A 110,719-nucleotide genomic window follows, 5' to 3' on the forward strand; every position below is an offset into this window, starting at 1 on the left:
GGGGGGGGGGGGGGGGGGGGGGGGCCGGGGGGCGGGGGGGGGGGGGGGGGGGGGGCGGGCGCGGGGGGGGGGGGGGGGGGGGGGGCCCCGCCGCCCCCGGGCGGGGGGGGGGCGGCGGCGCACGGCACCGCGCCGACCGTGGGAACCGGGCGTCGCCGTGGGTGATGCCCCTCGCCCCGTGTGCCCGGGCAGTGTAGACATGGCACATGGTCCGACTCGTGGGTCGCTCCAAGACCCGATCCTCCCTGCGGCCCGGCGCGGCGGCGTCCGTGCGGTCGCGGCGGGAGGGGGGCGGACGCCCGCGGTGGCGCCCGGCGTCGGGGCTGCAGTCGGTGCTGAGCGGGCGCAGCGTCGCCGGCGAGGTGTTCGTGCTGCACCTGATGATCGTGCTGCTGCTGGTCGTGGCCGCCGTGGTGGCGCTGGTGCTCCAGGTGCGACGCGACAGCACACGGGAGGCGCGCAACCGCTCCCTCGCCGTCGCCGAGACCTTTGCCAACTCGCCCGGCATCGTCGAGGCGCTCGACGCCCCGGACCCCACGGCCGTGCTCCAGCCGAGCGCCGAGGCCGCCCGTGCCCGGGCGAAGGTCGACTTCATCGTCGTCATGAACACCGAGGGCATCCGCTACACCCACCCCAAGCCGGACCGCATCGGGAAGAAGTTCGTCGGCACGACCGCCCCCGCACTTGCCGGTGAGCCGGTGGTCGAGCAGATCACCGGCACGATCGGGCCGCTGGTGCAGGCCGTGGTGCCGTGAAGGATCCCGACGGCACGGTGGTCGGTCTGGTCTCCTCGGGGATCACGACCGCGAACGTCGGCGGCGCCGCCGACGCCCAGCTGCCGCTGCTGCTCGCCGCCGCGGGCGCCGCCCTGCTGCTGGCCACCGCGGGCGCCGGCCTGGTCAGCAGACGGCTGCTGCGACAGACCCACGGCCTGGGCCCGCACGAGATGACCCGGATGTACGAACACCACGACGCGGTTCTGCACTCGGTGCGCGAAGGCGTGATCATCGTCGGCGGGGACGGCACCCTCATGCTCGCCAACGACGAGGCGCACCGTCTGCTGGGACTGCCGGAGGACGCCGAGGGCCGGCCGGTGCTGGAACTGGGCCTGGATCCCGGCACCGCCGAACTGCTGGCCTCGGGGCGGGTCGCCACGGACGAGGTGCACCTGGTCGGCGACCGGCTGCTGGCGGTCAACCAGCGGCCCACCGACCGGGCCGGCGGACCGCCCGGCAGCGCCGCCACCCTGCGCGACTCCACCGAGCTGCGGGCCGTCTCCGGCCGGGCCGAGGCGGCGCGGGAACGGCTGAACATGCTCTACGACGCCGGGGTGGGCATCGGCACCAGCCTGGACGTGACCCGCACGGCCGAGGAGCTGACGGAGCTGGCCGTGCCCCGGTTCGCCGACTTCGCCACGGTAGACCTGTTCGAGTCCGTGCTGGGCGGCGGCCAGCCGGACGCCGCGGCCGTCCTGCGCCGCACGGCTCTGACCGGCATCCGCCGGAACGCCCCGCTGTACCCGGTGGGCGAAAGGATCCGGTTCGTGGCGTCGTCCCCGCACAGCCGCAGCCTCACCACCGGCCGGCCCGTCCTCGAACCCCGGCTCGCCGAGGCACCCGGCTGGCGGGCGCAGGACCTCGAACGCTCCGCGCAGGTCGTGGAGTACGGCATCCACTCGCTGATCACCGTGCCGCTGCGGGCCGGTGCCCTGGTGCTCGGGGTGGTCAGCTTCTGGCGTTCACAGAAGCCCGAGCCGTTCGACCTCGAGGAGCTGGCGCTGGCGGAGGAGCTGGTGGCCCGGGCCGCGGTGTCCATCGACAACGCCCGCCGCTACACCCGCGAGCACAGCATGGCGGTGACGCTCCAGCGCAGTCTGCTCCCGCGCAGCCTCCCCGAGCAGAGTGCGCTGGAGATCGCCTACCGCTATCTGCCCGCGCAGGCCGGGGTGGGCGGGGACTGGTTCGACGTGCTGCCGCTGTCCGGGGCCCGGGTGGCGCTGGTGGTCGGTGACGTCGTGGGCCACGGCCTGTACGCGGCGGCCACCATGGGCCGGCTGCGCACGGCCGTGCACAACTTCTCGGCGCTGGACCTGCCGCCCGACGAGCTGCTGGGTCTGCTCGACGAACTGGTCGGCCGCATCGACCAGGACGAGACCGAGGCCGAGGGCCGCGCCCCGGTGACCGGCGCGACGTGCCTGTACGCCGTCTACGACCCCGTCAACCGGCGCTGCACCGTCGCCCGCGCGGGTCATCCCCCTCCGGCCCTGATCCATCCGGACGGCCGCGTCGAGTTCCCCGAGGTTCCCGCGGGTCCGCCACTCGGGCTGGGCGGTCTGCCGTTCGAGACGGCCGATCTGGATCTGGTGGAGGGCAGCCGGCTCGTCCTGTATACGGACGGTCTCGTCGAGGACCGCAGGCACGACATCGACGTGGGTCTGGAGCAGCTGCGCGAGGCGCTGGCACGGGCCGGGGACTCGCCGGAGGAAACCTGCCGGGTGGTCCTGGAGTCGCGGCGTCCGGCCCGGGCCGGTGACGACATCGCGCTGATCGTGGCGCGCACGCGGGCACTGACCGCCGACCGGATCGCCCAGTGGCCGGTGCCGTCCAACCCGGCGGCCGTCGCCGAGGTGCGGGCCGCGGTCACGCGGAAGCTGGCCGAGTGGGGGCTGGACGAGCTGACCTTCACCACGGAGCTGATCCTGAGCGAGCTGGTCACCAACGCGATCCGCTACGGCGGTGATCCCATCCAGGTGCGGATGCTGCGCGACCGCAGCCTGATCTGCGAGGTGTTCGACAGCAGCAGCACTTCACCGCATCTGCGGTACGCGACGATGACCGACGAGGGCGGCCGGGGCCTTTTCCTGGTCGCCCAGCTCGCGGAGCGCTGGGGGACCCGCTATCTGCCGGCCGGCAAGGTCATCTGGACGGAACAGCCGCTGCCCTGACACCACCGCCCATAAGGGCCCCCGGGAGAAGTCATAAGGGTCACTTATGAGCTCATAGACGGGACCCCCGTACCAACTTAGGTTTGCCTCAACTTAGGCTTTCGAGCGAGTCGCCTGTCCTCGCTCGAAGGGAACCTGACCATGCCCCGCCCCCTGCGGGTAGCCATCGTCGGATCCGGCCCCGCCGGAATCTACGCCGCCGACGCCCTGCTCAAGTCCGAGGTGGCCGCCGAACCGGGCGTGTCCATCGACATCTTCGAGCGCATGCCGGCGCCGTTCGGTCTGATCCGTTACGGCGTGGCCCCCGACCACCCGCGGATCAAGGGCATCATCACGGCCCTCCACCAGGTGCTCGACAAGCCCCAGATCCGGCTGTTCGGCAACGTGGACTACGGCACCGACATCCACCTGGACGACCTGCGCGCGTTCTACGACGCCGTGATCTTCGCCACCGGCGCCACCGCCGACCGCGCGCTGCCCATACCCGGCATCGACCTCGAAGGCTCCTACGGCGCCGCCGACTTCGTCTCCTGGTACGACGGCCACCCGGACGTGCCGCGCACCTGGCCGCTCCAGGCCGAGAAGGTCGCCGTGCTCGGCGTCGGCAACGTCGCCCTTGACGTCGCCCGAATCCTGGCGAAGACGGCGGACGAGCTGCTGCCGACGGAAATCCCGCCGAATGTCCACGACGGCCTCAAGGCCAACAGGGCCGTGGAGATCCACGTGTTCGGCCGACGCGGCCCCGCGCAGGCCAAGTTCAGCCCGATGGAGCTGCGGGAGCTGGACCACTCCCCCACCATCGAGGTGATCGTCGACCCCGAGGACATCGACTACGACGAGGGGTCGATCGCCACCCGGCGCGGCAACAAGCAGGCCGACATGGTCGCCAAGACCCTGGAGAACTGGGCGATCCGCGACGCCGGCGACCGGCCGCACAAGCTGTTCCTGCACTTCTTCGAGTCGCCGGTGGAGATCCTCGGCGAGGACGGCAGGGTCGTGGGCCTGCGCACCGAACGCACCGAACTGGACGGCACCGGCAACGTCAGGAGCACCGGCGAGTTCAAGGACTGGGACGTCAGCGCGGTTTACCGGGCCGTCGGCTATCTGTCCGACCAATTGCCCAAGCTGCCCTGGGACATCGACTCCGGCACGGTCCCGGACGCGGGCGGCCGGGTCGTCGGCGATACCGGCGAGCACGTGCAGTCCACGTACGTCACCGGCTGGATCCGGCGCGGCCCGGTGGGACTGATCGGCCACACCAAGGGCGACGCCAACGAGACGGTGGCCAACCTGCTGGAGGACTTCGCCGGCGGACGGCTGCACACGCCCGCCTCCCCCGAGCCGGAGGCCGTGGACGCCTTCCTCGGCGAGCGGGGCATCCGCTTCACCACGTGGGACGGCTGGTACCGGCTGGACGCGGCCGAGAAGGCGCTGGGCGAGCCGCAGGGGCGCGAGCGCGTGAAGATCGTGGAGCGCGAGGACATGCTGCGGGAGAGCGGCGCCTGAGCCGACCGCCCGTCCACGAGCGCCCGTCCGGTCCGGTGGACCGGACGGGCGCTCGTCGCGTGCGGCGGTTGTGTACGATTCCCTCCTTCACCGAATCACCACATGGCCTTCACTCAAGGGCCATGGAGGGGGGACGAGTTCCATGCGCATACGCACCGCCGCCGTCGCCACCACAGCCGTCGCGGGCGCCCTCGCCGCGCTGACGGCCGTACCGGCGCAGGCAGCCGAGTACAGCTCCGCCCTGAAGGTCCGGGGCGTCCAGTACGACGCCCCCGGGCGCGACTCCAACAGCTGCTCCACGGGCAACACCGACGAGGAGTACCTGACGATCAAGAACTACTCGTCGTCGTCGACGGTGAACCTCAAGGGGTACGTCGTCAAGGACGCGGTCGGCAACAGGTTCGTCTTCACCGCCGACCACTACCTGCAGCCCGGCGACTACGTGAAGCTGCGCGGCGGCAACGGCACCGACTCGGACCGCTACAACGTGGTCTACCGCGACAACTGCAACTTCCTGTGGAACAACGACAAGGACACGATCTACCTGTACAAGCCGTCGGGCAGCCGCGCCGACGTCCACGCGTACACGAAGAGCGGCTCGGACCCTGACGGCAACGGGTACATCACCTTCCACAAGTGATCCGCCGCCGGCCATGACGGAGACCGGGCCCGCAATCGGCGGGCCCGGTCTGCCTCTTCACCGGTCCCCGCTCCGCTCCAGCTCGTGGGCCACGTCTCCCGCCCACCGCTCGATCGCGGCGAAGTCCCTGAAGTCGCCGCCCTTTCCGCTGCGCACGATCATTCCGGCGACGCGTCCCTTCGCCCCCTCCTCCAGGCAGCCACCGAAGGTGACGTGGCCCCGGGCGTGCAGCCGGTCCATCGTCCGCCGCACACCGGGCACGGGCGGTATGTCCCGCTCGGAGGCGGAGGCGTCCAGCGGTCCGCTGCTGAAGAACCACAGCGGGCGCTCGGCGAGCCGCCCGCGGTGGCGCCGCGCGAACCGGCGGGCGTCCTTGTGCCAGCGCCCCGCGTACAGACCGCCGCCGAGCACGACGGCGTCGTAGGGGGTCACGTCGGTGACGGTCGCGGCGGGCGCCGCATCCGCCGTCAGGCCCTCCTTCCGCAGGACCGCGGCCACCGACTCGGCGATGCGCGCGGTCGATCCGTTCGTGGTTCCGTAGGCGATCAGCACGCTTCCGGGCATGATGTCCGCCTCCCTTCGCATCCTCCGGGGTTCCGTCCGATTCCTCACACTTCGAGCGTCCCGCGGAACGCGCCCGGCCCCCAGGGCCTGTCCGGGCGGCGCGGTGGGCCGGACGGCCCTTTCGCCCCGGAGCGCACGAACGAAGCGGTGGACCCCCGAGTGGGGGCCCACCGCTTCGGCCGCGGGTCGGTCAGCGGAGCCAGCGGTGCCGGTCGACGATCGGCAGCCGCGCCCAGGCCCGGCCCAGTCCCCAGGTGGTCCCGGCGGCGGTCGCGGCCAGGACGATCAGGACCACGGCGTAGATGACGTGGTAGTCGGCGAACGGGTTGGTCGACATGCTCGCCGACCCGTCGGACAGGTGCTTGGCCGGCGGCCACTCGGCGATCCACATCAGCGCCATCATCACGGTGCCGGCCACGGCGGCGAGCCGCAGGCCCACGCCGGCGATCAGGGCGACGCCGATGCCCAGGAGGCCGGCCATGAACAGCCAGTCGGCCCAGGCGTCACCGGCCCAGGAGTGGAAGGTCGATTCCATGGGCCCCACCGAGACGTTGCCGAGGAAGCCCTCGGTGGGCGAGCCGCCGTCGATCCAGCCCTTGCCGGACGGGGTGGCGTACCCGAAGCCGAACGTCTTGTCCAGGAAGGCCCACAGGAACACGAACCCGGTGAGCAGACGCAGTGAGGCCAGCGCGTAGGGCGCCGCGGCGGTGGCCCCGACCGCCGAGGTGGCGGCGACGCCGGGAGCGGTGCGGTTCCTGCGGAGCGACGGAAGGTGGAACCCCGGGCTCCGGTGAGGGTGCTCGTGCACGGCCATGATCGTGGTCCCTTCGGGAGTTAGGGCCGTTCCCTTGCTGTACCCAGACTGCTACGGCGCGCAGGTCCGCACCCGATGCCGAAGGTCGGGTCCCGGAGGGCTGAAGGGCCCCTTCCCCGGGGCCCATCGGCGCGGGTGGGGGCGCGGCGGCCGGTCCGGGACGGACCAGGCGGCTCGACGCGCCTCCTGCCCCGGCGAGCCGTCATCTCCGGGCTCCTCGCGCCCCGTGGCCCGCGGGCGTTCCGGGTCCGCCCGTTCGAGGGCCGATCGGGCCCTGTCCGGGGACCAACGGCTCTGTTTGGCCCCGGCACTCCAGGTGATCATGGATTTCAGGAGCGGCACCGATCCCCCGCGGTGTCGTTCCCCACCCGGCGCGGACCGGGGAGACGTTCCCGGTCCGCGGCCGCATTCCCGCAGGTCACACGGTGATCCGACGGCCGGTGATCTCCAGCGGCTCGACTCGTACCCACTGTTCCCGGTGCCCGCCGGCCCATGGCGCGCTGTACGCGCGCTCCTCCAGCCGGTGCATCTCCTCGGGGTCGTCGACCGTCCGCGCGTCCCCGCGCACGAGCACGCTCCAGCCCTGGCTGAGGGCGTCGTCGACGCGGTCCACCTCGAAGGCCACCCGGTGCCCCGCGGCACGGGCGGGTGTCGTCCCGGCGGCCGTGCGGAAGACGACGTCGCCGTCGATCACGTCGTAGTTCACGGGCACGACGACGGGTCCCTCGTCGGTGGTCACGGCGAGGCGTCCCACACCGTGCGCTCCGAGCAGGGTCCGGCACTCGTCGGGGGCCAGCGCGGTGAACTCGGCGTGCCGGGCGGCGCGTCCCTGCCCAGGAGGCAGATCGACGTCGCCGCCGGTCAGGTGGGCCACGGACGTCTGGAGCACGCCGGCCAGGCGGAGCAGCACACCCGCGTCGGGGGTGGCTCCGGGGTGCTCCTCCAGATACCGCAGATAGCTGGGCGCCAGACCCGCCCGGACGGCCGCCTCGCGACGGGTGAGGCCGAGTTCCGTGCGGCGCAGGGCCAGGCGGCGTCCCAGATCGCCGACCGGGGCGCCCTGGTTCGCGTTCGGCAGGACCTGTTCGGCCATGGCTGTCACTCCCTCTCGTCGGGCCGCCGCAGGGCGGCCTCCTGCGGGGGCTCCCCGCCCGGCCCGAGTACCACCCCACCCGACCGGAGACACGCCCCCGGCGACGACCGCGGACGGCATCGGGCGCGCGGCGCCCGCAGCTCCAGTGTGTCGGTATCGGCAGCCTTCCGCCGTCCGGCGCGGGCCGTCCACGGGCCGGCCGGTACCGTCCGGCTCCCGTGGCGGACCGAACCCGGGCCGAACGGCCCTGGCACGGGGCCCGGCGGAACCGCTTTGCTCTGGAGTCATGTCCGCGATGCAGAGCACGGCCCTGATGGAGTTGACGCAGAGCGTCGTCGCCGGCACGGCGATCGTGACCCCGCGCGGTGAGCTCGACCTGCTCACCGCGCCCGCCCTGACGGAACGCCTGGACGCGCTCACGGCCGAGCCGTTTCCCGATGTGGTGGTCGACCTGCGCGCCGTCCCGTTCATCGACTGTTCCGGGCTGAGCACGCTGTGCCGTGCGCGCTCCCGCGTGCTGGGCCGCGACGGCCGTCTGCGGCTGGTCTCCGACTGTCCGGTCTTCCGGCGGATCCTGTTCCACGCGGGTCTCGCAGACGCCTTCGAGGTGCTTCCCCGGCTGCCCGGTCCCCTCGCCGGGGCCGTCTCCGGGGGAACCAGGACGCCGTAGACCCGCACGGCCCGCCCGGGCGCTCCCCCACACGTCAGTGCCCCCGGCCGATTCGGCCGGGGGCACTGACGTCTCCTGTCACGCGGCGCGGCGGTTGCGCGACGGACGCGCCGGGGTTCCCCGCAGGGGGGCCGCCGTCCCCTGCTGCCGCCGCCGGTACACCAGGTACGGGCGGGCCAGGTAGCCGATGGGCGCGCTCCACACGTGCACCAGCCGGGTGAAGGGCCAGGCCGCGAAGAGCAGGAAGGCCGACAGCGCGTGCAGCTGGAACAGCAGCGGAGCGCCGGCGATCGCGGCGGGGTCGGGCTGGAGGGTGAAGACGCCGCGGAACCAGACCGACACCGAGTGGCGGTAGTCGTAGCCACCGCCGAAGACGTTGTGCGCGGCCGTGGCGGCGATGCCGAGCAGCACGGTGGCCGAGAGCAGCGGGAAGAGCAGCTTGTCGCTGCGGTCGGTGGTGCGGCGGATCCGCGGCGCGAGCAGCCGTCGGGCGCACAGCATGCCGAGCCCGCCGACCATGGCCACGCCGGCCACGGAGCCGCCCCACACGGCCGCCGTGTGGTAGGCGTGCTCACTGATGCCCACGGCCTCGGTCCACGAGGCGGGGATGGCGAGCCCCACCACGTGCCCGGCGATCACGGCGAAGGCTCCGAGGTGGAACAGCGGACTGCCGAAGCGCAGCCAGCGGTGCTCCAGCAGCTGGCTGGTGCGGGAGGTCCAGCCGAACTGGTCCTGCCGGTAGCGCCAGACGTGCCCGACGACGAACACCGCGAGGCAGATGTAGGGGACGGCGACCCACAGGAGGAGGTCGGCTGCGGAGGCGTTCATCGGTGGCCTTCCTCACGGGACGGGCTGGACGAGGGGGATGCCCAGTGGGACCTGCCGGCCTGGGACTGGGCCTGGTCGATCGTCGGCGGCGCCGGCAGCGGCGGTACGAAGGCGCCGGGCGGCGCGAACTCGCCGTTGCCGTACGGGTCCATGCCGACCTCCTCGTTCGGCGGGCCCTGCGCGGCGAGCTCGGCGACGGCCGCAAGGTCCGCCTCGGTGGGCGGCGGCAGCAGGCCGAGCAGCGCGGCGAGCAGGTGCCGGTAGGGGGAGCCGGCGTCCACCAGGGCGCGGTGCACGAGGTCGAGGCCGCGCCGGTGCTGCCGCAGTGCCGCCTCGCCGGCGCCCGGCCCGGTGAGCGCGGCGAACTCCAACACCACCGGGAGGTGGTCGGGCAGTTCGCCGGTCTCGGCCTCCCAGCCCATGGACCGGTAACGCTGGGCGAGGGCCAGCAGGGCCATGCCCCGACGGCGGGTGTCGCCGTGCAGGTAGTAGGTGAGGTAGAGGCTGCTGCGGCGGCGCAGGTCGAACGTCTCCACGTAGTGCCGCTGGAGCGCGTCCGGCTCCTCGGTGGTGAACCAGGCGGTGAACGCGGCCAGTTCGTCCGCCGCCACGGACGGCGGAAGCGCGGCCACGGTGTCCGCGACAGCCGCGCGTCCGGCGGCCAGTTCGTCGTCGGGGTACTGCAGCAGCAGGGACAGCAGCCGCAGCAGCAGGGCGCGGTTCTCCGTCTCCTCCGGGGTGATCGGCGCCCGGCGCCGGGCCGCGGCCCGGATGCGGGTGCGCACGATGTTCGGGACGGTGGTGGGCAGCGGGCTCACGACACACCTCCGGTGGCCTTGCGGCGCAGGGTGGGGATGCCGAGCATGACGCGGCCCTGGGGAGCGTCGCCCGAGGTCTCGACGGGGCAGCGGTCCTCCATCGCGGTGAGGGCGGCGGCGTCCTCCTTGTGCGCGGCGGGGACGACGTAGCGGTCCTCGTACTTGGCGATCGCGAGCAGCCGGTGCAGGTCCTCTGCCTCCTGGGCGGTGAGCCCGACGGCCTTGACGAGTGCCTCGTCGCCCTCCTCGCCGAGGGTCCGCTCCCGCATGTACGAGCGCAGCGCGGTGAGCTTCATCAGCACCCCGCCCACCACGTCGGTGTCGCCGGCGGTGAACAGCTCCGCCAGGTACTCCAGCGGGATCCGCAGCCGGGTGACGGCGGCGAACACGTGGTCCGGGTCGTCCTGGTTGCCGCCCGCGGCGTCGACGGCGTCGAGCACCGGGGAGAGCGGGGGCACGTACCAGACCATGGGCAGCGTGCGGTACTCCGGGTGCAGCGGGAGCGCCACCTTGTACTTCGACACCAGCGCGTACACCGGGGAGCGGCGGGCGGCGTCCAGCCAGTCCTCGGGGATGCCCGACTCCCGTGCGGCCGCGACGACCTCCGGGTCGAACGGGTCGAGGAAGACGTTGCGCTGGGCGTCCAGCAGGTCCTTCTCGTCGGGCGTGGCGGCGGCCTCGCCGACGCGGTCGGCGTCGTAGAGCAGCAGGCCGAGGTAGCGCAGCCGGCCGACGCAGGTCTCGGAGCAGACGGTGGGCTGTCCGGCCTCGATGCGCGGGAAGCAGAAGGTGCACTTCTCGGCCTTGCCGGTGGCGTGGTTGACGTACACCTTCTTGTACGGGCACGCCGTCACGCACATCCGCCAGCCGCGGCACTTGTCCTGGTCGACCAGGACGATGCCGTCCTCGACCCGCTTGTACATCGCGCCCGACGGGCAGGCGGAGACGCAGGCCGGGTTGAGGCAGTGCTCGCACAGGCGGGGCAGGTGGAAGAGGAAGGTCTGCTCGAACTCGAACTTGACCTTCTCGGCCCACTCGCCGCTCAGGTTGGGGTCGGCGCCGGCGTTCTCGTGGGCGCCGCCCAGCCCGTCCTCCCAGTTGGCACCCCAGGTGATGGCGGTGGGCTTGCCGGTGAGGACGGAGCGGGGCTGGGCGACGGGCATGTCGGGCCCCGCGGGGGCCGTGATGAGGTTGTCGTAGTCGTAGGTGACCGGCTCGTAGTAGTCCTCGAGGGTCGGCAGGTCGGGGTTGGAGAACAGCGACAGCAGCCGCTTGACCCGGCCCCCGGAGCGCAGGACCAGGCGCCCGCGCTTGTCGAGCATCCAGCCCCCCTTCCACTGCTCCTGGTCCTCGTAACGGCGGGGGTAGCCGACGCCCGGCTTGGTCTCGACGTTGTTGAACCAGGCGTACTCGACACCGGTGCGGTTGGTCCACGTCTGCTTGCAGGTGACGGAGCAGGTGTGGCACCCGATGCACTTGTCGAGGTTCATCACCATCGCGATCTGTGCCATGACGCGCATGTCAGTACTCCACTTGCTGGCTGCGGCGGCGGATGACGGTGACCTCGTCGCGCTGGTTGCCGGTCGGGCCGTAGTAGTTGAAGGCGTAGGTGAACTGTGCGTAGCCGCCCGCGAGATGGGTGGGCTTGAGCAGCAGCCTGGTCAGCGAGTTGTGCATGCCGCCCCGCTTGCCGCTGACCTCGGTCTTCGGCACGTTCACGTTGCGGTCCTGGGCGTGGTACATGTACACCGTCCCCTCGGGCATGCGGTGCGTGACCACGGCCCGGCAGGCGACGACGCCGTTGCGGTTGTACGCCTCGATCCACTCGTTGTCCTTGACGCCGATCTTCTCGGCGTCCTCGCGCGACATCCAGATGACCGGACCGCCGCGGGACAGGTCGAGCATGTACTTGTTGTCCTGGTAGTTGGAGTGGATGGACCACTTCGAGTGCGGGGTGAGGTAGCGGACCGTGACCTCCGCCCGGCCGTCCTCGTGCAGGTGCTGGTCGCCGTAGTGGCGCGGGGTGTTCAGCGGGGGCCGGTAGACGGGCAGTTGCTCGCCGAGTTCGGTGATCCAGTCGTGCTGGACGAAGAAGTGCTGGCGGCCGGTGAGGGTGTGCCAGGGCTTCTTGTGCTCGGTGTTGATGACGAAGGGCGAGTAGCGCCGGCCCCCGGTCTCCGAGCCCGACCACTCGTAGGAGGTGATCACGGAGCGCGGCTGGGTGCGGGTGTCGGCGAAGGTGATCCGTTCGGCCTCGCGCTCGGCGGACAGTTCCACCAGGCCCTCGCTGCCGGTCTGCCGCTCCAGCTCCCGGAATCCTTCGGTCGCCAGGCGCCCGTTGGTGGTGCCGGACAGGGCGAGGATGGCCTCGCACATGTTCGAGGCGGTGGCCAGGGAGGGCCGTCCGGCGGCGACGCCTTCCCGCACGGTGCCGTTGCGGCGCCGGAGGTCGTCGATCTCCTTGTTCGGGTGGACGGTGACGCCCTTGGTGGTGGTGCCGAGGGTGTCGAAGAGCGGGCCGACGGCGCGCATCTTCTCCGCGGTGGCGCCGTAGTCCCGCTCGATGACGACGAGCTTGGGCATGGTGCGCCCGGGGACAGGTTCGCACTCGCCGGTCTTCCAGTCCTTCACCTGGCCGCCGGGCTGGGCGAGTTCGTCCGGGGTGTCGTGCAGCAGGGGCACGGCGAGGACGTCGGTGCGCGCTCCCAGGTGCTCACGGGCGAGCTCGCTGAACCTGTCGGCGATGGTGAGGAAGCTGTCGTAGTCGGTGCGGGCCTGCCAGGGCGGGGCGATGGCCGGGGTGAAGGCGTGCACGAAGGGGTGCATGTCCGTGCTGGACAGGTCGTCCTTCTCGTACCAGGTCGCGGCCGGCAGCACCACGTCGGAGAGCAGCCCGGTGGAGGTCATCCGGAAGTCCATGGTGACCAGCAGGTCGAGCTTGCCCTCGGGCGCCTCGTCCCGCCAGACCACGTCCTTCGGGCGTGCCTCGGGCGGAGTCTCCTCGGAGCGCACGGCGGCGTCCGTGCCCAGCAGGTGGCGCAGGAAGTACTCGTTGCCCTTGCCGGAGGAGCCGAGCAGGTTGGCCCGCCAGACGGTCAGCACGCGCGGGAAGTTGGCGGGGTCGTCCGGGTCCTCCGCGGCGAACCGCAGCCGCCCGGCCTTGAGTTCCTCGACGATGTGCTCGGCGACCGGCCGTCCGGCCGCCTTCGCCTCGTCCGCCAGGTCGAGCGGGTTGCGGTTGAAGCCGGGGTGACCGGGCGTCCAGCCCAGCCGCACGGCCTGCGCCAGGCAGTCGGCGAAGCCCTTGCCCTCGAACCGGCCCTTGCCCAGCGGGGAGGCCAGTTCGTCGGGGCCGAAGGCCTCGTAGCGCCACTGGTCGGAGTTGAGGTACCAGTACGACGTGCCCGCCATGTGCCGGGTGGGCCGCTGCCAGTCGAAGGCGAACGCGAGGTGCTGGAGGCCGGTGACCGGGCGGACCTTCTCCTGGCCGACGTAGTGGGCCCAGCCGCCGCCGTTGACGCCCTGGCAGCCGGTCATGGTGAGCAGGGCCAGGAAGGCGCGGTAGATGGTGTCGGAGTGGAACCAGTGGTTGGTGCCGGCGCCGAGGGCGATCATCGAACGGCCCTGGGTGCGCTCGGCGTTGCGGGCGAACTCCCGGGCGATGCGGGCCGCCTGCTCGGCCGGCACGGAGGTGATGGTCTCCTGCCAGGCGGGCGTGTAGGGCTCGTCGGCGTCGTCGTAGGAGAGCGGCCAGATGCCGGGCAGGCCGGGGCGCCTGACGCCGTACTGCGCCAGCATGAGGTCGAAGACGGTGGTGACCTTGCGGCCGCCGATGGTCCGCACCGGGACGCCGCGGACCATGGTGGTGCCGCCCTCGGTGGTGCCCTCGTCGAAGCGGGGGAGCACCACGGCCGCCGTCTCCTCGGCCCGCTCCAGCAGGCTGAGTTCGGGCTCGACGTCGCCGAGGTCGAGGTTCCAGCGGCCCTGCTCCTGCTTGGCCCAGCGGAAGCCGAGGGAACCGTTCGGGACGACGGGCTCACCGGTGGCGCGGTCCACCAGGACGGTCTTGGAGTCGGCGTTCTCCTCGTCGCGGCCCAGGTCGGCGGCGGTCAGGAACCCGTCCGGGACCAGGCCCTCCCCGTGCTCGCTCAGGGCGACCAGGAACGGCGCGTCGGTGAACTTGCGCAGGTACTCCTGGAAGTACGGCACCTCGCGGTCGACCAGGAACTCGCGCAGGATGACGTGGCCCATGGCCATCGCCAGCGCGCCGTCCGTTCCGGGGTGCGGGGAGAGCCACTCGTCGGCGTGCTTGACGTTGTCGGCGTAGTCGGGGCTGACCGCGACGATCTTGGTGCCGTTGTAGCGGGTCTCGGTGAGGAAGTGGGCGTCCGGTGTGCGGGTGACCGGGATGTTGGAGCCCCACATGATCAGGTAGCCGGTGTTCCACCAGTCGGCCGCCTCGGGGACGTCCGTCTGGTCGCCGAAGACCTGCGGGGAGGCGACGGGGAGGTCGGCGTACCAGTCGTAGAAGGAGAGCAGCGTGCCGCCGATCAGCGACATGAAGCGGGCGCCCGCCGCGAAGGAGGCCATCGACATCGCCGGGATCGGGGAGAAGCCGGTGCAGCGGTCGGGACCGTAGGTCTTGACGGTGTGCACATGGGCGGCGGCCACCAGCTCGGACACCTCGTCCCAGTCGGCGCGCACCAGCCCGCCCTTGCCGCGGGCCCGCTTGTAGGCACGGGCCTTGGCCGGGTCTCCGGTGATCTCCGCCCAGGCGGCCACCGGGTCGCCGAGCCGGCGCCGGGCCTCGCGCCACATCTTCAGCAGGGTGCCGCGCACGTACGGGTAGCGGACCCGGCTGGGCGAATAGGTGTACCAGGAGAAGGACGCCCCGCGCGGGCAGCCGCGCGGCTCGTACTCGGGGCAGTCCGCGCCGATCGACGGGTAGTCGGTCGCCTGGTGCTCCCAGGTGATGATGCCGTCCTTGACGTACACCATCCACGAGCAGGATCCGGTGCAGTTCACGCCGTGCGTGGAACGCACCACCTTGTCGTGGGACCAGCGGTCGCGGTAAAAGCCCTCCCACTGCGGGTCGGCCGCGCCGAACACCGCGCGGCCGTCGGCCGACACCTCGCGGCGTGTCAGCAGCCGCCGGGCAGCCAGGGGCCAGCCGGCTCCGTCGGACGGCCCCGCGGGCTGCCTCGTCTTCTCGTTCTCCATGGGCAGGACGGTATGTGGCATCGTCATGCCCCCTCGTGGGCCGAACGTCCCTGGTGGCGGGACCGTGGGGCCCGACAGTCGGTACGGGCCCGGGCCCGGTGGTCCTGTCGACGCACCGCGGGCCACGCCGGGACCGTCCGGCGCGGTGCGCGCAGCACCGGACGCGCGCCGCACGGGCCGATGCGCCGACACCGGGAATCCGGGGACGCGGGCGCGGGACACCGCGCGGCATGCGCGCCGCACCGGCCGAGGGGCACGGACGCGATGCCGAGGACACCCGCGAGGCGACACGGCGCCGGGCCGGGCACCGGCCGGCGAAGGCACGTGGCCGCCCCTCGGCGGAACAGGGACGCAGCACCGGGCGGGGCCGTACGCGACGGCGGGCGAGGGCGCGGGCCGGGCGCAGTGAACGGCCGGAGACCGGGCAGTGTCCGCGGCGGCCCGACCCGCGATGGAACCGGACCCAGCACGGGGCACCGTCGGCCGACATCCACGGGCGCGAGCCGGCACCCGGGCGCCGGGCCGAATGCCCGCCGGGGAGCGCGAGCGGCCGCGCCGCGTCGGAACACGCACGCACCGCCCCGCAGGGCCCCATCGATCACGGCGCGCCGGCCGGAGCGCGCATCAGGGACGGACCACGGGCACACGCACGCCGAGCAGGACGGCACCGGCCGAAGGACACGGGCGCGGGCCGGGCAGGGCCACGCACCCGGCGCCGGGCACGGGGCCTGCCCCACCGGCCCGGCGAACACGGGTCCGAGCCGGGGACGAATTGCCGGGCGAATGCCCACCAGGGAGCATGAGCGGGCCCCCACGTCGGAAGACGCACGCACCACCGCACCCGGCCCCATCGATCACCGCGCGCCGGCCGGAGCGCGCACCAGGGACCGACCACGGGCGCAACACGGGTCCGAGCCGGGACGGAGCGACACGGCTCGCACCGGGCGAAGCCTCGCCGCCGGAGGTTCGGGCGGCTGGTCCGGAACGGGGGCGGGGCTGCGGCGCCGGACGTGCCGGTGTACCGGGGTGGGTTCCGTGCGCAAGCGCCGACCGGCCCTGGTCGGTGCGTTCCCCGGGGGCCGAAGGTCCTCGAGTGGGGGGCCGGTGGGCCCGCTCTGCCCGTGCGGCCCTCGTTACCGCCGGAAACCCGCTCGTCCGATTGCTATACAGGTCCCGCCGCGGGTCTGTGCGCGGCGCAACCCTCTTGCCCCTCCCCTGGGAGTCCTCATGCTGTCCGAAGAATCCGCCGCAGTGGTGCGGGCCACCCTTCCCGCGGTGGCCGGAGCGCTCGACGACATCACCACCCGCTTCTACGGGGCGATGTTCCGGGACCGCCCCGAGCTGCTGGACGGCATGTTCAACCGTGGCAACCAGGCCAGCGGTGCCCAGCGCCAGGCGCTGGCCGGTTCCATCGCCGGCTTCGCCAAGGCGCTGCTCGCCGAGCCCGCCACCCGTCCCGACGCGCTGCTGGCCCGCATCGCCCACAAGCACGTGGCGGTGGGCGTCACCGACGACCAGTACACGATCGTCCACAAGTACCTCTTCGGTGCGATCGCCGAGGTGCTGGGCGACGCCGTCACCCCGGAGGTGGCCGCCGCCTGGGACGAGGTCTACTGGCTGATGGCCGGCGCCCTGATCGCCCAGGAGGCCCGCATCTACCAGGCCGCGGGCGTCGCGCCGGGCGAGATCTGGCGGCAGTGGACGGTCGTCGGCCGCGAGGAGGAGACCGAGGACGTCGTGTCCTTCCTGCTGCGTCCGGCCGACGGCGAGCCGGCCCCGGCCGCCCGGGCCGGCCAGTACGTCAGCGTGCGCGTGCTCATGCCGGACGGCGTGCACCAGTTGCGCCAGTACAGCCTGTCCTCCGACCCCGGCGGCGACGTGCGCCGCATCACCGTCAAGCGGGTCGCCGGCGAGTCCGGCAGCCCGGACGGAGAGGTGTCCAACCTGCTGTTCGAGAAGGTGGCCACCGGCGACGAACTCACCCTGTCCGTCCCGGCGGGTGACGTGGCGCTGGACGAGTCCGACGCCCCGCTGGTCCTCGCCTCGGCGGGGATCGGCTGCACGCCCATGGTGGGCATGCTCGCCCGGCTCGCCGCCCTCGGCTCCGAGCGCCGGGTCCTCGTCCTGCACGCCGACGTCTCGCCCGGGGAGCACGCCCTGCGCGCCGAGGTGCGCGAGCTGGTGGACCGGCTGCCCGGCGCCGAGGCGGTGTTCTGGTACGAGCGCCCCGGTGACGCGGAGTCCGAGGCCCGCAGCGGCCTGATGGACCTCGCCGACGTGGACGTACCGGCCGACGCGACCGTGTACCTGTGCGGGCCGCTGCCCTTCATGCGCGCGGTGCGCGGCCAGGTGCTGAACGCCGGCGTCGCCGCCCGGAACGTCCACTACGAGGTGTTCGGTCCCGATCTCTGGCTGCCCGAGTCGGCCTGATCGACGAGCCGGTCCCGCCGCCTGCGTTGCCCTGAGCACGGGCCGTCGTTGTGCGCGGCATGACGGCGTGGGACGACGACGAGATGCCGGTGGCCGATTCCCGGCCGGGCGGCGCACACCGACCGGTCGGCGGGGTCGGCCCCGATCCCGCGAACGGGAAGGACGACGGCGGCGACGGGGACTGCCCGTGGTGCCGCGCGCTGCTCGGTCCCGGGCGCGTTCCTGGCGGGGCGGGCGCGGAAAAGCCCGGACACCTTTGGTCGTCCGCGTGGATGGAACGTTTGCGGATGGTCATGGTGCCGGTGGCGACGGCCACCGTGGCGGCCGCCGTGGTGGCGACCCTGTACTGACACGCGGGGCCGGGGTGCCGCGCGTGGCCGGGAACGAGCCCGGCGGGTCACGTCGATCGACATGACCCGCCGGGCTCCCTGGTGTGCGCGGCTCCCGGGCCGCTCAGACCTCCAGCTCGACCTCGATCCGGCGCAGCTGGTGGCGGGCCATCGCCAGGTTGGCCCGGCTCGCGTCCAGGACCAGGTAGAGGAACAGCCCGTTGCCGCCGCGGCCCTTGAGCAGCCGGATCAGGTGGTACTGGGTGCTGAGGGTGATGAGGATGTCCTCGATCTCCTCGTTGATCCCCAGGTGCTCCATGGTGCGCAGCTTGGACCGCACGACGTCGGTGTTGCCGGCGGCGGCGACCTCCAGGTTGAAGTCCTTGCTGCCGCCGATCGTGCCGAGGGCCATGCCGCTGGTGTAGTCGACGAGCGCCGCGGCGCTCGCGCCGTCGATGGAGCTGAGGCATTCCTTGAGCGCGGTCTCGGTGTTGGCCATGGGGTGTGTCCTTTCCGTCGTGGTGGGTGGTTCGGGCCGTTCGCCGGGTCATTGCGTGGCGTCCGGCCGGGAGAAAGCCGGGATTCAGCCGCCGGGCTGGGGCCGGGGCTGGTGTGCGGGCCGCTGCGGGGTGCGCACGGGCAGCGTGCCGATCCGGCGGGCGGGGTCCGGGGGCGGCGCCGCGAAGGACTCCCCGGCCGGGGGCTGGTCGGCCTGGCGCCCGCTGGCCGGGCCGAGCCGGGACTCCAGCAGGTCGGCGATCCGGGCACCGCTGCGCCGGCCCTCGAGGTGCAGCCGTCCCACGTTCACCCGGTCGTCGGCGAGGAGGGTGAGCACCGCGGTGGTGCCGGCCGCGTAGGTCGCGATGTAGCCCCGGGTGCCGCGCACCAGCAGCTCGCGGAACTCGCCCCGGGCCGCCGCGTCGGCCATGCGGTACGCGACACCGAGCGCCGCGGCGGTGAGCGCGGCGAGGCCCTCCGGTTCGGTCTCGGGGACGTCGTGGGCGAGGACGAGTCCGTCGACGGTGGCCGCGAGCGATCCCGTCAACCGGGGTATGCGGGTGCGGAGCCGACGCATTTCGTCCAGCACGTCGGTCTCGACGGCCATGAGCAGTCTCCTTTCGGCACGCTGTCGACGCGCGCGGATCACAGTGCCTCCAAGGCGTCCAGGAGCCGTCGCAGCAGCGCTGTGTCGGGCTCGTCCCACACCTCGCCGCGCTCGCCGGGCCCCGGGCGGGCGGGCGCGGCGGCCGGGGGCGAGGCGGGGCTGACCAGTCCGTCGGCGGCCAGTCGGCGCAGCTCGACGAGGGTGTGGAAGGTGCGGTACGCCAGGGCCGAGGCGATCTGGGCCGCGGTGCGGACCCCGTCGACCCGGGCCAGGGTCCGGCCGCGGCGGAGCGGCAGTTCCGCCGGATCGGCGCCGGGCGCGCGGGCCAGCGGCGCGGTGTCGACGGCCGGGTCGGGCCAGATGCGGTGCAGCAGGTCGCGACGGCGCAGGGACTCGCGCAGCACCGTCTCCACCGGTACGGGACGGACCGCACCCAGCCAGTGCGCGACACCGGGACGGAAGCGCAGCGCGGTGTCCTGGGCGAGCGCGAAGTACGCCGCGTCGAACAACGCGCCCAGGTGGCACAGTTCCAGCGCGCCGGCCGTGAGCCGTCCGCTGTCGACCAGCTGGCGGGCGACGCGCTGGTGGGCCCCGGCCCGTTCGACCGCCTCCCACCAGCCGTCGGGGGCGACGGCCCCGCTGCGGGTGAGCAGCGCGCCGAGATCGGGGCTGCACGCGGCCTCGACGTGGACGACGTCTCCCGCCGACAGGTAGAAGATCCCGGCCTCGGTGGACAGCGCGCCGGTCGCGCGGTCGGCCGCGAGGGTGCCGAGCATCGCCGAGGCGGATCCGTCCGTACGCGCCGCCATGATCATCCGAGCACCAGACGGTCCGCCATCTCGGCCAGCCTGATCCGGGCCAGGGCCAGATTGCCCTCCGTCCGGTCCAGCCACAAATACAGGAAGACCGTGCTGTCGAAGGCGGTGATCAGGAACCGCAGCAGGTGGTAGGCGTCCGCCGTGGTGAGGATCAGGTCCTCGACCGGCGCCTCCTTGCCGGGGGCGGCGGGCACGCCGTCGCAGGACGGTGCGAGCGTGCCGCTCTCCATGGCCAGGCGAGCCAGTTCGGCGGTCTCCGCCGCCGTCGCCTCCGGGTCGTCACCGGGGGCCTCGCCGACCGCGCCCAGGGCGAGCCCGCTGATCCAGTCGACCACGAGCGCCCCGCGCGCACCCGGCAGCCTCATGGCTTCCAGCAGACTCTCGTCGATTCCGGGCACGCCGGATCCCCCTCCTCGCACGGCTGTACCGCGAACGTGACGTCGACGCTACGGTGTGTACTCGAACGAGGTGGGGAGTTCGGCGTTTTCCAGTGGAATATGCGACACAGGGCGCCCGCCCCTGATAATCTCCGCCCTTTTCTCCGGCCTCCGCGCAGACGATCCGGCCGTGCGCGAGCAGGGCCCGCCCCGATGCGGATGGTGGGCCGGCCCTGCTCGCGGGCCCCATTGTGGTGACCGGCGTACCGGCGCGACGACGTGTGAGGGCTCGCTACCGCGTGCGCGCCGCGCACACCCCGCGCGTGACGCGCCCGGCGCGCCGCCGGTCACATGGGAGACGCCGGGTGCGGGTAGGAGGTGCAGCCGGGACCGCCGTCCGGCGGACCCCGGGTGATGCCCGCCGGCCTGCGGCGACGATACTGGCAGGAGCACGTGCCCCCCTTGATCTCTGGACTCATGCCGACCTCCCCCAGCGACCGTCCCCCGGCCCCCGCCACGGTCTGGCAGACCCGTGGCCGCCACGCCGGAACCAGTGCGGAAGACGTTCTCCGGCGCAGCCTGCGCAGGCTCAAGGCCGACCAGGACATCGACGACTTCCTGGAACTGCCGCAGGCGGAGGGCGACGCACCGGACCTTGTGTTCGAGGCTCGGACGCGGGTGGCCGGACAGGTGACGGTCCGGGCCCGGCTGAGCCTCGCGCCCGCCGCGGACGACGGGCAGGAGTGGACGCTCGTGGCGGAGGCCGAGCGGCCCTGGGACCAGGCGTGGCCGTCACCGGCCGCCATGTTCTGGCCCACGGAGCCGGGCGCGGAATGGAACCGGGACGCGGTCACGGGGCTGTGTCTGGGCGAGGTCAACCCCCTCCCCCGGGACGACAAGGCCGCACGGCGGCTGCTGCGGGACTGCGCCCGCAGCGGGTGGAACGTCCATGTCGTCGTCCACGAGGCGATGACCACGGACGAGCGCGGGCAGGTGCCGCTCGCCCATTGGTTGCCGCCGGGCCTGCGGCACCGGGTCGTCGAGCACCGCGCCGCACCGCAGCAACTGCGGGTGCTGAACTGGGCCCTGCGGGACTTCGGCGTGGAGGTGCCGCGCGGCGGCGCGGTGGTCCTTCCCGGCGCTCCCGCGCCTGAAGGCTACGACGCCGGCGACTTCGCGGTGCGCGCAGTGTTCCTCGACGGCTCGGAACCGGCGGACCTCGTCGGAGCCGTGACCCGCTTCGCCGCGCTGCCGCGTGCGCTGCCGGACGGCGCACGGGAGGCGCTGACGGCGCTGCGGGAGGACTGGCACCTGCTGACGCCGGAGGAGGAACTCGCCCGGGAGCGCCGGCTCGTCGCCATGTACGCCGAGGCCCTGGAGGCGATGACGCGCTCCCGCGACCTGTACCGTGAGGCCGCCGAACGCGCCCACGAGGCCCTGGCCGCGTACCGTGAGTCGGCCGAGGCGGTCGTTCCCCACGCGCAGCGGCCCGCCGACCGCCCGGCGTCCGCGTTGCAGCAGCTCACACGCACCCTGGAACGCCTGAAACCCGCCCCACGACCGCGCCGGGCGCACGCCCCGGAGTCCCCGGATGCCGCCGCCCCGACCGCACCGGTCGAGGATGCCGCGCCGGTCGCGCCGGAAGAGGCGGCCGAGCCACGAACGGTGGCGTCCGAGCGATAGAGCCCGCGGCCCCGGAGGGGAGCGACCACAGGAGCCGCCGCTGGCTTGTCCGGTCCCAGCACGAGCCACTCACTCCGCCACGCATCGGCTCCCGACGGTCCAGGAGTTCCACCGCGCCCGCCCCGCCGGACCGTACGCAGCAGTCCGCCCCCAGCCCCTCACGGCCGGCGCAGGCCACACCGGCCCGGCCCCAGCCGGCCGCACCGCCCGCCCCCGCGGCCCCCACCCCCGGCACCCCGGCCGTCCAGGTCCTTGCGCTCACCGACGTCGAGCGGTCCGAGGCCGGCTGCGGCCCGGTCACGGAGGACGACCGCCTGGCCGGGCGGCCCAGCTGCACAGCTGCACAGCTGCACAGCTGCACAGCGAGGACATGTCGGCCAACGACTACTCGGCCGCACCAGCCAGGAAGGCCGCAGCTTCGCCGACCGGAAGAAGCCGGCCGAGCCACAGGTGGTGGCGTCCGGGCGACAAGGCCCACGGCCCCGGAAGGGAGCGACCACAAGAGCCACCGCGGGGTTGCCCGGTCCCAGTACGAAACCACTCACTCCGCCGTGCACCGGCCCCCGAAGGTCCAGGAGCCCACCGCGCCCACCGCGCCGGCCGAGGATGCCACGCCGACCGCGCCGACGAAGCCTGCCGAGCCACAAACGGTGGGCCGAGCGACAGGCCCACGGCCCCGGAAGGGAGCGACCACAGGAGCCGCCGGGGGCTTGTCCGTTCCCTGTAGGGCCACTTACTCCGCCGTGCCCCGGGCCCCGGGAGCCCGCGTCCGCCGGGGCGCCCGGGAGGTGGCCGGTTGTGCGGGGATCAGACGCACGGTCAGCGCCGTCAGCGCCAGGAGTGCCGCACACACGGCGGACGGCACGGCGAACCACGGTGGCGCGAGCGCGAGATCGGCGGCCCGGGACGGCACGGCGGACCCGAAGGACGAGCCGGAGGCGCCGGCCGGCGCCAGGAGGGCGGGCGGTACGACCGCAACCGCCGACACCAGCGCGCCGGGACGCACGACGAGGAGCAGCGCGAACAGCGCGCAGAGCACGGAGAATCCTACGGCGGAGGCGTGCGGGCGCACCGCGGCACCGTCGGGGTGCAGCGGGAAGTGGGCCACCGCGCACACGGCGAGGGCTCCGGCCGCGAGCCGGCTCGTCCAGGTGACGGCCCGGGTGTGACGCGCCCGCGCGTCGTCCGTGGTGCCGGGGCCTGAGCGCCCACTGCGGCAGACGTCGCGGCCGGTGGGACCGGTGTCCGCGGAAGGGGCGCCCTCCGCCCGTCGGCGGGCCTCCCGATTCCCGTCGCGGCGTGCCTGGCCCGCCGCGTCCCGGCCGCTGTCCCGGTTCCCGTCCCGGCCGGCATCCCTGATCCCGTGCCGGTTCCCGTCCCGGTTCGCCTCCCGGCCGGCGTTCGCCCCCCGGCCGAAGTCCCGGGCGCGGCTCCGGCCTGCCGCCTCTCGGCGTGCCTCTCGACGAGCGTCTCGGCCGTCGAGACGGGCGGCCCGGCGGAGACGGGCGAGGGCGGACCTCCGGCCCGTCCCGCGAGCCGCCTTCCGGTCGGCTTCCCCCGCCGGTTCCCGGCCGCCCTCACGGGCGGCGGTGCGGCCAGGGGTGCCTGCGTCGCGCTGGGTCGCCGCGGACGCGGCCGAGCGGCGAAGCGGCTCGGGCCTCTCGCCGGCCGGGTCCCGCTCCCCGCCGTGCTCCCCGGCCCCCTCCTCCCCGCCCTCGGAACGCGGCGACCGGGCCGCCGTCCGCCGGACGGCCTGCCTCCGCTGTTCCGCCGCCAGACGGTCGATCAGCTCGATCAGTTCGTCGACCGAGCGCCCCGTGGCCGCGGCCCGCAGCGCCTCGGCGCGGCAGTGCGGCGCCAGCGGCTCGCTGTACAGCAGCGCCACGAGCCGGATCACCTCCTCCACGGGGCGGTGCGCGGCGGCGGCACGGATCGCCTCGTCCGCGCTGTCGGCATCGCGCGGTGGCCGGGTCAGCAGGGCCACCAGCCGGGTGACGTCCTCGACCGACCGTTCCACACCCGCGGCGCGCAGTGCGTCGACCACCGCCCGGGTGTGCTCGGGCGCCCGTTCCAGTGAGGTGATGAGATCGACGACCTCGTTGAGCGGCCGGTCGGACACCGCGGTGTGCACCAGGTCGACGACCGGATCACCGAACGGCGGACCGGTCGTCCCTTCGTCACCCTGTGCCGCGCCGACCACGCCCACCCGGCCCACCGGCTCCGGCGAACCCGCCCGGCCCACGGACTCCGGCGCGGCCGTCGAATCGGCCGAGCCCGTCGCACCCCTCGAGTCCCCCGCCTCGAGCGCGTCCAGTACGTCCACCATGTCCACGGCGCCCACGGTGTCCACCGCGTGCACCTCGCCCCCGGCATCCGCCGACCGCTCCACGGGCTCCTTCTCCGGCCGTGCGTCCCGATCCGGCCGCAGACCACCCGTCGGGGCGACCGTCGTCGACGCCGGATCGGGCGTCGGCGGTTCGGCGGACGGCTCGGCGGACGGCTCGGCGGCTATGGCCGGCCGGTTCGAGGGCGGTGACGAGGACGTGGTCATGCTCGGCTCCATGGGGAAGGGCTGAGGCCGCTCCCACGTCCCCGGACGCGCGACGAGCGACGTGTTGCGGACCGTTCGTCGACCATTAGTAGATGCCCCCACACCCCGCTGCCACTTGGCTGGGCCACCGGGATGACCCGCGGCAAACGGCCGTTTCGCCCGGTTCTCCCGGGGAATCGGCCATCCGCGTACGCGGATGGCCGGTCCCGGCCGTCATACCGGCGCCGTGAGCGGGAATTTGTTGGAGGAGGCCCGTGTCACGCCACATCGGGAGAAGGGCAGCCCGTGGAGACGACCACCATCCTCATCGTGGCCGCGGTCCTCGCGGCCGTCGCGCTGACCGCCGCCGTCGCCGTCCTGGTGCGCCTGGTCCGCACCCGGCGGCGGTTGCGGCGCGCCGGGCTGCCCACGGGCCCGCGCTGGGTCTTCTGGGGAGCTGTCCTCTATCTGGTGCTGCCGGCCGACCTGTTGCCCGATCCGGTCTACCTGGACGACATCGGCGTGCTCCTGCTCGCTCTGCGCACCGTGCGTGGATCCCGCGGCGGACGAAAGCCCGCCGCGGCCCCCCGGCCGGACCGTCAACCGGCCCACGACTACGCTCCGTAAGGAAACCAACCACCCGTTCGATTCGTATAAGTCTCTGGAAACCAAAAGAAGTCGGCGGACCCGACGCCGGCCCCGAACGGCCGGCGCCTGGTCGGCGCAGCACCGACGAGGGAGAGACGATGCAACCGTTCGCGCTCAACTACGCCCGTCCGGCAGTGGAGTTGGCCGTTGCCACTCCGTATGTGTACGACGGTGGACTGCAGTTGAACGTACTCATCGACGGGCGGGTCGCGGCCTGCGACCACGCGCTGTTGCGCGAGGTGGGCACCACCACGTCCACCGCGGGCTCCAAGACGCACTTCGACGACTGACCGCGGACCGTAGACGATGACCGTGTTGATCCTCACATGTGAGGAGGACGTGACCGCCGACATGGTGGTCGTGCATCTCAACGGCTCCGGGGTGCCGGTGGTGCGCCTGGATCCGGCCGATCTGACCGGCGGGGTCTCGCTGTCGGGCGAATACGTCCACGGCCGCTTCCGCGGCCACCTGTCCGCCGGGGGACGACTCGTGAGCATCGGCGGGCTGCGCTCCGTGTGGGTGCGCAGACCGGGCGCGCCGGCCGCTCGGGCGGCCCAGCCGTCCGCCTGGCTGACCGAGGAGGCGTCCCAGGCCCTCTACGGCATGCTGCGCGGTTGTGACGCGCGCTGGATGAACCATCCGGACGCGGCACGCCGGGCCCGCCACAAGCCGTGGCAGTTGCGTCAGGCCCAGCGCTGCGGTCTGCCCGTTCCGGCCACGCTGATCACCACGTTCCCGCGCGCCGCGCGGGAGTTCGCCGAGCGTTTCCCGGACCTGGTGGTCAAGCCCGTCTCAGGGGCGCACCCACAGGACCCGCCGAGAGCGGTGCCGACCAGCCGGGTCCCGCCCGACGCCGACTTCTCCGCCGTCGCGTACGGCCCGACCCTGCTGCAGCGGCGGATCGCCAAGCGGGCCGACATCCGGCTCACCGCGGTGGGTGACCAGTTGCTGGCCGCGCGCAAGCCGACGGAGCCGGACGCAGATCCGGACGACGTGGACGTGCGCTTCGCCGCCCCGGGGGCACCCTGGGAGCCGGTCGACGTGCCTACGCGCACCGCAGAGTCCGTCCGCGGCTATCTGGGCGAGGCGCGGCTGGCGTACGGGGCCTTCGACTTCGTGGAGGACGCCGACGGGACGTGGTGGTTCCTGGAGTGCAACCAGTCGGGCCAGTTCGGGTTCGTGGAGGTGGAGACGGGACAGCCCATCGCGCGCACCATCGCCGAATGGCTGGCGCGGCCCGTCCCCGAGGAGCCGTGCCGGGTCAACGGGGCGGGTACGACGGTGCGCTGATCGCCGGGCGGCGGCGGGGGGCCGCTGTGGTGTGGGAGGCACCCGCCGGCGCGCCGGAGTGCGCGTCGGCGGGTCAGTGCGTCCGCGGGCCGGGCAGCAGAGCGGTGCGCTGCCAGCCGTTGCCCGGCGACTGCGAGCGGTCGAGACCCGGCGTGTAGCCGGGGGACTGCAGGGGCCGCATGACCAACTCCAGTTCCCTGTTGACGCGTTCGGCCTCGCGGCGGACCTGCGCGGGCACGTCGCCGCACTCCGCGATGAGTCGGTCGTAGATGGGGGAATCCTGGAACACCCGTCAACGCGCCTTTCTGCTCGTCGGCCCCCCTCCTCGGGGGCGCGACTGCCGAGTGTAGGCGCCCGGGCATCGGTCGGCGGCAATTCCCCTGTACGACTTGACGCAGACCGGACACTCTGGGCAGCGGCGTGTGCGGGTTCGCCCGGAGGGGGACGCGGTCAGGCCCCGGTCGTGGAGCCCGGCCGGACGATCATCAGGACGGTGACGACCGCCCAGAGCAGGTTGAACACCCCGGTGAACATGCCCAGCTGGACAGTGGCCCGGTGGTCGACGGCCCGATCGTCGGCCAGTTGCTCCAGGAGCTCGTCCTGGCGGGGCAGCACGAGGGCGGCCAGGACCCCGGCGGCCGCGGCGGTCAGCGCGATGGAGGTGATGAGCCATCCGTCGCCGAGGACGCCCATGGCGAGTGCGGTGGCGAGCCCGAGGACGGGCACCGCGATCCCGATACGGGCGTAGACCCGGCAGATGCGGTGCAGCAGGGCGACGGTGTTCACGGCTGTGGCCGGGGGCCCGTCACCGGCCGCCGCCACGCGACCCTCGGCGGAGTCGGCGGGGCCCGCCGGGGCGGTCACCGGTGCGGGCGCGGAGGCCGCGGCAGGGGCGGTGGCGGGCGCCGCCCTGCGTACCGCCGGCGGGAACATGCTGGCCGCGACGGTCACGGGACCGACGGCGACGATGGCGGCCAGGACGTGGAGGGACAGCAGGAGCTTGGTCACCGGGACCCTTTCCATGGTGCGATCGGCGGTGCCGGGCCCACGTTAGGGGTCCGCCGGACCATGCCCCCATGGGCTGAAACGACAGCTTCCCACGGATTCCCGCCAACGCCGCTCACCTGCCAACGGCCCGTGCTCCGGCACACTCCCCCGGTCATGCGCCTGGCGAGAACCCGCCTAGGGTGACCGTCATGCACTCGGTGGCGATTCTTGTTCTCGACGGCGTCATCCCGTTCGACATGGCGGCACCCCTGCAGGTCTTCGACTGGACGCGGCTGCCCGACGGTCGGCGTCCCTACCGGATCCGGCTGTGCGCGCAGCGGCCGGAGGTGACCGCCGACGGGGGTCTGTCGCTGCGCGTGGAACGCGGACTGGAGGCGCTGGCGGACGCCGACACGATCATCGTCCCGGGCCGCGCCGAGGGAGCGCCGCCCCCCTCCCCGTCCGTGCTCGACGCACTGCGCCGGGCGGCCGGGCAGGGCACGCGCATCGCCTCGGTGTGCGTGGGTGCCTTCGTCCTGGCGGAGGCCGGGCTGCTGGACGGGTTGCGCGCCACCACGCACTGGGTGGCCGCCGGGCGGCTGGCCCGCGCCTTCCCCCGCGTCCGAGTGCAGCCGGACGTGCTCTACGTGGACAACGGCCAGATCCTCACCTCGGCCGGCGCGGCCGCCGCGCTGGACATGTGTCTGCACATGATCCGCCGCGACCTGGGCTCGGCCGTGGCCGCCGACGCCGCGCGGATGTCGGTGATGCCGCTGGAACGGGAGGGCGGCCAGGCGCAGTTCATCGTGCACGAGCATCCGCCCGTGCCGCGGGGGTCCGCTCTCGAACCGCTGCTGGAGTGGATCGGGGACAACCTGGCGCGCGAGATCACCCTCGCGGCGATGGCCGAGCGCGTCGGGATGAGCGAGCGCACCTTCAGCCGGCGCTTCCGGGAGCAGACGGGGACCACGCCGTTGCAGTGGTTGCTGCGGGCCCGGGTGCGGCGTGCGCAGTACCTGCTGGAGAACAGCGACCACACCGTGGAACGGATCGCCCAGCAGTCGGGGTTCGGCTCGCCCACGGCGTTCCGCGAACGGTTCCGCAAGGTGGTCGGCACGACGCCGCACGCGTACCGTTCGGCGTTCCACCGCAGGCGGCCGGTCGCCGCGGCCGGCGGCTGACCGCCGGCCGCGTGCCCGCCGGGTCCGCGCCCCGGGTACGGGCAGCTCAGACGGCCAGGGACAGGTCGCTCTCCCCCTCCGGGTCTGCCGTCCGGCCGGCCTCGGGCCGCCCCTTGGCGAGCAGGGCGTCCGCCCGCGCCATGGCGTCGTCGACGCCGGATGTGCCCATCATCACGCACAGCGTGTAGCTGACGTCGTCCAGTTCGCGCGCCGCCGCCGGCGAGTACCTCTCCGCCTGAGCGATCTGCAGCGTCGCGTACCGCGTCAGCAGCTCTCTGACGACCTTCGGGTCCGGTACCAGCACGAAACGCCCCTCTCTCGGTTTACGCTGCGTATGCCCGGACTGCGCCGAAGCAATCACCCGTCTGCTCGATCGATGGGGGTTGGCGAAAAAATGTTCGCTTACTGACCTGTCAGCAGTACGTCGTGCGTCCTGTCGGGGCCGCCCGTCGTCAGGCGACCAGGCCGCCGTACAGCGCCGCATACGCCCCGCCCCGGCGCAGCTCCTCTTGGCCGCCGGTCTCCTGGATGCGCCCCTCCCCCATCACCACCATCCGGTGCGTGCCGCGCACGGTGGACAGCCCGTGCGCCGCGCTCCCCCACGAGCGTGTCCAGGCTTCTCCCGGATCGTGCCGTCGAAGACGATCGACTCCTGGGGCAGGCGGAACACCGAATCGCGGCCCGGCGCCCGGCCCCACGGTGTGCAGGGCCCTCCCCTGAACCGCAGGGGGCGGTTGTCAGTGGCCCGCGCTACGCTGCGCGGAATCGACCCTTTGCGGCAATTCAGGAGGTTTTCATGGCCTCGCGCCTCAACCCGTACCTGAGCTTCGACGGCGACGCCCGGCGGGCGATGGAGTTCTACAAGGAGGTCTTCGGCGGCGAACTGCGCCTGAACACCTTCGGCGACTTCGGGCAGCCGGACGCCGAGCACGCCGACAAGATCATGCACGCCATGCTGGAGACCGCCGGAGGCTTCACCCTCATGGGCGCCGACACCCCACCGGGCATGGAGCACAATCCGGGCAACAACTTCGCGGTGAGCATCAGCGGCGAGGACGAGAGCGAGCTGCGCGGCTACTGGGAGAAGCTGTCCGGCGGCGGCTCGGTGTCCGTGCCGCTGGAGAAGCAGATGTGGGGGGACGTCTTCGGCATGTGCACGGACCGCTTCGGCATCCCGTGGATGGTGAACATCAGCCAGAGCCAGGGCTGAGCCACGCCCCGCAAGGGGATGCCCGGCTCCCGGGCCGGTGTGGCAGGCTCCGGCCCGGGCCACCCGCGGAAACCCCCGCGCGGTGGCGGGAGGCGGCACCGCGGAAGGCGACGGCATGCGGATCGGACTGCTCGGCACCGGCCCCTGGGCACAGGTGGCACATGCCCCCGCGCTGAGCGGGCACGAAAACCTCGACTTCAGCGGCGTGTGGGGGCGGCGCCCGCAGGCCGCCGCGGAACTGGCGGACGCGCACGGCACACGGGCATACGAGGACCTCGACGCGCTGCTCGCCGACGTGGACGCCGTCGCCGTGGCCCTGCCGCCGGGCGTGCAGGCGGAGCTGGCGGTGCGCGCGGCCCGGGCCGGATGCCATCTGCTGCTGGACAAGCCGCTCGCGCCGACGGTCGCCCAGGGGCGGGCGGTCGTCGAGGCGGCACGGTCGGCCGGGGTCGCCTCCGTGGTCTTCCTGACCACCCGCTTCCAGCCCGAACCCGCGGCGTGGATCGCCGAACAGGCGGGCCTGGGCGGCTGGTTCACCGGGCGGGCGCAGTGGCTGGGCGCGGTGTTCAGCGTGGACGGCAACCCCTTCGCGGCCTCACCCTGGCGCCGGGAGAAGGGGGCTCTGTGGGACGTCGGCCCACACGCCCTGTCCGTGCTGCTGCCAGTGCTCGGCGACGCCCGCCGGGTGTTGGCGGCGGCGTACGGCCCCGGGGACACCGTCCACCTCGTCCTCGACCACGTCACCGGCGCGTCGAGCACGCTCACCCTCAGTCTGACCGCGCCACCGTCCGCGTCCGGGGCCACGGTGGAGCTGCGCGGCGAGTCCGGTGTCACGCTCCTGCCCGAGGCCGCGCAAGGAGCGGTTCCCGCCCTCGCCCGGGCCGCCGACGCCCTGCTGACGGCCGCCCGGACCGGCAGCCCGCACCCGTGCGACGCGGCGTTCGCCCTCCGCATCACCGAGATCCTCTCCTCCGCGGAAGACCTCCTGGCCCGAGCGAAGCCCTGACCGGGCGCTCCACCTGCCGGACGGCGGCGAACGCGGCGGCCTTCGACGGACCCGCACAGGTCTCCTTCGGCAAGCCGTCGACCCGGGACGTGCTGTTCTGCGACGGTGCCCTCGCCGCCCCCAACGACGGCACGACCGGCCCGGTCGCCGCAGTGCCTGGGCGGGCTTCAACCGCTCCACGCTGCTCAGCCACCCCGACCAGCCGACGACCGAGCCCGCGTCGTTCTACCGGACCGAGCTCACGAACCACTACTCCAAGGCCATGCACGCGGCCACCGAGGACGGCAGGGCGTACGGCTTCGCCTTCGACGTGGCCGACCTCACCTCCTACATCCAGAACACCGCCCCCACGAGCCTGCGGCTGACCCTGACGCCGTTCTAGGCCCCTCTGGGGTGGGCAGGTTTCCGCGGGGCCCGGGAAGGTACCCCGGCATCCAGGAGCGGCCCTCCACCGCGGGTCCCCGCACACTCCGGATGCACGGCGGGCCCGAGCGTTGAATGGTGATATCGGACCCGATGACAGCACCGGGGCCGCAACAGCGATCCGGACCCGAGGAGTCAGAAGATGTCGACGTCCCAGCCCGACGCGTCCAAGCAGCCCGACAACCGCACCACTCCGGACCACCTCCTCCACGCTCGCACGGGCACCGAGGTGTCGCCGGAGGACGTGGTCCTTGCCTCGGGCAAGGACATCACGCCGCAGAACCTCGAATGGGCCAGGCGCAAGCTGGAGCAGGAAGGGCCAGCCGCCCTGGACAAGCTGCTCCCCTAGGTGCGCTGTCCCGGGCACCCGGGCAGGAGACGGCCGCCGGCCCGGTGCGCACCCGCACCGGGCCGGCGGCGGCGTGCCGTCCCGAGGGCGAACGCGCCCCGGACGGCCGGGTCAGGCGGGGCGCCTGTCCCCGTTGCCCGACGTGTCCTCCGGATACGGCATGTCCTCCGGATACTGCGGGTAATGCGGGTTCGCGCTCTCCGTGTCCTCCGGGTACTCCGGCAGCGCCTCGTCCTGCACCACGTGCACGGCGGCCTCCTCCGCGCCCGCGGCCCCGGCGTCGATGCCGACGTCGGCAGCCACGGCCTCCTTCGTGGTGTCGGTGCGGACGCCCTCGTCCGGGGCGACCAGGCGTCCGGCGCGGTCGCCGCCCGCCTCGGGGTCGACCGGTTCGCCCTCGCCGCCGGGCAGGTCGCCCACCTCGTCCCCGACGGGCGCGGACGCGTCGGGGACCTCCTGGGCCAGCCGGTCGTCGAGGGTCTCCCCCTCGCGCTGCTCGGCGGCCGTGGTCCCGTGCCGGGTGACGCCGAGCGGCTTCTCCGGCGGGGAGTAGCCCTCGTCGAGGGTGTCGTCATAGGTGCGTTCGTCGACGGCGTCCTGGAGGTCGAGCGGCGCGGCGTCCTCCTGCTCCTCGTTGCTCCCGGTCGGCTGATAGGCGTCGTCGGCCATCGGTTCGCTGCCCATGGCGTCCTCCCTGTCGCGCTGCGTTCGTCTCACGTGTAGGGATCCGCGTTTCCCGTTACGCGACCTCTAACCCGGTGGGACGGACGGTGCGGCGTCGCTTGGGGGCGTTCGGGCCGTCCGGCCTGGTCAGCCGTCGTTCGAGCATCTCGTGGCTCAGCTCCGCCGTCTCGGCCTCGGTCAGCCGGTCGAACCCGTCCTCGGTGATCGTCGCGACCACCGGGAAGATGCGGCGGGCGACGTCCGGGCCTCCGGTGGCGGAGTCGTCGTCGGCCGCGTCGTACAGGGCCTCGAGGGCGGTCAGGGCCGCGTCGCGACGGGCCGGGCCGGGCCGGGCCGGGCCGGTGGAGCTTCTTCACCGCGCCGCGGGCGTACGGGGAGGGGAGCCGGAGCCCTCGGTGTGGAAGCCGGGCTTCTCGTACCGGCCGCCGGCGGCGTCGAAGGGGAAGATGCGACCGCGCCGGCCCTCGGGCGCGGCGGGATCGTAGCCGGCCAGGAACGGGACGACCGCGAGGCCCTGCATGGCCATGGCGAGGTTATGCCGGATCAGGCCGGCCAGCCGGTTCGCCTTCGCGTCCAGGCTCATCGGGGTGCCCTCGATCTTCTCGAAGTGCGCCGGCTCGACCTGGTAGAGCTTCATCGTGTCCAGGGCGATGCCGACGGACCCGGCGCGGGCGACCGCGGTGTGGTCGTCGGCGGGCAGCACCTTCTCCAGGTCGCGCTGTGCGATCAGATGGCCCATGGTGGCCCTGCGGTCACCGGCGACGAGGACGCCGTCGGCGTGGGTGACCGCCAGGATCGTGGTGCCGCGCGGGACCTCGGGGGCGCGGACCGCGCCGGGCGGGGCGGGAGGGGACAGCAGCTGGGGGCGGTGGGCCGCCAGGAACTCCGTGAAGGACGAGGTTCCCGGAGTGAAGAACTCCCCGCCCAGCCGGCCCTCGTGGTCGCAACCGCCAGGTCGTCCCCCTCGTCGCCCCCGGCGCGGCCCCCCGGGCCGACAACCCAGTCATAGTTGAGGCGGGCGCGCGGGAAACGGGCGGCGGGCGAGGCCGTCATCCGGAGCCGTCCCCGCCGGGTGCCGGGGCGATGCGGAACAGGAAGTCGCCGATCCGCCGCTCGGGCCAGGAACGGGTGTAGGCGGGCGGGGTGCCGCCGGGTGCGGTGACGGTGGCGACCGGAATCCGGTCCGCGCTCCGCAGCACCTCCCCCAGCGTGGTGTTCTCGTTGTGACCGCTCGTCGCACCCGAGGAGCAGCCGGTGTAGTACCCGATCGGGATGGCCTCCGGCCCGACGATCAGGCAGGGCGGGCGCACACCGAGCCGGTGCAGTTCCCCGGCGGTGCGGGCCCAGTCGCGGCGGCTGTCCGTGTTGCGGTCCACGGTGTGCACCAGCACGGCCGTCTGCACGGCCAGGTGGCCCAGCAGGCAGAGCGCGACCAGCGGGGCGACCACCGGGCGCCACCTCCCGGACGGGGTCCGCACCAGGTGCCACAACGCGGTGGCGACCGGGACCGACAGCAGCGCGTAGGCGGGCTGGAGGAACCGGGGGGCCGCGTAGCCGATCATGAACAGGTACGGGACGGCGGCGCTCGCCGCGCAGGCGAGGGGAAGCAGGGTGGGCATCACGCGCCGGGCGCGCACCGCGAGGAAGAGCCCCAGGGCGGCGACCAGGGGCAGCGCGAACCACCAGGCCAGGACCACCGGATGGGGCATCTCCCCGGTGCAGGGCCGGCACAGGGCACGTCCGCCGAGGCTGCGCAGCTGGTCGTCGACGGCGATCTGCCAGCTGAGCCCGCCCTGGATGCGGGAGGCCTCGGCCAGCCGCTCCGCCAGGCCCCCGTGGGCGACGTACGCCTCGGTCACCCAGGCGACCGCCCCCGTGGCGAGACCCGCGACGCACGCGAGCAGTGGACGCCAGTACCGGCCCCACAGCATCACGACGAGCAGCGGGAGGGCCACATAGACGGCGTCGCCGGGCCGCATCCACGCCATCAGGGCGCCGCCCGCCGCGACGCCCCACAGCGCGCCACGGGCCGAGCGGTCCGCGCGGTGGCGCAGGAAGGAGCCGGTGGCCGCCAGGGCGCCGACGGCCACCCAGTAGTTGGGCATGGCCTGGGGACCGTAGAAGAGCGTCACCCACAGGGTGGCGAAGAAGGCGCCGGCGGTGGCCAGGACCCGGGTGGGGAACAGTCCCCGCCAGCACCGCAGGGCCAGGTAGAGGGCGAGCCCGGAGAGCACCGCGAGGTAGACGCGCAGCAGCGCGGTGGACGAGGACCAGGAGGCCACGGGGGCCACGAGCAGGGACACGCCGCGCGAGCGCGGGGCGCTGAAGAAGGCGGCCGGGTGGTGCGAGGTCACCTGGCTGACGTAGACGATCTCGTCCCAGCCGAGGCCGAGCACGGGACGGACGAGGAGGAGCTGCGCGAGAGTGAAGGCGGCGGCGACCGCCGCGAGCGCTGCCGTGCTCCGGGCCCGGAGGGCCGGACCCGGTCCGGATGTCTGTTCGCGTCGCCGCATCCCTACCAGGATGGCACCGGTGCTTTCGCCCATCCCGCATCCCCTGTCCGCGTTCGTCCGCTTGATGATGATCAGATAAGAGCAAGAACAAAACACGGACAAACTATGTGACTGGGGACGGGCGTGCAGGGAATGATTCGGCCACATGCCGGACGGGCGCCTGTCCGGCATGTGGCCGGATCAGCGCATGCGCGGCCCGCGGTGCGGGGGCTGTTCGGGAGCCGGACGCTGCTTCGGCACGGGGACGGTCCGCACGACGGGGACACCCTGGCGCAGGGTCAGCTCTCCGCCGTGGTGACGGACGGTCAGCGGCGGGCCGGAGCGCAGGGTGTAGGCGGCCCGGTCGGCTTCGATCTCCACCCGCAGGCACCGGTCGCGGAAGCGCAGCGTGAAGGCAAGCCGCCGCAGCCTCGACGGCAGCCGCGGGGTGAAGCGGAGGCTGCCGTCGTCCCAGCGCATGCCGCCGAACCCGGCGACCAGCGCCGTCCAGGTGCCGGCGAGAGAGGCGATGTGCAGTCCGTCGCGCGTGTTGTGCTCCAGGTCCGCGAGATCCATGAGGGCGGCCTCGGCCGCGTAGGCGTGGGCCAGCTCGAGGTGGCCGGCGCGTGCGGCGAGGACGGCCTGGGTGCACGCCGAGAGGGACGAGTCGCGTACGGTCAGCGGCTCGTAGTAGGCGAAGTTGCGCGCGATCTGCTCCTCGTCGAAGAACTCCTCGAAGAAGTCGGCGCAGGTGTGCATCGCCAGCACCAGGTCCGCCTGCTTGACGACCTGCTTGCGGTACAGGTCGAAGTAGGGGAAGTGCAGCATCAGCGGGTACTGGTCGGGGCCGGTGGCGGCGAAGTCCCAGCGCTGGTACCGGGTGAAGCCCGCGTGCTGCTCGTGGACGCCGAGCACGTCGTTGTAGGGCACGTGCACGGCATCGGCGGCGTCGCGCCAGCCGGCGCTCTCCTCCTCGTCCACGCCGAGCTCGGCCGCCCGGTCCGGATGGCGTTTGCAGGCATCGGCGGCGGCCAGCAGGTTCGCCCGCGCCATCAGGTTGGTGTACGTGTTGTCGTCGGCGACGGCGCTGTACTCGTCGGGCCCGGTGACGCCGTCGATGTGGAAGACGCCCCGGTCGTCGTGGTGGCCGAGGGAGCGCCACAGCCGGGCCGTCTCTACCAGCAGCTCCACGCCGGTGTCGCGCTCGAAGCGTTCGTCGCCGGTGGCCCGGACGTAGCGCACCACGGCGTCGGCGATGCCGGCGTTGACGTGGAAGGCGGCGGTGCCGGCCGGCCAGTAGGCCGAGCCCTCCGAGCCCTCGATGGTGCGCCAGGGGAACGCAGCGCCGCGCAGCCCCAGTTGGGCGGCGCGCTCCCGGGCGACGGGCAGGGTGCTCCGGCGCCAGCGCAGTGCGTCGGCGGCAGCGCGGGGCGCGGTGCAGATGAGCAACGGGAGGACGAAGACCTCGGTGTCCCAGAAGGCGTGGCCGTCGTAACCGGAGCCGGTCAGGCCCTTGGCGGGTAGGGCGCGCTGTTCGGCGCGGGCCCCCGCCTGGAGCACGTGGAAGAGGGCGAAGCGGACGGCCTGCTGGATCTCCTCGTCGCCGTCCACCTCGACGTCGGCCCCCGCCCAGAACTCGTCGAGTGCGGCGCGCTGTTCCTCCAGCAGGCCCTGCCAGCCGCTGTGCGAGGCAGCCGCCAGCGCCGCCTCGACCTGGTCGCTCATTGCGGGCCGGGAGCGGGTGCCGGACCAGCCGTGGGCGACGAGCTTCTCCACCCGCACCCGCTGCCCCGGTTCCAGGACGGCGGTGACGGTCAGCCGGGCCACGTCCTCATTGCTCTCGCAGTCGGTCCTGGTCCCCTCGGGCCCCTCGACCATGTGGTCCGCAGCCACGGCGACCCGCAGTCCGCTGCGCCGGGTGCGGTGCACCAGGCGCAGCCGGTGGCCCCTGGCGAAGTCCTCCTCCGGTTCCAGCGGCGACTTGAGCACCCGGGCGGCCCGCGGGTCGCCGTCGGGGCCGGGCAGGCTCTCGTTGGCCACGAGTTCGGACTGCACCACCAGCCGGGTGCGGCGGTCGACGGGCTCCACCTCGTAGGCGACGGCGGCGATGGTGCGTTGGCTCAGGGAGACCAGGCGGGTGGAGCGCACCCGGACGGTGGACCCGGCCGGGGAGGTCCACTCGCAGACCCGCTCCAGCACCCCCCGGCGCAGGTCGAGGGCGCGCTCGTGGCTCACCAGCCGCCCGTGGCGCAGGTCGAACGGCTCGTCGTCGACCAGCAGCCTGAACACCTTGCCGTTGGTGACGTTGATGACGGTCTGGCCCGACTCCGGATAGCCGTAGCCGGCCTCGGCGTAGGGCAGCGGGTGGAGTTCGTGGACGCCGTTGAGGTACGAGCCGGGCAGGCCGTGGGGCTCGCCCTCGTCGAGGTTGCCCCGCCAGCCGACGTGGCCGTTGGCCAGAGCGAACACGGACTCGCTCTGGGCCAGCAGGTCGAGGTCGAGGCTCTTCTCGCGCACCGTCCACGGTTCGACGCTGTACGCCCGCTGCGTGATCACTTCCCACCCCCGAGTTCGGCGAGGTCCTTCACGACCCGGTCGGCGCCGTGTGCGTACAGGGCGTCGGTCTGGCCGACGCGGTCCACGCCGACGACGTAGCCGAAGCGGCCCGCGCGGCCCGCGTCCATGCCGGCGAGCGCGTCCTCGAACACGGCGGCCCGGGACGGTTCGACGCCGAGCTCGCGGGCGGCCGCGAGGAAGGTGTCCGGGCTGGGCTTGCCGGGCAGTCCGCGCTCGGCGGCGACGACACCGTCGATCCGCACGTCGAAGAGGTGCTCGGCGCCGATGGAGCGCAGCACGTCGAGGCAGTTCGCGCTGGAGGAGACGATCGCGGTGCGCAGTCCGAGCCGGCGGGCCGCCTCGATGTAGCGCAGCGTCCCGTCGTAGGCCTGGACGCCCTCGGTGCGGATCTTCTCGAGGAGCAGGTCGTTCTTGCGGTTGCCGATACCGTGCACGGTCGGGGCGTCGGGCGGGTCGTCAGGGACGCCCTCGGGCAGCTCGATGCCGCGGGAGGCGAGGAAGGTGCGCACGCCGTCGGCGCGCGGGCGGCCGTCCACGTACTCGTCGTAGTCGGCGTCGTCGAAGGGCCGGAACCCTTCGCCCTCGCGTGCGCGCAGGAAGGCGTCGAACGTGTCCTTCCAGGCGGCCGCGTGGACGACGGCCGTCCTGGTGACGACGCCGTCGAGGTCGAAGAGGCAGGCCTGAATGCTGTCGGGCAGACCGAGATCCGTCATACAGGCACCGTTCCCCCGTCGGCGGCGACTTCCCCCCGTCCGACGGGGAACAGTGAGTGGCGCGGACCACATCCGCGGACCCGCCGGTGCGCCGCGGATGACACACTTCGGGACGTGGCACCGACATTCGACGATCTCCTCGGCCGCGCCCAAGCGCTGACGCGAGACGGCCGGCGCGCGATCCTGGGCATCGCGGGGGCGCCCGGCGCGGGCAAGTCGACGCTGGCCGGGCATCTGGTGCGGGCGCTGAACGGCCCCGGTGAACCGTGGGTGGCGCACGTGCCGATGGACGGCTTCCACCTCGCCGACGCGGAACTGGAGCGGCTGGGCCGCCGGGACCGCAAGGGCGCCCCGGACACCTTCGACGCGGCCGGGTACGCGGCGCTGCTGCGGCGCCTGCGTGAGGAGGCGTACGGGGAGGTGGTGTACGCGCCCGGCTTCGAGCGGGTGCTGGAGCAGCCGGTCGCGGGCTCGATTCCGGTGCCGCCGACAGCCCGGCTGGTGGTGACCGAGGGGAACTACCTGCTGCTCGGCACCGGCGCCTGGGCGCGGGTGCGGCACGAGCTCGACGAGGTGTGGTTCTGCGAGGTGGACGAGGAGGAGCGGATCCGCCGTCTGGTCGCCCGTCACGAGGAGTTCGGCAAGGATCACGAGGAGGCCCTGGCCTGGGTCCTGGGCACGGACCAGCGCAACGCCGGCCTCGTCGCCACCACGCGCGGCCGGGCCGACCTGGTGGTGCCCGAGGCGGCATGGGCGGGTGCGGGGACCGGACCCTGAACAGGGAATCGGGTGGCCCCGTTCCGGTCGATGCGTCAGGCTCTGTGGTGTGATCAGAACAGCAACCGTGGACGACATCGCCGAGATCCGGGCGATGATCCGTGAACTCGCCGCGTACGAGAAGGCCGTCGAGCAGGCCAGGGCCACCGAGGAGCAGGTGCGTGCCGCGCTGTTCGGCGCGCACCCGGCCGCCTCGGTCCTGATCGCCGAGGACGACGGAACCGGCGAGGTCGCGGGATTCGCCCTGTGGTTCCCGCGCTTCTCGACCTGGACCGGCGCCCGGGGCATGCACCTGGAGGACCTCTTCGTGCGCCCGGGGCACCGGGCCGCCGGTCACGGCCGGGCGCTGCTCGCCGCGCTGGCCGGCATCTGCCGGGAGAGCGGCTTCGAGCGCTTCGAGTGGGTCGTGCTGAACTGGAACGAGCCGGCGATCGGGTTCTACAAGTCGCTCGGCGCGGAGCTGCTGGAGGAGTGGACGGTGTGCCGGCTCAGCGGCGGAGCGCTCGAGGAACTCGCCGCTCAGGCCCCGCCGGTGGTCCACCCCGCGAGGACATGACGTCCTCGCGGGGGGCGCCGGTGGGCGAGCCGGGGGACGTGCGGCCCCGTCGGACGGCGGCCGCGCCCCCGGCCGACGGGACGGCAGCGGCGCGCCCCGCACCGGAGGTGACGGACACGGGCCGCTGGGGCCCGCGGGCCCGGCGCGGACTGGTCGCGCTCCTGGTCGTGCTGCTGCTCGGACAGATGGCCTTCGCCATGGTGACGGCCGCCCTGCGGCAGACGCCGACGATCGACGAGCCCGTGTACGTGGGCTCGGCCGCCGTCCATCTGCAGGAGCGCAGTCTGCGCTTCAACCCCGAGCACCCGCCGCTCGGGAAGCTGGTCGTCGCGGCCGGGGTGGCGGTCGCCGATCCGCACGTGGTTCCGGGTTTCCAAGGTGACCAGGGGGAGTTGGGGCGACGCCTGCTGTACGAGTGGGGCAACGACCCGTGGCGGCTGATGTTCTGGGCCCGCCTCCCCGTGATCGCGCTGACGCTGCTGTTCGGACTCGTGGTCTTCGCGTTCGCGCGTGAACTGGCCGGAGTCGCGGGCGCCCTGGCCGCGCTCGCGCTGTACTGCCTCTCCCCCGACGTGATCGCCCACGGCTCGCTGGCGACGCTGGATGTGCCGGCCGCCGGGTTCGTGCTGACGTCGGTATGGCTGCTGTGGCGGGCGCGACGGCGGCCGCGACTCCATCTGCCGCTCGCGGGCGCCGCGTTGGGCGCGGCTGTGGCGACGAAGATGAGCATGCTGCCCGCGGTGCCGGTACTGCTGGTGCTCGCCGCCGGGTGCGTGTGGGGCGCGTCGGCGGGCGGTGCGCGGCGCCGGGCGGCTCGGGCGCTCGCGGGCGCCGGCGCGGTGGCGCTGTTCGCGGTCGCCGTCGTGTGGGCGGTGTACCTCGTGGTGGATCCGCGGCTGCGCTGGGCGCCGCAGCAGCACGTGCCGGTGGCCCACGGGCTGCGGGGGCTGCTGGTGGAGCTGCTGCCCTTCCCGGAGCCGTACCGCGACGGCATGCGCGTGCAGTTCCGCTTCGAGAACCACCCGTGGCAGGGCTTCCTGTTCGGCCGGCTGTACACCGGCTCGCTCTGGTACTACCTGCCGGCCGCCCTGCTGGTGAAGACGCCGCTCGGCGCGCTCGCCCTGTGGGCGGCCGGTGCCTGCACGGTGCTCGCGGTGCGGCGGCTGCGGCCGGCGGCGCCCTTCCTGTTCGCGGCACCGGCGGTCCTGCTGGCGGCGGCCATGCTCGGCTCCCGGGACTTCGGCACCCGGTACGTCCTGTTCCTGCCGATGTTCCTGGCGGTGGCGGCCGGATGCGTCCTGGCCGCGCGGTGGCGGTGGGCGCCGGTCGTGGCGGGGGCTCTGGTGGCGTTCGTCGCCGTGAGTTCGGTGCGCGCGTACCCGTACTACCTGCCGTACTCCAATGAGGCGTTCGGCGGGTCCGCCAAGACCCGGCTGCATCTGCACGACTCCAACGTCGACTGGGGCCAGGACCTGGGCAGGCTCGCCGAGCGGCTGCGCGAGCGGTACCGGGGCGAGCGGATCTGGCTGGTGTACAAGGGCAGCGGGGTCCCCTCCCACTACGGCATCGAGGCCCGCGATCCACGTCGGGTGCCGCCCGACGAGGTGCGCGGGGTGCTCGTGGTGTCGGACTCGGCGGCGGCCAAGGCGACGGGCGCCCTGGCCGGTCTGCTCGCCGGCAGCCGCCCGGTGGAGGACGTCGGCCACTCGATCACCATCTACCGCCGGTGAGGCGCGCCCGCCTCGGAGGGACGCACGGCGGCCCGCGTGACCCGCATGCGGTCTGCGCGGTCGGGGCCGTGCGGGCCTATCGGGCCGCCTGCTGGAAGCCCTCGGCGCTGACGTGGGGCATCACGGTGCTCGTCACCCGGTAGCGGCCGTTGGGGACCTCGCTCGACCTGCGGACGTGCACGGCGAGCGGGCCCGCCCACTCGTAGCCCTTGCGCTCGGCGTGCCGGGCCAGGCTGTCGGTGAGGGTCTGCCCCACGCGGCCGCCGCGGCGCGTCAGTTCCTCGTGCACCGGGTCGGCGAGCTCCACCTCGTAGGCGTTGGGGACCATCACCCGGCCCGCGCCGCACACCACGGTGTGGCTGTCGCACTCGCGGCGCAGGGCGTCGAGGATCTCGACCGGTTCCCGGCCGAGCATCCGCGCCCACAGCGCCTCCCAGCGGCTCTCCAGGGACTCCTCCAGCGCGCTCAGGGCGCTCATGTGGCTTTCACCTGCCGTTGTGTGGTCGGGTCGGTGTCGGGACGGTGCGGTCGGGATGCCTACCGCTCCCCGAAGTCGTCGGGCCGTACCTCGGCCTCCTCGAGTGCCTCGCGCAGGGTGCGGCCGGTGGCGCCCCGCGCGGCGTCCCCACGTTCCTGCTGCTGCTCCAGCACCTCGTCGGTGGTCTCGGTCTTCGGCCGGTTCTCCTCGGGGACAGTCATGACCATGACTCCTCGTGTCGATCGGGTGCGTGGGATCGTCCGGAGCGGCGGGTTCCCGTCCCGTGCCCGGCTATCCCTCCGTGTCCCGCGCGCCCCCGGCGAGGAGCCTGGTCACCACGCTCGGTGAGCTATGTTGAACCTTCGTGGGAGACGAAGGAGGGGCACCGGTGCCATCGCCGCAGCAGGCACGCGCACAGGCATCCGCGATCACCTCGGGAAGGGCCGGTCCGGACACGGAGGTGTCCCCGACCTCCCAGCTCCGCACGCTCTTCGACCGCCCCCGGCTCTCCCCCGGACAGCGGCGCATCGCCCAGTACCTGATCGAGCACATCACCGAGGCCGCGTTCCTGTCGATCACCGATCTCGCGGAGCGGGTCGGGGTGAGCCAGCCGTCGGTGACCCGGTTCGCCTCCGCGGTGGGCTTCAGCGGTTATCCGGCGCTGCGGGAGAAGCTCCAGTCGATCGCCCTCGGGACGCTGGCGGGCGGTCCGCCCGAGGAGAACCGGGGCAACGAGCTCCAGGCCGCGGTCGACGCCGAGATCGAGAACCTGGAGAACCTGCGGCGCGACTTCACCGACGCCGACCGGGTCATCGACATCGGCCGCAAGCTGTCGGCGTCCGCCCCTCTGACCGTGGTCGGCCTGCGCATCTCCGTCTCCCTGGCCGAGTACTTCGCCTACGCCGCCCGGCGCATCCACCCGGACGTGCGGCTGGTGACGCTCGGCGGCAGCGTCGCCTACGACGCGCTGCTCCAGTCGCGGGAGGCGGGCGGCACGTGGGTACTGGCCTTCTCCATGCCGCGGCACGCCCAGGAGACGCTGACGGCGGTGCGGGTGGCCAAGCGCGCCGGACTGAAGATCGCGCTGGTCACCGATCTGGCGCTGGGGCCCATCGCGGCCGAGGCCGACGCCGTCTTCGCCACCGGCACCGGATCGCGGCTGGTCTTCGACTCCTACGCCGCCCCCGGGGTGATGTGCGCGGCACTGCTCCAGGCCATGACGGACGCCGACCCGGAGCGGACGCAGGCGCGGCTCGAGGAGTACGAGCAGGTCGCCGACCAGCACCAGTTCTTCCTCCGGGACTGAACCCGCCCGGGGCCTCTCACGGTCGCGGCCTCCGCGCCCCCGGGTGCTCGGCCGCACGGAGGGGATCATCCAAAGCGAGCATGAATGTTTTCATACGTCTTGCAAACCGGACGGCATATATAAATACTGCTCACGGATCGCGGCCGACCGCTCCGGTCGCTTTCCACCTCTTCGTCCCCACCCGCTCCGCCCGGAAGGCTCGACGGTCCACGCCATGCGCAGCACGCACCACTCGCCGCGGATGGCACCGATCCCGACCGGGCACCTGCGCGAACACCCGGCGCCGCCGGCTCCTACCCGCTCCGGCGGCCGGGGTGTTCGGCCGGGCATCCCCTGCCCGGTCACCCGAGGCGGCCCCGGTCATCCCCTAGGCCGGGGCCGCCCCACATCGTCGTCCACCCCCACGACGCCGCCCACCCGGAAGCGATGATCATGACCCTGACCTCCACGCGCCTCAGTGCAGACTGGCCCTGCCAGGTCAAGACCCCGGGCAGCTACGACTGGGAGCGCTCGGCGGCCAAGTGGCTGCGCGAACTGGTGCCCGCCCGCTACGCGAGCTACCCCGCGTTCCTCCGGAATCCGGTCCTGCTCGCCCGGCACGCACAGATCCAGGTCGAGCACGAGATCCGGGTGGCGCGCACCGCCCTCCAGACCGCCCGGGCCGACCTGCCCCGGCTCGGCCTGCACGAGGGCGTGATCGAGCACACCATCAAGCTGTACGCGGCCGAGGTCATGCAGTTGCAGCACATCGCGCGCAGCGTGCGGGCGGTCACCCGGGCCCTGGTGGACGCCGGCCGATGACCCCGGGGTCCGCCCCGTCCCGCACCGCGGGCGAGGCACGGATCCGTGGCTCCGGACGGCGCGTCCGCCGACGTGATCCCGCACGAACAAGCCGGTCATCGAACACGGCTTCCTGTGCGATGCTCAACGCGTGATGAGCAAGCCCGCCGTTCCGGCGGAATCCGGAGCCGTGCCGGACCTGGCCGAACTGGCCAGGGTCGTGGCCCGGCAGCGTGCCGAGATGGACCGACTGCGCGAGCAGGCGGCGACCTCGGCCGTGGTGGAGCGGGCGAAGGGCGCCGTGATGGCCCTGACCGGCTGTTCCGCGGACGCCGCGGGCGAGACGCTGCTGCAGCGGGCGAAGGCGGCACGCCGAACGCTGCTGGAGGAGTGCTGGATCACCCTGGGTGGCCTGGCTCCCGCCCGGGCCGGCACCGGGGAACCCCCGGAGCACACCGCTGCCCCGGGCCCCGACGAGCCGTGCGCGGTGCCGGAGGCCGACGTCCTCGTCGAACCCTCCCCGCCGGACGACGTCGCCGAGGCCCTGAGCCGTTTCGGCCGGGCCCTGCTCCACACCGACACCCCGCAGGACGTCGCCCGCTGCCTGCTGGACCACCTCGGAAGGGACCTGGGCGCGGACTCGGTCATGATCTACACCCGCCGCCCCGCCGGAGGGCTCGATCTCGTCGGGCACGCCGGCATCACCGACGGTCTCGCCGCCCAGTGGCGCACGGTGCCGCCGTTCGGCGCGCTGGCGGTGGTGGACGCCCTGCGGACCGGTGAACCGCGCTGGCTGGAGGACTTCACCGGGGACACCGAGCGGTACCTGCTGATCGGCGACCCACCGGAACAGTGGCGGTCGCGCGCCTGGCTGCCCGTGCCCACCGGCGCGGCGGCCGAGGCCTGCATCGGCGTGCTGCGCGGCGCCGCCGGAGCGTTCACCCCGCGCGACCGCGCCCATCTGCGCGGTGTGGCCCGCCTGTGCGCCGGGCGGCTGCGCGCGTTCACCACCGCGCCGGAACGGAACGCCGACGCTCCCGCGGACGCCGTACAGGCGCTGTTCTCGGCACTTCCGGTCGCGGCGATGCTGCTCACCCCGGTGCGCGGCCCCTCGGACGAGGCGGACGACTTCCGCGTCGTGGCCGCCACCCCCCAGGCGGCCGACGTCCTGGGCTGCGCCGGCGGCGATCCGGCCGGACGGAGGCTGCGGGAGTGCCTGCCGGAGGCACCGGACGATCCGCTGTGGCAGGGCTGTGTGGAGACCCTGGCGAGCGGTGAGCCGTACGAGGGTCAGCCGTTCGCGCACCAGGAGGTGGTCGACGGCGTCGCCGAGCTGTCCACGTACTCCGTGCGCGTGGCCCGGCTGGAGGACACCCTGGTCGTCACCTGGATCCGGCACGCCTCCTCCGACCGGCAGGAGCAGCGACTCGCCGATCTCCAGCGGCTGGGCAACCTCGGCTGGGCGAACTGGAACCTGTCCACGCGCGAGGCGTCCTGGTCCTCCCAGGTCTTCACGATCGTCGACCGGGACCCCGCGCGCGGCGCCGTCCGGCTGCACGACCTGCCCTCGCTCGCGCTGCCGGACGACCGGCCCACGCTGAGCCGCGCGGTCAGGGACCTGCTGAGCGAGGGCCGGCCGTTCGACCTGCCGCTCCGGATCCGGACCTCGGCCGGGGTACGGCACCTGCGTCTCGTGGCCGAGGCGGTGCCCGACATGCACGGCACGCCGGTCGAGGTGCACGGCTTCGTGCAGGACCTGACCGCGCGGCGGCAGGCGGAGCTCGCGCTCGTCGAACGCGAGCGGGCGATCCTCACCCAGCACGACGTGCTCCAGGCCGAGCGGACGCTGGTGGCCCGGTTGCAGCACGCGCTGCTGCCGCTGCCCCGGCGGGCGGTCGGTCCGGCCGGGCTGCGGGTCGAGGTCGCCTATCTGCCCGCCCAGTCGGGCATCCACGTCGGCGGCGACTGGTTCAGCGCCATCGAACTGCCCGACGGTGACGCCCTGCTCGTCGTCGGCGACGTGGCCGGGCACGGCGTCGACGCGGTCGCCACCATGGCCCAGCTGCGGTTCACCGCCAAGGGCATGGTCATCACCGGTTCCTCGCTCACCGGGGCGCTGGCCCGGCTCAACGCACTGCTGCTGCACGCCGGGGAGGGCCACCGCACGGCGACCATGATCCTGGCGCGCTACCGGCCCGAGGAGCGGCGCCTCGTCTGGGCGCAGGCGGGACACACCCCGCCGCTGCTGATGCGCGACGGCGCGGTGACGTATCTGCCCCGTCCCGCCGGCATGGTCCTCGGCGCGACGCCCACCGCCTGCTTCGAGGAGGCGGAGTGCCGCCTCGAACCGGGCGACCGGGTCCTGCTCTACACGGACGGCCTGGTGGAGCGGCCCCCGGAGAACATCGACGAGGGCCTGGCCCGTCTCGCGCGGGCCGTGGCCGCCGGTCCGGACGACGAGTCCGGGCGCCTGGGGGCGTTGCTGGACGCGATGCTGGAGGACGGGCGCCGCGACGACGTCTGTGTCCTCGACATCAGCGTGCCGAGGGCGCCGGGGGCGTGAGACGGCGCCGGGCCGCGCTCAGCCCCCGCCGCGCCGCGCTCAGCCCCGCCGCGCCGCGCTCAGCCCGCCGCCGGGCCGCCCTCGCCGGTGCCGCCGGCGGCCAGGAAGCGGCGCAGTGATGCCGTCATGGCGGCCACGAACCTCTCCCGGCCCGCGTCGTCCAGGGCGTCCAGGGACAGGTAGGGGTTGAGGTCCTCCAGCTCGACCAGCAGCAGTTCGCCGCCCGGGGCGCGGCAGGCGTCGACGCGCTGGATGCCGTGGCCGAGGGTGTTCCAGTCGATGAAGCGCCGCGCGAACTCCAGGTCGTCCGCGGTGGGTTCGTACGGCTCCAGCTGCCAGCGCGCCTCGGGACGCGGGGCGTACAGGGCGTACTGGAAGTCGTGGTCGACGAAGTAGAAGGAGACCTCGTAGGCGAAGTCGATGTGCGGCTGGACCAGCACGGTGCCGTCCACGAGGCCGCGCACCTCGGCCGGGGACACCACGCGCAGGCCGATGGAGTCGGCGCCCAGCCGGGGCTTGACCACGTACCGCCGCGCCCCGGGCAGCCGGTGCAGGTCCTCGGGCCGGTCGACGGTGGGGATGACCGGGTGGCCGGCCGCGCTCAGGTCGAGCAGGTACTGCTTGCCGGCCATGTCACCCCGGCCGGTGAGCGGGTTGTAGACCGGGGTTCGGCTCGCCACGGCGCGCTCACGGAAGGCGTCGTGGGCGTCCTGGTACGCCAGCACGGGCCCACTGTTGCGGACGACCACGGCGTCGAAGCCGTCCATCAGCGAGGCGGCGTCCCGCGGATGGCACAGCGCCAGGTCGAAGCTCTCGCGCAGCCGGGAGGTGAGGAAGATGTCCTCGTCGCAGTAGCGGCGCCCGCGGGCCGGGTAGGCCAGGTCGGTGACGTACAGGAGGCGGGGACGGGCGGGCGGCATGCGGACTCCTCGGGAACGGCGGTACGTCGATCATAGGAACGACCGCGCCGCCGTTCGTCCCGCAGCACCCGGTTCCGTCCCGGGGACCCGAAAGCGGCCCGCGAGTGCACTGAGTGCCACATCGGCGCCTGGTGGTGCTACGTTCCCGTTCATGAGCTCCAGCAGTGCGGCTCCCGGCCGCGGTGACAAGGCCGAGAAGCCGCCCATGCGGGACGCCCTGGTCGGGGCGGCCTTCCGGCTGTTCCTGGAGCGGGGCTACGAGCAGACCACGGTCGACGACATCGTGGCGCTCGCCGGGGTCGGACGGCGGTCGTTCTTCCGCTACTTCCCCTCCAAGGAGGACGTGGTCTTCCCCGACCACGAGCGGTGCCTGGCCGACATGCAGGCCTTCCTCGCGGCGAGCGCCGACGAGGACGAGCCGGTGCGCAGGGTCTGCGACGCGGCGCGGCTGGTGCTGCGGATGTACGCCGAGAACCCGACGTTCTCGGTGCAGCGCTACCGCCTCACCAAGAAGGTGCCGGGGCTGCGCGCGTACGAGCTGTCGGTGGTGTGGCGCTACGAGCGTGCCCTCGCGGAGTTCCTGCGCGGGCGGTTCGCCGGCCGCCGCGACGGCACCCTGCACGCCGACGTGATCGCGGCGGCCGTGGTCGCCGCGCACAACAACGCCCTGCGGTCCTGGCTTCGTTCGGACGGACAGGACGACGCGGAGGCCGCGGTGGACCGGGCGATGCGGCACGTGCAGGCCGCCTTCGGCGCCGCGGCGGCCGTGCCGCCGGGCGACGGGGGGCCGGACGACGTGGTGGTGGTCGTCTCCCGGCGCGGGGCGCCGCTGTGGCGGGTGGTCCAGGAGATCGAGTCCACCCTCGGCCGCGGCTGATCGCCCACGCAGATTGAGGGTACGGAGTGCCTTTACGAGTGGCACTCAGTGCCATACTCTGTCGCTGTGCACGGTGGCACGGCAACCGCGCACACGCGTGCCCGGGCGACCGTGCACGCGGGATTCCGGCCGAGTGCAGGGAGTTGACCAGCGTGTACCACCACTCAGGAAGCGTCGCTCAGCAGGCAGCCGGCTCCGCGACGGGCCTGCTCGAAGCACAGTCCCCGGGCCCGGAGGCCATGATCTTCCAGCGCTGCACCTGGTGCGGCACCGCCATGTACCACCGGCTGCTGTGCCCGGTCTGTCAGGGCAGCGACCTGCGCACGGAACGCAGCGAGGGCGTCGGCACCGTCCGCCACTCCACGGTGGTGCACCGCAACACCCCGGCGGCCCGCAACGTGTCCCTGATCGAGATGGCCGAGGGCTTCGTGGTGCGCGGACGGGTCATGGGCCCGCCGATCGGCATCCACAGCGGCGACCGGGTCCGGCTGTCGACGGCCAAGGACCCGGTCCGGGGCGAGCCGGTCTTCCAGCTGGTCGACGAGCCCTACCGGGCATGGACCTGACCTGACCGACCGCCCCCGCCCACTGGTCCTCAGAGGGTGACGCGGATTCCCACCGTGCCGTCCACGCCCCGGCGCAGGCGGCTGCCCAGCAGGGAGAGCCGGCCGATCAGCCCGTACTTGCGGGCGAGCAGCCTGCGGTAGCGGGCGGTGGTGGCCGCGTCGCAGATCTCCGCGGTGCCGGGCATCTGGTCGCCGGTCGGGTTGCCGCGCAGGTCACAGGGGCCGACCAGGACGTCGGCGCGGGCCCGGATCCGCTTCACCTTCCAGGAGTCGGCGACGGTCCACACGCCGAGCGTGTCCCCGTCCCGGACCACCCACACCGGCGTGGCGACCGGCGTGCCGTTCTTGCGGAAACTGGTGAGCAGCAGGTACTTGCCCGCTCCGAGCCGCTCCACCGAGGCGTCGTCCATACCGGGCAGTCTAGGGCCCGTCGTCGACACCCTCCTCCGCAATGCAGCCGCCCGGACCCGACCGCGCTCACGGTGGTGACAAGGCGCCGTCGCCTCCTGCGTCCTGATCGACACGAAGGACCCTGGCTAGGCCCGCCCCCTGCCGGTCGCCTCGACGGCGGCCGTCATCCTGCGCACCGCCTCCGTGATCACCTCCCGCGACGCGGCGAGGTTCAGCCGGACCCGGCCGGCGCCGCCCGTGCCGAAGGGGAGGCCGGAGTTGAGGGCCACCCGGCCGTGCCGCAGGAAGAACTCGGCCGGATCGTCGCCGAGGCCCAGGGCGCGGCAGTCCAGCCAGGCCAGATACGTGCCCTCGCCCGGGCGGTAGCGGATCGCCGGCAGGTGCTCGGCCAGGAGCTCGGCGAGCAGTCGGCGGTTGTCGTCCAGACCGGCGAGCAGGGCGTCCAGCCAGGCGGTGCCGTCGCGCAGGGCGGCGGTGTGAGCGAGGATGCCGAGATGGCTCGCGCCGTGACCTACTTCCTCGGGCATCCGGGCCAGGTCCCCCGCGGCCTCGGGCCCGGCGACGGCGAGCGCGGCCTTCAGACCGGCCAGGTTCCACGCCTTCGAGGCCGACATCAGCGACAGCCCGCGCCCACCACCCGGCACGCTGAGGTACGGCACGAAGCCGGGGCCGCCGAGGACCAGCGGCGCGTGGATCTCGTCGGCGACGACCCGTACGCCGTACCGCTCGGCGAGGGCGGCGACGGCGGTCAGCTCCTCGGCGGTGTGCACGGTGCCGGTGGGGTTGTGCGGGCTGCACAGCAGGTAGGCCGCCCGGCCGCCGTCCGCCCCGGCCCGGCGGAAGGCGTCCTCCAGGACATCGAGGTCGATCCGCCCGTCGGCGCCGAGCGGTGCCCCGACCACCCGGCGGTCCATGTGCCGGACGAAGTCGAAGAAGGGCGGGTACACCGGCGGGTTCACCACCACGGGGTCGCCGTGTCCGGTGACCAGCCTCAGCGTCTCGACCACGCCCCGCATGACGTCGGGCACCAGCGCGGTGCGCTCCACGGCCGGCCCGTCCCAGGCCCAGCGCTCGGCCGCGAAGGCCGCCAGTGCCTCGGCGTAGCCGGTGCCGGCGGGGTACCCGGTGTCACCCAGTTCCAGGGCCCGGGTGAGGGTGCGCAGGACGGGTCCGGCGAGCGGCACGTCCATCTCGGCCACCCACAGGGGCAGCACGTCCTCGGGCTGGGCGCGCCACTTGATGCTGGTGCGGCGGCGCAGGGTCTCCAGGCCGAGGACCTCCAGGGGGTTCGGTTCACCGGACGTCTCGTGCGGGATCCTGGTCATGGGCACAAGATAGGGGGCCGTGATGTGAGCGGGTATCACGAGGCCGGGCCCCGGGCCGTCGGCACGGGGCGGGTGCGGGAGATCGCGTGCGACGAGTCGGGGTCGGACGGCGAGAACCTCACCGGCGGCAACACGGAGGTGTTCGCGCACGCCGGTGTGCACCTGTCCCCGGCCGCCGCGGCCGGTGCCCTGCGGGAGGTCCGGGACCGCATCCGCTCCCCGGCCGAGGAGTACAAGGCGAACCATCTCCTGCGGGAGAAGCACCGGGCGGTGCTGGAGTGGTTGCTCGCACCCGGCGGGCCGATCCACGGACGGGCCCATGTGCACCTCACCGAGAAGGCGTTCTTCGTGGTGGACCGGGTGACCGCCCTGCTGCTGGACGATCCGGCCGACGCGGTCACGCTGTTCCGGGCCGGACGGCGGGACCTGGGGACGGACGGCCGGCGGGAGTTCCTCGAGGCCGCCAACCGGTTGCTGCGGGTACGCGGCGGCGACGAGGCGGACGCTCCCGTCGCCCTGTTCTTCGGCACGCTCGACGCGCTCCGCCGTGCCCACGCCGGTACGGAGGCGGCCGGGGTGCTGGACCGGCTGGCGGCACGACGCTCGCGTGCCGACGCCTACCGGGCTGGGTTGTACGGTCTGCGGGCCACCCGGATACCGGTGCTCAACCCGCTGCTTCCGGCCATCGTGTCCACGGCCGCGCACTGGAGCGCGGACGGACGGCCCGTCCGCCTGGTGCACGACCGGCAGAACATGCTGACGCCGGAGCGGATCGCGTGGATCGAGCGCACGGCGCGGCGGGAGGGCATCGCCCTGGAGGGGGTGCGGCTGGTCGCCGCCCGGGAGGATCCGCGGGTGCAGCTCGCGGATTTCCTCGCCGGGATCGCCCGCCGGATCGCCTCCGACGAGTTGCACGAACGAGGGGATCCGGTGCTGACCGCGCTGCTGCGTCCGTACGTGGACCCGGCGTCGGTGTGGGGCGACGCCCGCAGCTGGAGGGCGCTGGCACAGGCCGGCCCGCCGGTGGACCGGACCGGGTGACGCTGCCGTCCGCGTCGGTGTCCGGACGGGCGGGCGTGACGGTCTCCCGCGCCGGATGAACACACGGGCTCCCGGGCCCGTATGGACTGAGGGCGCTCGACTCAGGGGAGGGCCCCGCGGTGTTCGCGCCGCGTTGGTCTGGTTCGGGAGCCATGCATGAGGCACGCACGACGACGGGTCGTCCGGCGAGTGACGCGGCTGGCGGCGGTCGGCGGACTGCTCCTGGGGGGAGCGATGGTCACCACCGCCGTGGCGAGCGAGCTCCCCGCACCCGGTGCCGTTCCGTTCGCGGACGTCGCGCAGTCCCCCGGCCCCGGTGCGGATCTGGTGTCCCGGCTGGGCACCTCGCGTACGGCGGGCAGTTGGATCGGCACCGACGGGCGCACGGTCGTCGCGGTCACCGACCGGGAGGCGGCGGACGAGGTCCGGCGGGCCGGAGCCGAGCCGAGGATGGTGCGCCACAGCATGCAGGACCTCACGTCGGCGACCGAGACGCTGCGTTCGGCGCCGCGCGTACCCGGCACGGCGTGGGTCATGGACTACCGCCACAACCGGGTGGTGGTGCGCGGCGACCGCACGGTGTCCTCGGGCGACTGGTCCGAACTGACCGAAGTGGCCGAGGAAATCGGCGGCTTCGTCCGCATGGAGCGAACCGAGGGCACCTTCAGCACCCGGATCAACGGCGCGCAGCCCATCCTGTCGACCGCGGGGCGCTGTTCGGCCGGGTTCAACGTCACCGACGGCAAGCGGGAGTTCATCCTCACCGCCGGGCACTGCGGTCCGGACGGGTCGGTGTGGTTCGCCGACGACCGGGGCCGGCAGGAGGTCGGCACGACGGTCGGCGGCAGCTTCCCGGGAGACGACTACTCCCTGATCGAGTACACCGACGGCCGGGCCGGGGAGGGCGCCGGCGTGGTGGCGGTGGGCGACGGCAAGGGCGTGCGGATCACCGGTGTGGGCGAGGCCGCCGTCGGGCAGCGGGTGTTCCGCAGCGGCAGCACCAGCGGACTGCGCGACGGGGAGGTGACCGCGCTGAACGCGACGGTGAACTACCCCGAGGGCACGGTCAGTGGCCTCATCGAGACCAACGTGTGCGCCGAACCCGGCGACAGCGGCGGTCCGATGTTCTCCGAGGGCATCGCGCTCGGTGTGACGTCGGGCGGCAGCGGTGACTGCCGGGTGGGCGGGACCACGTACTTCCAGCCGGTGACGAAGGCGCTGTCCGCGCTCGGTGTACGGCTGATCGTGGCACCGGGGGCGGACGGCACCGCCGCGCCCTCGCCCGCGCCGTCGGGCCCGGAGGCCGGGGCGGTTCCGGGCTCGGCCTCACCGGGCTCGTCGGCCCCGACGTCCGGCATCCCGAGCGGGTCGACGCTGCTCTCCCGCCTGGCCGACCCGCGCAACGTCGGCCCCGGCCTGCTGGTCATCGCGGGCAGCCTGGTGGCGCTGGTGGCCACCCGCTGGATCCGCACGGAACAGGACCGCAAGGCGTACCGCCGGCACTATTCGGCGACCTGGGGCTGAGCGTGCCGCCCCGCCGGGCATCGCCGATCGGTTGGACGCCGTGTTCCTTCGGCGGCCTTCGGACAGTGAGAGGATCACCCCGCCGAGCGGTTCGCGCCGGCGGGCGCAGGTCGCCGAGGTCGGTTCGAGAAGGGCACCCGTCGGTTCACGGGTGCCCGGGGATCAGGGATGCGGTTGCCGAGGTCCGGGCTGCGGTACCGCCGGGTCGGGGCTACGAGGCGCTCAGGCCGCGTTCGCCGGCTGCGGAAGGGCCGAGGCCCACTCCAGGACGAGCCGCTGGTACTCCTCGCGCTGCTCGACGCTCAGTGTCCCGCCCGACCGGAGCCACAGGGCCCGGATCTCCTCGTTGACCTCGGCAGCCGATCGCTCGGCGGAGGGTTCAACATTGGTGGACATACCGTGAAGCATACGGCCCCGGAGGTGAAGGCGATGTGAGTATTCGCGCGCGAAACGGACATATCGGACCGTGTCGCTGATCACGTCCATCTGTCAAGGAACGTGGGGGAGTTCACATCCGGGGTCTTTCCGTCAGGTGCCCGGCTTGCGCCCGTACACGTAGACGTCGTCGCCCTTCTTCAGGAGCGACCAGTACTTCTTGGCGTCCGTCTTCGTCATGTTGACGCAGCCGTGCGAACCGGGTGGGTTCCACATGCTGACGCCGACCGAGTGGAAGGCCTGGCCGCCGTCGAAGAACTGGCTGTAGGGCATCGGCACGTCGTAGATCGTCGAGACGTGGTCGATGTTGCGCCAGTAGATCTTCTTCAGCCCGGTGCGGGTCTCGTACCCGTCACGCCCGGTACGGACCGGTACCGGCCCGTAGACGAGCTTCTTGCCGTCCTGGACCCAGCTGAGCTGCAGAGTCAGGTTCACACAGGCGATGCGGCCCTTGTTGACCGGGCACTTGCCCGCCTTGTTCGGGTTGCTTCCCACGGCCTTCTGCTTGTTCATCAGGTCCATGACGCCCCAGGTCACGGGGCCGGCGTACCCGATGTTCGGCGTGATGCCGTGCTTGTTCTGGAAGGCCTGGATGGCCTTGCAGTCGGCGGAGGACTGCTTGCCGTCGACCGGGCGGCCGAGGAACTTCTCCACCTGCTTCTGGTACGGGCCCGTCTTGGTGGTGCAGCTCGCGGCCTGCGCCGGCGTCGCGCCGAGGGCGAGCGTGAGCGGGGCCACCAGTGCGGTGATCCCGAGGGCGACGGCGCCCCGTCTGCGTGTGTCCCCCATGGTCCGTCATGCCTTTCCCGCGGAAACGACCGCATGGATTGCGATCTCTGCCAGCTAGACGGCCGGCCGGCGCGGTCGGTTGTACGTGCCGGACGGACCGGGACCGAACGGTGACATTCGGTCGCGGCGAGGGCGACCGGGAACGAGCGATCCGCGGGCACGGCGGATCGGGAGCGGGCGACCGGGAACGAGCGATCCGCGGGCACGGCGGATCGGGAGCGGGCGACCGGGAACGAGCGATCCGCGGGCACGGCGGATCGGGGGCGGGCACCGGGCCGCGCTAGCTGCGCGGTGCTTCCCCGGGGTCGCGCAGCGCCTGGCGGAAACCGGTGTTCACGGCGGTGATGCCGCCGTCGACCACCAGCGTGGTGCCGGTGATCCAGGACGCATCGGGCGAGGCGAGGAAGGCCACGGCGGCCGCGATGTCCTCCGGTTCGCCGACGCGGCCCAGCGGGTAGAGGCGGCCGGCCCTCTCCAATGCGTCGTCGCGGCCCGCCCAGGCGCGGGTGCGGACCGTCCCCGGAACCACCAGGTTGACACGGACACCACGGGGCCCGGCGTGGCCGGCGAGGGTGCGGGTCAGGGAGATCAGGCCTGCCTTGGCGGCGCTGTAGCCGTGGTTGCCGAAGTCCTGGAGGCCGTTGACGGAGCCGATGCCGACGATGGCGCCGCGGCCGGACGCGGCCAGGTGCGGAAGGGCTGCGCGGCTGCACCGGTGGGCGCCGGTGAGGGTGACGTCGAGGTCGCGCGCCCATGCCTCGTCCGACTGCTGCTCGAAGCGGTCGGCGTCGGGCGTGCAGTGGGCGGCGTTGTTGACCAGGACGTCGAGCGTGCCGAAGGCGTCCACCGCGTGCGCGACGGCCGCCTCGACCGAGGCGCGGTCTCCCACGTCGCAGGTGTACGCCTCCGCCGTGAGCCCGTCGTCGCGCAGGGCGGACGCGGTCGCCCGCGCGGCGTCCGCGTCCACGTCGGCCACGAGCACCCGGGCCCCCTCCCGCGCGAACCGCCGGGCGGTGGCGGCACCGATGCCGCGTGCCGCGCCCGTGATGAGAACCCCGTACGCGTCGAACCGCCCCGTGTCCGTCGTCATGGGGTGACGGTACTGCCAGGACGATCACCGCGGCAGAGGGCGGACGGTGGCGGGAGGGTCGCGCGGCGCCGGGTCAGCGGTAGCCGGTCACGTCCGCCGGCCTGCCCGCGTCCTGTACCTCGACCAGGTAGCGCCAGGCGTCCGGGCGGCTGCCGTCCAGGTCGGTGAAGCCGTACTCCTGGGCCAGGCCGCCGCTGGAGAGCGACCGGCCGTTGTACCGCGCCACGTCCGGATCGGCGGCGAGGGCCGCGACGGCGCGGCCGACGTAGCGCGGGGTCTCGGAGATGGCGAAGTGCGGGACGCGCTCCAGGGCGTCGCGCCAGTTGTCCTCGCGCACCCCGAACTGTTCAAGCATCATCTCCGAGCGGAGCCAGCCCGGCGTGAGCGCGAGTGCGGTCGCTCCCCGCGGGGCGAGTTCGTGGGCGAGGGCGAATGCCATGCGCTGCACGGACGACTTGACGAGGTCGTAGAAGAGGTTCACGCGGTAGGTGTCACGGTTGTAGTCGGCGGTGCCGTCCGTCATCTCGACGACGAGCCCGCCGGGGTGGCGCAGCAGCAGAGGCAGGGCGTGATGACTGGTGATCACATGCGTCTCGACGCCGAGCCGGAGCAGCCGCAGCCCCTTGTCCAGGTCGTGCTCCCAGACGGGTGTGTCCCACTCGAAGAGCGTCTCGCCGCCCCAGATGTCGTTGACCAGGACGTCCAGGCGGCCCTGCTCGGCGTCGATGCGCTCGACCAGCGCCGCGACCTGAGCGGGGTCGAGGTGGTCGGTGGGGACGGCGACGCCCCGGCCGCCGGCCGCGGTGACCAGGTCGGCGGTGTCCTCGATGGTCTCGGGGCGGTCGTACTCGGAGCGCCGGGCGCGGGTGGTACGGCCGGTGACGTACACGGTCGCGCCCGCCGCCCCGAGTTCCACCGCGATGCCCCGCCCCGCTCCCCGGGTCGCCCCGGCGACCAGGGCGATCCTGCCCTGCAGCGTCCCGGCGTTCCCCGCGTCCGACTCCGGCATGTCCGGCCTCCTGTCACCAGTGATCCTCCGTCCCCACGAGCGTGACGGGTAAGCCGGACATCTCCTGTCACCTTTTACGGGAGCCGCGGGAGCGTGTCGCGCCGCGGTCCCGGTCCGCGGTGTCGGTTCCGCGGGGTGTCAGTGCCCGCGGGCGATCCACTCCTCGAGGTGCGGTGCCTCCGCGCCGATGGTGGTCGCCTCGCCGTGGCCGGTGAGGACCTCGGTTCCGGGCGGGAGGGTGAGCAGCCGCTCCCGGATCGAGTCGATGATCGTCGGGAAGTGGGAGTACGAGCGGCCGGTGGCCCCCGGCCCGCCCCGGAAGAGCGTGTCGCCGCTGAAGAGGGTGGCGAGACCCGGGGCGTAAAGGCACACCGCGCCCGGTGCGTGCCCGGGCGTGTGCAGCACCGTGAGGTCGGCGCCGGCCGCCTCGAGCACCTGGCCGTCGACCAGCCATGCGTCGGGGTCGCGGTCCGGGTGCGTCTGCCGCCACAGCGGCAGGTCGTCGCGGTGCAGCCGGATGGTGGCGCCGGTGCGCTCGGCGAGGGCGGGCGCGGCGTCGATGTGGTCGTTGTGGGCGTGGGTGCAGACGATCGCCGTGAGGCGGCGGTCGCCGACCGCCTCGGCGATGGCGTCGGCGTCGTGGGCGGCGTCGATGACGACGGCCTCGTGGTCGTCGCCGACGATCCACACGTTGTTGTCGACGTCCCAGGTGCCGCCGTCGAGGGTGAACCGGCCGGAGGTGACGAGGTGTTCGATGCGCGCGGTCATCACAGCACCACCACCGAGCGCAGGACGTCGCCCCGGTGCATCCGCTCGAACGCCTCCTCCACCTCGTCGAGCCGGATCGTCTCGGTGACGAACGCGCCGAGGTCCAGGCGGCCTTGGAGATGCAGGTCGATCAGCATCGGGAAGTCCCGGGAGGGCAGGCAGTCGCCGTACCAGGAGGACTTCAGGGAGCCGCCGCGGCCGAACACGTCGAGCAGCGGGAGGTCCAGCCTCATCTCGGGCGTGGGCACGCCGACGAGGACCACTGTGCCGGCCAGATCACGCGCGTAGAACGCCTGCTCGTAGGTCTCGGGGCGGCCGACGGCCTCGATGACCACGTCGGCGCCGAAGCCGCCGGTGAGTTCGCGGATCGCCTCGACGGGATCCGTCCGCCGCGCGTTGACGGTGTGCGTGGCACCCATGGAGCGGGCGGTCTCCAGCTTGCGGTCGTCGATGTCGACGGCGATGATCCTCGCCGCCCCGGCCAGTCGCGATCCGGCGACGGCCGCGTCCCCGACGCCGCCGCAGCCGATGACCGCGACGCAGTCGCCCCGGCCGACGTTCCCGGTGTTGATCGCGGCGCCGATGCCGGCCATCACCCCGCAGCCCAGCAGACCGGCGACCTGCGGGGAGACGGCGGGGTCGACCTTGGTGCACTGTCCGGCGGCGACGAGCGTCTTCTCCGCGAAGGCGCCGATGCCCAGGGCCGGGGAGAGTTCGGTGCCGTCGCTCAGGGTCATCCGCTGCGTCGCGTTGTGGGTGTCGAAGCAGTACCAGGGGCGCCCGCGCAGGCAGGCCCGGCACTTCCCGCACACCGCACGCCAGTTGAGGATCACGAAGTCACCGGGCACGACGTCGGTGACCCCGTCGCCCACCGACTCCACCACACCGGCGGCCTCGTGGCCGAGCAGGAAGGGGAACTCGTCGTTGATGCCGCCCTGCTTGTAGTGCAGGTCGGTGTGGCAGACGCCGCAGGCCTGGACACGCACGACCGCCTCGCCCGGTCCCGGGTCGGGCACGACGACCGTCTCGATCCGTACCGGCTGATCCTTGCCCGGTGCGATCACCCCGCGTACTTCCTGCGCCATGCCGCTGACTCCTTCGTCGACCGGTGTACGTCCCTTCGACCCTACGCGCGACCCAGGGGTAACGACGCCGAGCGCCTCGCGGGCCCGCCCGCGCGACGTAGCCTGAACACCCGTCCGACGCCGAAGGAGTGAAGTGAGCATCGCAGCGCAGGAAACCGCCCCGCCCGCCCGGCGGCTGCTCCTCGGGTACGTACGACCGCACCGGTGGGCCCTGCTGGGCGGCGCGGCGCTCTCGCTGCTGACGGGCGCTACGGGCCTGATGCTGCCGCTGGTGGCCCGGGACCTGATCGACGACCTGGCGGCCGACCGTGCCATCACCGGGGCGCTGCTGCTCATGTCGGCGCTCGTCGTGGCCAACGCGGCGCTGGGCGCGCTGGGTTCGTACGTACTGCGGCGCACCGCCGAGTCGGTCGTGCTCGGGGCGCGGCGGGCGCTGTCGTCGTATCTGCTGCGGCTGCGGATCGGTGCGGTGGACCGCACCGAGCCCGGTGATCTGATGGCCCGCGTCACCTCCGACACCACGCTGCTGCGCGAGGTCACCACCGACTCGCTGGTCGGTCTCGGCACGGGCGGTCTCACGCTCGTCGCGACGGTGGTGCTGATGGGCTTCGTCGACCCGGTGCTGCTGGGGGTCACGCTGGCCGTGATCGTGGCCGCGGGGACGGTGCTCGGTGTGATCGTGCCGCGCATCAACCGGGCCAGCCGCCAGGCCCAGGACGCGGTCGGCGTGATGGGCGCCTCGCTGGAGCGAGTCCTCGGCGCGCTGCGCACGGTGAAGGCGTCCGGTGCCGAACCCCGTGAGGAGCGGACGCTGCACGAGGCCGCTCAGGAGTCGTGGCGGCAGGCCGTGCGCGCCGCCAAGTGGTCGGCGGCGGCGGGCAACACGGCCGGTCTTGCGATGCAGGTCGCGTTCATCACGGTGCTCGCGGTGGGCGGCGCCCGGGTGGCGACCGGCGCGATCGACATCGGCACGCTGGTGGCCTTCCTGCTGTTCGTCTTCTACCTCATGGCGCCGATCCAGCAGGTCGTCGGCGCGATCACCCAGTACCAGACGGGCAGCGCCGCCCTGGCCCGTATCCAGGAGGCGATGCGGCTGCCCGCGGAACCGGCCGCGGGTCCCGCCGCCTTGCCCTCCCCCGGCACCGCGCCCGCCGCCCTCGCCTTCGAGGACGTCCGCTTCCGGTACGCCGACGATCTGCCCCCCGTGCACCACGGGGTGACGTTCACCGTGCCCGCCCAGGGCATGACCGCGTTCGTCGGCCCGTCCGGCGCGGGCAAGACCACCGTCTTCTCGCTCATCGAGCGGTTCTACGACCCCGACTCGGGGCTGATCACGCTCGACGGCCGGGACCTGGCCGACTGGGACGTGCCGCACCTGCGGTCCTCGATCGGGTACGTGGAGCAGGACGCTCCGGTGCTGTCGGGCTCGCTGCGGGACAACCTGCTGCTGGGCAACCCCGAGGCGGACGACGAGGCCGTGGCGCGGGTGCTGAAGACGACCCGGCTCGACGGGCTGGTCGCCCGCCTGCCGAACGGGCTCGACACCCTCGTCGGCCACCGCGGCACCAAGCTGTCCGGCGGGGAGCGCCAGCGCGTCGCCATCGCCCGCGCCCTGCTGCGCCGTCCCCGGCTGCTGCTGCTCGACGAGGCCACCTCGCAGCTCGACGCGGTGAACGAGGCGGCGCTGCGCGACACGGTCGCCGACGTGGCGCGTACGACGACGGTACTGGTCGTCGCGCACCGGCTGTCCACGGTGACCGCGGCCGACCGGATCGTGGTGATGGACGCGGGCCGGGTCCGCGCCGTCGGCACCCATCGCGAGCTGGTGACCGGGGATCCGCTGTACGCGGAGCTGGCGGCGACGCAGTTCCTGGCGACGGGCGGGTGAGCGGACGGGCGGGCGCCGGGCGGGCTGCGCTTGCCGGGCCCTCCGGGCGGGAGGAGTCTCGTAGGAGAGGCCCCTCGCGACCCGCCGCCGGCCGGGCCGCGGCCCCCGTTGGAGGAGGTCAGCATGGCAACCACGGCAGAATCGCGCTTCGACACCGACACCCTGCGCCGGGGCATCGAGGCGCAGACGTCGGCGCATCTGGTGTCCCTCTACGCGGACGACGCCGAACTGCGCATCGTGGACCGCAACACCCAGCCCAGCCACCCCAAGGTCCTGCACGGCCGGGAGGAGATCGCCACCGTGCTCGACGACGTCTACAGCCGCGACATGACGCACAAGCTGGAGCAGTGCGTCGTCCAGGGCGACCACGCCGCGTACTGCGAGAGCTGCGAGTATCCGGACGGGGTGCGGGTTCTCTCGGAGTCGATGATCACGTTGCGGGACGGCAAGATCAGCGAGCAGGTGATGATCCAGGCCTGGGACGAGGAGTAGGCAGGTCGTCCATGGCTCGCCGGGCGCGGTGACGGAGACGGGCCGGTGACCGGGGCGCTGCGCCCGGCCACCGGCCCTTCCTCATGCGCCGGCCTCTTCCTCGTTCGTCGGCCCTCCTCGTCGTCCTCCGTGCTCGCCCGCCCTCCGCCGCTCGCTCGGCCCAACTTTGTCGTGTCCCTGGTCTTGTCGTGAGGGGCAGCCTTCCTTACTTTTCAGTAAGTTGATGGCGAAAGCACTTCCGCTCCCTTGGCATGCGCACGTCACACATGTCCGCCCCTCACAGAAGGGAGCCGCCATGCCGGTCCCCGGACCCAGGCATCTGTGCTCCATTGCCGCCGCCCTCGTCCTCACCGCCGCCGCCCCCGCGACCACCGCGACCGCGGTGGGATCCACCCCGGATGCCTCCGCAGCCGGTCTGCGCGAGGTGCTGTTCGTGGGCAACAACTGGGACGGCACCGCCGACGTCCTCGAGTCCGGAGGCGACTTCGCGAGGATCGGCCGCATCGACGTCGTGCCCGACAAGGAGGAGCGACTGGCCGAGATCAACCGCGACCCGGTGCACTGGATCCACTTCATGGCCATCCGCGAGAGCGTCGGCGAGGGCCACGACCAGTTCGTGGACGACATGTACTCCACCCCGGACGGCCGCTCGGTGGTCGTCTCCCGGCCGAGTCTCGCCGACGTGGTTTCGCTCGACCTCGCCACGGGGCGCGTCGACTGGCGCTTCCGCGTGTCGGGTTACCGCTCCGACCACATGGCCGTCTCCCCCGACGGCAGGCGCGTCGCCGTCTCGGCCTCCACCTCCGGCACCGTGCACGTGCTGGACATCGAGACGGGCCGGCAGCTCGGTTCGTTCGCGACGGGCGACAAGCCGCACGAGAACGTCTTCAGCGCCGACGGCAGACACATCTGGAACATGTCCATCGGTGAGGTGAACACCGCGCTCGACGCCACCTGGCTGGACTGGACGAAGGGCGACCGCCGCATCACGGTCGTCGACGCCACCACCTTCCAGCAGGTGAAGGTGATCGACATGCGCGACCGGCTCGACGCCGCCGGGCTGCGGAACCACTCGGACGCGGTCCGGCCGGCCGCCTTCTCCCCGGACGAGTCCAAGCTGTACTTCCAGGTGTTCAACGGCCTCTTCGAATACGACCTCGCCACCGACCGCATCACCCGCACCAAGACCCTGCCGAAGAACCCGGCCACCAGCGACGACCGGACCACCTGGGTCAACGACTCCCGCCACCACGGCCTCACCGTGAAGCCCGACGGCACCGCGCTCTGCGTCGCCGGCACCATGGACGACTACGCGACCGTCGTCGACCGGGCCACGCTCCGGGAGGGCCCGCTCGTCCCCGTGTCCAAGCCCTACTGGGCGACCGTCAGCGGCGACGGCCGGTCCTGCGTGGTCTCCGAGAGCGGCGCCGACCGGGTCACCGCCATCGACTTCGCGAGCGGCCGGAAGACCGCGTCCGTGCCCGTCGGGGACCATCCGCAGCGGGTCCGGCTGGGCCGGGTGGAGGCCGGCTGGACGGGACCGTCGGGCGGTTGAGCGCGGACGGGCGGTCGGCCCCGTGCGGGGAGCCGACGCCCGCCCCCGCGTCGGCCGGGAGTGCCCGGGGACGGCGTCCCCGGGTGCGCCGGGACGGCGAGAACGCCCGGCCGAAGCCCACCGCGCGGCCGTGCCCGACCGTCCCGCGGGTACCCGGCTTCAGGTGCCGGCGGGAGGAGAGGACCGTGCGCGAGATCTTTCCGGTGCTCGGACGCTGGTACGCGGCCCGGGAGCCGTTCGGTCTGGCGACCGTCGTCGAGATCGGCGGCAGCGCGCCGCGCGACCCGGGAGCGGCGATGGCCGTCGGCCCGGGCGACGAGGTGGTGGGCAGCGTCTCCGGGGGCTGTGTCGAGGGCGCGGTGTTCGAGCTGGCGCGGGAGGTGGTGGCCGACGGCCGGCCCCGCCTCGAGACCTTCGGCCACAGCGACGAGGACGCCTTCGCGGTCGGTCTGACCTGCGGCGGGCGCCTCACCGTGCTGGTCCGCGCGGTCACGCCCGGCACCGACCCGGCCTTCGCCGCCGTCGCGGAGTCGGTCGCCGCGGGCGATCCGGTGGCCGTGGCCACGGTGGCCGACGGCCCCGCACCGCGCGGCGCCGTGCTCGCCGTGTGGCCGGACCGGGTCTCGGGCACCCTGGGCACGAGCGGCCTGGACGCGGCCGTGACCGCCGACGCGCGCGGCGAACTCGCCCTGGGCGGCACCGGCCTGCGCCACTACGGACCCCGGGGGCAGCGCCGCGAGGACGTGGTGAGCGTCTTCCTCCAGTCCTTCGCGCCACCGCCGCGGATGCTGGTCTTCGGCGCGATCGACTACGCGGCGGCGGTGGCCCGCATGGGGCTCTTCCTCGGCTACCGGGTCACCGTCTGCGACGCCCGCCCGGCCTTCGCCACGCCCGGGCGGTTCCCGGAGGCGGTCGAGGTGGTCGTCGAGTGGCCGCACCGGTACCTGCGCGGGACGGACACCGACGGGCGCACGGTGATCTGCGTGCTCACCCACGACCCGAAGTTCGACGTCCCGTTGCTCGAGGAGGCGCTGCGTCGGCCGGCCGCGTACATCGGTGCGATGGGCAGCCGGCGCACCCACACCGAGCGGACCGAGCGGCTGGTCGCGGCCGGCCTCACCGCGCGCGAACTGGGCCGGCTGCGCTCCCCCGTGGGACTCGACCTCGGGGCCCGCACGCCCGAGGAGGTGGCCGTGTCCGTCGCCGCCGAGATCGTCGCCCTGCGCTGGGGCGGCTCCGGCGCGCCGCTCTCCGCGACCCACGGCGCGGTCCACCCGTCGCGGGCCGGTGCCTGAGCCGGCCCCTCGGGCCCCAGCCGCCCCGCCGTCCCCTCCGCTCCCGGACCGGGACACATCGGACGGAAACATTCGAGTTCCGGGTGTGTGAAGCCCGCGAGGATGGGTAGTCCGTCCGACAGCAACACCTCCGATCGTGGGAAGGAGGTCCGTGAGAGCGCATCTACTCGCAGCGTCCGGGCCGCTTCCACCGACGAAGCGGCCCCGACCGTCGAGCGGGTGTCACCGGCGCACCGGCAGCCGGTGCAGCTCCACCTCCTCCAGGCGGCCCTCGGTGACCGCGGCGGTCATGTAGGTGCAGTGCGGCTGACGGCGGCGGTCCGTCGGCGAACCCGGATTGAGCAGACGGAGTCCCGTGCCGGCGGTGGTGTCCCACGGGATGTGGCTGTGCCCGAACACCAGCACGTCCAGGTCGGGGAAGCGCGCGGCGCACCTGTCCTCACGTCCCCGCGCCGGCCCCGTCTCGTGGATCACTCCGAAGCGCAGGCCGTCGAGGTCGGCGTACGCGATCTCCGGGAGCCGGGCGCGCAGTTCGGGCCCGTCGTTGTTGCCGTACACGGCGACGAGCCTGCTGCTGGTGCTCTCCAGCAGGTCGAGGGTCGCCGTGTCCACCCAGTCACCCGCGTGGAAGACGACGTCGGCGTGCGGGAGTTCCTCCAGCAGCGGCACGGGAAGCCGCTTGGCCCGCCTCGGCAGGTGGGTGTCGGACATCAGCAGCAGGCGCACGACATTGCCTCGTCGGCGGGGATCCGGCCCCGCTAGTCCTCGCCCCTGACGATGTTCTCCTCCGCGCCCGCGTCGGCGGTGCCGGAGGGATCGCGGATCACGGCGGGCAGACACGTCCGCAGCGGGTCCTTCCCGCGCAGGCGCCGGGCCCTGGCCCAGCCGGTCTCCGGCCGCTTCAGGGCGGGCTTTTCACTGATCTCCGAAGTCACGACGCATCATCTTCCTTCTTCTGCCACCACCCTCCGGGTCCCCCTGGCACCACCGGCCAAACCTGCACCAGAAGCACCCTCAATGCCCTGCCGAACAAGGGGAGTTGAGGAATCAGTCGCGCGATTCACCGGTCGCGCGGGCCACCGGCACCGCGGTCACTTGTTGGGCCGGGCGACACTGATGTCGCCCAACGCGGAGTCCGGATCGCGTTCCAGGGCAGCGTCGCCCAACGAGACGACGCCCACGGCGTGTCCGCCCTCGACGACCGGGACGCGCCGCACGGCGTGCTCCCGCATGAGCCGCACCGCCCGGTCGAGGTCGTCGTCCGGTCCGACCGTCACCAGGTCCTCGCTGCATGCCCCGGCCACGGTGGTGTCCTCCGGGTCGCCGCCCTGCGCGACCGCGCGGACCACCAGGTCCCGGTCGGTGACCAGCCCGCGCAGCCGGTCGCCGTCCGTCACCAGGACGGCTCCGAGGTCGCGGTCGCGCATGATGCGGGCGACCTCGGCGACGGAGGTCTGCGGCCCCACACTCACCGGCGCGGAGGTCATGATGTCGCGTACGTGCTGTGCCATGACGTGCCCCTCTCGTGTGCGGACCGTCGGGTACCCGGCGGGCGCACGCGTCACCACGCGTACGGTCACCAGGTGCGGGCCGCCTCCAGGAGGCGGTCGCGGACCAGGGCGACGTGGGGGTTGTCCGAGGCGCCGGGACGCTGCACGAGGTAACCGGTGTTGATCGGCGCGTCCTCGGGCTCGTCCAGCACGACCAGCGCGCCGGAGGCCACTTCACCCGCGCACAGGTAGCGCGGCAGCACGCTGAACCCGGCGCCGGCCACCACCATCGCCAGCACGGCCCGCAGGTCCGGAACGGACACGGCGGCCCGGCAGTTCAGCCGCCGGCCGAAGACGTGCCGCCAGTAGCGGCGGACGATCGGCAGGTCCTCCGCGTAGGTGATCAGCGGGACCTCGTGCAGCACGCCGGGACCCTCCACGGCCAGCCGCGGCCCGATCCGGGCGGCAGGACCGGGGGCGGCCACGAGGACGAACTCTTCGTCGGTCAGCGGCACGGCGGACAGGGTGCGGCCGCGCGGGCGGCTCGTGGAGATCACCAGGTCGTGCCGGCCGGCGCGCAGCTCGTCAAGCAGCGGATCGGTGAGCCCGAGGGTGACGCGCAGCCGCACTCCGCCGGTCACCAACGGGGCCAGGGCGGGCAGCGCGCGGGTGGAGAGCAGCTCGGCGGGGCCGGCCAGATGGACCGGGTCGGGGCGGGTGCGGGCGGGTGAGCCGCGCCCGGTGACCTCGGCGAGGGCGTCGAGCGGAGCGGCGATCCGCGCGGCCAGTTCGTCGGCCACGGCGGTGGGCCTGACCCCGCGTGGCAGTCGTTCGAACAGCTCGCGCCCGGTGTGTCTCTCCAGCGAGCGGATCTGGAGGGTGACGGTGGGCTGCGACAGGCCCAGGAGCTGCGCGGCGGCGGTGAAGGAGCCGGAGCGGTGGACGGCGAGGAAGGTGCGCAGCAGGTTGAGGTCGGCGGACGCCGGATGGACGGGGGCCGCCGCCGCGGACACGGCGGTGTCCGGGCCGGTCGAACCCTCGGGGTCGCTGTGCCTCACGTCCACGAGGCTACGGCAGGCGCCCGTGCGCGCACCCCTCTCCACCCATGAGGATTCCTATGACAGGCATTGACCCGTGCATTGGAATCCCGGGGGTCGGGGACCCTACCGTCGAGGCATACCGGTACGGAACCACACGCACTTGGAAGTGAGCACATGTCGAAGATTCTTTTCGTCGTCACCGGCGCCGACCGGCTGACCCTGGCCGACGGCTCCCCGCACCCCACCGGCTTCTGGGCCGAGGAGGCCGTCGCGCCGTACGAGGCGTTCAAGGCCGCGGGCCACGAGATCGTCGTGGCCACGCCGGGAGGTGTGGTGCCCACCGTCGACCGCGGGTCGCTGGCCCCGGAGGTGAACGGCGGTCAGGAGAACGCCGACCGGATCGCGAAGGCGCTGGAGTCCTTCGCCGAGCTGCGCCGGCCCGTCCGGCTGGAGGACGTCCGCCTCGACGAGTACGCGGCCGTCTTCTACCCCGGCGGGCACGGGCCGATGGAGGATCTCGCCGTGAACGCCGACTCCGGGCGGCTGCTCACCGCCGCCCTGGAGTCGGGCCGGCCGCTCGGCGTCGTCTGCCATGGCCCGGCGGCGCTGCTCGCCGCGGTGAAGGCCGACGGGACGAACGCCTTCGCCGGTTACGAGGTGGCCGCCTTCACCAACGACGAGGAGACCCAGGCCGGCCTCGGCGACAAGGTGCGCTGGCTGCTCCAGGACCGGCTCACCGAGGCCGGGGTGCGGGTGCGGGCCGGGGAGCCGTGGGCGCCGAACGTCGTCGTCGACCGCAACCTGGTGACCGGGCAGAACCCGGCGTCCTCCGCTCCGCTGGCCGAGGAACTGCTGAAGCGACTGTGACCGGCGGGTGAGCCGCTGCGGCCGGGGTCCCGGCCGCAGCGGCCCGTGGGACGCGGCGGCTCACCGGACGCGGGGAAGGCGGCTCGCGGAGCGGGAGCGCCAGGGGCTTCCGGGGTGCGCGCATCCGGAGCGCGGGGCTGCTCGTGAAGTGCGGCGGCATGCGGGGCGCGGGGCTGCTCGTGAAGTGCGGCGGCTCACGGTTCGAGGATCATCTCCGCCCACACCTGCTTGCCACCGCTGACCGGCAGTGTCCCCCACGCCGCCGACACGGCCTCGACGAGCAGGATGCCGCGACCGCCGGTGGCCTCCCAGCCGATGCTGGTGGGCTTCACGGGACTGCGGGGCGAGGCGTCGGCGACCGCGAGCCGGAGTCGGCCGTTGACGACCGTGAGGTCGAGGCGCACCTGGCCGTCGGTGTGCACCAGGGCGTTGGTGACCAGTTCCGACACGACCAGGAGGATGGCGTCGAGGTCCTGGGTAACGCCCCAGGAGCGCAGCGTGCGCCGGGTGAAGCGGCGGGCGTGGCCGACCGCCTGGGGCACCCGCCACACCGTCCAGCTCTCGCGCAGCGGGCGCCGGGCCATGCCGTCGTAGCGCAGCAGCAGCAGGGCGACGTCGTCGCTGCGCGGGGCGTTGCCCAGCAGGGCGTCGGCAACGAGTCCGAGGTGTGCGGGGTCGGAGCGGGACAGGTGGCGGGCGAGACGGTCCATGCCCTGGTCGATGTCGGCCTCGGTGGACTCGACCAGGCCGTCCGTGGTCAGGACGAGCATCGTGCCCGGGTGCAGCCGCAGCGGGCTCATGGGGAAGTCGGCCTGGGTCACCACCCCGAGCGGCGGTCCGCCCTCGACCTCCGCGATCTCCGTACCGCCGTCCGGGTGACGAAGCACCGGCGGCAGATGCCCCGCGCGTACGCACCAGGCGGTGCCCTCCTCCATGTCGACGTCGACGTAGCAGCAGGTCGCGAAGAGGTCGGTCTCCATGTCCATCAGCAGCCGGTTGGCGTGGGACACCACCACGTCCGGCGGGTGTCCCTCGACCGCGTAGGCGCGCAGCGCGGTGCGCATCTGGCCCATGAGGGTCGCCGCGCCGGCGCTGTGCCCCTGGACGTCTCCGATGACGAGGGCGACGTGGTTGTCCGGAAGCGGGATCACGTCGTACCAGTCGCCGCCGAGCTCCAGTCCGGCGGTGCTGGGCAGGTAGCGAGCCACGGCGACCGCCCCGGGCAGCCGGGGCAGGCGACGGGGCAGCAGCTGGCGCTGGAGCATGCCGACGAGCTCGTGCTCGGCGTCGAAGGCGCGGGCCCGCATCAGGGCCTGTCCGGCGAGCCCCGCGGCGGCGGTGAGCAGGGCGCGTTCGTCGGCGCCGAAGTCGTGCGGGGCGTCCCAGCCGATCAGACAGGCGCCGGCCATCCGGTTCCCGGCGGGCAGCGGCAGCATGGCGAGCCCGCCGGGGCCCACCCCGGAGAGGGCCTCCTCCAGCGGGCTGCCCGCGGGCCAGATCCGGGCGCGGCCCTCGCGCAGGGCGGCGGCGAGGGTGGGCATGGCCCGCACGGGCGCGTCGGGCCACTCGGTGCGCCACTCCGCGCGCCACAGCTCCGGCCACACCTCCGGTTCGGGCGGGTCGAGGACGGTGACGACGAGCCGGTCGCTCTCCAGCTCGGCAAGCGCGATCCGGTCGGCCCGCAGCGGGCGGCGCAGCGCGGCGACCACGGCCTTGCCGACGTCGCGGACGGTGACGGCGGTGGCCAGCGCGGCGGCGAGGCGCTGGACGCGGGCCACGTCGGTGATGTCGGGGCGCAGCGTCGAGGCGTCGGCGACCGACCCCACGAGTCGGGCCGGCCGGCCCTCGCCGCCGGGCACGAGCCGGCCGCGCAGCCGCAGCCATTTCGGCGGGGCGTCGGGCTGGAGCACCCGGAACTCCAGCTCGCGGTCGCCGATGGACATGTGGTCCGCCTCGACCACCGACATCAGCGAGGGCAGGTCCTCGGGGACGGTCAGGCTCAGCAGGGTCTCGACCCGGCCGTCGAAGGCCCCCGGGTCGAGCCCGAACAGCTCCAGGATCCCGTCGCCCACGCGGACCCGGCCGGTGTCCATGGCGAGGCTGAAGGCGTCCCTGGGCAGGTCACCACCGTCGGCGCCGACGGACGGCACGGGCAGGTCGACGGCGTCGGCGACCAGCCGCAGGCAGGCACGGTCGTCGGCGTCGAACCCACAGGAGTGCTCGCTCACCGCGAGCAGACAGCCCCTGGCGCCGTCGCGCACGGGCAGGGCCGCGAGGTGGAAGTCGGGGGCGGGCACGCGGCGGGACTGGGCCTGCGCGGCGAGCTCCCTGGGGCCGAGCCAGACCGGTCGGCCGGAGCGGTGCGCCTGGGCCGCCGGGGACTGCTCCGCGACGGGGTAGCTGTCACGGACGCCGTACTCGGTCCTCGGGACACCCGCCGCCTGTGCCAGGCAGAGCAGCTCACCGTCCGCGCTGGGCGTGTACACGGCGACGAAGGAGGCCCCGGCGAAGACGAGGGCCTGCTCCAGTACCCTGCGTACCCGTTCGGGGGACTCCTGCTCGGCCGCGATCGTCCTGAGGGCACCTTCCGCACGCAGCGTTCTCGTGCTGCGTCCCGCAGCGCCCTCACTGACCACGTTGGCCATTACAGCGCTTATGGGAGACCTGCGCAGCCCCTAAGGCGGTTCCACGTGTGCGCCGAGTGACGAGGCGACCGCGCGCCGCCCACGCAGGCGGCGGGTGCGCCGGCGCGCGAGCGGGCGAGGGAGGCACCGGGCGCTCGGGCACGGACGCATCGGGGACGCAGGTGAGAGCGAGGGGCGTGGTGGCCGCGCCGGCGGGGTGGCGCACGGTCCCTTCGGCAGCGCAACGCAGTGCGGGCACTGGCGCGGGCCGGGGAGCACGGCAGGGGCAGGGGTGGGGGGCCTCGCACGGCCGCCGCGGCGCAGGGCGCCTCAGGCAGGGCCGCGATCCGGCGCCCGGCCACGCACGGCACCGGGAGCGGTGCGACGCCGGCCCGGCGGAGTCTGGGGGGTCAGGTGGCGGCGCGACGAGGCCGGGATGGCGCGCGGTCCTCGGCGGCGGGGCGCGTTTCGGAGTAGGGGCGCGGGGGGTGCGGTCCACGCCGAAGTCCGACGCGAGGGGGCGTACGGGCGGAGACACGAAGCGGCGCACAGTCCGTCGGTGCCACGGAACGTGTCGAACCACCGGCATGGGACGGGTGGGGTGCCGGACGGAGACGCGCGGCGATGTACGGACGCAGGAACGCACCTGGGAGGCACACGGTGTCGGCGCCACCGAACATGACGAGGCACGGGTACGGGAGCCGGCGGCGAGGGCGCGGACGTGTGCGGGCGCGCGGGCGGGTCGATGCACGGTTCGCGGGGGCGCGGAGCGCCTCCCCTTTGGAAGCGGGGCAGGCGGGGCGCGCCGGGCCCGACCGGACCCGGCAGGCGGGTGACCGCGGGCCGCGTGGCGCGAGGGTGGGCCGTCGCGCGGGCCGCCGCGGCGCAGGGCGCGTCGGGGCGCCGGTGGGGGGATGCGCAGTCCGTGGTTTCCACCGTCCAGGTGGGTGGCCCTTTTCGTCCCGGGTCGGCCTGTCCGCGCCGCTCGCCGAGCGCGACGCGCCGGTAGGAGGGAGATTGGTCCCGGGGCGGTGGCACGGACCGCGAGGAGGTGGTCGGCGTGTCCGACGGGCAGTCGTCCGCGCAGGCGCCGGCGGGTGCGCGAGCGCCGGTCGGTCGCCCGCTGTTGTCCCTGGCGCTGGCCGCGATGATGGACGAGGTGCACGCCCACTCCGGCGCGGTGTATGTGCTGTCGCCCGACCAGCCGATCCTGGAGATGGCGGTGATGGCGGGACTGCCCCGGGCGTTCGCGGCGCCGTGGGAACGGGTGGGGCTGAGCGCGCCGATCCCCGTCTCCGACGCGTGCCGGGAGAAACGGCTGGTGTGGGTCGGCGGCGAGGAGGAGATGGCCCGCCACTATCCCCGGATCGCCGTGGTGCTGCCGTACCCCTTCGCCCTGGCCGCGCTGCCGGTGGCGACTCCGACGCGGGCGTACGGTGCGGTCTTCGTGACCTGGCCCGGCACCCATCCGCCGGACCTGTCCGCATGGGAGCGCGACCACCTCACCGCAGCCTGCGACCGGCTGGCGGTGCGGCTGGAGCGGGCCGCCGAGCTGAGCCTGCCGCTCGCCCCCGAACCGGACCTGGTCGCCGGACCGCTGGTGGGGGGCGTGGCCGGCACCCTCGGAACGGTGGAGGCGGCCCGGATGGTGGGCCGGCTGCCGTACGGGCTGTGCTCGCTCGACCTGCACGGACGGGTGGGTTTCGTCAACGCCGCCGCGGCCGACCTGCTGGGCGTCCCGGTGAGCCGGCTGCTCGGCACCCACCTGTGGGCGTCGGTGCCGTGGCTGAACGACCCCGTCTACGAGGACCGGTACCGCGCCGCGCTGTTCAGCCAGCACACCACGTCGTTCGTGGCGCTGCGCCCGCCGGGCGAGTGGCTGTCGTTCCGCCTGTACCCGAGCACGACGGGGCTCAGCGTCCGCATCAGCCGGGCCCGCGCGGTGGCGGAGATGAACCGTGCCGTGCCGCAGTCCGGGGCGGCCCCGACGCGGCTGGTCACCATCAGCCAGGTGCTGAATCTGGCCGGTGCGCTGACCGAGGCGGTGGGCGTGCAGGACGTGGTGCAGCTGGTCGCCGACGAGATCGGGCCGGCCGTGGGCAGTCAGGGGCTGGTCGTGCTCGGCTCCCGGAGCGGACGGCTGCGGGTGCTGGGGCAGCGGGGTTACCCGGATCCCAAGGTGGTGGCGCGGTACGAGGGGCTGCCGCTGTCCGAGCCGACCCCCGGCTCACAGGTGCTGCGCACCGGAGTACCCGCGTTCTTCGAGTCGCGGGACGAAATGGAGCGCCTGTACCCCTCGCTGCTCGCCAACCGCTCCGGCTTCTCGGCCTGGGCCTATCTGCCGCTGATCGCGCAGGGACGCCCCGTGGGCACGTGCGTGCTCGCGTACGCCGCGCCGCACCACTTCGCCACGGACGAGCGGGCCGTGCTGACCAGTCTGGCCGGGCTCATCGCCCAGGCGCTGGAGCGGGCGCTGCTGTACGACGCGAAGCACCGGCTGGCCCACGGGTTGCAGGAGGCGCTGCTGCCGCACTCGCTGCCGCCGCTGGACGGCATCGAGGCGGCGGCCCGCTATCTGCCGGCCACCCAGGGGATGGAGATCGGCGGCGACTTCTACGACGTGGTGCCCACGCGGGGCAAGGCGGCGGCGGTGATCGGGGACGTGCAGGGGCACAACGTGACGGCCGCCGGGCTGATGGGTCAGGTGCGCACCGCCGTCCGCGCGTACACGACCGTCGGGCAGTCGCCCGCCGAGGTCATGCGCAGCACCAACCGGCTGCTGCTGGACCTGGGTTCGGAGCTGTTCGCGAGCTGCCTGTACCTGCGTCTCGACCCCGCGCGCGGGCGGGCCCTGATGTCCCGTGCGGGTCATCCGCCGCCGCTGCTGCGCAAGCCGGACGGGCGGGTGCGGGTGCTGGACCTCGCTGGCGGGCCGCTGCTGGGCATCGACGGCTCGGCTTCCTATCCGATGACGGAGGTGGCCCTCTCCCCCGGTTCGCTGCTCGTCCTGTACACCGACGGACTGGTCGAGTCCCCGGGGACGGACTTCGAGGACGCCCTGGCCGACCTGGGCCGCCGCCTCACCGCGCTCGGTGACCGGCCCCTGGACGACCTGGCGGACGCCCTGGTCCACCACGGCGCGAACGCGGAGGACCGTCTCGACGACATCGCGCTGCTGCTGCTCAGGGCACTGCCCCGGGAGTGAGCCGCCGCTCCCTCGCCGGGTCCGGACGCCGGTGACCCGGCCCCCGGTCACCCCGCGCGCTGCGGGGTGGCCGGGGGCCGGATGGGCCGGGCCGGGTCGGCCGACGGCGACGGGTCGGGGAACCGGTGCCCTCGCCGGGCCGGACGGACCGGCTCCGGGTCAGTGGGACTCGTTCGGGTCCGAGCCGTCGTCCGCCTCCTCGCCGGCCTGCTCACCCGCTGCGGCGCCGGCCTCCTCGCCGTCCGCTCCCTGACCGGCACCCGCGTCCTCGCCGCCGGCCTCCTGACCGGCACCGGCCTCCTCGCCGCCCGCCTGGTCGCCCGCACCGGCGTCGGCACCCCCCTGGCCGAGGGTCGCGCCGACCGCTTCCAGTGCCGTGGTGACCGGCTGGAAGAACGTCTCGCCGCCGGACGTGCAGTCACCACTGCCGCCGGAGGTGAGTCCGAGCGCGAGGCCGTCCTGGGTGAACATCGAGCCGCCGCTGTCGCCGGGCTCGGCGCACACGTTGGTCTGGATGAGCCCGGTGACGGTGCCCTCCGGGTAGTTGACCGTGGCGTTCAGGCCGAGCACCTGGCCGTCGGCGAGCCCGGTGGTGCTGCCCATCCGGAGCACCTCCTGGCCGACGGTGGCCTCCGCGGCCTCGGTGATCTGCACCGTTTGGTCACCGAGGTTCACGTCGCTCGGCGCCTGCGTGGCGGGGTCGTCGTACTTGACGAGCGCGAAGTCGCCCTGGCCGGGGAAGACCGCCTGGTCGACGGTGGCGATCGGCTGCCCGCCCTGCGCGTCGGACCACTGATCGGCCGCGACCCCGCAGTGACCGGCCGTCAGGAAGGCGGGAGTGCCGTCGCCCGCGGTGACGTTGAAGCCGAGGGAGCAGCGCGAGCCGTCGGCGAAGACGGCGTCGCCGCCGGAGGCGAACGTCCTGAAGGTGCCTGCGGACTTCTTGATGGTCGCCATGCCGGAGCCGAGGCTGCGCACGGTGGATTCCAGTCTGTTCCACTTGTCCCCGGTCACCGTGCTGTCCGCGGTGACGAGGATCTTGTTGGTGCGCGGGTCGACGGCCCAGGACGTGCCGGGGATGGTCGCCTCGGCCTTGAGCGTCTGCGCCCCGGCCTCCAGCTCGGCCATGCTGTTGTCGACCTCGCGGACGGCCGCGCCCGCCTTCTTCGCCTGAACGATCACGTTGTTGTTGTCGCCCGGTACGACGTTGACGACGAGCTGCTGGTTGTCACCGTCGTAGTAGGAGCCGGCGAAGGCGTCGCCGAGGAGCCCGGCGAGCTGTGAGGCGAGATCCGAGGCATCCGTCGCCTTGAGGGTCTTCGGCGCGGCCGCCGCCGTGTCCGACGCGCCGTCCTGTGAGGCGTTGGCGTTCGGGAGCAGGATCGCGGCAGCGCCGAGCGCCACCACGCCGCCCGCGGCGATCGCGGCCTTGCGCTTCGGAATTCGCTTGTGACTCAAACTTCTCGACCTCCTGGGGGGACCGGAGTCGTGCCGCCGTTCGGCAGCTGTTCGGGGCGCCTGGATGGCTGTTGGTACGCACGGGCCTCGCGGGGCGTTCAATCCCGTTCGCCGGCCTCCGGGCGAGGGCACGGATCCGGCCGACTTCGACCCGGACCGCGCCGTCACCCACCGCGCTCACCCTTGGGCGGTCGGTCACACGACGTAACGGAATCCCGGCTTCAGTGAATCTGCACATCGACCGCCCAACCCGGTCACGGCGAGCACGGTTCACGCACGGGGCGAGAGGGCCGCCCGCGCCTTTGGGGCGGTGTGCCGGAATCGGGGGCGCGGCGCGCAAGTGGCCTCGGGAGTCGATGCGGTGGGGCATGTGAAGAAGTCGCCACCGAGCCGTGCGCCCGCCTGCACACCCGACCGTTCACCCGGCACAACCTGCCTGGTGGGAGCGCCGGTTGATTGGAAGGCCGCGCCCGCCGCGTGCTTTGATCCATCGCACCGCAAGGCCGTTCCGGGCTCCTGGCGACGGGCGTTCGGCGCCGGCGGTCGCGGCCTTCGTCCGTCCCCGGAAGGGGCCGCTCCCCCCTTGTGAATATCCATACGAAGGGAAGTTCCGTCATGAACTCCACCCCCCAGGTCGAGACCGTCGAGATCTCCGACGCCGAGCTCGACAACGTCTCCGGCGGCCTGTCCGTGAACGCCGTGAACACCCTGACTGGCGCGGTGGACAGCATCGCCCCGGTCTCCGCCGTGGTCGACACGGCCGTCGGCACCCTCGAGGGTGTCACCGGCCTGAACACCGCCCCGGTCACGAACCTGGTCGCCGGTCTCTGATCGCGCCCGTGTGCCGTCGAGTCCCGGAGCCGCCCCCCGGCTCCGGGACTCCGCGGTGCCGTCACCCGTCGCCTCCCCCAGCAGTACGTCCCCGGATCCACCCCAGGTGAGGGAAGACCCGTGCAGTTCCGCCAACAGGCCCTCGCCAAGCTCCAGTCACCCGAGGAACTCGACCTCCCGGTGCGCTTCGCCCGGCCGCAGGGCTGGCTGGTGCTGTCCGTGACGGTCGTCGCGATGGCCGCCGCATCGGTGTGGGCGGTGACCGGATCGGTCTCCTCCACGGTCGGCGCGCCCGCCGTCCTCACGCACGGACAGGGCAGTTACGTCCTCCAGAGCCCCGTCGCGGGCCAGGTCACCGCGGTCCTCGCCCACCAGGGGCAGCGGCTTCCCGCCGACTCCCCGGTGCTGCGGGTGCGTACGGCACAGGGCGACACGGTGGTCCGCACCCTCGACGCCGGCCGTGTCACCGCGCTCGCCGCCGGTGTCGGCCAGATCATCCGGACCGGTGCGGACGTCGCCGCCGTGGAGCGCGTCTCCCGCGCCGACGCCCCGCTCATCGCGACGGTGTACGTCCCCGCCGACAAGGCCGCCGCCATCCCCGCGCACGCCTCCGTCGATCTCACCGTGCAGTCGGTGCCGACCCAGGAGTACGGCGTGCTGCGCGGCGAGGTGACGGCGGTGGGCCGCTCCCCCCAGTCGGCCCGACAGATCGCCGCCTTCCTCGGGGACGGGCAGTTGGGCGAGCAGTTCACGAAGGAGGGCAGGCCGGTGGCCGTCACGGTCCGGCTGAAAAGGGCCCCCGGCACGAGGAGCGGCTACCGGTGGTCCTCCGCGGAGGGTCCGCCGTTCCGGCTCGCCTCGATGACTCCGGCCACCGGTTCGATCCGGCTGGCCGACCGGCGTCCCGTCGATTGGCTGCTCCCGTGACCCGCGCGACCCGGAGCCGCACCGGGCGCCGCGCCGCCCCGCCGAAGCGCGGGACGCCCCGGGCCCGGGCCCGGAGCGTCCGCACGCCCACCGTGCTCCAGATGGAGACCGTCGAATGCGGCGCGGCCGCACTGGCGATGGTGCTCGCCCACCACGGCCGCCACGTACCGCTGGAGGAACTGCGCATCGCCTGCGGCGTCTCCCGGGACGGCTCGCGTGCGAGCAACCTGCTGAAGGCCGCGCGCGGTTACGGGCTGACCGCCAAGGGCATGCAGATGGACCTGGCCGCCCTCGCCGAGGTGACGGCGCCGGCCATCCTGTTCTGGGAGTTCAACCACTACGTCGTCTTCGACGGCATGGGCCGCCGTTTCGGCCGGCGCGGGGTGTTCGTCAACGACCCCGCCAAGGGCCGCCGTTTCGTGCCCCTGGAGGAGTTCGACGGCAGCTTCACCGGGGTCGTGCTGGTGATGGAACCGGGTGAGGACTTCACCCGGGGCGGGCGCAGGCCCGGCGTCCTCGGCGCGATGCCGGCCCGGCTGCGCGGCACGGCGGGCACGCTGCCCGCCGCGGTGCTGGCGAGTCTGCTGCTGGTGGCGGTGGGCGCGGCGGTGCCCGCGCTGAGCCGCACCTATATCGACGAGTTCCTGATCGGCGGACAGACCTCGCTGCTGGGCGTGCTGTTCGCGTCGATGGGTGCCTGTGTGCTGCTCACCCTGGTGCTGACCTGGCTCCAGCAGGCGAATCTGCTGCGCGGCCGGATCATCTCCTCCACGCTGTCCAGCGCCCGGTTCCTGCGCCACCTGCTGCGGCTTCCGGTGACGTTCTTCGCCCAGCGCAGCCCGGCCGACCTGGTGCAGCGGCTCCAGTCCAACGACGCCGTGGCCGAGACGTTGGCCCGCGACCTGGCGGCGGCGGGCGTGGACGCGGTGGTGGTGGTGCTGTACGCGGTGCTGCTGTACACGTACGACCCGCAGCTCACCCTCGTCGGCATCGGGGTGGCGCTGCTGAACGTCGTGGCGATGCGGGTGGTGATCCGGCTGCGTGCGACCCGTACGGCGAAGCTGCGTGCGGACACCGCGCGACTCACCAACACGGCCTACACCGGGCTCCAGTTGATCGAGACGATGAAGGCGACCGGCGGTGAGGACGGCTTCTTCCGCACCTGGGCCGGGCAGCACGCCACCACACTGGAGGAGCAGCAGCGGCTCGGGGTGCCGACCGCCTGGCTCGGGGTGGTGGCGCCGACGCTGGCCACCCTCAACAGCGGGCTGATCCTGTGGATCGGCGGCATGCGGGCGGTGGAGGGGCACCTCTCGGTCGGTCTGCTGGTCGCCTTCCAGGCCCTGGTCAGCCGATTCTCCGCCCCCCTCACCCGGCTGAACGGCGTCGCGGGCCGCATCCAGGACTTCGCGGCCGACGTGGCCCGGCTCAAGGACGTCGAGAACTTCCGGGCCGACCCGCTCTACGGCCGTCCCGGCACCGCCGACTCGACGCGCCGACTGCACGGGCACGTCGAACTCCAGAACCTCACCTTCGGGTACAACCCGCTGGACAAGCCCCTGCTGTCCGGTTTCGACCTGACCGTCGGCCCGGGGCAGCAGGTCGCGCTGGTCGGCGGCTCCGGCAGCGGCAAGTCCACCGTGTCCCGGCTGATCTCGGGTCTGTACACGCCATGGGAGGGCGTGATCCGCATCGACGGCCGACGCATCGAGGACATCCCGCGCGGGGCGCTAGCGGCGTCCGTCTCCTTCGTCGACCAGGACGTGTTCCTCTTCGAGGGGACGGTCCGCGACAACGTGGCGCTGTGGGACCCGTCGATCCCGGACGAGGCCGTGGTGGAGGCGCTCGAGGACGCGGCCGTGTACGACGTGATCGCCCGCAGGCCGGGCGGCATCCACAGCAGGGTCGAGCAGGACGGTCGCAACTTCTCCGGCGGCCAGCGCCAACGGCTGGAGATCGCGCGGGCGTTGGTGCGACGGCCGAGCATCCTGGTGCTGGACGAGGTGACCAGCGCGCTGGACGCGGAGACGGAGCAGGTCGTGATGGACAACCTGCGCCGGCGCGGCTGCGCCTGCGTGGTGATCGCGCACCGGCTGAGCACGGTGCGCGACAGCGACGAGATCGTCGTCCTGGACCACGGCACGGTCGTGGAGCGGGGGCGGCACGAGGAGCTGCTGGCGCGCGGTGGCGCCTACGCGGCGCTGGTCGGGGAGCGATGAGATGACGACCGTCGGCGAGAGCGACCTCGTTGTGCACGCGCTCGGGCAGCTCGGCACGCGTGTCGACTGCGCCGGGCCCGGCCGCCTCGATCTGGAGGGACCGCAGGTGCTGTGGCTGGTCGCGGCCGGCGCGGTGGACCTGTTCGCGGTCGACGCCGCACAGCAGGGCCACTGGCACCACCTGGGCCGGCTGGAGGCGGGCTCGCTGCTGCTGGGCCCGGTCGCGGGTCCCCGGCACACGCTGGTGGTGCGCCCGCTGCGGGACTGCGTGGTGCACCGCATCGGCCTGCGCGAGCTGTACCAGCCGGCGGGCACCCGCACCTGGTCCCACGACGAGTACGGCAACCCGCACCACGTCCCGCCGGCGACGAGCCCGCTGGAGTACGCCCTGGCCCTAGGCGTCGGCCGCAGTCTCGCGGTGCTGTTCCAGGCGCCGATGGCCGGGGAGCGGGCCGCGCCCGCCGAGGACGAGGTGTTCTGGACCCAGGTCCCGCCGGGCAGCGTGCAGTACGGCTCGCTGTACGGCGCGGAGGCGGCGGCCGACCTGCTGATGGACCCGGCGTTGTGGCAGACCCTGGTGGATCAGCAGTACCGGCTGCTGACCACGCTGGACCGCTGGATCGAGCAGCTGGAGCGCACTCACGAGACGCGCACGGCGGAGGGCATCAGGGCCGGTGAGGCGGTCCGCGCCCAGGCCGACCGGACACTGCTGGCCTCGATCGGGAACCGGTCGGCGCGGCGCGCCACCGGGGCCGACGCGGACGCCACCCACGCGGCGTGCCGGCTGGTCGCCGAGGCGGCCGGGATCCGGCTGACCGAGCCCGCCCGGAGCGGCACCGGCGGCGACCGTCTCGACCCGGTGGAGCGGATCGCCCTGGCGTCCCGCGTCCGCACCCGCACGGTGCGCCTGGCGGGCCGCTGGTGGCGGGAGAACACGGGACCGCTGGTGGGGCACCGGACTCTGTCCGGTGCGCCGGTGGCCCTGCTGTGGCGGCGGGGCGGCTATGTCGCGGTCCACCCCTCGACCGGCCGGGAGACGCCGGTGGAGAGGGCCAACGCCGACGAGTTCGAGCCGCGCGCGGTGATGTTCTACCGTCCGCTGCCCGAGCGGCGCCCGGGTCCGCTGGGGCTGCTGCGGTTCTGCCTGGCGGGCACCGGCGGCGACCTGACCGCTCTGCTGCTCACCGGTCTGGTGACGGTGGTGATCGGGGCACTGGTGCCGGTCGCCACCGGCAAGGTGCTCGGCGAGTACGTGCCGAGGGCCCAGACCGGGCTGATCGCGCAGGTGTGTCTCGCGGTGATCCTCAGCAGTGTGGTGGCCGCCGCCTTCATGCTGCTCCAGAACCTCGCCCTGCTGCGGCTGGAGGGCCGGGTGGAGGCCACGCTCCAGCCGGCCGTGTGGGACAGGCTGCTCCGGCTGCCGACCACGTTCTTCACCGGGCGCTCGACCGGCGAGCTGGCGAGCGCGGCCATGGGCATCAGCGCGATCCGCCGGCTGTTGGCCGGGGTGGGCCCGACGGTGGCCCAGTCGGTCACCGTCGGGGCGATGAACCTGGGGCTCCTGCTGTGGTACAGCGTGCCGATGGCCCTGGCCGCGATCGCGATGCTGGTCGTCGTCGCCGGGGTGTTCCTCGGCCTGGGTCTGTGGCAGGTGCGCTGGCAGCGACGCCTGGTCGTGCTCGGCAACAAGCTGAACAACCAGGCGTTCCAGACCCTGCGCGGGCTGCCGAAGCTGCGGGTGGCGGCGGCGGAGAACTACGCGTACGCCGCCTGGGCGTCGGAGTTCGCGCGCAGCCGCGAGCTCCAGCGGAAGGCCGGCCGCGTCAAGAACCTGACGGCCGTGCTGGGCGCGGTCTACCTGCCGCTGTGCACCCTGACGATGTTCATGCTGCTGGCGGGCCCGGCGCGCGGCTCGATGACGGCGGCCGAGTTCCTCACCTTCAACACCTCGGTGACGATGCTGCTGACCTCGGTCACCCAGCTGACCGGCGCGTTCGTGTCCGGTGTGGCCGCGCTGCCGCTGTTCGAACAGATCAGGCCGGTGTTCGAGGCCGCGCCCGAGGTACGCGCGGCGAGCACCCGGCCGGGCCCGCTGTCGGGGGCGATCGAGGCGCGGCGGCTGTCCTTCCGCTACTCCGACGACGGCCCGCTGGTCCTGGACGACATGTCCTTCGAGGTGCGGCCGGGCGAGTTCGTGGCGATCGTCGGCCCCAGCGGCTGCGGCAAGTCCACGCTGCTGCGGCTGCTCATCGGCTTCGACAGACCGCTGTCCGGCAGTGTGCTCTACGACGGCCAGGACCTGGCCGCGCTCGACCGGTCGGCGGTGCGCCGCCAGTGCGGGGTGGTGCTCCAGCACGCCCAGCCGTTCACCGGTTCCCTCCTGGACGTCATCCGCGGCACCGAGCCGTACACGCCGGAGGAGGTGATGGCGGCGGCGGAGATGGCGGGGCTGGCCGAGGACATCGGGCGGATGCCGATGGGGCTGCACACCATCGTCTCGGGCAGCGGCGCGGTCTCCGGCGGACAGCGGCAGCGGTTGATGATCGCCCAGGCGCTGATCCGCCGGCCGCGGATCCTGTTCTTCGACGAGGCGACCAGTGCTCTGGACAACGAGACGCAGCGCACGGTGATCGAAAGCACCAAGGCCCTCCGGGCGACCCGGGTCGTCATCGCGCACCGGCTGTCGACGGTGCTGGACGCGGACCGGGTGGTGGTCATGGAGGCTGGCAGAGTGGTCCAGCAGGGCCCGCCCGCCCAGCTGCTCGCCGACCCGACCGGGCGGCTGCACGAGCTGGTGCGGCGTCAGATGGCGTGACCGTGCCGGACGACGGCAGCCGGACCGGCGTATACGGGGAGCAACGGGCGCGGCGTGTCCGGCGCCGGGCACACCGGTGAGTGGGGAGCGGCTGCGCCCGTTCCCCGCTACCGGGCGGGGCCGGCGGTGCAGCCCACGGCGCCTCGGGCCGCGCGTCCACCAAGAAGCGCGATGTGACGCCCTGTGACAGAACGGGCACACAAATGGCCGGTCTTGGCCTTCCGTGACCACTCTCTCGTTGGCGGCGGCCGATACGGGGTACCCACGAGCGCATGCGGACCAGCGTGGTGGATGTGGGATCGAAGACGGTCAGACTCGTCGTGGCGGACACGGAGGGCGGGGCGCCCCTGCCCGTGCACACGGCCAAGTGGCGGCTCAGGCTCTCCGAACAGGTGACGCCGGGCGCACCGGTGCCGGAGCAGGCCGTGGAGCGGCTGGTCGAGGCGGTGGCCGAGGCGAGCCGCACCGCGACCCGCTGGGGCGCGTCGGCTCCCCTGGCCTTCGCCACCGCCGTGGTGCGTTCCGCACCCAACCGGCAGGAGGTGCTGCGCGCGGTCCGGGAGCGGACCGACATCGCCCTGTGCACGCTGCCGGGCGAGATCGAGGCCGAGCTGACCTTCCTCGGGGCGCGCCGCTGGATGGGGTGGCGGTCCGGGCCGCTGGCCCTGCTGGACATCGGCGGGGGTTCGCTGGAGGTCGCCTTCGGGCGCGGCCGGCTGCCCGACTTCGTGGCCTCGCTGCCGCTGGGCGCGGGCCGGCTGACCCACGAGTTCTTCGACGGCCAGGACCCGCCGTCCCCGGAGCACATGCGGGCGCTGCGCCGTAGGATCCGCCACCAGCTGCGGGACGCGGCGGCGCGGATCCGCTGGGAGGGACCGCGCACCGCGGTCGCCACCTCCCGTACGTTCCAGCAGCTCGGGCGGCTGTGCGGCGCCGCGCCCGGACGGCACGGGCCGTTCGTGGAGCGGCAGCTGTCCGTGGCCGACCTGCGGATGGCGATCGACCGGCTGGCCGTGCTGCCCGCCGCCGAACGCGCCCGGCTGCCGGGCATTTCCGCCCCCCGCTCCGCACAGAGCCTCGCGGGCGCGGTGGTGGCGCACACCGCGATGAAGCTGACCGGGCTGAGGAACGTCACGATCTGCCCCTGGGCCCTGCGCGAGGGCGTCCTGCTGCGCCACCTGGAGGACGGCCCGTCCTGGTGGGCGGAGATCACCCGCCACCACGAGAACGAGCCCGGGGCCGCCCCGGCCGGGCGGGTCCCGCTGCGCAGCATCGCCACCGCCCGCGGCTGAGCGCCGGGCACGCAGCACGACACGACGAAGGGAGACACCTGTGTCCGAGCACGACGAGCGCGAGAACGAGCGCGAGAACGAGCGCGACGACGACCGCAGGAGGCCGGAGACGGCCGTGGGGGAGGTCCTGCGCGAGGTCGAGGACGCCGAGCGGCGCACCCGGGACACTGCCGAGCAGCGCCGGCACCGGGGCGAGGCCGGCGAGGCCATCACCCCCAACGCACGCGCCCAGGAGGAGTCCCACGGCGACTGACCGGCCACGGCGGGTGCGGCACCGGCCCGACTGGGTTCCGGCATCCCGCCGGGCACGGCATCCCGCCGTCCAGGAAGCTCGGCCCTGGCCCCGGTCCCCGGTTCCAGTAGGTCCACGCCTGGCCGGGGATGGTGTAGCCGATGTCCTGGAGGCCGCCGGTGATCTCGCTGATCACATGGTGCGCGCCGTCCTCGTTGCCGGTGACGACGACGCCCGCGACCCGGTTGTGGGCGACCGGCCGACCCGCGTCGTCGGTCTCGGACAGCATCGCGTCCATCCTCTCCAGGACCCGTTTGGCCACCGACGAGGGCTGGCCGAGCCAGGTCGGGGAAGCGATGACGAGGATCTCGCAGGCGAGGATCCTGGCGTGGACGTCCGGCCAGTCGTCGCCCTCGTGCACCGCCTCGCTCACCACGCCCGGGGCGATGTCCAGGTCCACCGCGCGGACGACGTCGACCTCCACGCCCTCCTTCTCCAGCTGTCCGGTGACGGATGCCGGCAGCGCCTCGGTGTTCGAGGTCTGCGGTGACTTCTCGAGGGTGCAGTTGATGGCGAGTGCCTTCATGCGGACCCGGGGTACCCCTGGTGGCGGACGCCACGCGGGCGGGGGTGACCGGGGGCCGGGCGGGTACACGCAGCGCATGGAAACGCCCCCTGCAGAACCGGCGCTGCCCGCCCCGCGCGGTCCGCTCAGCTCCGCCGTCCTCCAGTACCTCACCGGTACCGGCCCGCTGCCCGCGTCCGGCGAGGTGGCCGCCGCCCCGGTGTACGGCGACGACTTCCAGCTCGCCCTGTACGTGTGCTACGAGCTGCACTACCGCGGCTTCGAGGGCGTCGCGCCCGACCTCGAGTGGGACCCGGAGCTGCTGCGCACCCGTGCCGCCCTGGAGGAGCGCCTCCACCGAGCCCTGCGCTCGGACGTCGTCGCCCGCGAGAGCGTGGAGGACGCACTCGCGGAGATCCTGGTGGAACCGGTGGACGGCACGGGCGTCAGCCACTTCCTGCGCGACAAGGGCGAGCTGTGGCACGTGCGCGAGTACGCGGCCCAGCGGTCCCTGTACCACCTCAAGGAGGCCGACCCGCACGCCTGGGTGCTGCCGCGGCTGCGGGGACGGGCCAAGGCGGCGATGGCGGCCGTGGAGTTCGACGAGTACGGCGGCGGCCGCCCCGACCGGGTCCACGCGCGTCTGTTCGCGGACCTGATGACGGACCTCGGCCTGGACACGACGTACGGCCGCTATCTGGACGCGGCCTGCGCCGAGCTGCTGCTCACGGTGAATCTGATGTCCCTCTTCGGCTTGCACCGCGCCCTCCGGGGCGCCCTGGTGGGCCATTTCGCGGCGGTCGAGATCACGTCCTCGCCCGGTTCCCGGCGGCTCGCCGAGGCCATGCGGCGCACCGGGGCCGGACCGGCCGCCGAGCACTTCTACGACGAGCACGTCGAGGCGGACGCGGTGCACGAGCAGGTGGTGCGCCACGAGGTCATCGGCGGCCTGCTGGAGGACGAGCCGCAACTCGCCGCGGACATCGCCTTCGGCGTCGACGCGACCGTGTTCGTGGAGGACCGGCTCGGGGAGCGGCTGCTCGGCGACTGGCGGGCGGGCCGCTCCTCCCTGCGGTCACCCCTGACCCATGAGGTCGCCCATATTCCCTGAATGCTGGGGTATGCGGGGTTTGTGAATCCACTGGCACTCCCGGGCGTCTACGCCCCTCAGGAGGACACCGAGCTGTTGGCCGGTGCCCTGTCCGACGAGCCGGTCCCGCCGGGCGCGGACGTTCTCGACGTGGGAACGGGGTCCGGCGCCCTGGCGCTGGAGGCCGCGCGGCGCGGCTTCCGGGTCACCGCGGTGGACGTCTCCCGGCGCGCGGTGTACACGGCCCGGCTGAACGCGCTTCGGGCCCGGCTCCCCGTGCGCGTCCGCCGCGGCAACCTCTTCGAACCGGTGCGGGGCGAGTCCTACGACCTGGTCCTCGCCAACCCGCCGTACGTGCCGGCGCCGGACGGGGACCGCGGCCCGCGTGGTGCGGCGCGGGCCTGGGACGCGGGCGGCGACGGGCGGCTGGTGCTGGACCGGATCTGCCGCGACGCCCCGCCCCTGCTGCGGCCCGGCGGCGTCCTGCTGCTCGTGCAGTCCGCGCTCAGCGGTCCGGAGCTGACCGTCGGCCTCCTGCGCGCGGCCGGTCTGAAGGCCGCCGTCACGCAGCGCCGCCGCATCGCCTTCGGACCCGTGCTGCGCGACCGGGAGGAGTGGCTGCGCGAGCGGGGCCTGCTGCTCGACAACGAGGACAAGGAAGAACTGGTGGTCGTCCGTGCCGAACTCCCCGTCTGACCCGTCCGGCCCGTCCAGCCCGTCCGGCTCGTCCGGCGCCGCCCGGCGCGTCACCGTGCGGCGCAAGGGGCCAGTGCTGGTGGAGGGCCCGGTGGAGGTGGAGCTGGAGGACGGCACCGTCGTCTCCTCCGACCGCTTCCGCGTGGCCCTGTGCACCTGCCGCCGCAGCCGCCGTTACCCGTGGTGCGACACCAGCCACCGGGACCGGGCCTGAGCCCGGAGCGCGTACGACGAGGGCCCGGGCCGTGAAGCCCGGGCCCTCGAACAGCCCAGAGGCCGGCGGGCGGCCCCACTCCGCCCGCCGGCCTCCTTGCGCGAGATCGCACGTTCCGCGAGGGGGCTCGCACTCCCCAATCTGCGGGCCGCCGCGCGGTCACGGGAAACCGTGCGATCCCGGGTCTCAGAAGGCGAAGAGGCTCGATCCGTATGCGTTCATCTCGCACTGGTTGCCGAAGGTGCGCTCGTAGGAGACGCGCTCGCCCTGCCACACCCCCTGGACGGTGACGACCACCGGGTCGTACTGCTTGGTGCAGAACACGCCCTCTCGCATCGTCAGGGCGTCCATGTCTCCGTCCACCCTGCGCAGTTCGTGACAGGCGGACGCGGCGGCCGGATGGGTGCCCGAGGGAGCGGGGGAACAGGTCAGGGTGACCGCGCGTTCCGGGGTCGTGGTGATCGCGCTCTCGCCGTGGCCCACGGTGAGCACCAGGGCCGACGGGGCGTACAGCGCGGAGGGGGCAGTTCCCGGGGCGGCCATCGCGGTCCCGGCAAGGGGTGCGCAGACGGCGGCGGCCGTGAGGCCGAGGGTGGTGGCCCAGCGCGCGGTGTTCCGCATTGTGTGCATCCTTCCGCTCGTTTCGTTCAGTCGCCGGCCCGTGCTCGGTCGGTGCCGAACCGGCGAGCGCGAGTCTGCCGAGTCCGCGACGGAATATCACATCGACCCCATGGATTTCAGTAACATTGCGTGTTGAATCAGTGGCGTGAAGTCACGGAACACGATGGCGACAAGCCCGTAACTGAGCCGTCACACAGCGTGCGAAATTGCCAGATGGCCGAAACACCGCTGTTCAGCAATCGGCCGGAAACCTTCCGATTCTGCTGAGGGCAGACCGTTTGGCGACCCCTTGCGTTCATGAAGCGAGCGCGTAATCGTCATTACATGATTACGGAAGAGCAGCAGGAGCAGGTGCGCGGCTGGTTCACCGGCCGGCTGCCCGAGGATCTCTTCGACGGCCCGGCGGAGATCACGGTCGACCGGGAGGAGATCATGGTGATCGGCCCCGTCCCCGGACCCCGGCCGGCCGAAGACGTCTCGCCCGCCGAACGGGAGGCGGCGGTCGAGGGCCGTATCCAGGAGTTCCGCGAGCGCACCCGGCAGGCCCGGATGGCGGTCGCCCGGGACGCGGAGCACCGCTTCGGGCGGAAGGTCTCCTGGGGCGTGGAGTGCGACGGGCGGCGCGCCCTATTCACACATGTGGCGGCGCCCGTGATGACCCGGCTGCGCCAGCCGGAGCGCCAGGTCCTGGACACGCTGGTGGCCGCCGGAGTGGCCCGCAGCCGCAGTGACGCCCTGGCCTGGTGCGTGCGTCTGGTGCGGCGTCACACCGACGACTGGCTCAGCGAGTTGCGCGAGTCCCTCGAGCACGTCCAGCGGGTGCGGGCGCAGGGACCGGACGCCCGGCCGGAGGAGGCTGCCGGCGACGAGGCGCGCTGAGGCCCGTTGTCAGTGTCCCCGGCCACGGTGCCGGCATGGCCCGATTCGTGACGGCGGCGGGCACGTGGCTCGGGGCGTGGGCGTGGGACGAGGTGGCGGTCGCGCTGCGCGGGGCCGGGCACGAGGCGTATCCCCTCACGCTGGCCGGTCTCGCGGAGAGACGGGGCATGCCGGCCGGACAGCGGACGCACGTGGCGGACGCGGTCGAGGCGGTGGAGCGGAGCGGTCTGCGGGACGTGGTCCTCGTCGGGCACAGCCATGCGGGCATCCCGGTCGGCCAGGCGGCCGAGCGGATCGGTGGCCGGCTGCCGCGTGTGGTGTGCGTCGACGCGGACGTCCCGGTGGACGGCCGCGTCGTTCCTGTCCGGCCGGCCGTGCGACCACGTGCGGCGGGCGACCGAGGCGCACGGGGCTTCTGGCCGCCCCGGTGCGCCGAGGACTACGCGGGCCAGGGGCCGGCGGAGGAGGCGATCGCGAGGATCGTGGTCGGCGCGACCCCGCACCCGGGTGCCACGCTCACCGAACCGGCGGTCCTGGGGCGGCAGCTCGGGGAGCTCCCGGCGACCTGCGTCACGTGCCTGCTGGACGGGGAGAAGCCCCCGGCCGCCGCGGGGAGTCGCTGAGCGGCCCGCGCTGGGAGCTGGTCCGGACGGAGACGGGGCAGCCCCCGATGTCCTCCCGCCCACGGGAGCCGGCCCGGACCCTGCACGAGGCGGGCACCGCCTCCTGACCGGCCCGAGGTCCGCGTCCCTCGTCGTGTGTCGGGGCCGTGGCATCCGGCAGGTCCCGGGGGGCCGCTCCCCTGCTACCCGCCGGTATGGTCGGGGCCGCGCGACTCGACGGCTCGACGAGGAGAGGCGGGACGGACGCATGGCCGGGCACTGGGCGGACTTCCAGTACGAGATCTACCTGAACGGGACGACGGGCGCCGTGCCCCGGCTCCCCACGGACCTGACCCGCCTGGAGGAGCTGACCGAGCAGCGACTCGGGCCCGGTCCGGTCGGCTACGTGGCGGGCAGCGCGGGGGACGGCAGCACCGCCCGCGCCAACAGGGCCGCGCTCGATCGCCGCCGGATCGTGCCGCGGATGCTGCGGGACGTGCACCAGCGCGATCTGTCCGTGGAGGTACTGGGCCGTACGCTCCCCGCGCCGGTGGCCCTGGCGCCGGTCGGCGTGCTGTCGATCATGCACCCGGACGCCGAGAGCGCCGCGGCGCGGGCCGCCGCCGCGCGGGGAGTGCCCTTCGTGCTGTCGTCGGCGTCCAGCACGCCCATGGAGCAGGTCGCGGAGGCGATGGGCGACGCGGAGCGCTGGTTCCAGCTGTACTGGCCCAGGGACCCGGAGGTGGCCCTGAGTTTCCTGAACCGGGCGAAGGCCGCCGGGTTCGGCGTGCTGGTCGTCACACTGGACACGCCGCTGCTGGCCTGGCGGCCGCGCGATCTGGACCAGGCGTACCTGCCGTTCCTGCACGGGGTGGGCACCGCCAACTACTTCTCCGACCCCGCCTTCCGGGCGGGGCTGGCCAAGCCGGTGCACGAGGACCCGAACGCGGCGGTGATGCACTTCGTCGGCATGTTCGCCGACCCCGCGAAGACGTGGCCGGACCTGACGTTCCTGCGGGAGAACTGGGACGGCCCGATCGTCCTCAAGGGTGTGCTGCACCCCGATGACGCCCGGCTCGCGGCCGACGCCGGCATGGACGGGGTGGTGGTGTCCAACCACGGCGGCCGTCAGGTGGCGGGGTCCGTGGCGGCGGCGGACGCGCTCCCCCGGGTCGCCGAGGCCGTCGGCGACCGGCTCGCCGTGCTGTTCGACAGCGGCGTCCGCACCGGCGCCGACGTCTTCAAGGCCCTCGCGCTGGGCGCGCGGGCGGTATTCCTGGGCCGCCCCTACGTCTACGGGCTGGCCCTCGACGGACAGGCGGGCGTCGACCACGTGATCCGCTGCCTGCTCGCGGAGCTGGACCTCACACTGGCGCTGTCGGGCCACGCCGGCCCGGCCACGGTCGGTCCCGCGGACCTCGTGGACGATCCGGCGTGACGCCACCCGGCGAGGGCACCGTCGCGGGGAAGGGCGGGGTGAGCGGACGAGCGGCTCCCCCGCCCCGCCGTCACATCACGTGCTCGGCGGGTTCCAGGCGCCCTCCCACCGGTGTCCCGGTCCCGCTGCTCGACAGGGAGCCCTCGGCCGTCGGCACCGGCTCGGCCGTCCAGCGCTGGACCCCGCTCCGGTCGCGCACCTTGACGACGATGTCGGCGTTCGCGTCAAGGGTGGCCGGGGCGAGAGCCAGCTGTTCGTCCCAGCGGGGCAGCAACTCGCCCTGCCGGGTGAGGTCGTAGCGCACGTCGTCGCCCCGCGGGTCGCCCGCGTCGGAGCAGGTGCCGAGGACCACGACACCGGCGTCCTTGTGGGAGTCCAGGCACAGACCGGGATCGGCCACGCTGCGCAGCAGCCCGTCGTCCTCGAACGTCCACTGCTGGGTCCACTCCGCCGAGCAGGGGCCGAGCCGGGCGCCCGCACCGTCCAGCGGCTCGCCCCGGACGTCCAGGCACAGGCCGGATGCGATGCTGCGCAGCCGGGTCCGGCCCGGGGCCGTGGGCAGTGCGGCGGCTCCGGGCGGACTGACGGACGGCAGTTCCCCGGCGCCGCCCGCGGCGCTCATCGAGCCGGCCGGGTCGGCCCCGCCACCTTCGGGCGAGCCGCCGCCCGCCATGAGGATGCTCACCAGCACCCCGGCCGAGACGGCACCGAAGCCGGTGAGCAGCGTCCGGGTGGAGCGGACCGCGTCCGGGAACGTCACGTCGGTGAGGCGGGCGGGCACGGGGATCCGGGACAGCAGACGGTGCCGCCCGCCGGACGGACCGCCGCCGCGGCGGCCGCGGCGGCCGGCACGCCCCGAGCGGGTGCCGGAGGTCGCGCGGCCGGGCCGGGAGTCGAGGTAGCGGCGGGCTCCCCAGCCGAGGACCGCCTCGGCGAGGAGCGTGCCCAGACCGCCCTCGAAATGGCTCAGTTGATCCGCCGCGTTGCGGCAGTAGCGGCATTCCGCCAGGTGCCGGCGAACGTCCGGGAGCAGGGCGCCGCCGCGGCGGATCGGGACGTCGAGGAGACGGTTGTAGAAGCGGCAGTCCTTGGTCGGGGCGAGTTCGCGGTGGGCACGGACACACCCCTCGCGGAATGTGTCACGCGCCTGTTCGAGCGTGCCCGACGCGATGTCGGGGTCCATGCCGAGCAGTCCGGCCGGTACGGATATGGGCTCGGCCTCGACCTCGACGTGCCAGAGCAAACAGCGTCCGAGCGCGGGCAGGGACCGGAATGACCTCTCCGCGAGTCCGCGATTTTCCGGCGTCATGGACGTGGCGGTACGCATGCCGCGCCCGCCTGCCGGTTTCTGCAACTCCGGGAGAACGGCGGCCGTTCGATCGTCGGCGGCCCACTCGCGGACCGTGTCGCGCACGGCCTCCAGCAGGGCCGGACGCAGCGCGACGGCCGATTCGCCGAGGGCGACCCGGCCCAGGACCCGGTGCAGGGCGGCCGCCGTGACCATGTCGGCGGCCTGGCCCGAGGAGGCGAGGCAGACGGCCGCGTAGTCGCGCATGGACTGCCAGTGCCGCGCGGTCAGCAGGGCGACGGAATGGGCGGTCCCGGCCTCCGGACGGCCCCGCAGCCGGGCGGCGAGGAACTCGTCGGATTCCCCCGGGGCCCCGCCGGGCGGGGGATACGGAGGCCGAGAGGGGTGGGGGGTGGGCACTGAGATGGTTCCTTCCCACGCGCATGTGACACAGAAGTTCCGACGCCGAATAAGGAAGTGCTGGTCGTGCACACCTCTTTGGCGCGGCGCGGGGGGTGCGAATTCACCGACGGCGAATCGGACCCGGTTCATCGACACGCGTGCGCTCCCGGCCTTTACCCCCCGCACGGGTGGCTCACTCTCGCACAACCGGCACACGGCCAACAAGGCGCTTGACCAACATCTGCGCATTGACAGAAAGTCAGAAAGGAAGTCGGCCCGAATCGCTCGCACCGGCTTTCGACCTGGCTCTTTTTCCGGGGTTCACAGGCGGGGCTCGGGGGCCGTGAGGGGTGGTCCGCACCCCGTGTGAAGTCCGCGCTCCCACCGGGTCCGCCACGCACGCTCCCGGCACACGCCGGAGTGCGGTCAACTGGTCACGGCCCTTCTCGGAGGTCACCGCGCAGGACGGCGGCTCTCCTGCGCGCACGGCCGCCGGCCCCGATCCCTCCCGCCCTCGGCCGGCGGCCCCGGAAGGCACGACCCGGAAGGCACGACCCCGATGGCTCACCCGCACGGGTCCGGAGGCTCCGGAGGGCCGCTCCCCCGGCGCCGTCCGTCCGCACCGGCGCCCTCCGCCTCCGCCGGAGAACTCAGATCTGCCAGGACCGCAGGCGGTCCGCGGCGCCGTAGACGTCCGTCGTACCGGACATGAGATCGCGCGCGAGGTCGACGAGGGCGCCGTAGGGCGGGTCGATGCCCACGCCGCTGACGAACATGTAGGCCACGGCCGTGGCACAGGCGAAGCGGGCGTTCGCCGACGGCAGCGGCCGCAGCACGGCGAGGGTGTGCAGCAGGGCGGCGGCGCGCCAGGCCGCGTCCGAGTCCACGCCGAGGCGGGGCGGGTCCACCCGATGGCGGGCGACGGCCGCGACCAGCGCGGAGAAGTCGTTGATGACGGGCTGGTCCGGAAGGACCTCCTCGTGCCGCTGGAGCAGCCAGGGCACGTCGATGTGCAGGACGGCGGGTGCCATCGGTCAGGCGACCCGCCCCTCGCCCTTGGTGGGGGGTTCGTCCTCCGGGAAGGCGGCGGCGAACTCGTCGGCGTGGGACGCGAAGAACCGGCGGAAGGCCTCCGCGCCCTCCTGCAGCGCCCGGTGGCGGGCGATGTCGGCGGCGGCCGCCTCCCGCACGAGCGCCTTCATGGACGTACCGCGCTCCTTGGCGATCTGCCGCAGGTCCTCGAGCTCGCGGTCGCTGAACTCCACGTTGAGAGCTGGCATGCCCTCACGGTATCGCTCGGGTACTTACTCGTAAATAGCCCCAGGTCACACCAGCCCCGGGACGGTACCGGAGGAGGCCGGCACCGACCCTGCCGACCGCCGCTCGGGTCACTTCGACCTCCTGGGTGATCAGGCGGCGGCCGCCCGCGGGTACGTCGGGATCATGAGTTCCCGGACCGGCCCGGCGGCCCGCCCGGGCCGCCCACGAGCGCCCCGCGGAACTGGTGGGCGGCCGGGTCGGCGACCGGCGGCCACCGGCCCGGCGGGGACGGCGTCTAGCCCTGGTCGGCCACGAAGGAGGCCATGCGGGTCAGGGCGGCGTTCCAGTTGATGGTGTGCTCGTTGGTCGACCAGGACTGGATGTCGTCGATGAAGCAGAACTGACTCACGCAGCCCTGCAGTTTCGACTGGGCATAGGGGTCCTGGATGCTCGAGTTGGGCCCGCCGGAGAGCGTGCCGGCCGGCGGGTTCGGCAGGGCGGGGTCGAGCTGGCGGGCGTACCAGCGGCTGTGCTGGTTGTGCGCGTTGACCTCGCCGTAGCCGGTGACGTAGGAGATGTTCAGGGCGTTGCGGCCCAGGATGTAGTCCATGCTCTGGAGCGCCCCGTCACGGTACTTCGAGGCGCCGGTGAGGTCGTGGGCGGTGGCGAGCACGACCGCGTTGTTGAGCACCTGGTGGCTGGAGCCCCAGTCGTACCTGTTGTCCTCGGGGGCGTAGGGCATGCCGTACGGGTGTGCCCTGAGCGTGGCCAGGTAGCGGTCGGCGCCCCTGACGACGGAGCGGCGCACCCGGTCGCGGCCCGGCAGGTCGTTCGGGACCATGGCGAGGTCGAGCCGGCCGGCCGCGGCGGTGCGGGCCCAGTCGAAGCCGAGGGGGCCGAAGATGTCGGCGGTGTGCACCGGGGAGTCGAGGACGTACTCCCTGAACCGACGCTCACCGGTGGTCAGATACAGCTCGGCCGCCGCCCAGTAGAACTCGTCGGACACGGTGTCGTCCGGGTAGGCACCGCCACCCGTGCCGTCGGACGGGTCGGCGTACCGGTCCGGGTGGGCGAGCGCGGCGGTCCACGCCGTGCGGGCCGCCGCCAGTGTCCTGGCCGCGAACGCCTTGTCGTACGGGCGGTACAGGCGGGCCGCCTGTGCGGCCGTGGCCGCGAGGTTGAGGGTGGCGGCGGTGGTCGGCGAATGCAGTTCCCGCTTCTGCGGGTCGGCGGCGGGCAGCAGCGGCAGCCCGGTCCACTGCTCGTCGTGGATCTTGTGGTGGGCCATGCCGGCCAGCGGCTCACCCTCGGGCACCTGCATCTTCAGCAGGAACTCCAGCTCCCAGCGGGCCTCGTCGAGGATGTCCGGGACCTTGTTGCCGCTCTCGGGGATGTTCAGCGTGCCGTCGCCGAGCCTGTCCGCCTCACCGGTGCGGGCGTGCTGGGCGCGCTCGTAGGTGCTGAGCACCTCCCAGGTGCTGATGCCGCCGTTGACGACGTACTTGCCGTGGTCGCCGGCGTCGTACCAGCCGCCGGTGACGTCGAGGGTGTGGTCGCACACGCCCGGCCGGCAGGGCACCTTGCCGTCGCCCCGGTTGGGTGCCTCGTCGACGTGGCCGGCCGCGCGGCCGTAGCCGGGGCGCAGGTCGTCGCGGATCGCGATGCCGCTGCGCTGGGTGTAGTAGTACTTCGCCGAGTCCAGCCGCAGCCGCTCGTAGGCGCGCGCGTCGATGTCGAAGGGCCGGCTGGTCTCGCCGTCCGCGACCAGGGTGTAGCCGCTCCCCCGCTTGCGGTGGGCGCCGAAGTCGATGGAGTGCACGTTCTGCCCGGAGGAGCCGTCGACCCCGCGGGGCACGGTCCAGCCCCGCGCGACCACGTCGCCGCCGGTGTTCCTGAGCTGCCAGGGCAGCCGCTCGGTGGCGTCGGTGACGAGGGTGGCGTTCTTCGGCCCCGCGGGCAGGTAGGCGACCTGGTTGACGCGGACGCGCGGTCCCGTGTCGGGGACGTACGGCTCGGGCCCCACCCCGCCGAGCAGGGACACGTCGTCCACGCAGAACCGCCACGGGTCGGGGCTGCCGCCGAGCTGGAGGCCGACCTGGGCCTGTGTGGTGTCGACGGGCGAGGTGAAGGTGTAGCTGTAGGTGTCGCCGGAGACGCTGAGCTGCGGCGTCACCTCGTAGTAGGTGTCGTGGGGTGCCACCGACAGGCCGACGACCGCCCGGACCACGTGCCCGGCGGGCGAGCCGGTGGCGACGAAGGAGAACCGGTACGACTCGCCCTTGACCAGGGTGATGTCGTTCTGACCCACCGCGGCGTCCCACCGGTTGGCGGTGCCGCCGGGGACGTCGGCGCACAGGCGGCCGTCGGACAGCCCGGCGGTGACGCCGGCGGAGGCCCACCACGGCGCGGTGGTGGTGTCGAAGGTGCCGTTCCTGACCTGCTCGGCCTCGTCGGCCCCGGCAGGTGCGGCGGGCAGCGCGGTCAGGGCGGCTGCCAGCAGACCGGTCAGGGACAACAGGGCGGTACTGCGTCTTCTCACGTCCGGGCTCCTCTGCGGGAGGGGCGGGCGGCGCTCATGGGAGCGCTCCCAATGCCTACTCGGGACATGCTTGTGGCAGGTGTGACGGGTCGTCAACGGTCCGGACCGGACGAGCCGTCCGGCTTTCCAGCGGCAACGGCACCGCGGCGTCCGCCGGGCGGCCCGGGCGGGCCCGCTCCGGGCGGCGCGGCGGCCCTCTCCCGGGACGGCTCATGAGCGTTCCCGGTCCTCGCCGGCCCCGGACGCACTAGGCTGGAACGCAGGCGATACACCGGTTCACGGTGAGTGTGCGCAATGGAGTGGCGACGATGAGGCCGGACGACCCGTTCGACGATGTCGTGACGGCCCGGGCCGTCATCGACGCCGACGGCACGCTCACGCACTGGAACGAGGGGGCCCGCCTGCTGCTGGGCCACAGTCCCGAGGAGGTCGTCGGCCGCCCGGCCGCCGAGCTCCTCGCCGACGGCCCCGCCCCGCCCAGGCCGCGGACCGACGCGCGCTGGAGCGGCACACTGGCGCTGCGGCACCGCGACGGCGGCACGGTGACCGTGTGGGTGCTCGCCCACCACAGGGATCCGGCCGACGGCGGTACGGGCGACTGGCTCGCCGTCACCCCGCTCCGGACCGCGGACGGCGACCTGGTCGAGGACCCGCTGGTCCGCACAGCCATGTCCCAGTCGCCCTGCGCCACGATGGTGTTCGACCAGGAACTGCGGTTGCGCGGGATCAACGAGGCCATGGCGGACCTCCTCGGGCTGCCCGCCGACCACGTGCGGGGCCTGCGACCCACGGACGTCGGCGGCCGGCCTCAGTACTACGAGCTGGAGCAGCATCTGCGCCAGGTGCTCCGGACCGGACGGGGGCACGACATGCAGACGTACATGAAGGCCACCGGCGAGAGCCGCGCGCACGCCTGGCTGGCCCGGCTCGCACCGCTGCGCGACGACGCCGGCCGGGTGCGGGGCGTGTGCGTGACCGCCCACGACTTCACCCAGCAGTACCAGGCACGGGAGCGGCTCCAGCTGGTCAACGAGGCGAGCATCCGCATCGGCACCACCCTCGACGTCACCCGTACTGCGCAGGAACTGGCCGAGGTCTGCGTGCCGCAGCTCGCCGACTTCGTCAGCGTCGACCTGCTCGATCCGCGGGAGCACGACGGCGACCCGTCCGGACCGCTGACCGCCCCGGTCGACCTGCGCAGGGTCGCGCACCAGTCCCTCTTCCCCGGCAGTCCGGACGCCGTCACCCCGCAGGGCCGGACGCACGCCTACCCGGTCGGCTCCCCACAGGCCGACTCTCTCCTCGCGGGGCACACAGTCGTCGCCTCGGTGCCGTCCGGCGATCTGGACCAATGGCTCGCGGGGGACGAGGCCCGCGCCCGCCGGACCGAGCAGTACGGCGTGCACTCCATGATGTCCGTACCGCTCCAGGCCCGCGGGACCACCCTGGGCGTCGCGGTCTTCACCCGCTACCGGCACCCGGAACCCTTCACCCACGACGACGTCCTGCTGGCCGAGGAGGTCACCGCGCGGGCCGCGGTCTGCATCGACAACGCCCGCCGCTACTCCCGCGAGCGCGAGACGATGCTCACCCTCCAGCGCAGCCTGCTCCCCCGCAGCCTGCCGCGCACGGCCGCTGTGGAGGCCGCCTCCCGCTATCTGCCGGCCACGCGGTCCGGCGTCGGCGGCGACTGGTTCGACGTGATCCCGCTGTCCGGGATGCGGGTGGCCATGGTGGTCGGCGACGTGGTCGGGCACGGCATCCAGGCGTCGGCGACCATGGGCCGGCTGCGCACCGCCGTGCGCACCCTCGCCGACATCGACCTGGCCCCCGACGAGCTGCTCACCCACCTCGACGACCTGGTCCTGCACCTCTCCCACGAGTCCGGCAGTGACGGCAGACCCGGCGAGGTGGGAGCGACCTGCCTCTACGCGGTGTACGACCCGGTGTCCCGGCGCTGCACCCTGGCGCGGGCGGGACATCCGCAGCCCGTGGTGGTGCCGCCGGGCGGTCCGGCCCGGCAGCTCGACCTGCCGTCCGGCCCGCCGCTGGGCCTCGGCGGACTGCCGTTCGAGTCCGTCGAGCTGGAGCTGTCGGAGGGCAGCGTGCTGGCCTTCTACACCGACGGTCTGGTCGAGTCCCGCGACCGGGACATCGAGATCGGCCGCCGGATGTTCCGCGAAGCGCTCCGGGACGCCTCCGGCCCGCTCGACGAGACCTGCGACCGCGTGCTGCACGCCCTGCTGCCGGCGGGCGGCGCCCCCGACGACGTGGCCCTGCTGCTGGCCCGTACGCACGGGCTGCCGTCCTCCCAGGTCGCCACCTGGGACATTCCCGCCGATCCGGCGCTCGTCGCCCCGATCCGCAAGCAGGTCGTCGACCAGTTGGGCACCTGGGCGCTGACCGAGGCCTCGTTCACCGCGGAGCTGGTCGTGAGCGAGCTGGTCACCAACGCCATCCGGTACGGCGCCCCGCCCATCCGGCTGCGGCTGATCCACGACGCCGCCACGCTGATCTGCGAGGTGTCCGACACCAGTCACACGGCGCCGCACCTGCGGCGGGCCAAGACGTGGGACGAGGGCGGCCGGGGTCTGCTGCTGGTCGCCCAGCTCACCCAGCGCTGGGGCAGCCGGCACACCACGGAGGGCAAGACCATCTGGGCCGAGATGGGGCTGCTGGACGATCCGTGAGCGCCCGGCCCGTTCGCCTGTGCACCCCACCGATGACGCGTTCCGGCCGTTTCCCGTCGGCGGTCGGCGGACACCTGGGACGTGACGGCGCACCGCCGCCGAACTGGAACGGCTGTGCGGCTTTGCGATATCGCCGAGCACGGCATGGGCGCCGAGAGAGCGGACGTCGTGCCGTGAGCGAGCACCTCAGGAATCGAGGCGAACCATGGCGATCAGGCCCCGGTGGACGGCCCGGGCGGCCCTGCTGACGGCGGCGCTGGCCGCACTGACCTCGTGCGGAGCCGGCGGCGGGGGCGACGCGCCGGTGGCCTCCCCGCAGACACCGGCAGGCCGTCTCACCGCGACGACCGGCACGGTCGGAGCGTCGGCGCACAGCGCGGGATCACGTGAGGCTGCCGGCACCACCGGCCCCACGGCAGCCGAGCGCCCCACGGCAGCCGAGCGCCCCACGGCGACCGGGCGCGCGGGAAGCCGCTGTCACAGTTCCGAACTGCGCGCCACCGTGGGGCGCATGGACCCCGGGGCCGGGCAGCGCGCCTTCCCCGTCGTGCTGACCAACGTCTCCGGCCGCACCTGCACCCTGCACGGCCATCCCGGCGCCGCCTTCGTGGACGCGGTGGGCCGGCAGCTGGGCCCCGACCCCGAGCGCACCCCCGGTGACGCGACGACCGTCACCCTGGCGCCCGGCCGTAGCGCCTGGGCGGGGCTGCGGTACTCCGCTCCCGAGGTGAGCGGAGCCCGCTCGGCGACCCCGGCTGCGCTGCTGGTCACCCCGCCGGACGAGTGGGAGGCCCTGAGGGTGCCGTGGAAGGCGGGCGAGGTACCCGTGGCCGGCAACGCGTCCTCGGTGTTCCTCACGGTGCTCGAGCCGGGCCGCGGCCCCGGCGAGGACTGATCCGGTCGTGGTCCGTCCGGCCGCTCAGCGGTCGCGCCCGGGCCGGCCGTCGAGGCCGTCCCCGCAGCGGTGGCCGTGGGAACACCCGGTGCCGCCGGGGCGCGGGTCGGTGGCCGGGGAGGTCTCGACCGGGCTTGCCGGGGCGGTGGACGGCCCCGTGGTGGGACCGGTCGTCGGGGTGGGGTTCGGTGATCCGGTCGCGTGCCCGGTGTCCCAGTGGACGACTTTCATCCGGAGGTCGGGCTCGGCGGCGTCGATCGCCCAGCGCTGTGCGTCGGTGTCCGCGCGCCTCTTGACCACGAGCGCGCCGGATCCGTCGGTGGCGGCGGGCGCCAGTGCGAGGTCCGGGTTCGAGCGGGGCACCAGGGCGCCCCGGACGGTGAGGTCGTACCGGGCGCTCTTCGCAGCCGGCCCGGTCCCGCCCGGGCACGGGGCCAGCCGTACGGAGTAGCCGAGGCGGGAGTCCAGGCACAGGTCCGGCGCGGCCGCGTTGCGCAGCAGTCCGTCGGTGTCGTACGTCCAGGTCTGGATGTCGGCCGCCGAGCAGACGGTGAGTTCGGCCTCCGCCCCTGCGGCCGCCCTGCCTCCGACCACGCCGACGCACCGTCCGGAGGAGGCGTTGCGCAGCCGCCCCCGCAGGGTTCCCGGCGGTGAGCCGCCGGCGGCGCCCGCCCACGACGGACGGCCGGACGGCCCGCCGTCGGCGTCGGCACCCACCGCCCCCGGCGCGCGGTCGTCCCCGCCCGGTACGGCCGGTACGTCCCCACCGGAACCGGCCGTGGTCCACAGCAGCAGCGGGAGGACGACCAGCCCGCCGACGGTGAGCACGCCGAGGGAGAGGTTGCGTCGCCGGGCGGCGCGGCGGGCGGCCCTGCGGGCGGAGCGGGAGCCGTCGGTGCGGTCGGGGGCGGCGTGGACGCGGTGGCGGGAGGTGCGGCGGCGGGGGGAGCGCGGCCTCGGCGACGTCGTCTTCCCCGTCGCGGGCCGACGGGACGGCGTGGGGGGCAGCCCCTCGTGGTACGCCCCGTCCGCCGGACCCGGATCTCCGTCCGGATCGCCGGCTGCGGGGCCCGCCGCGGGGTCACCTCCGCTCCCGGGCCCGGCGGACGGCGTACCGGTCCGGCCGCGCGGGGGCGCCGTCCAGTCCTCGGCGCCCGGGAGACCCGCGGCCATCGCCGCTTCGGCCGGCGGCGCGGGCCGTGGTGCGTCCGCCTCGTCGGCCGCGGCCGCCCGGCCGTCCGCGTACGCGCGTCCGCCCCAGCCCAGCACCGCCTCGGCCAGCGCGGGCCCGAGCCCCCCGAGGAAGCCGCCGAGCAGGTCCGCGGTGTGCCCGCAGTGGGTGCAGGACTCCAGGTGGGTGCACAGGTCCCGGTCGACGGGCACGTCCGGGCGCCGGTAGGTGACGTCCAGGAGACGCAAGTAGCTGCGGCACTCCTGATCGGGAGCACGTTCGCGGTGAAGCTGGAGCAGTTCCTCGCGCAACCGGTCGCGGGCCCGGCCAAGTTCGACGTCCGCCCCCTCCTCGTCGAGCCCGAGCAGTCCGGCGGGTACGCCGATCGGCTCGCACTCGACCTCCGTGTGCCACAGCAGGCACCGCGCGGACCGGGGAAGCCGCCGGAACGCCCCGGACAGCAGCCGCCGCCCGGGGGGTGGCAGCAGTCGGGCGGCCGGACGGCCGCCGTCGCCGGTGGCGGCCCGGAGCCCGGGGTGCAGCATCTCGCGGCGGTGGTCGCCGTACCACTCGCCCGCGATCCGGCGCACCGTGACGAGGAGGTGGGGCCGCCAGGCGGGGGCCGGACCGTTGTGCCGCAGGGTCTCACCGAACATCCGGGTGAAGGCGGCCGTGGTGAGCATTCCGGCGGCACGCTCCCCATCGGTGCACAGCCGTGCGTAGGCGAAGGCCGGCTCCCAGTGGCGGTCGAGCAGTTCCCCGGCGGGATGCGGCGCGGGCGTGGTCCCCGTCCACTTCCCCAGTTCGTCGCTCAGCTGCTCGTCCGTGGCGTCGAACGGGCGGGCCGGGATCGGGGAATTCCACGGGCCGGCGTCGGTCACGGCTGCATTCCTCTCGGGATGTGCGAAAAAGCCCATACCCATGGGTATGGGCACCCTCCGGGGGGCGGAATCCGCTCGCACGGGATTCGGCACTCCGGAATACGCCTGAAAGAGGCTCTTGTGGAGCGGGGCGGTGATGTCGGGGAGACGTATCGCGCGCACGGGGAGGGGATGGCCCCGCGCGTCGCACACCTTCGCACAGGCCGGGGAGGGGAACAAGGGATTCTTCGTTTTCCTTCGGCCTCTTGAGCGGCGCCTTTTTGACGGAATGTCAATGGGGTCGGGACAGGGCGGGCGAATCGACCGGCCCGCGCCGTTCTCCGCCTTCGCGCGCGGGTAATTCCCCGGGCCCGTTCATCCGTTTCGGCGACCGTCGGCCCCGTCGGCGCGCAGGAGGTCCAGGGCCCGTTCCCAGGGGAACGCGGGCCGTCCGCCGTCCGGGCCCGGATCCCCGGTGTACGGGTCGCCGAAGCGCACCCCCATGCCGCTCAGGCGGGTGAGGCTGTCCCCGTAGGCGGGGTGGGTGGCCAGCGCGCCGGCCACGCAGGGCAGGACGGAGATCGGCACGCCGAGCCCCACGGCCTCGCACAGGGTGCCGAGGGCGAGGGTGTCGGCGATGCCGGCCGCCCACTTGTTGACGGTGTTGAAGGTCGCGGGTGCGACGACCACGGCGTCGGGTGGCGGAAAGGGCCGGGGGTCGGCCGGGGTGCGCCAGGCCGAGCGGACCGGACGGCCGGTCCGTGCCTCGACGCCGGCCGTGTCGAAGAAGCCGTTCATGGCGACCGGTGTCGCGATGACACCGACCTCCCAGCCCCGCGCCTGCGCCGCGGCGATCAGCTCCCCGACGCCGGCCGCGACGCCGGCGGCACACACGACGACGTAGAGGAAGGGTTGTTCGGTGCGTTCGCTCACCCGGGCACCCTAATGACCGCGTACCGCGTCACCCGAGCTGGGGCGTCGCGTTCACCGCACCGGGAGGGCCCGGCCGCGTTCGGAGGCGGGGCGGGGGCCGTGGATGCGGCGTTCGTACTCCTCGATCGGCACGTCGTTGATGGCCGCCTCTCGCCGGTTCATGAGCCCGTGCTCGTCGAACTCCCACATCTCGTTGCCGTAGGAGCGCCACCACTGGCCCTCGGTGTCCCGGCACTCGTACTGGAAGCGCACCGCGATGCGGTTGCCGTCGAAGGCCCACAGGTCCTTGCGCAGCGCGTACTCCTGTTCGCGCGCCCACTTGGCGGTCAGCAGGGCCACGATCTGGTCCCGGCCGGTGACGAAGGTGTCGCGGTTGCGCCAGACCGAGTCCCGCGTGTAGGCGAGGGCGACCCGGTGCGGGTCGCGGGTGTTCCAGGCGTCCTCGGCCGCCTGGACCTTCTGCGCGGCGGTGGTACGGGTGAACGGCGGCAGCGGCGGGCGGACGGTCACGGGAACTCCTTCGCGGGGCATCCGGGGAACACGGGAGAACGCTCGTTCTCCCGACGGCTGCTACGGTAGGAGAACGTGCGTTCTCCAGTCAAGGAAGGGTCGGACAGGACATGGACAGCGCGGTCGCGCGGGAGCGAGCCCTGGACGCCGCCGGGGAGCTGTTCTACGGACGTGGGGTGCGGGCCGTCGGCATGGACGAGGTGCGCAGCGCCTCCGGCCTGTCGCTCAAGCGGCTCTACCAGCTCTTCCCGGCCAAGGAGCTGCTGGTGGAGGCGTACCTGGAGCGCCGCGACGCGCGCTGGCGCGGGCGGCTCGCCGCCCATGTCGACCGGTTCGAGGACCCCCGGCGGCGCGTCCTCGCCGTCTTCGACTGGCTCGGCGAGTGGTTCGCCGAACCGGGATTCCGGGGGTGCGCCTGGATCAACGTCCACGGTGAGCTGGGCGCCACCTCCCCCGGGGTGGCCGCACAGGTGAGGGCGCACAAGCGGGCGTTCCGGGAGTATCTCGCCGGGCTCGTTGCCGATGCCGGGCTGCCCGACGCGCTCGCCGGGCAGCTCTTCCTGCTGGCGGAGGGGGCGATGGTGACCGCCGGTGTCACCCGCACCGCGGCGCCGGCCGCCGAGGCTCGGGAGGCGGCCCGGCTCCTGCTGCGGGCGGTGTGAGACCCGGCGCGCCGGGCGCCGTGGCCTCCGGCCGCCCCGCCCGCCACGCCCGGTGTCGACGCGGCGGTTGGGGAACGATGACGGCGCTCACGGGGCAGGCGCGGGCGGCCTCGCGTACCAGGGGACTGCCCGCGCCGTCCTCCCGGCCGGGCGGACGGCACCGCAGCCGCCGTCGTCCTGAGTGAGGACCACCGGGGGCGGCCAGGGCGCACTGGCCCGCGCCGACGCAGACGTCCCGGTCGATGCCGAGGGGCATGGGGCGTGCTGACCTCACCAGGTGACGGGAAGCTCCAGCATCCCCTGGATGGTGTCGGCGGGCTTGAAGGGAACGGTGGCGGCCGGCGCGGCCAGGCGCAGCGCGGGCAGGCGCTCGAACAGGGTGCGCAGGGCGATCTCCATCTCGGCGCGGGCGAGGTGCTGGCCGAGGCACTGGTGGATGCCGAAGCCGAAGCCGAGGTGGTGACGGGCCGGACGGTGCCAGTCGAGGGCGTCGGGTTCGGGGTAGACCGTCTCGTCACGGTTGACGACGGAGGTCGCGAAGACCACGCCGTCACCGGAGCGGATCGTCGTCCCGTCCACGTCGATGTCCTCCGTGGCCACCCGCAGCAGCCCGTCCACGATCGACAGCGCCCGCGTCAGTTCCTCCACCGCGCCGGGCAGCAGCCCCCAGTCGGCGCGCAACTCGGCCAGCCGTTCGGGATCCTGGAGGAGCGTGAAGGTACCGAGTGAGATCATGTTCGCGGTGGTCTCGTGACCGGCGACCAGCAGGATGAGCGCCAGCGCGATGAGTTCCTCGTGGTCGGACCGGCCCTCCGCCGCCTGCCGCCTCAGGAGGTCGTCCAGCAGCCCGGCGCCCGGCTCCTTGCGCTTGCGGTCGAGCAGCTCACCGACGTAGGCGTCCAGTTGGGCACGGGCGTCCTCGACATCGGCGGTCGCGGGGCCGCGCAGCAGCCGCCGGGACTGCTCCTCGAAGAAGTCGTGGTCGGCGTAGGGCACGCCGAGCAGGGCGCAGATCACCGTGGAGGGCACCGGCAGCGCGAACGCGGTGACGAGGTCGGCGGGCGGCCCCTGCGCGATCATCGCGTCGAGCCGCTCGTCCACGATCCGCTGGATGTGCGGGCCGAGTCCGACGGCGCGTTTGTAGGTGAAGTCTCCGGCGACCATGCGGCGTTGGGCGCGGTGTTCGGGGTCGTCGAGGCCGAGCAGCGCCACCTTGCGGTCGCGGGCGGCGGCCAGGCGCGGGGTGAGCACGGGGAAGCCCGGGCGGGTACGGTCGGACGACAGGCGCGGGTCGGCCAGCAGGGCGCGGGCCGCGGCGTGCCCGGTGACCGTCCAGACCTCGCGCCCGTCGAAGAGGGCGATCCGGGCCAGCGGGCCGGCGGCGCGCAGGGGGTCGTAGGCGGCGGGCGGGTGGTAGGGGCACGTCCGGTCCTGGGGGAAGGCGACGGCTCGCGTCATCGGGACCTCTCGGGGGACGGGTGCACGCGGGACACTCCATTGGATGCCTCAGGCATCTATGTGTCGACGGGAAGTTCGGCCAGATCGCGTGTGGCGGCAAACCGACGAGGGATCCCCGCTCCCCGTTCGAACAGCGGGGCCGGCCGGTCCCCGGGGGCCGGCGCACGGCTCCCGGGGACACGCCCGCAGCAGGAGGACGGGATTCCGTTTCAGCCGCGGCTCCGGCCCGCGCGCAGGACGCCCTTCGAAAACCGGTTGTCCCCCTCGCGCCCGGGGCGCCACCATCCAGCCATGTCCACGTCCCGCGTCCCGCCGCCGATGTCCGACACCGTCCCTCCGGTGCGCCGACAGCGGCAGTCCGGCCTCCGTGGAGGACCGACACCGCTGCGCTCATGACGGCCGCACTCGTCGCGGGGCTGCTCGCCGGATACGGCATCGCCGTCCCCGTCGGCGCCGTCGGGGCCTACCTCGTCTCCCTCACCGCCCGCACGTCCCTGCGCACCGGCATCTGCGCGGCGCTCGGCGTCGCCACCGCCGACGGCCTGTACGCCCTCGCCGCCACGCTCGGCGGCTCGGCGTCGGCATCCGCGCTGCGGCCGGTGGCGGCACCGCTGCGGTGGATCTGTGTACTCGTGCTGCTGGCGCTGGCGGCGTGGGGGGCGGTCACGGCCGTACGGCAGTACCGCGCCCACCGGCTCGCCGTCCGCGGCGCGACCGCCGCCCCCGGCCCCGGCCGCGCGTACGTCTGGCTGCTCGGGATCACGCTGCTCAACCCGACCACGGTGATCTACTTCGCGGCGCTGGTGCTCGGCTCCCGGGGCGGGGACGCGGTGGGGCTCGCGGAGCAAGCGGTCTTCGTCACGGCAGCCTTCGCCGCGTCAGCGAGCTGGCAGGTCCTGCTCGCCGGGGGCGGCGCGCTGCTCGGCCGCGCGCTGACCGGTCCCCGGGGGCGGCTCGTGACGGCCCTGGTGGCGAGCGGCGTCATGACGGCACTGGCCCTGCACACCGCACTGACCTAGGAGAGTCGTCCCGGGGCGCCGGCAGCGGGACGGTACGCCTACGGGGCGAAGGCTCGGGCGACGGCGAGGCTGTCCTCGTAGACGTGGTGGCGTACGACCAGACCGTCGCGGACGGTCAGGTGCAGGGCGAACCTCGCGCGGTACGCCCGTCCCGTGGGCCGTGCGGTCTGCCGGATCTCACCGAGCACCACCGCGTCCTCGCCGTCCACCAGGATCCGCTCGATCTCGGTGGCCGCCTCCGCCGGTACGTGATGGGCGGCCAGTTCCCGGTAGTGGGCAGCGGCTTGGGCACGGGTCGAGCGGTGCCGAATCCAGGGGGTGGTGTCCCGGCCGTGCTCGTCCTCGGGCCAGTCGAGCCGCCAGTCGCAGGGCTCGGCGTACAGCTCGGCGACGAGCTCCGGGTCCCCGCCGCCGATCCGCCGCAGCAGTTCCTCCACCACGGCACGGGTCGTCCTCGTGTCGGTCACGGTCATGCCGGTGTCTCTTTCGGCCGGTCGGCGGGGTGTACCCGGACCACTGTGCCGCGCACCCGACGACGCCGCGATGACCGCGGAGGTCATGGCCCCTCGTGTCGGGGGAACGGTCGCACGAATGACGCAAGCGCGGCGCGGTGTCGCCACGGCGCCGCCGCGCCGCGTACGACCGGCGTGGCCGCCGTCGGACATGACGGTCCGCGAGGTCACGGGTGCCCGGGGCGGGCCGAGGGGAGGGAGCGTACGTCGCGGCCCGCTCCCCGGCACGCCGGACGGTGGTTGACGGGCCTGCGGGAATTCTTCCCACGCGGTGCATGAAGCACCGGCAACCGGGCACGAGAGGGTCAGGCCCCGCCGCGTCCCCCCGTCGCGGCGGGGCTCTCCCATGCCTCCCGCGCCTCGTCGGCCCGCCGGTCGGTGACGTCGAGGAAGATCTGTTCGGCCTCGGGGACCGTCGCGGCGATGGACCGCTTGATGCGCACGGCCACCTCCTCCACCTGCTCGCTGTCCAGACCGGGCACCAGATCGACCCGGGCGGCCACCAGGGCGGTCTCCAGACCCGTCTTCATCGTCAGCAGGGCCTCCACGCTGTCGATCTCCGGCTGCGCCTCGAGCAGCGCCCGGATCCGCCCGCTCGCCTCGGGGCCGGCCGCCTCGCCGATCAGCTGGTCGCGGGCGTCGCGCCCCAGCCGGTAGGCGACGTAGACCAGCAGGACGCCGATGGCCAGCGAGGCGGCCGCCTCCCACGCCACCTGCCCGGTCGTCATGTGCAGCACCATGCCGGACGCGGCCAGCAGCACGCCCACTACCGCGGTGCCGTCCTCGGCGACCACCGTGCGCAGCGCCGGGTCCCGCAGACCGCTGCCCATGCCGCCCTGCCGGCGCACCTGGTACAGGGCCCGCAACAGCGAGCCGCCCTCCGCGAGGAGGGCGACGGCGAGCACGACCAGCCCGGCCGTGTAGCCGCCGAGTTCCTCCCGGTCGCCGCCCCCGAGGGCGTGGAGGCCCTGGTAGAACGAGAAGCAGCCGCCCATCACGAAGATGCCGACGGCCGCGAGCAGGGACCAGAAGAACCGCTCCTTGCCGTACCCGAAAGGGTGACGTCGATCCGGTGGCCTGCGGCTGCGCCGCAGCGCGGCGAGCAGGAACACCTCGTTCAGGCTGTCGGCCACCGAGTGCGCCGCCTCCGAGAGCAACGCGGGCGAGGAGGCGGCGAGACCGCCGATCGCCTTGGCCGCCGCGATCACCAGGTTGGCCGCGAGCGCCACCAGCACGGTGACGCGAGTCCTCCGATCCGATCGTGTAGTCACCCCGGCCGCTTGCCCCCGGTCGGCCTAGGTCACACCGTGCCGTTCGCGGAAAACGGGGAACGCGGAGACAGGGACATCCGCACCACCAGGAGGAGGGCACCATGAGCCGCGAGGAGCCGGGCGCCGGCAACAGTGCCTACGGGAGGAAGGCGTTCAAGCGCTCCAGGGCCCATTTCACGGATCGGATCACCGCCGACGGCAGGGACGGCCGGCGGGTGGAGGCGGGGCGCTACCGGCTCGTGGTCAGCCGTGCGTGCCCGTGGGCGAGCCGGTCGCTGGTCTCCCGCCGGCTGCTCGGCCTGGAGGACGCGTTGAGCCTGGCCGTGGTGGACCCGATCCAGGACGACCGCAGCTGGCGCTTCACCCTCGATCCGGACGGCCGTGATCCGGTCCTCGGCATCCGCTACCTGAGCGAGGCGTACGACCGGCGCGAGACCGGCTACCCGGGTGGGGTGAGTGTGCCCGCGATCGTGGACGTCCGCAGCGGGCAGCTGGTCACCAACGACTACCAGCAGATCACCCTCGATCTCGCCACCGAGTGGACCGCGCTGCACCGGGACGGCGCCCCCGACCTGTATCCCAAGGAGCGGCGGGACGAGATCGACCAGGTGATGGCGGATGTCTTCGACGACGTGAACAACGGCGTGTACCGGGCGGGCTTCGCCACCGGTCAGGAGGAGTACGAGGCCGCGTGCACGGACGTGTTCCGGCGGCTGGAGCTGCTGGCCGGGCGGCTGGAGGGACAGCGGTACCTGGTCGGTGACACGATCACCGAGGCGGACATCCGGCTGTTCACCACTCTGGTGCGGTTCGACGCGGTGTACCACGGCCACTTCAAGTGCAACCGGTGGAAGCTGACGGAGAACCGGGTGCTGTGGGCGTACGCACGCGATCTGTACCAGACGCCCGGCTTCGGCGACACGGTCGACTTCGACCACATCAAACGGCACTACTACCAGGTGCACACCGGTATCAATCCGTCCGGCATCGTCCCCCTCGGCCCGGACCCTTCCGGCTGGCTGACACCCCATCACCGCGACGAGCTGGGCGGCCGTCCGTTCGGCGACGGCACCCCGCCCGGTCCGGTCCGTCCGCAGGAGGAGATCCCGGCGGCCGGCCGCCCCTGAGCCCGACGGGAGCCACCCGTCCCGGCGACCACCGACCCGGCAAAGCACACCACGGAGGAGAAACACGTGGCCAAGAGGAAGACCAAGAAGAAGCTGCCCCTGGCGTACAAGCCGATCGGCTTCGCCCTCGGCTGGACCAGCGGCACCGTGGCGGGGCTCGCCTTCCAGAAGGTCTGGAAGGTCATCCGCCACGAGGACGACGCGCCCGACGCGCTTGACAGGGACCGCCGTTGGGGAGAGATCCTGCTGGCCGCGGCGATCCAGGGCGCCATCTTCGCGGTGGTGCGCAGCGCCGTGGACCGCGCGGGCGCCAAGGCCATCGAGCGCTCCACCGGCACCTGGCCGGCCCCCGACAAGGGCGGCCGGGACTGAGCACACCGCACACCGCGCGCCCCTGCCGGGCCCCGTCACCGCTCACGGGGCCGGGCAGGGGCGCGTTGTATACGTCCTCACCCCTGCTTAGGTGCCGTGGGCACCACGCGGCGCAGGGTGAAGGAGTGGCCGGCCGGGTCGGCGTAGCCGCGCTCCTCCAGCGGGCCGCCGGCCTCGGCCGCCTCCATCGGACGGCCTCCGAGGCTCACGATCCGGCGTTCCACGGCGTCCAGGTCGTCCACCATGAACTCCAGGTGCGCCTGGAGGGAGTTCTCCGGGCGGGGCCAGCTCGGCGGGGTGGCGTTGACGTCCCGGCGCAGGGCCAGCCGGAAGCCTTCGCCGACTCGGACCTCCACCCGGTTGGCCGCCGCGTCGACGTCCTCCGTCTCGAGCAACTCCTTGTAGAACTGGGCTAGTTTCTCGGGCTCGGCACAGTCGAGCACCACGACGCCCGTATGCACCAATGGCATGGGTCCTCCGCAGGGTTCGGGGCGCGGGGCGCGCTGCCCCGCCCTGTACCTGTCGGATATCCCGGCCCGGCGGTTTCAGTCGGCGGCCGACGGCCGCGGACCCCTTCCCGGCCCTCGCGCTGCCCGAACGTGGCGTCGCCGTGGGGCCGGTGAGAGTGTACGCAGCTCAAGTGGCGTGTGCAGTAACGGAGATCACGACGAAGCGGCGGCGTAGATCATTTACGCTCAGGGCAGCCTCGTATCGCTTCCCGGTTCAACTTCCGGGCCGGGCAGTGCAGTTCGAGTGTGCGGGCGGGATTGGGACCGTCCGTTCGCAGGGGCGGGGGACTCTGCGTTCCGTCACCCCGAAAGGAAGCGCATGCCTCAGGACGTCCGGTTCGACCTCCCCTTCGACACCCCCGTCAGCGAACATCTGGAGTACGCCCGGGAGCGCCACCTGCGCTGGGTGCGTGAGACGGGCCTGGTGCGCAGCCGGGCCGGGTTCGAGGAGTACACGTCCTGGGACCTCCCCCAGGCCGCCGCCCGGACCTACCCGCACGCCTCGGCGGAGGACATGGTGGTCCTCATGAACTGGTTCTCCCTGGCCTTTCTCTTCGACGACCAGTTCGACGCCGGCCGGCCCGACCGTGCCGACCGGATAGCCGAGGTGGCACGGGAGCTGATCGTGACGCCATTGCGGCCGGCGGGGAGCGTTCCCCGGGTGGTCTGCCCCATCACGCTGGCCTGGGCGCAGGTCTGGGACCGCCTCTCGGATGGCATGTCCCTGACCTGGCAGACTCGGTTCGCGGCCTCCTGGGGGCGCTTCCTGGTCGCGCACTGCGAGGAGGTCGACCTGGCGGCGAGGGGCCTGGCCGGAAACCTCGGGCTGAAGGAGTACGCCGCGTTCCGGCGCCGTACCGTCGGCATCCACCACAGCATCGACGCGGGCGAGCGAAGCCGGGGCTTCGAGGTGCCGCCGCAGGTGATGGCCCACCCGGTGATGGAGCGGATGCGCGATCTGGCCGCGGACACCATCGGCTTCATGAACGACATCCACTCCTTCGAGCGCGAGCGGCGTCGCGGTGACGGGCACAACATGATCGCCGTGCTGCGCCGGGAGCGGGGCTGCTCCTGGGAGGAGGCCGCGGCCGAGGCGTACGACATGACGACCGCCTGCCTGGACGAGTACCTGCGACTCGAGGCGCGGGTCCCGCGGATGTGCGACGAGCTGGATCTCGACGCGGACGCGCGGGAGCGGGTGGGCATGGGCGTGGACGCCATCCGGCACTGGATCAACGGCAACTACGAGTGGGCGCTGACCACCGGCCGGTACGCGGCGGCGAAGGAGGGCCCGGTGGCCACGGCGGAACGGGCGGGACGGGGCTCGGTCGACGACCTGCTCACCGTGTGAGGCCACGGTGCCGCCCGTCCGGCCGTGCGGCCGGGCGGCCGGGCGGCACCACGGGCCGGTTCGCCTCGCCCCACCCGCTCCGCGAGGGGTGCCACGAGCCGTCCGGCAGGATCCGTCAGACGCCGAACTCCACCGGCAGACGGTCCAGTCGTGACTCCCACGTCGAGGCCGTCGAGGTGAGTTCCTCCGGCGGCACCGCGAGACGCAGGCCCGGCAGACGGTGCAGCAGCACGTCCACGGCGATCTCGATGACGGCGAGCCCGATGCTCTGCCCCGGGCACTCGTGCGGGCCCGCGCTGAACGCGAGGTGGGACTGGTTGCCCTGGACTGACGCACCGGCGTCCGGACGGATCTCGGGGTCCACGTTACCGGCCGCGAGGCCGAGCACCAGCAGGTCGCCCTCCTGGACCCGGTGACCGCCCAGTTCCAGGTCGCTGGTGGCGAACCGGCCCGGCATCACGGCCAGCGGCGGGCTGTTCCACATCACCTCCTCCACGACCGCCGAGATGTTCAGCTGGCCGCTGATCAGCCCGGAGAGCCGGGTGGTGTCGGTGAGGACGAGCTCGAGCACACGGGCGAGCAGATTGCTGGTGGTGGTGTGCCCGGCGATCAGCACCAGTCGCAGATGGCTGACGACCTCGTCCTCGTCGAGCGCGGCGTGGTGCTCCAGCAGGGCCGTGGTGAGGTCGCCGCCGGGCTCGGACCGCTTGCGGGCGACGAGTTCGCCGAGGATCCGGTGGATGCGGGCATCGTGCGTCAGGGCGTCCTCGCCGCCCTTGAGCACCTGGGCGCAGGACTCGACCAGGGCCCGTCCCTCCGCCTCGGGCAGCCCCAGGACCCGGGTCAGGACCAGCATCGGCAGGTACTCGGCGTAGTCGGTCACCAGGTCGGCGCGTCCGGCGTCGGCGAAGGCGTCGATCTGCTTGTGGGCGAAGTGGGTGGCATGCCTGCGGATGCCGCGGACGGCCGCCTCCTGGAGGCCGTCGGTGACCGCCCCGCGGAGCCTGCGGTGCGGTTCGCCGTCCTGGGAGACGCAGTCGGGGCGCCAGCCGACCATCGGGATCAGCGGCGAGCTGTCCTCGACGCGGCCCTCGCGCCAGTCCCGCCAGGTCCGCGCGTCCCGGGTGAACTGGCGGGGGTTGTCGAGCACCCGCCGGTTGTCCCGGTAGCCCAGTACCAGCCAGGCGGGTACGTCGCCCTCCAGGAGGACCGGTGCCACCGGGCCGTGCTCCTTGCGCAGCCGTTCGTGGATGGCGGCCGGATCGGTCGCCGCCTCCGGTCCGTAGAGCCGGACCGGCTCCGCGCCGTGGTGCGCGACGGGGCAGCCGCGGGGCGCCTCGGGGGCATTGTCGGTCGGGGTGTTCATCGAGGCTCCACGGCGAGGGCCGAGCGTTCCTTCAGGTGGTGGATCAGGGCCACGAGCACGTCCCGGCTGGCCGCCCGGTCCCGGGCGTCGAAGGACACCATCGGGATGTGCGCGGGGATGTCCAGGGCGTCGCGGATCTCCTCCTCGGGGTAGTCCTTGGAGTCGGGGAAGACGTTGAGGGCGATGACGAACGGCACGTTCTGCCGCTCCATCTCCTCGATCGCGCGGAA

Annotated in this window: 99 protein-coding genes and 4 pseudogenes (1 of these 103 cut by a window edge); 50 read left to right on the forward strand and 53 right to left on the reverse strand. The window is 73.6% G+C overall.

Annotation, left to right across the window (positions count from 1 at the left end; translation table 11 throughout):
• Window positions 1-206: 206 nt before the first annotated feature.
• From ACFYOV_RS23745 to ACFYOV_RS23755, 3 genes and pseudogenes are all read left to right on the forward strand, one after another.
• Window positions 207-2,944 (forward strand): annotated as a pseudogene (locus ACFYOV_RS23745) (SpoIIE family protein phosphatase).
• Window positions 2,945-3,085: 141 nt separating this feature from the next.
• Window positions 3,086-4,450, forward strand: coding sequence for an FAD-dependent oxidoreductase (locus ACFYOV_RS23750; RefSeq protein WP_389090411.1), 1,365 nt, complete (start codon window positions 3,086-3,088; stop codon window positions 4,448-4,450).
• A gap of 142 nt (window positions 4,451-4,592) precedes the next feature.
• On the forward strand, window positions 4,593-5,090 hold the full coding sequence (locus tag ACFYOV_RS23755; RefSeq protein WP_389090412.1) for a lamin tail domain-containing protein: 498 nt from the start codon (window positions 4,593-4,595) through the stop codon (window positions 5,088-5,090).
• 57 nt (window positions 5,091-5,147) lie between these two features.
• On the opposite strand, the gene ACFYOV_RS23760 is transcribed toward ACFYOV_RS23755, so the two are convergent.
• The 3 genes from ACFYOV_RS23760 to ACFYOV_RS23770 all read right to left on the reverse strand — a co-directional run bounded on the left by ACFYOV_RS23760 (window position 5,148) and on the right by ACFYOV_RS23770 (window position 7,561).
• Window positions 5,148-5,654 carry a flavodoxin domain-containing protein gene (locus ACFYOV_RS23760; RefSeq protein WP_389090413.1) on the reverse strand — a complete coding sequence of 169 codons (507 nt, stop codon included), beginning with the start codon at window positions 5,652-5,654 and terminating at the stop codon, window positions 5,148-5,150.
• A 190-nt stretch (window positions 5,655-5,844) separates the two neighbouring features.
• Complete coding sequence (locus tag ACFYOV_RS23765) at window positions 5,845-6,468, reverse strand: hypothetical protein (protein WP_389090415.1); 624 nt, start codon at window positions 6,466-6,468, stop codon at window positions 5,845-5,847.
• 418 nt (window positions 6,469-6,886) lie between these two features.
• Window positions 6,887-7,561 carry a helix-turn-helix domain-containing protein gene (locus ACFYOV_RS23770; protein WP_389090416.1) on the reverse strand — a complete coding sequence of 225 codons (675 nt, stop codon included), beginning with the start codon at window positions 7,559-7,561 and terminating at the stop codon, window positions 6,887-6,889.
• Between the two features lie 286 nt (window positions 7,562-7,847).
• Here ACFYOV_RS23770 and ACFYOV_RS23775 point away from each other — a divergent pair, with 286 nt between their 5' ends.
• Window positions 7,848-8,231: an STAS domain-containing protein gene (locus ACFYOV_RS23775; protein ID WP_389090417.1), complete on the forward strand. Its 384-nt coding sequence runs from the start codon at window positions 7,848-7,850 to the stop codon at window positions 8,229-8,231.
• Between the two features lie 78 nt (window positions 8,232-8,309).
• Here the strand turns inward: ACFYOV_RS23775 and narI are convergent, their stop codons facing one another.
• The 4 genes from narI to ACFYOV_RS23795 are packed head-to-tail and all read right to left on the reverse strand — an operon-like array spanning window position 8,310 to window position 15,097.
• On the reverse strand, window positions 8,310-9,059 hold the full coding sequence (narI, locus tag ACFYOV_RS23780; protein WP_389090419.1) for a respiratory nitrate reductase subunit gamma: 750 nt from the start codon (window positions 9,057-9,059) through the stop codon (window positions 8,310-8,312).
• Window positions 9,056-9,877 carry a nitrate reductase molybdenum cofactor assembly chaperone gene (gene narJ / locus ACFYOV_RS23785; protein WP_389090420.1) on the reverse strand — a complete coding sequence of 274 codons (822 nt, stop codon included), beginning with the start codon at window positions 9,875-9,877 and terminating at the stop codon, window positions 9,056-9,058. Before narJ ends, narI begins: the two co-directional genes overlap by 4 nt.
• Window positions 9,874-11,397 carry a nitrate reductase subunit beta gene (narH, locus tag ACFYOV_RS23790; RefSeq protein WP_389090422.1) on the reverse strand — a complete coding sequence of 508 codons (1,524 nt, stop codon included), beginning with the start codon at window positions 11,395-11,397 and terminating at the stop codon, window positions 9,874-9,876. The genes narJ and narH overlap by 4 nt, the downstream gene beginning before the upstream one ends.
• 1 nt (window position 11,398) lies before the next feature.
• A complete protein-coding gene (locus ACFYOV_RS23795; protein ID WP_389090423.1) occupies window positions 11,399-15,097 on the reverse strand; it encodes a nitrate reductase subunit alpha in 3,699 nt (1,232 codons plus the stop codon).
• Window positions 15,098-16,324: 1,227 nt separating this feature from the next.
• On the opposite strand from ACFYOV_RS23795, the gene ACFYOV_RS23800 reads away from it, so the two are divergent.
• Together ACFYOV_RS23800 and ACFYOV_RS23805 are read left to right on the forward strand one after the other, a co-directional pair.
• On the forward strand, window positions 16,325-17,527 hold the full coding sequence (locus tag ACFYOV_RS23800; RefSeq protein WP_389090425.1) for a globin domain-containing protein: 1,203 nt from the start codon (window positions 16,325-16,327) through the stop codon (window positions 17,525-17,527).
• A 50-nt stretch (window positions 17,528-17,577) separates the two neighbouring features.
• A complete protein-coding gene (locus ACFYOV_RS23805) occupies window positions 17,578-17,877 on the forward strand; it encodes a hypothetical protein (RefSeq protein ID WP_389090426.1) in 300 nt (99 codons plus the stop codon).
• Between the two features lie 103 nt (window positions 17,878-17,980).
• Here ACFYOV_RS23805 and ACFYOV_RS23810 read toward each other — a convergent pair whose 3' ends face one another.
• From ACFYOV_RS23810 to ACFYOV_RS23825, 4 genes are all read right to left on the reverse strand, one after another.
• Window positions 17,981-18,355: a hypothetical protein gene (locus tag ACFYOV_RS23810; RefSeq protein WP_389090428.1), complete on the reverse strand. Its 375-nt coding sequence runs from the start codon at window positions 18,353-18,355 to the stop codon at window positions 17,981-17,983.
• Window positions 18,356-18,439: 84 nt separating this feature from the next.
• A complete protein-coding gene (locus ACFYOV_RS23815; RefSeq protein ID WP_389090429.1) occupies window positions 18,440-18,961 on the reverse strand; it encodes a roadblock/LC7 domain-containing protein in 522 nt (173 codons plus the stop codon).
• Window positions 18,962-18,999: 38 nt separating this feature from the next.
• Window positions 19,000-19,776, reverse strand: a complete 777-nt coding sequence (locus tag ACFYOV_RS23820; RefSeq protein WP_389090431.1) for a hypothetical protein — start codon at window positions 19,774-19,776, stop codon at window positions 19,000-19,002.
• The gene (locus ACFYOV_RS23825) at window positions 19,773-20,177 is read right to left on the reverse strand and encodes a hypothetical protein (RefSeq protein ID WP_389090432.1); all 405 of its coding nucleotides are present in this window, start codon (window positions 20,175-20,177) and stop codon (window positions 19,773-19,775) included. The genes ACFYOV_RS23820 and ACFYOV_RS23825 overlap by 4 nt, the downstream gene beginning before the upstream one ends.
• 456 nt (window positions 20,178-20,633) lie before the next feature.
• Here ACFYOV_RS23825 and ACFYOV_RS23830 point away from each other — a divergent pair, with 456 nt between their 5' ends.
• The gene (locus ACFYOV_RS23830; protein ID WP_389090835.1) at window positions 20,634-21,839 is read left to right on the forward strand and encodes a hypothetical protein; all 1,206 of its coding nucleotides are present in this window, start codon (window positions 20,634-20,636) and stop codon (window positions 21,837-21,839) included.
• Window positions 21,840-22,572: 733 nt separating this feature from the next.
• Here ACFYOV_RS23830 and ACFYOV_RS23835 read toward each other — a convergent pair.
• On the reverse strand, window positions 22,573-24,390 hold the full coding sequence (locus tag ACFYOV_RS23835; RefSeq protein ID WP_389090434.1) for a hypothetical protein: 1,818 nt from the start codon (window positions 24,388-24,390) through the stop codon (window positions 22,573-22,575).
• Window positions 24,391-24,675: 285 nt separating this feature from the next.
• Here ACFYOV_RS23835 and ACFYOV_RS23840 point away from each other — a divergent pair, with 285 nt between their 5' ends.
• The 3 genes from ACFYOV_RS23840 to tgmB all read left to right on the forward strand — a co-directional run bounded on the left by ACFYOV_RS23840 (window position 24,676) and on the right by tgmB (window position 26,307).
• The gene (locus ACFYOV_RS23840) at window positions 24,676-24,996 is read left to right on the forward strand and encodes a DUF1232 domain-containing protein (protein ID WP_389090435.1); all 321 of its coding nucleotides are present in this window, start codon (window positions 24,676-24,678) and stop codon (window positions 24,994-24,996) included.
• 119 nt (window positions 24,997-25,115) lie between these two features.
• On the forward strand, window positions 25,116-25,307 hold the full coding sequence (gene tgmA / locus ACFYOV_RS23845; protein ID WP_389090437.1) for a putative ATP-grasp-modified RiPP: 192 nt from the start codon (window positions 25,116-25,118) through the stop codon (window positions 25,305-25,307).
• Between the two features lie 16 nt (window positions 25,308-25,323).
• Window positions 25,324-26,307: an ATP-grasp ribosomal peptide maturase gene (tgmB, locus tag ACFYOV_RS23850; protein WP_389090438.1), complete on the forward strand. Its 984-nt coding sequence runs from the start codon at window positions 25,324-25,326 to the stop codon at window positions 26,305-26,307.
• Between the two features lie 73 nt (window positions 26,308-26,380).
• Here the strand turns inward: tgmB and ACFYOV_RS23855 are convergent, their stop codons facing one another.
• Both ACFYOV_RS23855 and ACFYOV_RS23860 read right to left on the reverse strand, forming a co-directional pair.
• Window positions 26,381-26,596, reverse strand: a complete 216-nt coding sequence (locus ACFYOV_RS23855; RefSeq protein ID WP_389090440.1) for a hypothetical protein — start codon at window positions 26,594-26,596, stop codon at window positions 26,381-26,383.
• 161 nt (window positions 26,597-26,757) lie between these two features.
• Complete coding sequence (locus ACFYOV_RS23860) at window positions 26,758-27,315, reverse strand: hypothetical protein (protein ID WP_389090441.1); 558 nt, start codon at window positions 27,313-27,315, stop codon at window positions 26,758-26,760.
• Between the two features lie 188 nt (window positions 27,316-27,503).
• Between ACFYOV_RS23860 and ACFYOV_RS23865 the strand changes: the two genes are divergently transcribed.
• Entirely contained in the window at window positions 27,504-28,475 is a 972-nt protein-coding gene (locus tag ACFYOV_RS23865; RefSeq protein WP_389090443.1) for a GlxA family transcriptional regulator, read from the forward strand.
• Window positions 28,476-28,521: 46 nt separating this feature from the next.
• On the opposite strand, the gene ACFYOV_RS23870 is transcribed toward ACFYOV_RS23865, so the two are convergent.
• Window positions 28,522-28,779, reverse strand: coding sequence for a DUF5133 domain-containing protein (locus tag ACFYOV_RS23870; RefSeq protein ID WP_389090444.1), 258 nt, complete (start codon window positions 28,777-28,779; stop codon window positions 28,522-28,524).
• A 492-nt stretch (window positions 28,780-29,271) separates the two neighbouring features.
• On the opposite strand from ACFYOV_RS23870, the gene ACFYOV_RS23875 reads away from it, so the two are divergent.
• The 4 genes and pseudogenes from ACFYOV_RS23875 to ACFYOV_RS23890 all read left to right on the forward strand — a co-directional run bounded on the left by ACFYOV_RS23875 (window position 29,272) and on the right by ACFYOV_RS23890 (window position 31,463).
• The gene (locus ACFYOV_RS23875) at window positions 29,272-29,685 is read left to right on the forward strand and encodes a VOC family protein (protein WP_389090446.1); all 414 of its coding nucleotides are present in this window, start codon (window positions 29,272-29,274) and stop codon (window positions 29,683-29,685) included.
• A 115-nt stretch (window positions 29,686-29,800) separates the two neighbouring features.
• Window positions 29,801-30,691, forward strand: coding sequence for a Gfo/Idh/MocA family protein (locus tag ACFYOV_RS23880; protein ID WP_389090448.1), 891 nt, complete (start codon window positions 29,801-29,803; stop codon window positions 30,689-30,691).
• Window positions 30,692-30,729: 38 nt separating this feature from the next.
• Window positions 30,730-31,073: pseudogene (locus tag ACFYOV_RS23885) on the forward strand (beta-1,3-glucanase family protein); the annotation flags it as partial.
• A 183-nt stretch (window positions 31,074-31,256) separates the two neighbouring features.
• A complete protein-coding gene (locus ACFYOV_RS23890; protein ID WP_389090449.1) occupies window positions 31,257-31,463 on the forward strand; it encodes a hypothetical protein in 207 nt (68 codons plus the stop codon).
• Between the two features lie 111 nt (window positions 31,464-31,574).
• Here the strand turns inward: ACFYOV_RS23890 and ACFYOV_RS23895 are convergent, their stop codons facing one another.
• The 5 genes and pseudogenes from ACFYOV_RS23895 to ACFYOV_RS23915 all read right to left on the reverse strand — a co-directional run bounded on the left by ACFYOV_RS23895 (window position 31,575) and on the right by ACFYOV_RS23915 (window position 37,929).
• Window positions 31,575-32,147: a DUF5709 domain-containing protein gene (locus ACFYOV_RS23895; RefSeq protein WP_389090451.1), complete on the reverse strand. Its 573-nt coding sequence runs from the start codon at window positions 32,145-32,147 to the stop codon at window positions 31,575-31,577.
• 55 nt (window positions 32,148-32,202) lie between these two features.
• Window positions 32,203-33,075: pseudogene (gene prcB / locus ACFYOV_RS23900) on the reverse strand (proteasome subunit beta).
• 121 nt (window positions 33,076-33,196) lie between these two features.
• Window positions 33,197-34,693, reverse strand: a complete 1,497-nt coding sequence (locus tag ACFYOV_RS23905; RefSeq protein ID WP_389090452.1) for a hypothetical protein — start codon at window positions 34,691-34,693, stop codon at window positions 33,197-33,199.
• Between the two features lie 147 nt (window positions 34,694-34,840).
• The gene (locus ACFYOV_RS23910) at window positions 34,841-37,195 is read right to left on the reverse strand and encodes a glycoside hydrolase family 65 protein (protein ID WP_389090453.1); all 2,355 of its coding nucleotides are present in this window, start codon (window positions 37,193-37,195) and stop codon (window positions 34,841-34,843) included.
• On the reverse strand, window positions 37,192-37,929 hold the full coding sequence (locus tag ACFYOV_RS23915; protein ID WP_389090455.1) for an HAD family hydrolase: 738 nt from the start codon (window positions 37,927-37,929) through the stop codon (window positions 37,192-37,194). Before ACFYOV_RS23915 ends, ACFYOV_RS23910 begins: the two co-directional genes overlap by 4 nt.
• A 114-nt stretch (window positions 37,930-38,043) precedes the next feature.
• Here ACFYOV_RS23915 and ACFYOV_RS23920 point away from each other — a divergent pair, with 114 nt between their 5' ends.
• The 3 genes from ACFYOV_RS23920 to ACFYOV_RS23930 are packed head-to-tail and all read left to right on the forward strand — an operon-like array spanning window position 38,044 to window position 40,992.
• Window positions 38,044-38,706: a nucleoside/nucleotide kinase family protein gene (locus ACFYOV_RS23920; protein ID WP_389090456.1), complete on the forward strand. Its 663-nt coding sequence runs from the start codon at window positions 38,044-38,046 to the stop codon at window positions 38,704-38,706.
• 49 nt (window positions 38,707-38,755) lie between these two features.
• Window positions 38,756-39,262 (forward strand): GNAT family N-acetyltransferase, encoded by a 507-nt coding sequence (locus ACFYOV_RS23925; RefSeq protein ID WP_389090458.1) that lies wholly within the window; start codon window positions 38,756-38,758, stop codon window positions 39,260-39,262.
• Complete coding sequence (locus ACFYOV_RS23930; protein ID WP_389090459.1) at window positions 39,259-40,992, forward strand: phospholipid carrier-dependent glycosyltransferase; 1,734 nt, start codon at window positions 39,259-39,261, stop codon at window positions 40,990-40,992. The genes ACFYOV_RS23925 and ACFYOV_RS23930 overlap by 4 nt, the downstream gene beginning before the upstream one ends.
• A 76-nt stretch (window positions 40,993-41,068) precedes the next feature.
• Here the strand turns inward: ACFYOV_RS23930 and ACFYOV_RS23935 are convergent, their stop codons facing one another.
• Entirely contained in the window at window positions 41,069-41,470 is a 402-nt protein-coding gene (locus ACFYOV_RS23935) for a DUF3662 domain-containing protein (protein ID WP_389090461.1), read from the reverse strand.
• Between the two features lie 59 nt (window positions 41,471-41,529).
• Window positions 41,530-41,691, reverse strand: coding sequence for a hypothetical protein (locus ACFYOV_RS23940; protein ID WP_389090462.1), 162 nt, complete (start codon window positions 41,689-41,691; stop codon window positions 41,530-41,532).
• A gap of 167 nt (window positions 41,692-41,858) precedes the next feature.
• On the opposite strand from ACFYOV_RS23940, the gene ACFYOV_RS23945 reads away from it, so the two are divergent.
• From ACFYOV_RS23945 to ACFYOV_RS23955, 3 genes are all read left to right on the forward strand, one after another.
• Window positions 41,859-42,776: a MurR/RpiR family transcriptional regulator gene (locus tag ACFYOV_RS23945; protein ID WP_389090463.1), complete on the forward strand. Its 918-nt coding sequence runs from the start codon at window positions 41,859-41,861 to the stop codon at window positions 42,774-42,776.
• 426 nt (window positions 42,777-43,202) lie between these two features.
• Window positions 43,203-43,577 carry a hypothetical protein gene (locus tag ACFYOV_RS23950; protein ID WP_389090464.1) on the forward strand — a complete coding sequence of 125 codons (375 nt, stop codon included), beginning with the start codon at window positions 43,203-43,205 and terminating at the stop codon, window positions 43,575-43,577.
• Between the two features lie 133 nt (window positions 43,578-43,710).
• Window positions 43,711-46,119, forward strand: a complete 2,409-nt coding sequence (locus ACFYOV_RS23955) for a SpoIIE family protein phosphatase (RefSeq protein ID WP_389090838.1) — start codon at window positions 43,711-43,713, stop codon at window positions 46,117-46,119.
• Window positions 46,120-46,178: 59 nt separating this feature from the next.
• Here the strand turns inward: ACFYOV_RS23955 and ACFYOV_RS23960 are convergent, their stop codons facing one another.
• Window positions 46,179-47,039 (reverse strand): hypothetical protein, encoded by an 861-nt coding sequence (locus ACFYOV_RS23960; RefSeq protein WP_389090466.1) that lies wholly within the window; start codon window positions 47,037-47,039, stop codon window positions 46,179-46,181.
• Window positions 47,040-47,190: 151 nt separating this feature from the next.
• On the opposite strand from ACFYOV_RS23960, the gene ACFYOV_RS23965 reads away from it, so the two are divergent.
• Window positions 47,191-47,916, forward strand: coding sequence for a TetR family transcriptional regulator (locus tag ACFYOV_RS23965; protein ID WP_389090467.1), 726 nt, complete (start codon window positions 47,191-47,193; stop codon window positions 47,914-47,916).
• Between the two features lie 152 nt (window positions 47,917-48,068).
• Window positions 48,069-48,482, forward strand: coding sequence for a Zn-ribbon domain-containing OB-fold protein (locus tag ACFYOV_RS23970; protein ID WP_389090469.1), 414 nt, complete (start codon window positions 48,069-48,071; stop codon window positions 48,480-48,482).
• A gap of 29 nt (window positions 48,483-48,511) precedes the next feature.
• Here ACFYOV_RS23970 and ACFYOV_RS23975 read toward each other — a convergent pair whose 3' ends face one another.
• Window positions 48,512-48,892: a PPOX class F420-dependent oxidoreductase gene (locus ACFYOV_RS23975; protein ID WP_389090470.1), complete on the reverse strand. Its 381-nt coding sequence runs from the start codon at window positions 48,890-48,892 to the stop codon at window positions 48,512-48,514.
• Window positions 48,893-49,018: 126 nt separating this feature from the next.
• Window positions 49,019-50,218 carry a MalY/PatB family protein gene (locus tag ACFYOV_RS23980; RefSeq protein WP_389090471.1) on the reverse strand — a complete coding sequence of 400 codons (1,200 nt, stop codon included), beginning with the start codon at window positions 50,216-50,218 and terminating at the stop codon, window positions 49,019-49,021.
• A 24-nt stretch (window positions 50,219-50,242) separates the two neighbouring features.
• Here ACFYOV_RS23980 and ACFYOV_RS23985 point away from each other — a divergent pair, with 24 nt between their 5' ends.
• Window positions 50,243-51,259: a DUF3800 domain-containing protein gene (locus tag ACFYOV_RS23985; protein WP_389090472.1), complete on the forward strand. Its 1,017-nt coding sequence runs from the start codon at window positions 50,243-50,245 to the stop codon at window positions 51,257-51,259.
• Window positions 51,260-51,415: 156 nt separating this feature from the next.
• The gene (locus tag ACFYOV_RS23990) at window positions 51,416-52,783 is read left to right on the forward strand and encodes a S1 family peptidase (protein WP_389090474.1); all 1,368 of its coding nucleotides are present in this window, start codon (window positions 51,416-51,418) and stop codon (window positions 52,781-52,783) included.
• A 222-nt stretch (window positions 52,784-53,005) separates the two neighbouring features.
• On the opposite strand, the gene ACFYOV_RS23995 is transcribed toward ACFYOV_RS23990, so the two are convergent.
• From ACFYOV_RS23995 to ACFYOV_RS24020, 6 genes are all read right to left on the reverse strand, one after another.
• Window positions 53,006-53,191 (reverse strand): hypothetical protein, encoded by a 186-nt coding sequence (locus ACFYOV_RS23995; RefSeq protein WP_389090475.1) that lies wholly within the window; start codon window positions 53,189-53,191, stop codon window positions 53,006-53,008.
• Between the two features lie 120 nt (window positions 53,192-53,311).
• On the reverse strand, window positions 53,312-54,007 hold the full coding sequence (locus ACFYOV_RS24000; protein WP_389090477.1) for a L,D-transpeptidase family protein: 696 nt from the start codon (window positions 54,005-54,007) through the stop codon (window positions 53,312-53,314).
• A 280-nt stretch (window positions 54,008-54,287) separates the two neighbouring features.
• Entirely contained in the window at window positions 54,288-55,097 is an 810-nt protein-coding gene (locus tag ACFYOV_RS24005; protein WP_389090478.1) for an SDR family NAD(P)-dependent oxidoreductase, read from the reverse strand.
• Window positions 55,098-55,170: 73 nt separating this feature from the next.
• Window positions 55,171-56,106, reverse strand: a complete 936-nt coding sequence (locus tag ACFYOV_RS24010; protein ID WP_389090479.1) for an SDR family oxidoreductase — start codon at window positions 56,104-56,106, stop codon at window positions 55,171-55,173.
• A gap of 138 nt (window positions 56,107-56,244) precedes the next feature.
• A complete protein-coding gene (locus ACFYOV_RS24015) occupies window positions 56,245-56,874 on the reverse strand; it encodes an MBL fold metallo-hydrolase (protein WP_389090480.1) in 630 nt (209 codons plus the stop codon).
• Entirely contained in the window at window positions 56,874-57,959 is a 1,086-nt protein-coding gene (locus ACFYOV_RS24020; RefSeq protein WP_389090482.1) for an S-(hydroxymethyl)mycothiol dehydrogenase, read from the reverse strand. The genes ACFYOV_RS24015 and ACFYOV_RS24020 overlap by 1 nt, the downstream gene beginning before the upstream one ends.
• Before the next feature lie 133 nt (window positions 57,960-58,092).
• Between ACFYOV_RS24020 and ACFYOV_RS24025 the strand changes: the two genes are divergently transcribed.
• The 4 genes from ACFYOV_RS24025 (at window position 58,093) to ACFYOV_RS24040 (ending at window position 63,189) form a co-directional block, all read left to right on the forward strand.
• Entirely contained in the window at window positions 58,093-59,847 is a 1,755-nt protein-coding gene (locus tag ACFYOV_RS24025; protein WP_389090483.1) for an ABC transporter ATP-binding protein, read from the forward strand.
• A gap of 123 nt (window positions 59,848-59,970) precedes the next feature.
• Window positions 59,971-60,339, forward strand: a complete 369-nt coding sequence (locus tag ACFYOV_RS24030) for a nuclear transport factor 2 family protein (RefSeq protein WP_389090485.1) — start codon at window positions 59,971-59,973, stop codon at window positions 60,337-60,339.
• Window positions 60,340-60,634: 295 nt separating this feature from the next.
• Window positions 60,635-61,894 (forward strand): YncE family protein, encoded by a 1,260-nt coding sequence (locus tag ACFYOV_RS24035; protein ID WP_389090486.1) that lies wholly within the window; start codon window positions 60,635-60,637, stop codon window positions 61,892-61,894.
• A 185-nt stretch (window positions 61,895-62,079) separates the two neighbouring features.
• Window positions 62,080-63,189 carry an XdhC family protein gene (locus tag ACFYOV_RS24040; protein WP_389090487.1) on the forward strand — a complete coding sequence of 370 codons (1,110 nt, stop codon included), beginning with the start codon at window positions 62,080-62,082 and terminating at the stop codon, window positions 63,187-63,189.
• Window positions 63,190-63,411: 222 nt separating this feature from the next.
• Here the strand turns inward: ACFYOV_RS24040 and ACFYOV_RS24045 are convergent, their stop codons facing one another.
• The 4 genes from ACFYOV_RS24045 to ACFYOV_RS24060 form a co-directional block, all read right to left on the reverse strand.
• Entirely contained in the window at window positions 63,412-63,915 is a 504-nt protein-coding gene (locus tag ACFYOV_RS24045; protein WP_389090488.1) for a metallophosphoesterase family protein, read from the reverse strand.
• A 32-nt stretch (window positions 63,916-63,947) separates the two neighbouring features.
• Window positions 63,948-64,124 (reverse strand): hypothetical protein, encoded by a 177-nt coding sequence (locus ACFYOV_RS24050; RefSeq protein ID WP_389090490.1) that lies wholly within the window; start codon window positions 64,122-64,124, stop codon window positions 63,948-63,950.
• Between the two features lie 156 nt (window positions 64,125-64,280).
• Entirely contained in the window at window positions 64,281-64,700 is a 420-nt protein-coding gene (locus ACFYOV_RS24055; protein ID WP_389090491.1) for a CBS domain-containing protein, read from the reverse strand.
• Between the two features lie 65 nt (window positions 64,701-64,765).
• Complete coding sequence (locus ACFYOV_RS24060) at window positions 64,766-65,737, reverse strand: LysR family transcriptional regulator (RefSeq protein ID WP_389090493.1); 972 nt, start codon at window positions 65,735-65,737, stop codon at window positions 64,766-64,768.
• A 156-nt stretch (window positions 65,738-65,893) separates the two neighbouring features.
• Between ACFYOV_RS24060 and ACFYOV_RS24065 the strand changes: the two genes are divergently transcribed.
• Window positions 65,894-66,586, forward strand: a complete 693-nt coding sequence (locus tag ACFYOV_RS24065; protein WP_389090494.1) for a type 1 glutamine amidotransferase domain-containing protein — start codon at window positions 65,894-65,896, stop codon at window positions 66,584-66,586.
• A 194-nt stretch (window positions 66,587-66,780) separates the two neighbouring features.
• On the opposite strand, the gene ACFYOV_RS24070 is transcribed toward ACFYOV_RS24065, so the two are convergent.
• Window positions 66,781-69,231, reverse strand: coding sequence for a SpoIIE family protein phosphatase (locus ACFYOV_RS24070; protein ID WP_389090496.1), 2,451 nt, complete (start codon window positions 69,229-69,231; stop codon window positions 66,781-66,783).
• Between the two features lie 1,039 nt (window positions 69,232-70,270).
• Here ACFYOV_RS24070 and ACFYOV_RS24075 point away from each other — a divergent pair.
• The gene (locus ACFYOV_RS24075) at window positions 70,271-72,415 is read left to right on the forward strand and encodes a SpoIIE family protein phosphatase (RefSeq protein WP_389090497.1); all 2,145 of its coding nucleotides are present in this window, start codon (window positions 70,271-70,273) and stop codon (window positions 72,413-72,415) included.
• 159 nt (window positions 72,416-72,574) lie between these two features.
• On the opposite strand, the gene ACFYOV_RS24080 is transcribed toward ACFYOV_RS24075, so the two are convergent.
• A complete protein-coding gene (locus ACFYOV_RS24080; RefSeq protein ID WP_389090499.1) occupies window positions 72,575-73,873 on the reverse strand; it encodes a S1 family peptidase in 1,299 nt (432 codons plus the stop codon).
• Between the two features lie 615 nt (window positions 73,874-74,488).
• Between ACFYOV_RS24080 and ACFYOV_RS24085 the strand changes: the two genes are divergently transcribed.
• The 6 genes from ACFYOV_RS24085 (at window position 74,489) to ACFYOV_RS24110 (ending at window position 82,210) form a co-directional block, all read left to right on the forward strand.
• Window positions 74,489-74,704 (forward strand): type A2 lantipeptide, encoded by a 216-nt coding sequence (locus tag ACFYOV_RS24085; RefSeq protein ID WP_389090500.1) that lies wholly within the window; start codon window positions 74,489-74,491, stop codon window positions 74,702-74,704.
• 120 nt (window positions 74,705-74,824) lie between these two features.
• Complete coding sequence (locus ACFYOV_RS24090; protein WP_389090502.1) at window positions 74,825-75,631, forward strand: HlyD family efflux transporter periplasmic adaptor subunit; 807 nt, start codon at window positions 74,825-74,827, stop codon at window positions 75,629-75,631.
• Window positions 75,628-77,850: an NHLP family bacteriocin export ABC transporter peptidase/permease/ATPase subunit gene (locus ACFYOV_RS24095; RefSeq protein WP_389090503.1), complete on the forward strand. Its 2,223-nt coding sequence runs from the start codon at window positions 75,628-75,630 to the stop codon at window positions 77,848-77,850. The genes ACFYOV_RS24090 and ACFYOV_RS24095 overlap by 4 nt, the downstream gene beginning before the upstream one ends.
• Before the next feature lies 1 nt (window position 77,851).
• The gene (locus tag ACFYOV_RS24100; protein WP_389090504.1) at window positions 77,852-80,665 is read left to right on the forward strand and encodes an NHLP bacteriocin export ABC transporter permease/ATPase subunit; all 2,814 of its coding nucleotides are present in this window, start codon (window positions 77,852-77,854) and stop codon (window positions 80,663-80,665) included.
• 272 nt (window positions 80,666-80,937) lie between these two features.
• Window positions 80,938-81,957 (forward strand): Ppx/GppA family phosphatase, encoded by a 1,020-nt coding sequence (locus ACFYOV_RS24105; RefSeq protein WP_389090506.1) that lies wholly within the window; start codon window positions 80,938-80,940, stop codon window positions 81,955-81,957.
• Window positions 81,958-81,997: 40 nt separating this feature from the next.
• A complete protein-coding gene (locus ACFYOV_RS24110) occupies window positions 81,998-82,210 on the forward strand; it encodes a hypothetical protein (RefSeq protein WP_389090507.1) in 213 nt (70 codons plus the stop codon).
• On the opposite strand, the gene ACFYOV_RS24115 is transcribed toward ACFYOV_RS24110, so the two are convergent.
• A complete protein-coding gene (locus ACFYOV_RS24115) occupies window positions 82,167-82,775 on the reverse strand; it encodes a flavodoxin family protein (RefSeq protein WP_389090508.1) in 609 nt (202 codons plus the stop codon). The two genes, ACFYOV_RS24110 and ACFYOV_RS24115, sit on opposite strands and share 44 nt — an antisense overlap.
• A 76-nt stretch (window positions 82,776-82,851) precedes the next feature.
• Here ACFYOV_RS24115 and ACFYOV_RS24120 point away from each other — a divergent pair, with 76 nt between their 5' ends.
• From ACFYOV_RS24120 to ACFYOV_RS24130, 3 genes are read left to right on the forward strand one after another with little or no spacing between them, the layout of a single operon-like run.
• A complete protein-coding gene (locus ACFYOV_RS24120; protein WP_389090510.1) occupies window positions 82,852-83,865 on the forward strand; it encodes an iron-containing redox enzyme family protein in 1,014 nt (337 codons plus the stop codon).
• A complete protein-coding gene (locus tag ACFYOV_RS24125; protein ID WP_389090511.1) occupies window positions 83,866-84,540 on the forward strand; it encodes a HemK2/MTQ2 family protein methyltransferase in 675 nt (224 codons plus the stop codon).
• The gene (locus ACFYOV_RS24130) at window positions 84,521-84,754 is read left to right on the forward strand and encodes a CDGSH iron-sulfur domain-containing protein (protein ID WP_389090513.1); all 234 of its coding nucleotides are present in this window, start codon (window positions 84,521-84,523) and stop codon (window positions 84,752-84,754) included. The genes ACFYOV_RS24125 and ACFYOV_RS24130 overlap by 20 nt, the downstream gene beginning before the upstream one ends.
• A gap of 186 nt (window positions 84,755-84,940) precedes the next feature.
• Here the strand turns inward: ACFYOV_RS24130 and ACFYOV_RS24135 are convergent, their stop codons facing one another.
• The gene (locus tag ACFYOV_RS24135; RefSeq protein WP_389090514.1) at window positions 84,941-85,375 is read right to left on the reverse strand and encodes a subtilase-type protease inhibitor; all 435 of its coding nucleotides are present in this window, start codon (window positions 85,373-85,375) and stop codon (window positions 84,941-84,943) included.
• 324 nt (window positions 85,376-85,699) lie between these two features.
• Between ACFYOV_RS24135 and ACFYOV_RS24140 the strand changes: the two genes are divergently transcribed.
• The 3 genes from ACFYOV_RS24140 (at window position 85,700) to ACFYOV_RS24150 (ending at window position 88,294) form a co-directional block, all read left to right on the forward strand.
• Window positions 85,700-86,254, forward strand: coding sequence for a hypothetical protein (locus ACFYOV_RS24140; RefSeq protein WP_389090516.1), 555 nt, complete (start codon window positions 85,700-85,702; stop codon window positions 86,252-86,254).
• A 35-nt stretch (window positions 86,255-86,289) separates the two neighbouring features.
• Window positions 86,290-86,877, forward strand: a complete 588-nt coding sequence (locus tag ACFYOV_RS24145) for an alpha/beta fold hydrolase (protein WP_389090517.1) — start codon at window positions 86,290-86,292, stop codon at window positions 86,875-86,877.
• Between the two features lie 247 nt (window positions 86,878-87,124).
• On the forward strand, window positions 87,125-88,294 hold the full coding sequence (locus ACFYOV_RS24150; protein WP_389090519.1) for a lactate 2-monooxygenase: 1,170 nt from the start codon (window positions 87,125-87,127) through the stop codon (window positions 88,292-88,294).
• Window positions 88,295-88,364: 70 nt separating this feature from the next.
• On the opposite strand, the gene ACFYOV_RS24155 is transcribed toward ACFYOV_RS24150, so the two are convergent.
• The 4 genes from ACFYOV_RS24155 to ACFYOV_RS24170 form a co-directional block, all read right to left on the reverse strand.
• Window positions 88,365-90,002, reverse strand: coding sequence for an RICIN domain-containing protein (locus tag ACFYOV_RS24155; protein WP_389090520.1), 1,638 nt, complete (start codon window positions 90,000-90,002; stop codon window positions 88,365-88,367).
• A gap of 632 nt (window positions 90,003-90,634) precedes the next feature.
• Window positions 90,635-91,015 carry a toxin Doc gene (locus ACFYOV_RS24160; RefSeq protein ID WP_389090522.1) on the reverse strand — a complete coding sequence of 127 codons (381 nt, stop codon included), beginning with the start codon at window positions 91,013-91,015 and terminating at the stop codon, window positions 90,635-90,637.
• A gap of 3 nt (window positions 91,016-91,018) precedes the next feature.
• Window positions 91,019-91,264: a hypothetical protein gene (locus tag ACFYOV_RS24165; protein ID WP_389090523.1), complete on the reverse strand. Its 246-nt coding sequence runs from the start codon at window positions 91,262-91,264 to the stop codon at window positions 91,019-91,021.
• Window positions 91,265-91,539: 275 nt separating this feature from the next.
• On the reverse strand, window positions 91,540-93,783 hold the full coding sequence (locus ACFYOV_RS24170) for a glycoside hydrolase family 9 protein (protein ID WP_389090524.1): 2,244 nt from the start codon (window positions 93,781-93,783) through the stop codon (window positions 91,540-91,542).
• A 308-nt stretch (window positions 93,784-94,091) separates the two neighbouring features.
• Between ACFYOV_RS24170 and ACFYOV_RS24175 the strand changes: the two genes are divergently transcribed.
• Both ACFYOV_RS24175 and ACFYOV_RS24180 read left to right on the forward strand, forming a co-directional pair.
• Entirely contained in the window at window positions 94,092-96,473 is a 2,382-nt protein-coding gene (locus ACFYOV_RS24175) for a SpoIIE family protein phosphatase (protein ID WP_389090525.1), read from the forward strand.
• Window positions 96,474-96,678: 205 nt separating this feature from the next.
• A complete protein-coding gene (locus ACFYOV_RS24180) occupies window positions 96,679-97,368 on the forward strand; it encodes a DUF4232 domain-containing protein (RefSeq protein WP_389090526.1) in 690 nt (229 codons plus the stop codon).
• A 24-nt stretch (window positions 97,369-97,392) separates the two neighbouring features.
• Here the strand turns inward: ACFYOV_RS24180 and ACFYOV_RS24185 are convergent, their stop codons facing one another.
• The 3 genes from ACFYOV_RS24185 to ACFYOV_RS24195 form a co-directional block, all read right to left on the reverse strand.
• Window positions 97,393-99,420: a ricin-type beta-trefoil lectin domain protein gene (locus ACFYOV_RS24185; RefSeq protein ID WP_389090528.1), complete on the reverse strand. Its 2,028-nt coding sequence runs from the start codon at window positions 99,418-99,420 to the stop codon at window positions 97,393-97,395.
• Between the two features lie 354 nt (window positions 99,421-99,774).
• Entirely contained in the window at window positions 99,775-100,332 is a 558-nt protein-coding gene (locus tag ACFYOV_RS24190; protein WP_389090529.1) for a flavoprotein, read from the reverse strand.
• 51 nt (window positions 100,333-100,383) lie between these two features.
• Entirely contained in the window at window positions 100,384-100,842 is a 459-nt protein-coding gene (locus ACFYOV_RS24195; RefSeq protein ID WP_389090531.1) for a DUF1348 family protein, read from the reverse strand.
• Between the two features lie 110 nt (window positions 100,843-100,952).
• Between ACFYOV_RS24195 and ACFYOV_RS24200 the strand changes: the two genes are divergently transcribed.
• Window positions 100,953-101,504: a TetR/AcrR family transcriptional regulator gene (locus ACFYOV_RS24200; RefSeq protein ID WP_389090532.1), complete on the forward strand. Its 552-nt coding sequence runs from the start codon at window positions 100,953-100,955 to the stop codon at window positions 101,502-101,504.
• Between the two features lie 67 nt (window positions 101,505-101,571).
• Here ACFYOV_RS24200 and ACFYOV_RS24205 read toward each other — a convergent pair.
• Together ACFYOV_RS24205 and ACFYOV_RS24210 are read right to left on the reverse strand one after the other, a co-directional pair.
• Window positions 101,572-101,760: pseudogene (locus ACFYOV_RS24205) on the reverse strand (ferredoxin); the annotation flags it as partial.
• 14 nt (window positions 101,761-101,774) lie between these two features.
• The gene (locus ACFYOV_RS24210) at window positions 101,775-102,962 is read right to left on the reverse strand and encodes a cytochrome P450 (RefSeq protein ID WP_389090533.1); all 1,188 of its coding nucleotides are present in this window, start codon (window positions 102,960-102,962) and stop codon (window positions 101,775-101,777) included.
• 392 nt (window positions 102,963-103,354) lie between these two features.
• Here ACFYOV_RS24210 and ACFYOV_RS24215 point away from each other — a divergent pair, with 392 nt between their 5' ends.
• Window positions 103,355-103,981, forward strand: coding sequence for a LysE family transporter (locus ACFYOV_RS24215; RefSeq protein WP_389090534.1), 627 nt, complete (start codon window positions 103,355-103,357; stop codon window positions 103,979-103,981).
• A gap of 38 nt (window positions 103,982-104,019) precedes the next feature.
• Here ACFYOV_RS24215 and ACFYOV_RS24220 read toward each other — a convergent pair whose 3' ends face one another.
• Complete coding sequence (locus ACFYOV_RS24220) at window positions 104,020-104,454, reverse strand: nuclear transport factor 2 family protein (RefSeq protein ID WP_389090535.1); 435 nt, start codon at window positions 104,452-104,454, stop codon at window positions 104,020-104,022.
• 344 nt (window positions 104,455-104,798) lie between these two features.
• A complete protein-coding gene (locus ACFYOV_RS24225; RefSeq protein ID WP_389090537.1) occupies window positions 104,799-105,728 on the reverse strand; it encodes a cation diffusion facilitator family transporter in 930 nt (309 codons plus the stop codon).
• 137 nt (window positions 105,729-105,865) lie between these two features.
• Here ACFYOV_RS24225 and ACFYOV_RS24230 point away from each other — a divergent pair, with 137 nt between their 5' ends.
• Both ACFYOV_RS24230 and ACFYOV_RS24235 read left to right on the forward strand, forming a co-directional pair.
• Window positions 105,866-106,891, forward strand: coding sequence for a glutathione S-transferase family protein (locus tag ACFYOV_RS24230; RefSeq protein ID WP_389090538.1), 1,026 nt, complete (start codon window positions 105,866-105,868; stop codon window positions 106,889-106,891).
• A 66-nt stretch (window positions 106,892-106,957) separates the two neighbouring features.
• Complete coding sequence (locus ACFYOV_RS24235) at window positions 106,958-107,263, forward strand: DUF4235 domain-containing protein (protein WP_389090539.1); 306 nt, start codon at window positions 106,958-106,960, stop codon at window positions 107,261-107,263.
• A gap of 77 nt (window positions 107,264-107,340) precedes the next feature.
• On the opposite strand, the gene ACFYOV_RS24240 is transcribed toward ACFYOV_RS24235, so the two are convergent.
• Complete coding sequence (locus ACFYOV_RS24240; protein ID WP_389090541.1) at window positions 107,341-107,733, reverse strand: VOC family protein; 393 nt, start codon at window positions 107,731-107,733, stop codon at window positions 107,341-107,343.
• A 358-nt stretch (window positions 107,734-108,091) separates the two neighbouring features.
• Here ACFYOV_RS24240 and ACFYOV_RS24245 point away from each other — a divergent pair, with 358 nt between their 5' ends.
• Window positions 108,092-109,123: a 7-epi-alpha-eudesmol synthase gene (locus ACFYOV_RS24245; protein WP_389090543.1), complete on the forward strand. Its 1,032-nt coding sequence runs from the start codon at window positions 108,092-108,094 to the stop codon at window positions 109,121-109,123.
• Between the two features lie 115 nt (window positions 109,124-109,238).
• Here ACFYOV_RS24245 and ACFYOV_RS24250 read toward each other — a convergent pair whose 3' ends face one another.
• Window positions 109,239-110,489 (reverse strand): cytochrome P450, encoded by a 1,251-nt coding sequence (locus tag ACFYOV_RS24250; RefSeq protein ID WP_389090544.1) that lies wholly within the window; start codon window positions 110,487-110,489, stop codon window positions 109,239-109,241.
• On the reverse strand, window positions 110,486-110,719 hold the end of the coding sequence (locus ACFYOV_RS24255; protein ID WP_389090546.1) for an ATP/GTP-binding protein. 372 nt of this gene lie beyond the right edge of the window; the window shows 234 of its 606 coding nt (coding positions 373-606); the start codon falls outside the window, past its right edge; it ends in the stop codon at window positions 110,486-110,488. Before ACFYOV_RS24255 ends, ACFYOV_RS24250 begins: the two co-directional genes overlap by 4 nt.

Source organism: Streptomyces sp. NPDC005931 (assembly GCF_042871235.1).
GTDB lineage: Bacteria > Actinomycetota > Actinomycetes > Streptomycetales > Streptomycetaceae > Streptomyces.

What these genes read in the sequence shown, in the direction of transcription:
- ACFYOV_RS23750 (WP_389090411.1), top strand. Translation starts at nt 3,086, where the DNA reads ATGCCCCGCCCCCTGCGGGTAGCCATCGTCGGATCCGGCCCCGCCGGA.
- ACFYOV_RS23755 (WP_389090412.1), top strand. Translation starts at nt 4,593, where the DNA reads ATGCGCATACGCACCGCCGCCGTCGCCACCACAGCCGTCGCGGGCGCC.
- ACFYOV_RS23760 (WP_389090413.1), bottom strand. Translation starts at nt 5,654, where the DNA reads ATGCCCGGAAGCGTGCTGATCGCCTACGGAACCACGAACGGATCGACC.
- ACFYOV_RS23765 (WP_389090415.1), bottom strand. Translation starts at nt 6,468, where the DNA reads ATGGCCGTGCACGAGCACCCTCACCGGAGCCCGGGGTTCCACCTTCCG.
- ACFYOV_RS23770 (WP_389090416.1), bottom strand. Translation starts at nt 7,561, where the DNA reads ATGGCCGAACAGGTCCTGCCGAACGCGAACCAGGGCGCCCCGGTCGGC.
- ACFYOV_RS23775 (WP_389090417.1), top strand. Translation starts at nt 7,848, where the DNA reads ATGTCCGCGATGCAGAGCACGGCCCTGATGGAGTTGACGCAGAGCGTC.
- narI (WP_389090419.1), bottom strand. Translation starts at nt 9,059, where the DNA reads ATGAACGCCTCCGCAGCCGACCTCCTCCTGTGGGTCGCCGTCCCCTAC.
- narH (WP_389090422.1), bottom strand. Translation starts at nt 11,397, where the DNA reads ATGCGCGTCATGGCACAGATCGCGATGGTGATGAACCTCGACAAGTGC.
- ACFYOV_RS23795 (WP_389090423.1), bottom strand. Translation starts at nt 15,097, where the DNA reads ATGGAGAACGAGAAGACGAGGCAGCCCGCGGGGCCGTCCGACGGAGCC.
- ACFYOV_RS23800 (WP_389090425.1), top strand. Translation starts at nt 16,325, where the DNA reads ATGCTGTCCGAAGAATCCGCCGCAGTGGTGCGGGCCACCCTTCCCGCG.
- ACFYOV_RS23810 (WP_389090428.1), bottom strand. Translation starts at nt 18,355, where the DNA reads ATGGCCAACACCGAGACCGCGCTCAAGGAATGCCTCAGCTCCATCGAC.
- ACFYOV_RS23815 (WP_389090429.1), bottom strand. Translation starts at nt 18,961, where the DNA reads ATGGCCGTCGAGACCGACGTGCTGGACGAAATGCGTCGGCTCCGCACC.
- ACFYOV_RS23820 (WP_389090431.1), bottom strand. Translation starts at nt 19,776, where the DNA reads ATGATCATGGCGGCGCGTACGGACGGATCCGCCTCGGCGATGCTCGGC.
- ACFYOV_RS23830 (WP_389090835.1), top strand. Translation starts at nt 20,634, where the DNA reads ATGCCGACCTCCCCCAGCGACCGTCCCCCGGCCCCCGCCACGGTCTGG.
- ACFYOV_RS23835 (WP_389090434.1), bottom strand. Translation starts at nt 24,390, where the DNA reads ATGACCACGTCCTCGTCACCGCCCTCGAACCGGCCGGCCATAGCCGCC.
- tgmA (WP_389090437.1), top strand. Translation starts at nt 25,116, where the DNA reads ATGCAACCGTTCGCGCTCAACTACGCCCGTCCGGCAGTGGAGTTGGCC.
- tgmB (WP_389090438.1), top strand. Translation starts at nt 25,324, where the DNA reads ATGACCGTGTTGATCCTCACATGTGAGGAGGACGTGACCGCCGACATG.
- ACFYOV_RS23865 (WP_389090443.1), top strand. Translation starts at nt 27,504, where the DNA reads ATGCACTCGGTGGCGATTCTTGTTCTCGACGGCGTCATCCCGTTCGAC.
- ACFYOV_RS23875 (WP_389090446.1), top strand. Translation starts at nt 29,272, where the DNA reads ATGGCCTCGCGCCTCAACCCGTACCTGAGCTTCGACGGCGACGCCCGG.
- ACFYOV_RS23880 (WP_389090448.1), top strand. Translation starts at nt 29,801, where the DNA reads ATGCGGATCGGACTGCTCGGCACCGGCCCCTGGGCACAGGTGGCACAT.
- ACFYOV_RS23890 (WP_389090449.1), top strand. Translation starts at nt 31,257, where the DNA reads ATGTCGACGTCCCAGCCCGACGCGTCCAAGCAGCCCGACAACCGCACC.
- ACFYOV_RS23895 (WP_389090451.1), bottom strand. Translation starts at nt 32,147, where the DNA reads ATGGGCAGCGAACCGATGGCCGACGACGCCTATCAGCCGACCGGGAGC.
- ACFYOV_RS23905 (WP_389090452.1), bottom strand. Translation starts at nt 34,693, where the DNA reads ATGGGCGAAAGCACCGGTGCCATCCTGGTAGGGATGCGGCGACGCGAA.
- ACFYOV_RS23915 (WP_389090455.1), bottom strand. Translation starts at nt 37,929, where the DNA reads ATGACGGATCTCGGTCTGCCCGACAGCATTCAGGCCTGCCTCTTCGAC.
- ACFYOV_RS23930 (WP_389090459.1), top strand. Translation starts at nt 39,259, where the DNA reads ATGACGTCCTCGCGGGGGGCGCCGGTGGGCGAGCCGGGGGACGTGCGG.
- ACFYOV_RS23935 (WP_389090461.1), bottom strand. Translation starts at nt 41,470, where the DNA reads ATGAGCGCCCTGAGCGCGCTGGAGGAGTCCCTGGAGAGCCGCTGGGAG.
- ACFYOV_RS23940 (WP_389090462.1), bottom strand. Translation starts at nt 41,691, where the DNA reads ATGACTGTCCCCGAGGAGAACCGGCCGAAGACCGAGACCACCGACGAG.
- ACFYOV_RS23950 (WP_389090464.1), top strand. Translation starts at nt 43,203, where the DNA reads ATGATCATGACCCTGACCTCCACGCGCCTCAGTGCAGACTGGCCCTGC.
- ACFYOV_RS23955 (WP_389090838.1), top strand. Translation starts at nt 43,711, where the DNA reads ATGAGCAAGCCCGCCGTTCCGGCGGAATCCGGAGCCGTGCCGGACCTG.
- ACFYOV_RS23960 (WP_389090466.1), bottom strand. Translation starts at nt 47,039, where the DNA reads ATGCCGCCCGCCCGTCCCCGCCTCCTGTACGTCACCGACCTGGCCTAC.
- ACFYOV_RS23965 (WP_389090467.1), top strand. Translation starts at nt 47,191, where the DNA reads ATGAGCTCCAGCAGTGCGGCTCCCGGCCGCGGTGACAAGGCCGAGAAG.
- ACFYOV_RS23975 (WP_389090470.1), bottom strand. Translation starts at nt 48,892, where the DNA reads ATGGACGACGCCTCGGTGGAGCGGCTCGGAGCGGGCAAGTACCTGCTG.
- ACFYOV_RS23980 (WP_389090471.1), bottom strand. Translation starts at nt 50,218, where the DNA reads ATGACCAGGATCCCGCACGAGACGTCCGGTGAACCGAACCCCCTGGAG.
- ACFYOV_RS23990 (WP_389090474.1), top strand. Translation starts at nt 51,416, where the DNA reads ATGAGGCACGCACGACGACGGGTCGTCCGGCGAGTGACGCGGCTGGCG.
- ACFYOV_RS23995 (WP_389090475.1), bottom strand. Translation starts at nt 53,191, where the DNA reads ATGCTTCACGGTATGTCCACCAATGTTGAACCCTCCGCCGAGCGATCG.
- ACFYOV_RS24000 (WP_389090477.1), bottom strand. Translation starts at nt 54,007, where the DNA reads ATGGGGGACACACGCAGACGGGGCGCCGTCGCCCTCGGGATCACCGCA.
- ACFYOV_RS24005 (WP_389090478.1), bottom strand. Translation starts at nt 55,097, where the DNA reads ATGACGACGGACACGGGGCGGTTCGACGCGTACGGGGTTCTCATCACG.
- ACFYOV_RS24010 (WP_389090479.1), bottom strand. Translation starts at nt 56,106, where the DNA reads ATGCCGGAGTCGGACGCGGGGAACGCCGGGACGCTGCAGGGCAGGATC.
- ACFYOV_RS24015 (WP_389090480.1), bottom strand. Translation starts at nt 56,874, where the DNA reads ATGACCGCGCGCATCGAACACCTCGTCACCTCCGGCCGGTTCACCCTC.
- ACFYOV_RS24020 (WP_389090482.1), bottom strand. Translation starts at nt 57,959, where the DNA reads ATGGCGCAGGAAGTACGCGGGGTGATCGCACCGGGCAAGGATCAGCCG.
- ACFYOV_RS24030 (WP_389090485.1), top strand. Translation starts at nt 59,971, where the DNA reads ATGGCAACCACGGCAGAATCGCGCTTCGACACCGACACCCTGCGCCGG.
- ACFYOV_RS24035 (WP_389090486.1), top strand. Translation starts at nt 60,635, where the DNA reads ATGCCGGTCCCCGGACCCAGGCATCTGTGCTCCATTGCCGCCGCCCTC.
- ACFYOV_RS24055 (WP_389090491.1), bottom strand. Translation starts at nt 64,700, where the DNA reads ATGGCACAGCACGTACGCGACATCATGACCTCCGCGCCGGTGAGTGTG.
- ACFYOV_RS24065 (WP_389090494.1), top strand. Translation starts at nt 65,894, where the DNA reads ATGTCGAAGATTCTTTTCGTCGTCACCGGCGCCGACCGGCTGACCCTG.
- ACFYOV_RS24070 (WP_389090496.1), bottom strand. Translation starts at nt 69,231, where the DNA reads ATGGCCAACGTGGTCAGTGAGGGCGCTGCGGGACGCAGCACGAGAACG.
- ACFYOV_RS24085 (WP_389090500.1), top strand. Translation starts at nt 74,489, where the DNA reads ATGAACTCCACCCCCCAGGTCGAGACCGTCGAGATCTCCGACGCCGAG.
- ACFYOV_RS24100 (WP_389090504.1), top strand. Translation starts at nt 77,852, where the DNA reads ATGACGACCGTCGGCGAGAGCGACCTCGTTGTGCACGCGCTCGGGCAG.
- ACFYOV_RS24105 (WP_389090506.1), top strand. Translation starts at nt 80,938, where the DNA reads ATGCGGACCAGCGTGGTGGATGTGGGATCGAAGACGGTCAGACTCGTC.
- ACFYOV_RS24115 (WP_389090508.1), bottom strand. Translation starts at nt 82,775, where the DNA reads ATGAAGGCACTCGCCATCAACTGCACCCTCGAGAAGTCACCGCAGACC.
- ACFYOV_RS24120 (WP_389090510.1), top strand. Translation starts at nt 82,852, where the DNA reads ATGGAAACGCCCCCTGCAGAACCGGCGCTGCCCGCCCCGCGCGGTCCG.
- ACFYOV_RS24125 (WP_389090511.1), top strand. Translation starts at nt 83,866, where the DNA reads ATGCTGGGGTATGCGGGGTTTGTGAATCCACTGGCACTCCCGGGCGTC.
- ACFYOV_RS24135 (WP_389090514.1), bottom strand. Translation starts at nt 85,375, where the DNA reads ATGCGGAACACCGCGCGCTGGGCCACCACCCTCGGCCTCACGGCCGCC.
- ACFYOV_RS24140 (WP_389090516.1), top strand. Translation starts at nt 85,700, where the DNA reads ATGATTACGGAAGAGCAGCAGGAGCAGGTGCGCGGCTGGTTCACCGGC.
- ACFYOV_RS24145 (WP_389090517.1), top strand. Translation starts at nt 86,290, where the DNA reads ATGGCCCGATTCGTGACGGCGGCGGGCACGTGGCTCGGGGCGTGGGCG.
- ACFYOV_RS24150 (WP_389090519.1), top strand. Translation starts at nt 87,125, where the DNA reads ATGGCCGGGCACTGGGCGGACTTCCAGTACGAGATCTACCTGAACGGG.
- ACFYOV_RS24160 (WP_389090522.1), bottom strand. Translation starts at nt 91,015, where the DNA reads ATGGCACCCGCCGTCCTGCACATCGACGTGCCCTGGCTGCTCCAGCGG.
- ACFYOV_RS24165 (WP_389090523.1), bottom strand. Translation starts at nt 91,264, where the DNA reads ATGCCAGCTCTCAACGTGGAGTTCAGCGACCGCGAGCTCGAGGACCTG.
- ACFYOV_RS24175 (WP_389090525.1), top strand. Translation starts at nt 94,092, where the DNA reads ATGAGGCCGGACGACCCGTTCGACGATGTCGTGACGGCCCGGGCCGTC.
- ACFYOV_RS24180 (WP_389090526.1), top strand. Translation starts at nt 96,679, where the DNA reads ATGGCGATCAGGCCCCGGTGGACGGCCCGGGCGGCCCTGCTGACGGCG.
- ACFYOV_RS24200 (WP_389090532.1), top strand. Translation starts at nt 100,953, where the DNA reads ATGGACAGCGCGGTCGCGCGGGAGCGAGCCCTGGACGCCGCCGGGGAG.
- ACFYOV_RS24210 (WP_389090533.1), bottom strand. Translation starts at nt 102,962, where the DNA reads ATGACGCGAGCCGTCGCCTTCCCCCAGGACCGGACGTGCCCCTACCAC.
- ACFYOV_RS24215 (WP_389090534.1), top strand. Translation starts at nt 103,355, where the DNA reads ATGACGGCCGCACTCGTCGCGGGGCTGCTCGCCGGATACGGCATCGCC.
- ACFYOV_RS24220 (WP_389090535.1), bottom strand. Translation starts at nt 104,454, where the DNA reads ATGACCGTGACCGACACGAGGACGACCCGTGCCGTGGTGGAGGAACTG.
- ACFYOV_RS24230 (WP_389090538.1), top strand. Translation starts at nt 105,866, where the DNA reads ATGAGCCGCGAGGAGCCGGGCGCCGGCAACAGTGCCTACGGGAGGAAG.
- ACFYOV_RS24240 (WP_389090541.1), bottom strand. Translation starts at nt 107,733, where the DNA reads ATGCCATTGGTGCATACGGGCGTCGTGGTGCTCGACTGTGCCGAGCCC.
- ACFYOV_RS24245 (WP_389090543.1), top strand. Translation starts at nt 108,092, where the DNA reads ATGCCTCAGGACGTCCGGTTCGACCTCCCCTTCGACACCCCCGTCAGC.
- ACFYOV_RS24250 (WP_389090544.1), bottom strand. Translation starts at nt 110,489, where the DNA reads ATGAACACCCCGACCGACAATGCCCCCGAGGCGCCCCGCGGCTGCCCC.